A 110,910-nucleotide genomic window follows, 5' to 3' on the forward strand; every position below is an offset into this window, starting at 1 on the left:
AGCGCAGCGGCATGCTCTACGACCGGCGCCTGTTCGAGGATCGCGGTGATGTGCTCGGGTCAGAGCAGGCCCTCGACCGCGTGCTGCATTCGATCTGGACCGACATGCTGGGCTTTGCCGGCGTCGAGATTCATCGCCGCATCCTCGGCCTTGCCCACAATGCCGATTTCGAAACCATCGAAGACAAGGACCTGCGCGCCGCCTGCGAGACGCGCGCGCTGAAGTTCGGCCGCCATATCGCGGTCAACCGCGAGCGCATTCATGGGCTCGACGAGATAAACGTGCTGGCCGGACGGCTCGAGAAGGGGATTGTCTCTTGAACGTCGGGGACCGCCACTACCGTACCATCTGGCTGAACGAGGATGGCCGCTCGGTCGACATCATCGACCAGCGCTGGCTGCCGCACGACCTGCGCGTCGAGACCGTCGACAGCGTCGCCGGTATCGCCACCGCCATCCGCGACATGTGGGTGCGCGGCGCGCCGCTGATCGGCGTCACCGCGGCCTATGGCGTCGCCATCCAGATGCGGCAAGACGCATCGGACGCCGCCCTCGACAAGGTCTGGCACCAGCTGCACGAGACGCGCCCCACCGCCATCAACCTGCGCTGGGCGCTCGACGAGATGCGCCGCGTGCTGACGCCGCTGCCCTTGGCTGAGCGCGCCGAGGCAGCCTACCGGCGGGCCGCCGAAATCGCCGACGAGGACATCGAGCTCAACCGCTCGATCGGCAGGCATGGCCTGGAAATCATCAGGAAGATCGCCGCGACCAAGAAACCCGGCGAACCGGTCAACATCCTGACCCACTGCAATGCCGGCTGGCTGGCGACCGTCGATTACGGCACGGCCACCGCACCCATCTATCTTGCCACCGAAGCCGGCATCCCGGTGCACGTCTATGTCGACGAGACGCGCCCCCGCAACCAGGGCGCCCAGCTCACGGCATGGGAGATGGCCGGCCACGGCGTGCCGCACACGCTGATCGTCGACAATGCCGGCGGCCACCTGATGCAGCGCGGCGCGGTCGACATGGTCATCGTCGGCACCGATCGCACCACCGCCAATGGCGATGTCTGCAACAAGATCGGCACCTATCTCAAGGCGCTCGCCGCGCACGACAATGGCGTGCCCTTCTATGTCGGCCTGCCGTCGCCCACCATCGACTGGACCGTTCACGATGGGCTGACGGAAATCCCCATCGAGGAACGCTCGGGCGACGAGGTCGCGCTGGTCTGGGGCAGGACCGCTTCGGGCGAGATCGCCCAGGTGCGTATTTCGCCTGACGCGACGCCTTCGGCCAACCCGGCCTTCGACGTGACGCCGGCGCGGCTGATCACTGGCCTGATTACAGAGCGCGGCGTGGCGCATGCCTCGCCCGAGGGCCTGAAGGCGCTCTTCCCCGAGCGGGGCTGATGCCATGACCGTCACCATATACGGCATCAAGAACTGCGACACGATGAAGAAGGCGCGCGCCTGGCTCGACGGCCATGGCGTGGCATACCGGTTCCACGATTACCGCGTCGAGGGACTCGAGCGCGAGCGGCTTGCCGGTTGGCAGCAGGCGCTCGGCTGGGAAGCACTCGTCAACCGCTCCAGCGCCACCTGGCGGCAGCTTCCCGAGAACGACAAGGCCGGTATCGACGGTGAAAGCGCGGCCGCCCTGATGCTTGCCAACCCGACGCTGATCAAGCGCCCGGTGCTCGACGTCGATGGAAAGCTGACGGTCGGCTTCAAGCCCGGGACCTACGAGACGCTCTTCGCCGGCGCCTAGCGCTACCGATCTGTTCGCCTCCCGGATTGGCCCAAGCAATATTTGTTGCACTGCACACGCGGCACAATATGGTCCGTACCATGTCGTCCGAGCCCGCGCCGCCTCTTCGAATAGCCCTCGCCGGCATGATCGCGATGGCCGTCGCCATGGGCATCGGACGTTTCGTCTACACGCCGATCCTGCCCGGCATGATGCAGCAGCTCGGCCTCTCGGCCGCCGATGCCGGCCTCATCGCCTCGGCCAACTATCTCGGCTATCTGGTCGGCGCCATTCTTGCCGCCGGCGGCTGGGCCGAGGGTCACGAGCGACACATCATGCTTGCCGGCCTCGGCGCCAGCGCATTGCTCGCCGGCGCCATGGGCCTCGCCGACAGCCTCGCCCTGTTCCTGGCCGTGCGCTTCCTTGCCGGTCTCGCCAGCGCTTTCGTGATGGTCTTCCTCGCCAGCATCGTCTTCTCGCATCTCGCCAATGCGCGGCGCAGCGACCTGCAGGCGCTGCATTTCGGCGGCGTCGGCCTCGGCATCGCCAGCTCCTCGGCAATGATGCTTCTCTTGCTTGCGGCGGGAACCGACTGGCGCGGCGGCTGGTTCGGCGCGGCCGCGATCTCGGCTGCCGGTTTCGTGGCGGTCGCCTGGCTGGTCGACCGTGGCCCCTTCGTCGTCGGTCATCCGCGCCGCGAGCCGAAGCTCCCCGACAGCTGGGCGTTGCGCAAGGTCATCCTCGCCTACGGCCTGTTCGGCCTGGGCTACATCGTCACCGCCACCTTTCTCGTCGCCATCGTGCGCGAGGGCGACGGCGGGCGACAGTTCGAGGCCGTTGTCTGGCTCGCCACCGGCCTTGCAGGGTTCCCCTCGGTCTTCCTGTGGAACCGCGTCGCCAACCGTATCGGCCTGTCTTCCGCCTATGTACTGGCCTGCATCGTCGAAGCGGCGGGCGTTACGGCCAGCGTCGCCACGGGCGGGCTGGCTGGGCCGTTGGTGGGCGGCATCCTGCTTGGCGCCACCTTCATCGCCGCGACCTCGCTCGGCTTGCGGCTGGCGCAGCTCATGGCGCCGCTGTCGGCGCGGCGCGCCCTGGCGCTGATGACGGCAGCCTTCGGCGTCGGCCAGATCGCCGGACCGGTGCTCGCCGGCGTCGTCGCCCAATGGAGCGGCAGCTTTTTCCTGCCGTCGCTCGGCGCAGCCGCCGCGCTCCTCGCATCGGCCGCCATCGTCTGGTCGGCCGAAGGTCCTGCTTCCGCCTGATTCCAGCCGTTGCGTGGGCCCGTCAGCCCGCAGCATTTCCTTTCGCCGCGAATTGTGGATGATGCGCGCCGACCGGTGATTGCGCCGCATGGTAGGGAGTTCCACCCTTGTTCGTATCCTTCTTCCCGCGACCGAAGCTGTTCTTCCTCTCCTTCGTCGGCTGGGTGATTGTCGCCGTGGTGTTCTGGTATCTGGTCGGCAGGGACATCGGCGCCCACTTCGGCATGCCGCCGGCCGCGGAAGATGCCGCACCGATCGTCGGCGCCTACTATTTCTGGACGCCGGAATTCCTCTGGTTCTACATCTACTTCGCGCTCGTTACCGCGCTCTTCGCGGCCTTCTGGTTCGTCTTCTCGCCGCATCCCTGGGCGCACTGGTCCATCCTCGGCAGCGCGCTCATCCTCTTCTCCACCTATTTCTCGGTGCAGATCAGCGTGGCGATCAACAACTGGCGCCGGCCCTTCTTCGACTCGGTGCAGCAGGCCCTGACGACACCGGGGTCGGTTGCGGCCGCCGATCTCTACGGCCTGATCCTGATCTTCGCCCAGATCGCCTTCATGGCTGTCGCTGCCTTTGTCGGCACGCGCTTCTTCGTCAGCCACTACATCTTCCGCTGGCGCACCGCGATGAACGATTATTACATGGCCAACTGGCCGCAGCTGCGGACGATCGAAGGCGCGTCACAGCGCGTGCAGGAAGACACCATGCGCTTTGCCCAGACCGTCGAGGGGCTCGGCGTCAGCATGGTCGATGCGGTGATGACGCTGATCGCCTTCCTGCCGATCCTCTACGGCCTGTCCTCGACCGTCACGGAACTGCCGATCGTCGGCGAGATACCGGCGCCGCTGATGTACGCCGCGATCTTCTGGTCGCTTTTCGGCACGGTGCTGCTCGCCATCGTCGGCATCAAGCTCCCGGGCCTCGAGTTCCGCAACCAGCGTGTCGAGGCCGCCTACCGCAAGGAACTCGTCTACGGCGAGGACCACGAGGACCGAGCGCAGCCCCCCACGGTGCGGGAGCTCTACGCCAACGTCCGGAAGAACTATTTCCGGCTCTATTTCCACTACATGTATTTCAACGTGGCGCGCTCATTCTACATCCAGGCCGACAACATCTTCGCCTACCTGATCCTGGTGCCGACCATCGCGGCCGGCAAGATCACCTTCGGCATCCTGCAGCAGATCCTGACCGCCTTTACCCAGGTCAGTTCCTCGTTCCAGTACCTGGTCAACGCCTGGCCGACGATCGTCGAGCTTCTCTCGATCCACAAGCGCCTAAAGGCCTTCGAGGCGGTGTTGCATGGCGAGGAATTGCCCGACATCGACCGCCGCTACATGGAGCGGCAGTCCGAGGTCTAGATCGGATTGGGCGAGGTGGTGGCGTGCGGCCTAGCCGCCCGCCGCTTCGCTGAGCGTATCCCTGGCGCCGGTCCGCGCCAGGTAATCCTGGTAGCTGGTGCACACCACGTCGGGCTTCGTGCAGACGTCGGAGGCGAAGCGCTCGAGCGCCTTCCAGTAGGCGCCGTCGTTCATCAGGGCGAAATGGAAGCCGATCTGCAGCGGTATGCGCTCGCCGCCATATTGCGCGTCGAAAGCTTCCTTGAAGGCCTCGTAGGAGCGTTCCTGGAAGGCGCCGCTCTCGTCCGGTTGCTCGACGCCGTCCGTGTGGCGAACGAAGAGATTATAGTCCATGGCGATGACGCGCCTGGACGCCGGACCTTCCGGAATCATCGGCAGCGAAAAGCGCACTGCACCGTCGCCGCGCTCCGGCATTGCCGGGCCGCGAGAGACGCCGCTCGCGTCATAGGCGAAACCGGCAGCCTTGAGCGCCGCATAGAGCGGCTTGCCCGTTGCAAGATAGGGCGCGCGAAATCCGGTCACCGCCTTGTCGGCGAAGTCGCGCCAGTCGGCCGGTTCTCCGGCGATGCCGTTGATCGTGTAGGCATCGCGCATGATGTGGTGGAACGACGCGAATTCCTCCAGCCAGTCGTCCTTGCTCCAGTCCTTGCCGTCGAAATGGCCGCAGCCATGGCTCGCGATCTCGTGGCCCTCGGAAGTCGCCAGCCGGATTTCTTCCAGCCGGTCCGCAACCTCCCGCCTGGATTCCGCGAATCCGACGTCGGACTTGCCCGGTTGCTCGCCGGGCCCCTGGTATTCGCGGCGCGTGTCGCGCGTCAAAAGGAAGGCGCAGGACAGGAAATAGGTGAAGCGCGCGCCCGTCCGCGCCGCCAGCGTGCGGCTGCGCTGCCATAGCGCGTTGTCTTGCGCGCCGTCGAAGGAAATGATGACGTATTGCGGCTGCTCGGGCTCCGCCACCAGCGGGCGGATCCCAGCCTCTGCAACGGACGCGATCGACAGGGACGCACAAAGCGCGGCGCGGAAGGCAAAGGACATGGGCACTCTTCTTGGGCTTCGATGACCAGCCCGAGTAGGCGCGAAATGTGGCGGCGTTGCGGTCCGCAGGCTCCGGGCATGACGCCTGAGGCAGGGGCAGAACGGGCGCTGGCTGTTCCCGCGCCGGCCCGTCGGGACCGAATTTCCGGCCACCCCCCTTCCATGCCGGCAGAATTTCGCTAAAACGCGAGGCTCGCAACAAGGGCCGCCCGCACGGGCTGGCATGGTTCAAGAGAAAAAATGTCGGACGACAGCTTCATCCGCGAAGTCAACGAGGAAATACGCCAGGATCAGGCGCGCGCCCTGTGGGACCGCTACGGCCCGCTGGCGCTCGGCGCTGCCGTGCTCGTCGTTCTCGTGACCGCCGGCTTTGTCGGCTATGACTACTGGACGACCTCGCGCGCCAACCGCTCGGGCGATCAGTTCTCCCAGGCCCTCGAACTCGCCAACGCCGGCAAGAACGACGAGGCGCTCGGTGCGCTGGAGCAGCTCGAGGCTGACGGCTACGGCGCCTATCCGCTGCTTGCCCGCATGCGTGCGGCGACCGTGCTTGCGGCCAAGGGCGACTTTGCCGGCGCCGTGGCCGGCTTCGACGCGGTATCCACCGACACCTCGATCCCGTCGGCCATTCGCGACATGGCGCGACTGCGCGCCGCCTTCCTGCTCGTCGACAACGGCACCTATGCCGAGGTTGCGGCACGCGCCGAGGCACTGACCTCGGATACCGATCCGCTGCGCCATTCGGCGCGCGAGGCGCTCGGCCTGTCGGCCTGGAAGGAAGCCCGCGCTTCCGACGCACTCAAGCTGTTCGAGCAGATCGCCGCCGACGATGCCGCGCCGCGCAATGCCCGCCAGCGCGCCACCCTGATGGCCGAACTGATCCGCGGTTCCGGAACGGCGTCGTGAGCCATGGGCTTTCAGATCGCCATCATCGGCCGGCCCAACGTCGGTAAATCGACGCTTTTCAACCGTCTCGCAGGCCGCAAGCTGGCGCTCGTCGACGATACGCCCGGCGTCACACGCGACCGCCGCGTTCATCCGGCGAAGCTCTACGACCTCCATTTCGACGTCATCGACACCGCCGGTTTCGAGGACGCGGCGGCGAGCACGCTGCAGGGCCGCATGCGCGCCCAGACCGAGATCGCCATTCGCGAGGCCGACCTCATCTTCTTCATGGTCGACGCCAAGACCGGCATAACGCCTGACGACCGCACCTTCGCCGAGATCGTCCGCAAGTCGGGCAAGCCGGTGGTGCTGGTCGCCAACAAGGCCGAGGCCAAGGGCGCCCAGGGCGGTATGCTCGAGAGTTGGGAACTCGGACTCGGCGAGCCGATCGGCGTGTCGGCCGAGCACGGCCAGGGCCTGCCGGACCTGCGCGACGCCGTCGTCGAGGCCCTCGGCGAGAAGGTCGCCTTCGGCGACGACGAGGAAGACGACGATCTGGCTTTCAGCGAGCCGCTGGTCGGCGAGGACATCGCCGATCCCGACGCCGAGCCGGCCTATGACGACACCAAGCCGATGCGCATCGCGGTCATCGGCAGGCCGAATGCCGGCAAGTCGACGATGATCAACGCGCTGATCGGCGAGGAACGTCTGCTGACCGGGCCTGAGGCTGGCATCACGCGCGATTCCATCTCGGTCGACTGGGACTGGCGCGGCCGCGAGATCAAGCTGTTCGATACCGCCGGCATGCGCCGCAAGTCCAGGGTGCAGGAGAAGCTCGAGAAGCTCTCCGTCGCCGACGGACTGCGCGCCATCCGCTTCGCCGAGGTCGTCATCGTGGTCTTCGACGCGACCATCCCCTTCGAGAAGCAGGATCTCCAGCTTGCCGACCTGATCATCCGCGAGGGCAGGGCGTTGGTGCTCGCCTTCAACAAGTGGGACCTGATCGACAATCCGCAGGAAACGTTGGCCGAGCTGCGCGAAAAGACCGAGCGGCTGCTGCCGCAGGTGCGCGGCGTGCTCGCCGTGCCGGTGTCGGCCGAGACAGGCCGCGGCCTGGACAAGCTCCTGGATGCGGTGCTGAGCACCCACCGGGTCTGGAACAGCCGCATCTCCACGGGTCGTCTCAACCGCTGGCTTGAAGGCGTGCTTGGCCATCATCCGCCGCCCGCCGTCGCCGGGCGCCGCCTGAAGATCAAGTATATGACCCAGGTCAAGACGCGGCCGCCGGGCTTTGTGCTGTCCTGCACACGGCCGGACGACGTGCCGCAATCCTACATCCGCTATCTGACCAACAGCCTGCGCGAGGCTTTCGACCTGCCCGGCGTGCCGATCCGCATGTCGCTGCACGCATCCGAAAACCCGTTTGCCGGGCGCGCCAAGAAACGCAGGTGATGCGACGCACGGTCGCGGCATGGAACCATCTTGCCGCCGCATATTCACGGTTAACGCTCCATCAAGGTTAATGCATCAGTCTCTCTCTCCAAGAGGGTAAGTTGCGTCCTGGAGAGTTCCTGTGCATCGACGACTAGTGACGCGGCTGTTGGCCGCCACCAGCCGAGACAAGCGTTCGTTCCTGTCTCCATTGATTATCGGTCTTGGGATCTGGGTCGGGTTTCCGACCGTGGCCGCCTATCAGGACATGGCCGGCCTCGTTTCGGGCATCGAGAAGTCCGGCACCCGCTGGAACGTCTTCGTCGAGAAGTCGGTTGCCGGCTCCGTGCATGCGGCCGAAATGCCTTTCGTCGACGGCGACATCACCACCGGCTCGATCTCCGGGTCTGGCGTTGAATCCGATGAACTCGGCGCGGTCTCGCTGCGCGGCAAGGGCAACCGGCTGAGCGCCGTGCCCGACGAGGACCGCATTGTCCGCTCGGGCAAGCAGGACCGCATTATCAAGGTCATGCCCGTCGCGCCGCCCAGGACCTTCGACGCCGGCTCCATGTTCAAGAAGACCAGCATGCTGTTGCGCCCGGCGCATGACGTCAGGATGGCCTTCGCCAGGACGGAGATCCGCGGCAAGGAGGTCGAGATCGCCGGTTCCTTCTACATGAAGAAGCAGAAGGTCGACCCCGGCGTGCCGCCGATGCTGGCGAGCCTCGTCACCAACGAGAAGTCCGACATCCTCGCCACCGCCTACGCGCCGGCCGCGCCCGACTACGCCAAGGCTTCTCCCTTCGAGAGCCTGCTGCAGGATCCCGCCGATAAGGACGGCGGCCGCTTCATTCCACCCGTCGCCAAGGGCGACCACGCCTGGATGAGCCGGCCGCTGCCGGCAGAAGTCTTCTCCAAGGCCGAGCAGAAGTGCCTCGCCACCGGCATCTATTTCGAGGCGCGCGGCGAAAAGCTGCGCGGCCAGGCCGCCGTCGCGCAGGTCATCCTCAACCGCGTCCGCAACCCGACCTATCCCGACTCGATCTGCGGCGTCGTCTACCAGAACGACGGTTGGCTCAACCGCTGCCAGTTCTCCTTCGCCTGTGACGGCAAGCGCGACCGCATCACCAATCCGGCCAACTACAAGACGGCTCAGGAGATCGCCATGGCGGTGACCGCCGGCAAGATCTTCATCCCCGAGGTCGGCTCGGCGACGCACTACCACGCGACCTATGTCGCGCCGCGCTGGGCAAACACCATGAAGAAGATGAAAAAGATCGGCCTCCACGTCTTCTACCGCACCTATGGCGGCGGCTGGAGCTAGCCGCCATTCTCGGGGCGCGCAGCCGCGTTGGCGCGGCTGAGCGGCGGGGATTCGCCGGACACGCGCCCGATAATGTGCCGGGCACTATGTCGCACCCCAGCAAGTCATTGTTTTTCCAGCAATAAATACCGATAGAACTGATCCGCCCGCCGACTTGACGGGGGCATGGCCCCTAACTATGTTGCGCGCGACTTGGAGCGGACGGGCCAGTGACCCGCCAGCCCGGTATGGGAGGTTGCGATGGCCGCATCAAAAGGGCCAGACGAAACCGGAAAATCCGGACCGGACGGGCAGGGCAGTGGCGCAGGCCGCGACGACGATCTTGAGCGCCGCCGGCGCGATCTCGAAGCATCGCTTGCAACGAGATTGCCGGACAGGCGGCAGGGGAAACAAGGGTCTGGAACCGGCGGCGTGACCGGTTATGGACAGGCGCTGAAGCTTTCCAGCGAGTTCATCGCGGGAATTGCAGTCGGCGTCGGCCTTGGCTGGATTATCGACAGGATGGCTGGTACGTCGCCCTGGGGATTGATCATCTTCCTGCTGCTGGGATTCGGAGCTGGCGTGCTCAATGTCCTGCGTTCAGCGGGGATGGTTGCCGATGCGGGTTTGAAAATCCCTGAAAAGGGTGACAGAAAGCCCGACGACGAATGAATCGCGCCTGTGGGTGCAGCTAGCCGAAGGGGGCCGATTTGGCCAACGATCCGATCCATCAGTTCCAGATCGCCAAGTGGGTTCCGATCGAAATCGGTGGGCTCGACCTGTCGTTCACCAATTCCGCTGCCTTCATGGTCGCTACCGTTGCCGTTGCCGGCGCCTTCCTTTTCCTGACCACGTCGACCCGCGGCCTCATCCCCGGCCGGCTGCAGTCGATTTCCGAAATGTCCTATGAATTCGTCGCCTCCATGCTGCGCGACGCGGCCGGATCGCAGGGAATGAAGTTCTTTCCCCTCGTCTTCTCGCTGTTCATGTTCGTCCTGGTCGCCAATCTTCTCGGCCTGTTCCCCTATTTCTTCACCGTCACCAGCCACATCATCGTCACCTTCGCGCTGGCGCTGCTGGTGATCGGCACCGTCGTCGTCTACGGCTTCATGAAGCACGGTTTCGGCTTCCTCAAGCTGTTCGTACCGGAAGGCGTGCCGGGCATTCTGGTGCCGCTGGTCGTGCTGATCGAGGTCATCTCGTTCCTGTCGCGCCCGATCAGCCTGTCCGTGCGTCTGTTCGCCAACATGCTGGCCGGCCACATCACACTGAAAGTCTTCGCGGGCTTCGTGGTCTCGCTCAGCGCCGCCGGTTTCGTCGGCGTGGCCGGGGCGGTCCTGCCGCTTGCCATGACTGTCGCGATCACCGCGCTGGAAGTGCTCGTTGCCTTCCTGCAGGCCTATGTTTTCGCCGTGCTTACCTGCATGTACCTCAACGACGCGCTGCATCCGGGTCACTAGGGACATTTCACCGGCGGGCTCTTCCGCCATCCGCAACACACGATAGACTATAGATCCACAAGGAGTTGGACATGGAAGTAGACGCAGCAAAGGCAATCGGTGCGGGCATCGCCTGCCTCGGCATGGGCGGCGCAGGCATCGGCCTGGGCACGATCTTCGGCAACTATCTCGCCGGCGCCCTGCGCAACCCGTCCGCAGCAGACGGCCAGTTCGGCCGCCTGATCTTCGGCTTCGCCGTGACGGAAGCTCTCGGCATCTTCTCGCTCCTCGTCGCTCTGCTCCTCCTCTTCACGTAAGAGCAGGCCAGCAACAGCACGGCCGGCCGCAGGCTGCGGCCGGATTGCCTGGACAGGGGAAATTGGATGTTTGTGACACCGGGATACGCGCAGGAAACTGCACCGGCTGAAGGCGGCGCTCATGGCGAGCCCGTCGAGGACGGCGCTCACGCGGCTGCGGCCGAGGGCGGCGCGCATACCGAGCAGGCCGAGGGACACGGGTCTTTCCCGCCCTTCGACGCTTCGACCTTTCCGTCGCAGATCCTGTGGCTCGCCATCACGTTCGGCCTCTTCTACCTGTTCCTGAAGAAGGTCGTGCTGCCACGCGTCGGTGGCATTCTCGAGGATCGCAGCGCACGCATCAGCGGCGACCTCGACGAGGCCGCCCGCATGAAGGCGGAGGCCGATGCTGCCGTTGCCGCCTACGAACAGGAGCTTGCCGAGGCCAAGGCCAAGGCAAACGCCATCGGACAGCAGGCAAACGAGGCCTCCAAGGCCGAAGCGGAAGCTGCGCGCAAGAAGGTCGAGGAAAGCCTCGGCAAGAAGCTCGCCGCCGCCGAGTCGCAGATTGCCACCATCAAGTCGAACGCCATGCGCGAAGTCGGCTCGATCGCCGAGGAAACGTCTGCCGCCATTGTGCAGCAGCTTACCGGCGGCAAGGTGGACAAGGCGGCAGTAGCGGCCGCCGTCAAGTCGGTTCGCGGCTAGGAGATCGTCATGGACAATACGTTCTGGGCCACCGTCGCCCTCGTGATCTTCATCGCCGCGGTCGTCTACTTCAAGATACCCGGCATGCTGACCAAGTCGCTCGATGAGCGAGCCAACAACATCCGCAACGAACTCGAAGAGGCACGGCGCCTGCGCGAGGAGGCAAAGCAGCTGCTTGCCGACTTCCAGCGCAAGCGCGAGGAAGCCGAGAAGGATGCGGCCGACATTGTCGCGGCCGCCAAGCGCGAGGCTGACATGCTTCTCGAGGAAGCAAAGCGCAAGACCGAGGAATATGTCGCGCGCCGCACCGCGCTTGCCGAACAGAAGATCGAGCAGGCCGAGCGCGAGGCCGTCATCGAGGTCCGCGCCAGCGCGGTCGACATCGCCGTCGAGGCAGCCCGCAAGCTGCTTGGCGACCAGGCCGACAAGCGGTCGGGCGCCGAGCTTTTTGCCGCGTCGCTCAAGGAAGTGAAGTCGAACCTCAACTGAGCCGTTCGACACATCGGCATCCGCCGCAAGAACCAAAAAGGCCGCCCTCCGGGGCGGCCTTTTTCTTGCCGTTAAGGCGGCCGGCTCAGAGCTCTGCGAGTTCGGCCTGGCTCTCGTCGATCGGCGTCAGCCGGAATGGCGAAAAGGAGAGCCTGTGCAGCCTGGGAGCCGGTCCGTGCACCTCGATTGCGGCACGGTGGCGTTCGGTCGCATAGCCCATGTGCACTTCCAGCCCGTAGCGCTCGTCGGCCCTGCCGCAATGCTGCATCATCCGGTCGCGCATCACCTTGGCGACGATCGAGGCGGCGGCGATCGACTGCGAACGCTGGTCGCCCTTGACCAGGGCCTGGCAGGAGCAGCCCAGGCCAGGTGGCACGTCGCGGCCGTCGGCAAGCGCCAGCCGCGCGGTCAGCGGCAGGCCGGCCAGTGCGCGGCGCATCGCTTCGAGGCTTGCCTTGCGGATGTCGCTGCGGTCGATGCCTTCCGCGCAGAGCGAGGCGACCGAGACGCCGAGCGCCAGTTTCAGGATGTTCGTGAAGATGGCTTCCCGCTGCTGGCCGGTAAGCCGCTTGGAATCGTCGAGACCTTCCGGGATGCGCTCCGGGTCGAGCACCACGGCCGCCGCAACCACGGGGCCGGCGAGCGGTCCGCGGCCGGCCTCGTCGAGCCCCGCGACCGGCCAGCTGCCGGCGGCGATCGCCTTCAGCTCGAAGGTGAAGTCGGGCTTGTCGACAAAGGCAATGAGGGGCGGAGAATCAGGACGCGTGCGAGCCATGGTGCGGCGATGCTCGCATCGGTCCCGATTCTCCGCAAGGCCTTCCCGGCCGGCGAGGGGGGCTGGCGGGTCGGGGAGGCGCCGTCGGGCAGCCGGGGGGAGCGGCCGGACGGATGGGGCGGAACGCTGGCGTTCCGTGTGTGTGCTAGAGCAGCATCAGCTGCTCGGCGCCCTTCTTGGCCTGCACGAACAGGTCGGTCCGCAGCGGCGTCTTGCGCGCGTTGAGCCCGAGCCTGCGGGCTGCGATCTCGAAGCGACGGCCGATCTGCCAGGCATAGGGCCCGCTGCCCTTCATGCGCTTGCCCCATTCGGCGTCGTAATCCTTGCCGTCACGCATCGAGCGCACCAGCGACATCACGTGCCGGTAGCGGTCGGGGTAGTGACGCAGCAGCCAGTCCTTGAAGATCGGGCTGACCTCAAGCGGCAGGCGCAGTATGACGTATCCCGCGTCGAGCGCGCCGGCGGCGCGTGCAGCGTCGAGAATGCGCTCGATCTCCGGGTCGGTCAGGCCCGGAATGATCGGCGCCACCATGACCGAGGTCGGGATTCCGGCGTCGCTGAGCTCGCGGATCGTCTCCAGGCGCCTGGTCGGGGTCGCAGCGCGCGGCTCCATCGTGCGGGCCAGCTTGCGGTCGAGTGTCGTAACTGACAGCGCCACCTTGGCGAGGCCCTTCTCGGCCATGCGCGCCAGGATGTCGATGTCGCGCGTCACCAGCGCGGATTTTGTAACGATGCCGACCGGATGGTTGCGCGCCTCGAGCACCTCGAGGATCTCGCGCATGATGCGCCAGCGCTTCTCCACCGGCTGGTAGGGATCGGTGTTGGTACCGATGGCGATGGTGCGCGGCTGGTAGCCTTCCTTGGAGAGCTCCTTGTCGAGCAGCTTCGCGGCATCCGGCTTGGCGAACAGCTTCGATTCGAAATCCACACCGGCCGACAGGCCCATGTAGCTGTGTGTCGGGCGGGCAAAGCAATAGACACAGCCATGCTCGCATCCGCGATAGGGGTTGATCGAACGATCGAAGGAAATGTCCGGCGATTCGTTGCGGGTGATGATGGTGCGCGGCTTCTCGACCTGCACGTCGGTCTTGAAGGGCGGCAGGTCCTCGAAGGAATTCCAGCCGTCGTCGAACACGTCGCGGCTTACCGGCTCGAAGCGGCCGCTCGGGTTGATGCCTGCGGCGCGACCGCGATTGCGCTCGGGTCGCACCCTGATTCCGCTCTGCTCGATCATCGCATTAGCCATCTCGGCCCTTCCGGCTCCGAAAGCTGCAATGTCTGCGCGTGTGATCTGTTCCATCCTGGCTCTCTCCCAAGGCATCTCGGCGGGCCTGCGAATCGGCGTTTTCATGAAACTATTCCTATTTTGAGAAAGAGAACAAAGCAAGAACTTTGTGATGCAGACGGCGAATGCGGACCCGGCAACTGGCGCTGCGCGGCAGTTTCGGCTATTCGGCGTGCATGCTTAGCGTGTTGATCGAGACCCGGAACGACGAGGACGGATTGGCCCAGACGCTGGCGTCGCTGATCAGCGGCGCTATCGAAGGCGTGGTGCGTGAAGTGATCGTCTGCGACAACGGATCGACCGACCAGACCGGCAAGGTCGCCGACCATGCCGGCTGCAGCTACATCAGCGGCGGCATCGCGGCAGGTGTGCGCCAGGCCAAGGGCGACTGGCTGCTGCTTGTGGAGCCTGGTGCGCGTCTTGTCGAGGGCTGGATGGAGGGTGTCGTCGCCCATACCGCACTGCAAAAGATGCCGGCCCGCTTCTCGCGCTCCAAGATCGGCCGCGCGCCCTTCCTGTCGCGGGTGTTCTCCGGCAACCGCGCGCTGTCGGACGGGCTGGTCATCACCAAGAGCCAGGCTTCTGCCCTGGTTCGCAGGGCGGCCAGCGCCGAGGCCCTGGCGCGCGGCCTCGCCTCGCGTCGCCTGGCGTCGGAAATCCGTGTCGCGCCGAGCCGCAAGGCCTGACCCTTAGGCTTTCGTTAAGTCTTCCGGCACTTGCGGCGGAACGCATCGCTGCGGCCAGCTATTCTTGGCGTGAGTTTCAGCCGGAGGACCGCCATGTCACGCCTTGCCCTGTTCGCGCCGCTCGCCCTGGTTACCCTGGCGACGCCCGCTGTCGCCCACGACAGCGTCGCCGTCAGCGTCCAGGTCGACGTCGCAGGTCATCATCGCTCCCACGAGGCGCCCGCATGGGTGCAGCCGACCGGGCCGCAGATCTATTACGGCCGGCATTATACCCATGCGCCTGCCTATCCGGAGCCGCATCTCGCCAATGCCTATCCCGTGCCAGTTTTCCGCGGCGCCAGTCCCCTGCCGGTCGTCGGCTATGCCAGCCCGGCCCATGTCGAATGGTGCTACACGCGCTACCGCTCGTACCGGCTTTCCGACAACAGCTTCCAGCTCCATCGGGGTGTGCGTCGCGCCTGCCGGTCGCCCTATTACTGAGCCGAGCCGGCCGAAGCCGCCCTGTGGCGCTCCGCGGGACGGAACCACCGCCCCGTTGCCGCATTTGCAACCCATCGGCATGGCGGGAGCGAAAATTTGGAACACAAGGCCAAACAATGGTTCAAGCCGCTGGCCCGCATCGGCTACGCATCGCGCGGGCTGATCTATCTCGTCATCGGCTATTTCGCGGCGCTGGCCGCGATCGGCGCGGGGCAGCCAATGGGCTCCCGCGAGGCTCTCGGCAAGCTGCTGACCAGCGGCGCCGGCGCCATCATGGCCTACGGCCTGATCGCAGCACTCATCTTCTACGCCGTCTGGCGGTTGATCCAGTCGGGCTTTGACACTGACGACCACGGTCTTGATCCGAAGGGTCTGGCGATTCGCGGCGGGCTGGCGGCAAGCGGCGTCATCTACCTGACGCTCGCCTTCTACGTCTGGTCGCTTCGCAGCGCCGCGGGAGACAGCGGCGGCGGCGGCGGTTTCGCCGAGACGTTAGCAGGCCTTGTCGGCAGCCGCTGGGCATCGGCGACCCTGGCCCTCATACTGGCCGGCGTCGCCATCGCACACGTCGCCAAGGCCGTTCGCGGCAAATATGCCGATCACATGGACGCCGGCAGCCATGCCATGACCATCATCCATCCGATCGCCATGACGGGACTGATCGCGCGCGGCGTGGTGTTTCTGGTCGTTGCCTTTCTCTTCGCCCTGCGCGCCGTTCGGGCGGACGGCAGCGGCAAGCCTCCGGACTCCCAGCAGGCGCTTGAGTTCATCCAGTCGCTGCCGGTCGGCTGGGCACTGCTTGCCGCGATCGGGTTCGGGTTGGTTGCCTTCGCGCTCTATTCCCTGATCGAGGCGATCTACCGCCGCATCAATGTCGAGGACGCGTGAGCGCTAGGCCTCGGTCTTGCCGGCGCCGCGCCGCAGATGCTCGTCGAGCCGCGGCATGATCTCAACGAAGTTGCAGGGCTTGTGCCGGTAGTCGAGCTGCGGCTTCAGGATGCCGTCCCATGCGTCCTTGCAGGCTCCCGGCGACCCCGGCAGCACGAAGACGAAGGTGGCGTTGACGACGCCGCCGGTCGCCCGGCTCTGGATCGTCGAGGTTCCGATCTTGTCGTAGGAAATCCGGTGGAACACTTCCGAAAAGCCGTCCATGCGCTTTTCGAAGATTGGCTCCAGCGCGTCCGGCGTCACGTCGCGCCCGGTGAAGCCGGTGCCGCCGGTGGTGATCACCACGTCTATCGCGTCGTCTCGCGACCACTCCAGCACCTTTTCCCTGATCTTGTCCACGTCGTCCGTCACGATGGCGCGGTCGGCCAGCGCGTGGCCGGCGTCGGCGATCCGGTCGACCAGCGTCTGCCCCGACTTGTCGTCGGCAAGGCTGCGCGTGTCCGACACTGTCAGCACGGCGATGGCGACGGGAATGAAGTCTCTGTCCTCGCTGATCCTGCTCATGCGTCCTCCGACGGGATGCTGCGGGTCGCGGCGACGAACCATTTCGGCTGGCGCTTGCGAATCTCGGCCGCCGCCCGCTTTGCCACATTGCCGGTCTCGTAGAGGCCGAAACAGGTCGCGCCCGAGCCCGACATGCGGGCAAATCCGGCGTCGGCCTTGTTCAGCGCCGCCAGCGCGTAGCGGATCGACGGCGTAATGCTTTCGGCCGCTGGGCCGAGATCGTTGCGGGTCGTTTCCAGCCAGTTGCGCATGCTGTGGAACTCGATCTGGCGGGGCAGGGGCGGCAGGCCCTCATTGTCGGCCTTGGCAAGCGTTTTGAACACATCGGCCGTCGCAACGCCCACACCCGGATTGACCAGCACAAGGCCGAGCGACGGGAAACCAGGCAGCATCGTCAGTTCGTCGCCCGTGCCGCGCGCGACGAGCGGCCTTGCCGCCAGGCACATCGGCACGTCTGCGCCGAGCATCGCGCCAATGCGCGCCAGTTCGGTGTCGTCGATGTCGAGCTGCCACAGTCGCGCAAGGCTGCGCAGCATCGCCGCCGCGTCGCTCGAGCCGCCGCCCATTCCGGATGCGACCGGCAGGTTCTTTTCGAGCGTGATGGCGACGGGCGGAGCCTTTTCCGCCCCGTACCGGGCGCGCAGCGCTTCGCGCGCACGCAGCACCAGGTTGCTGGCGTCACGCGGCACATCCGCCGCGTAACGACCGGTCACCTCGAAACTGTCTTCGTCGGCGGCTGCCGTTCCGACGCGGTCGCCGAAGCGGGTAAACACCACGAGGCTGTCGATCAGGTGATAGCCGTCGTCCCGCCTCCCGGTGACATGCAGGGCGAGGTTGATCTTTGCCGGAGCCAGTTCGGTGGACAGAGCGGCTTCGAGCGAAACGTCGGAAATGTCGGTCAATCAGTCCTTCGCCAGCCGGTATTCGCCGGTTTCGGGGTCCTTCACCAGCGTACCGGTGGCACCGCTCGCGGCTTGTTTCTCGGCGCGGCGAACCTTGGCGGTCACGCGCTGCGCTTCCCTGACGAAGGAACGATAGCCGACATAGGCTGCGACGCCGACGGCTGCGAAGAAGATGATCTGCGGCATTCTCTAGTCCTCCCTCCAAGGGGCTGGCCGGAAATGCCGGTCAGGCCGCCATGATAACCGCCTTCCCGGTATTTTTCAAAGTCCGAAACGCGCCCAGAGGGCGCGCCGTTCGGCCGCATCCATCAGGCCCTCGGCCGCCGCCTCTGCGATGGCCGGCCCGGCGCCGGTGCCGAAGATGCCGAGCCGGCGCCCGAACAGGCCGCGCGGCGCGGTGACGAGCTTCAGCTTCGTGCTGGCGCCGAAGCGGTTCTTGAGGATCTCGCGCATGTCGCCAAGCCCGTCGACGAGCCCGAGCTCCACTCCCTTCTTGCCGGTCCAGAACAGGCCGGTAAAAAGGTCGGGATCGTCCTTCAGCTTGCTGCCGCGGCGTTCCTTGACGAGGTCGATGAAGGTCTCGTGCACTTCGAGCTGCAGCTTTTTCAGGCGCTCGATATCTTCCTTCTTTTCCGGCTTGAACGGGTCGAGCACGGCCTTGTTCTTGCCGGCCGTGTAGACGCGCCGTTCGACGCCGATCTTCTTCATCAGGTCGGTGAAGCCGAAGGAGGCCGACACCACGCCGATCGAACCGACGATCGACGAGGGATCGGCGAAGATCTCGTCGCCGGCGGCCGCGATCATGTAGCCGCCTGAGGCTGCGACATCCTCGACGAAGACCAGAACGGTCTTGTTCTTCTCGGCTGCAAGGTCGCGGATGCGCTTGTAGATCAGCCGCGACTGCACCGGCGAGCCGCCGGGCGAATTGATCGAGATCGCGACGGCCGGCGCGCTGAGTGAAAAAGCCTTTTCAAGAACGCCCGCCGTCGAGGCGAGCGACAGGCTCGGCCTGAACTGCCCGCCGCCGGACATGATCGTGCCCTGCAGGCGCACGACCGGGATCGTCACCGCCTGCGATCGCATGGATTTCGGCAGCAGGCGGTTGAGGAATCGTCTCACGAATGGCTCTCCAGTCTCTTGGCGGGTCTTGCGTCTTTGATCTGCATGTAGGCACTCGGGCACGGCGCACAATGCCGGAGGGAGCCTTCAGTCGCCGAAAAGCGCTGCCTCGCCGGCGAAGATCGCCTCTGCGCGCGCTGAAAACGCGTTGCCGGACGCTTCATGCAGGACGAGCGGGGGCATCATGGAGAGCGCGGCCCGCGAGCCCAGTCTGGCGCGAATGACCACCCGGATCGCCGTGGCGTCGGCACGGGCATGCACGGGCACGATCTCGGCGGCGCCGAAGCGTCCGTTCATGGCTGCGAGGATAGGTGCAATGGCCGGGGGCCGCGCAATGATCGCGACGCTGCCGCGCGGCCGCAGCACGGCCGCGGCACTTTTCAGCCAGGCGGCGAACAGCCCGTCATCCATCACGTGCGCCTGCCGGCGCAGCGCATCTGGAGAACTGCGATCGGCCGGCCCGTTGAAGGGCGGGTTCATGATCACGAAGTCGAACGAGCGCGCGGCAAGGCCCGCCTTTTCGCGCGCGGCACCAGCAAGCCCGACATCGGCAACCAGCAGCGACGCACGCGCCGCCAGCCCGGCATTCTTCGGGTGCTCGAGCGTCTGCCTGGCAAAGTCTGCCATCTCGCGCGATTGCTCGACGAGTTGCACCTCTGCGCCCGGGCAGCGGGCGGCTACGGCCAGTGCAGCGCCACCGGCGCCGGCGCCGAAATCGGCAAGCCGTCCCGAAAATGCCGACGGCACGGCCGCTGCGAGAATCAGCGCGTCGGCGCCCGCACGGTGGCCGGTCTGCCTGGGCTGGACCAGCCAGAAGCGACCGCGGTGGAAGGCGTCGAGCGTGTGCGCGGCTTCCTTCGCCATGTTCGGCTTTGTCTAGCTTTCGCGCATTTCGTTGGCGATTCCCGCCTCGACCAGAATGCGGCGGGCCGCGTCCAGATCGTCGTCGACCACCATCACGCGGCGCGGCAGCACGCCGATCGAGCCGTCGAGCACGCTCATGTTCTGGTCGGCCACGAGACAGCCTATGCCTGCGTCCCGCAGCAGCGATTCCACGAAGGAAATGATGACCGCGTCATTGGTGCGGATAAGCTCTTTCATCGCCGGAAACTTGCAGGTCCCGCTGCCGTTGTAAATGTCGCGATGCCACGCCCGACGTGCCCCGCGCCAATTCGCCCCTTGCCGATGCGGCCCTAGTCGCCCTAGAATCAAGCAAGGTGGGTAATCTGTAATGCGCGGATTCAGGACGGGAGTTTCTTGTGGGCGTAGTTCTCAATCTCGAAAACGGCAAGCGTGAAGCCGCATCGATCGGTCAGCTGATCGAGCTGACGTCCGGCGACATGGGGCGCGTCAACGAGCTCATCCTCTCCAAGGCCGGTTCGGACGTCCAGATGATCCCCGAGGTCGCCAACCACCTGATCTCGTCCGGCGGCAAGCGGCTGAGGCCCATGGTGACACTCGCCGCCGCGCAGATGTTCGGCTACTCCGGCGACGGCCATGTCAAGCTGGCGACCAGCGTCGAGTTCATGCACACCGCGACGCTGTTGCATGACGATGTCGTCGACGAGAGCGGCATGCGCCGCGGCAAGAAGACGGCGCGCATGATCTGGGGCAACCAGGCGAGCGTTCTGGTGGGCGACTTCCTGCTTGGCCAGGCCTTCCGCATGATGGTTGATGTCGGTTCGCTCGAGGCGCTCGACATCCTGTCCACAGCGGCAACCGTCATCGCCGAGGGCGAGGTCATGCAGCTCGCCGCCGCCAAGAATCTCGAAACCACCGAAGACGAGCATTTCGCCGTCATCAAGGCCAAGACCGCGGCGCTGTTTTCGGCCGCCGCCGAGGTCGGTCCGGTCATCGCCGGCGCCACCCGCAACGACCGCGCCGCGCTGCGTTCATACGGCATGAACCTCGGGCTCGCGTTCCAGCTCATCGACGACGCGCTGGACTATGGCGGCTCGAGCAAGGATCTGGGCAAGAATGTCGGTGACGATTTCCGCGAGGGAAAGGTCACGCTTCCGGTCATCCTGAGCTACCGGCGCGGCACGCCCGCCGAGCGCAATTTCTGGAAGAAGGCCATCGAGGAGAACGTCACCGACGACGCTTCGCTGGAAAAGGCTGTCGGCCTGATGAAGCGGCACGGTGCCATAGCGGACACGATCGGCCGCGCCGGCCATTTCGGCGGCATCGCCCGCGACGCGCTGGCGCCGCTGGAATCGACGCCGCAGAAGCAGGCACTGCTCGAAGTCATCGATTTTTGCATCAGCCGCGTCGCCTGATCGGGCAATCGGTGACCGGAACGTGAATGGCGACGGATTGAACAGCAATCCCAAAAAGGCCATGCTTTGGCGCAACCATCTGCGAAAGCGAGTCTCGCTCCGGGCGCCGCAGGCGGCCGGCAGGAAGGAAGAATATGCGGCAAGGTCCTAGTCGCTGGCTCTTGAGGCTGGCTGCGGTAGCGGGAATGGCACTTTCCGGGCCGGTCGCCCATGCGACGACATCCGACATCTCGATCGAAGTGAGCACCTTCTCGGGCGCCTATCTCGCGGCGCGCGTCGCGGAAGTCGACAATGATCTCGACGGCGCGATCACCTTCTACAAGAAGGCGCTGGCCTTCGATCCGGAGAACCAGGCGCTGCAGCAGAGCATCATGCTGGCGCTGATCTCACAGGGTCGTTTCGACGAATCTCTCCCCTATGCCGAGAAGCTGAAGACGGTCGCCGAGGTTGAGCGCTTCTCGCGGCTCGCGCTGGCCATCGATGGCTTCCGCAAGGAAGATTACAAGGCGGCCGAGGCCTGGCTGAAGCTGGCGCTCGAATCCGATCTCGACGCGCTCGTCTCCAAGGTCCTGTCGGCTTGGGCCAAGTCCGGGGGTGGCAACAGCCAGGGTGCCGTCGCCATGCTCGACGAACTCGCCGGGCCGCAATGGTACGGTCTCTTCGTCTCCTACAACAAGGCGCTCATCGCCGACGCCGCCGGCCTCAACGACCAGGCGGATGCCGCCTACCAGGAAGCGACCGGCGACATGGCGTCGGCCGGTTCCTCGCCCGAAACCTGGCTTCGCGCCGCGGAAGCCTATGCCCGCTTCCTGGCGCGCACCGGCGACAAGGCTGCGGCACTGGCCATGCTCGACAAGGGCGACGAATTTGCCTCCGGCCGGCTGCCGCTGGTCAAGCTGCGCGAGAAGATTTCCAGGGACGAGCCGGTTGAACGCCTCGTCGCGACGCCGTCGGATGGCGCGAGCGAACTTCTCTTCGTGCTTGCCTCGGCGCTCAACCGCGCGGGCGGCGAGTCCTTCGTCCGGCTTTATCTGCAATATGCGCTGGCGCTGAAGCCCGATTCCGATGTCGTGCTGATCCAGCTTGCCGGCCTTGCCGAGCAGCAGCGCAATGCGGAGGACGCGATCGCCCTTTATCGCCGCATCCCCGATACCTCACCGCTGAAGCGCCTGTCCCAGCTGCAGCTTGGCCTCAACCTCGCCGATCTCGACCGCCGAGACGAGGCAATCGCCCAGCTGAAGTCGCTGGTTTCGGAAAACCCGGACGACATGCGCGGTTACCTGGCATTAGGCGGCGTCTATTCCTCGAAGGAGGATTATGCCAGCTCGGCCGCGCTCTACGACAAGGCGGTGGCGCGGATCGAATCCCAGCCGCAGGTCATGCCGGCCGATCCCCGCTCGAGCGTCAACTGGAACGTCTACTACCAGCGCGGCATCGCCTATGAGCGCCTCAAGCAGTGGCCGAAGGCCGAGCCCAATTTCCGCAGGGCGATGGAGCTCTATCCGGACCAGCCGCAGGTGCTGAACTATCTCGGCTATTCCTGGATCGACATGAACATCAACCTCGAGGAGGGCATCGAGCTGATCCGCAAGGCGGTCGAGCTCCGGCCGAGCGACGGCTATATCGTCGACTCGCTCGGCTGGGCGCATTACCGCCTCGGCCAGTACGAGGAGGCTGTGCGCGAACTGGAGCGCGCCGTCTCTCTGAAGCCCGACGACCCGGTGCTCAACGACCATCTCGGCGATGCCTATTGGCGGGCCGGCCGGCGGCTGGAGGCCACCTTCCAGTGGAGCCATGCACGTGACATGAAGCCCGAACCGGCCGTTCTGGCCGAGGTCGAGAAGAAGCTCGCCGAGGGCCTGCCGCCGCTCGATGACAAGGCAATGGCTGACACGCCGTCGAAGACCGTGCTTCCGGCCGAGGAGCCCGCGCCGGCGCACGCCGACCAGCGCACCGAGCTCGCCCCGCAGGACGACGCGGCGCAAGTGGTTCCCGTGTCCTACAAGGTGTCTCCCGGCCAGTCGCTCTGGTCGATCGCCGCCGACGAACTGGGTAGCGGCAGCCGCTACATCGAGATCCTCGATCTCAATCCCCAGCTGCGCGGCGATCCCGGCCGGCTGATGCCCGGGCAGGAACTGACGCTTCCCGGCGCCAGCCGCTAGGCGCGCGTCTGGCCGTGCCGGCGCAGCTTGACGCTCCGGTGACGCCGCTCTAGGACGGGCCATCCTTCGCCGACCGCCCGAGGCTACCTTGCCAGACACGCTGCCTGCCCACATGCGCCCCGACCGCTCCTTTCAGGGACTGATCCTGACGCTGCACGCCTATTGGGCCGACAAGGGCTGCGTGATCCTGCAGCCCTACGACATGGAAGTCGGCGCGGGTACGTTTCATCCGGCGACCACATTGCGCGCGCTCGGGCCCAAGCGCTGGAACGCCGCCTATGTGCAACCATCGCGCCGCCCCAAGGACGGCCGCTACGGCGAAAACCCCAACCGGCTGCAGCATTATTACCAGTACCAGGTCATCCTGAAGCCCAACCCGCCAAACCTGCAGGAGCTCTATCTCGGCTCCCTCGAAGCCATCGGCATCGACCCGCTGGTGCATGACATCCGCTTCGTCGAGGACGACTGGGAAAGCCCGACGCTCGGCGCCTGGGGGCTCGGTTGGGAGTGCTGGTGCGACGGCATGGAGGTCTCGCAGTTCACCTATTTCCAGCAGGTCTGCGGCATCGAGTGCTCGCCGGTCGCGGGCGAACTGACCTATGGCCTCGAGCGGCTCGCCATGTATGTGCAAGGCGTCGACAACGTCTATGACCTCAACTTCAACGGCCGCGAGGGCGACGAGAAGATCAGCTACGGCGAGGTCTTCCTGCAGGCCGAGCAGGAATATTCGAGGCACAATTTCGAGCATGCCGACACGGTGATGCTTGCGCGGCATTTCGAGGATGCAGAGGCCGAATGCTGGTCGCTTCTTGCCAAAGGCGCTCCGCAGGGCGAACTAGACGGACCACACAAAATGGTCTTTCCCGCCTACGACCAGTGCATCAAGGCGAGCCACGTCTTCAACCTGCTCGACGCGCGCGGCGTGATCTCGGTCACCGAGCGCCAGAGCTATATCCTTCGCGTGCGCAACCTGTCGAAGGCCTGCGGTGAGGCCTTCCTGCAGACCGAGGCGGGGGGCGCCCATGTGCATTCGCACGGCGGAGAGGGCGCTTCCACGGCGACCCTCTGATGGCCTTACGCCAGCAGGCATCTGCCCGGCGCATTGCGCACATCGACGGATTGAGGGCGATAGCGGTTATCGCGGTCGTCGGCTATCACGCCGGCATTCCCGGATTTGACGGTGGTTTTGTCGGCGTAGACGTCTTCTTCGTGATCTCCGGCTACCTGATCATCAACCACATCGTGGAGGGATTGCGGGACGGCAGTTTTTCGCTGATGCAGTTCTATGCGCGGCGTGCCGTGCGCCTCCTGCCGCCGCTGCTTGTCGTGCTGCTTGCCTCGACCGTCCTGGCAGCGATCCTCCTCGTCTCGCCGTACGAATGGGAATGGTTCACGCTATCGGCCGTGACAGCGTCCCTGTCGGTTTCGAATTTCTATTTCCTGATCAAGCAGGGATATTTCGACATCGACGCCTGGGCGAAGCCGCTGCTTCACACCTGGTCGCTGGGTGTCGAGGAGCAGTTTTACCTCGCCGTACCGCTGTTGCTCATGGCCTGCTTCGCGTTAGCTGCCCGGTTTCGCTCGCTTCCCTGGCAGCAAGTGCTGGCAGTTGCCGCAGCTGTCATCTTCCTGCTCAGTCTGGCCGGCTCGATCCTCCAGACGCCGGTCGACGGCCGCAATAGCGGCTTCTACCTGCCCCACTGGCGCGCGTGGGAGTTCGTAATCGGAGGACTTGTTGGCTTCGCGGTCGCTCGACCCGCATCGACGTTTCGCCCGGTCATGGGAGAGGCGTCCGGGGTCGCAGGATTGCTGCTGATTGCCTTTTCGATCCTGCAGTATCGTGCCGACTGGGTGTATCCAGGATACTTGGCTCTCCTGCCCGCGACGGGGGCGGCAATGGTCATCGCTGCCGGCCTCCTGAATCCCCATGCGCGCTCCATGCGGCTGCTGTCCTTGCCGATCCTGACTGGTATTGGGCTGGTCTCGTACGGCTGGTACCTGTGGCATTGGCCGCTGATCTCCTTTGCCCGTATTGCGCAGTTCGGCGATGCCTCGCTTGTCAGGGATCTCGCGATGGCTGCCATGTCCCTTGGCCTCGCAGTCGTCACCTACCGGTATGTCGAGCAGCCGGCCTTGGCTTGGCGGCAACGTCGTTCGCTGCAGTTGAACGGCCCAGGGATCGTGCTTTCGGGCATCGCTGCGTCCTTAGCAACAGCTTGCGTGGCAGGTGCCGTCGGTGGACTGGCGTACTGGAGCACGATGCAGGATCCGGCACTGACGGACAAAAGCGCCGAGCTTGCTGCAGCCGCGGAATGCCCGGCAGTCATATGCGGGCTTGCTGCCAACCAGCATGGAAGCCTGATCGGCGACTCTCACGCAGACAGGCTCGGCGGTCCCGTCTTTCGCGAAGCGCAACGGCTGGGGATTGCGATCGACAGGAATGCCGTGTCGGCCGACAGCGATTTTGCCATCGTCGTACGTCGCTGGGGACTGTTTTTCGAGGAAGCCCGTGCGGGAGTGGACGGGAAGTCCTACGCGTCGCTGCTGGCAAGGGAAATCGCCGAACTCAGCGACGAGGGAAGGCGCCGTATCCTGATCATCGGGCCGACCGTCGAGTTCGCCCATCCCGGTGCCCAATGCGTCCTGCGCGCTCAAAGGTATGGCGTCGACTGGCGACGTTGCGCGGTCTCCCGTCAGCAGGTTGAAGACAGGCGCAAGCGCTCTGTCGCTGTGCTCAGGAGGATCGCCGGGTCCACGCCTAACGCCCGATATGCAGAGCCCATCGGCCTGTTCTGCGACGAGCACGAGTGCCGCCCTTATCGAGATGGCGTGGTGCTGATGAAGGATCGGGATCACCTGACGATGCCCTACGGGGCCGATTGGCTGTTCGAAGGCCTGAAGGAAGACTTCTGGTGGGCATTTTCAGGCAATCTCGTGCCCGGAACCGATCTTGACTCAGCGACGCCCGCGGCGGGCGTTGCAGACTGAGCGGTCGCAATCGCCAGTCCTTGGGAAACTCACCGTTGCGCCAGGCTGATGATGCGAATGGTCGGTGTCAGCGTGTTGAGGTCGGGCACCGCCTGCGCCTGGACCAGCAACGCTGTCTCCTGAGGCTGCGTGGAGGTCGCCAGCGTGTCCTGCGCGGCCCATGCGCCGGCAAGCAGCATCAGGCGGATGACGGCGGCCGTGATCAGTTTCAGCATGCTCTTTCTCCTCTCAGGCCGCCGGCCCGGCCGTTGCCGGAACCTCGGTCGGCGTTGAAATCTGCTTGCCGGAGACGGCGATCGTTTCCAGCGCCCGGCGCATGCCCGGCATCTGCTCGTCTCCCGGCGTTGCGACATGGATGGCCAGCAGCGCGCCGAGCGCGAGAAGATGGATAAGTGTCGGGGCCGTTTTCATGGTCGTTTGCCGGTCGATGCAGGGTTGCTATGCCCGTCTGTCGCCCCGCATCCGGCTTTGGTTCAAAGCAAGGGCGATTTTTTTCATCGCGGGTGGCAGGGATCGTTTCAGGCAAAGCCGGTGGTGACAGCCAAGGGCTGACTTGCTATGCCCGCGCCAACCGTTTCAGCGAGACCGAACATGCCCGACTTGCTACTTGAGCTTCGCAGCGAGGAAATCCCCGCGCGCATGCAGCGCAAGGCTGCCGGCGACCTCAAAAAGATGGTCACCGACGGCCTTGTCGAGGCAGGCCTCACCTACGAGGCCGCGCGCGAATACTGGACGCCCCGCCGCCTGGTGCTCGACCTGCGCGGCCTGACCGCGCGCTCCAGAGACGTGCACGAGGAACGCAAGGGCCCGAGCACCAAGGCGCCCGAGCAGGCAATCCAGGGTTTTCTGCGCTCCGCCGGCCTGTCGTCGGTCGAGGAGGCCCACATCCACAGCGATCCCAAGAAGGGCGATTTCTACGTCGCCCATATCTCGAAGCCTGGCAGGGCGGCGGAAGAGATCATCGCCGGGCTGATCCCCGGCGTCGTGCGCAGCTTTCCCTGGCCGAAGGAGATGCGCTGGGGCGCCGCTTCCGGCCCCAAGGGCCTGACCTATTCCGGCATTGCCGGGCTCGGCGGCGAAACGCTGCGCTGGGTACGCCCGCTGCAGTCCATCGTCTGCACCTTCGGCCCCGAGACGGAGGAGCCGGTGGTCGTCGACTTCGAGGTCGGCGGCATCCGTTCCGGCAATGTCACCTACGGCCACCGCTTCCATGCGCCCGACGCCATCACCGTGCGCCGCTTCGAGGACTACTCCGCGAAGCTTGAGGCGGCAAAGGTCGTCATCGACGCCGACCGCCGCAAGGAGATCATCCTCGCCGACGCCAAGAACCTGGCCTTCGCCAACGGCCTCGATCTGGTCGAGGACGAAGGGCTGCTGGAGGAAGTGTCGGGCCTCGTCGAATGGCCGGTCGTTCTGCTCGGCGAGTTCGAGCAGGATTTTCTGGCCATCCCGCCGGAAGTCATCCGCCTGACCATCCGCGCCAACCAGAAATGCTTCGTCACGCGGCCGCATGGCGGCGAGGCGCTGTCGAACCGTTTCGTCGTCACCGCCAATATCGAGGCGACCGACGGCGGCAAGGAGATCGCGCATGGCAACGGCAAGGTCGTGCGCGCCCGGCTGTCTGACGCGCTGTATTTCTGGAAGACCGACCAGGCCGACCTGCCAGACCTCGACCAGCTGACGGCATCGGCCGAGAAATTCGGACTCGACCTCAAGAAGCCGCTCGACCAGCGCATGGCCCGCCTCGACCATCTCGGCGTCACCTTCCACGCCAAGCTCGGCACGCAAGGCGAGCGCGTCGAGCGCATCCGCAGTCTGGCGCAGGAGATCGCGCCGCTGGTCGGCGCCGACCCCGACCTGGCGGCCCGCGCGGCGGTTCTCGCCAAGGCCGATCTCACGACGGAAATCGTCGGCGAGTTCCCCGAGTTGCAGGGCGCCATGGGCCGCAAATATGCGCTGCTGCAGGGCGAGAATCCGTCCGTCGCCGCGGCCGTCGAGGAGCACTACAAGCCTCAGGGTCCCGGCGACAGCGTGCCGACCGACCCGGTGTCGATCGCGGTGGCGCTCGCCGACAAGCTCGACACGCTGGTCGGCTTCTGGGCCATCGACGAGAAGCCGACGGGCAGCAAGGATCCCTACGCGCTGCGCCGCGCCGCGCTGGGTGTGATCCGGCTGGTGTTGGAGAACCAGCTTCGGCTCGCTCATGCCACTGAGGACGGTCAGCAGCGTGCGTTGGGCGCCTTTATGTCGGGTTCACTGGGCGAGATTGTTGCAGGCCTTCATCTAAAGGAGCTCGTCGAGGACCTAGATGACGTGCATCGGCTTGAGTTGGTAGGGTTGCTGGATCTGGGTACGCACGCTACGGCGATCAGAAAGGTTTTGGGAGATGACGCAGCGTCTCGATTTGTCGTTTCAACCATTGATAGGGCTGAGGCTGCAGCCGTTGACCTCCTCTCCTTCTTCCACGACCGCCTGAAGGTTTACCTCCGCGATCAGGGCGCGCGGCACGATCTGATCGATGCCGTGCTGGCGGCGGGTTCGCGACCGATCTCCCCCCTGTGGGGGAGATGTCGGCGAAGCCGACAGAGGGGGGCGCTGTCCCGCAACCTTCTCAGCCTTATGACGTCGAACATGGGCACTCCGCGATGCCCCCCTCTGCCCTGCCGGGCATCTCCCCCACAGGGGGGGAGATCGGCTCGTCCTCCAACGACGACCTCCTTGCCATCGTCCGCCGCGTCGAAGCGCTCGGCTCCTTCCTCGCCACCGACGAAGGCAAGAACTTGCTCGCCGGTACCAAGCGCGCCGCCAACATTCTGGCCGCCGAGGAAAAGAAGAAGACCGTGATCGCCGAAGCGGTCGATCCGTCATTGCTGCGTGAAGAACCGGAGAAAAAGCTCTTCGCCGCGGTGAATCAGGCCGAGAAGGAAGCCGGCCAAGCGATTCAGAACGAAGACTTTTCCGCCGCCATGCTGGCACTTAGCGTGCTGCGTGAACCGGTTGATTCATTCTTCGAGCATGTGCTGGTAAACGACCCGGACGAGAATGTCCGCGCCAACCGCCTTGCGCTTCTGTTGCGCATCCGCGCCGCCACCGATCAGGTCGCCGACTTCTCGAAGATCGCGGGCTAAACAGGTCGGCGAAGCCGACCAGTCTCGCGATCGGCTCAGCCGCTGAGCAGGACGACCTTGACGCTGTTGCGGTAGACCTCGACCTCGATCAGCGGCTCGCCCTCCATGATGGCGCGCCGTGTCACCTCGTCGATGGCGCCCTCCCGGTTCAGCAGTACCTCGAAGCTGGTGCGCTCGGCGTTGGTGGTGAACCATACGTCGATGTCGTCTTCCTCGTCGGTCTGGATGTGCTTGTGCACATTGGCGCGGTCCTGCCGCACGACCTGCGCTGCCGTATCGAGCTTGCGGCCTGTGCTCGATTCATGGTCCTTCCACGAGATGCGCGCGACATAGGTGCCGATCAGTTCGTCGGCGGCTGCGGCCGAAGGCAGCCACGCCAGCGCCAGGGCCAGGCCAACGGCAAGAACTCGAACAGGCTTGATCATCGTCTTCTTCCCGACCGCGCCGGTCTCGCCGCCGGCCCAGCGCCGACGCTCTGTGAGACCCGGTAGCGGAGGAGGGTGCTGCGCACCGCGCCGCGCGTCAAGCGTCGCTATTCGGTGAGCGGCTTGGGTGCCGGCGCCGCCTTCGGTGCCGACTCCATCGCCCGCTGCTGTTCGGCCTGCCGCTTCAGCGCCTTGCGCTTGGATGCCGTGCCCCGGTCGTTCGGATCGAGTGCCACGGTGGGCGCCTCGTCCGTCGACCCGGACGAGTAGATCGGCTGCGCGAACGCATCGCCGACGATTCCGCCGCGAATGATCATCGGCATCATCACGCGACCGCTTTTCTGCGCCGGCTGCGGGATGGCCGCGACCTCGTCATAGGCGATGCCTGCCGCCGGTTCGCCGAGCGCGACGATCGACGGCGTAGACGAGCTCGCCGCTTCGCCCATGATGCTGAAGGAAGGCATCGGGAGCATTTCGACGGACAGCGCCGCGCCGGACGCGGTGTCGTTCTCCTGCACCTGGAGCGTGCCAGCGGCAGTCGTCTCGCCAAGCACGACGAAGGAGGGCCCGATCGGCTCGGGCAGGGCTTCGGGCGTGACGAAGGAGGAAGCCTGCGCTTCGCCTCCGGCCACTGCCGCGATGAGGACCAATGCTGCGATCATCCGCATGAATAGTCGGCCTGTTCCAAAGCAATAGTGTCGGGCAGCAGTATGCCATCCGCCTGTTGACGTCGCGTTTCGGCTGAAACTAGCATTTTACCGATTAACAAAATGGTGCCCGGCAGGGCCTTGCCCCCCCGCGCGCCGCGCGATAGCAAGCTTTGACCCCAATTCGGAAGGGCGGGCGTGGCGCAAATCCTCAAGATCGACGACGCACTGGCGGACGCGCTTGCACTGCTCAAGGCCGGCGAGATCGTCGCCATCCCGACAGAGACCGTCTACGGCCTCGCCGGCGACGCGACGAACGGCGAGGCGGTTGCGCGGATCTTCGAGGCCAAGGGCCGGCCGCGCTTCAACCCGCTCATCGCGCATGTCGCCGGCATGGCGATGGCACGGCGCATCGCCATATTCGACCCGCTTTCCACCAAGCTTGCCGAGGCCTTCTGGCCGGGGCCGCTGACGCTGGTGCTGCCGCTGGCGCCGGGCGCCGACATACACCCGCTGGTCACAGCGGGGCTTGATACCATCGCGCTGCGTATGCCGCAGGGCTTCGGCGCCACACTGATCGGGCGGCTCGGGCATCCGCTGGCCGCACCGAGCGCCAATTCGTCGGGCCGCATCACCGCCACCACCGCAGAGGCCGTCGCAGCCGATCTCGGCGACCGCATCCCGCTGATCGTCGATGGTGGACCGACTCCGGTCGGCCTGGAGTCGACCATCGTCAAGGTCGACGGGCAGTCGGTTCGCCTGCTGCGTCCGGGCGGCATTGCCGCGGAGGTCATCGAGGCCGTCGCGCGACGCTCGCTGCTGCGCGAACCGGGCGCCGGCGTCGAGGCGCCGGGCATGCTCGCCTCGCATTACGCGCCCTCCGCCGCCGTGCGCGTCGGCGCCACCGACATCAGGCCCGGCGAAGCGTTTCTCGCTTTTGGCGCTGTGCCGCCCGAAATGGCCGAGGCAGCCGTCGCCGTCCTCAACCTTTCGCCGGCCGGCGACCTGCGCGAGGCGGCGAGCAACCTGTTCTCTCATCTCAAGGCGCTCGACCAGCGTGGCGCGGCGACCATCGCCGTTGCACCGGTTCCCGCAAGGGGGCTCGGCGAGGCGATCAACGACCGGCTGAACCGTGCGGCGGCGCCGCGCGAGGTCACGGCCGGCCGGCACCAGGCATCCTGATGACCTCGAGTGTTGATGGCATCGACGCGGCATTGCTCGACCGCTTCGTGGCAATCGTCGGCGCGGCCCATGCGGTGCGTGGCGAGGCGGAGATCGCCCCCTATCTGCACGAGCCGCGCGGTCTCTACCCCGGTCGTTCGCCGCTTGTGCTCAAGCCGGCAAGCGTCGACGAGGTCAGCCGCATCCTCGCGCTGGCCAGCGAGACAGGCACGCCCATCGTGCCGCAGGGGGGCAATACGGGGCTCGTCGGCGCACAGGTGCCGCATGCTACCGGCGGCGAGATCGTCGTGTCGCTGTCGCGCCTCAACCGGGTGCGTGAGCTCGACCCGCTCTCCAACACCGTCACCGTCGAGGCTGGCATGGTGCTCGAGACGCTGCACCAGGTGGCGGACGCTGCGGACCGTCTGTTTCCCCTGTCGCTCGCCTCGCAGGGTTCCTGCCAGATCGGCGGCAACCTGTCCTCCAACGCCGGCGGCACGGCCGTGCTCACCTACGGCAACACGCGCGAGCTCTGTCTTGGTGTCGAGGTAGTGCTGCCCACCGGCGAGGTGCTCGACGATCTGCGCAAGCTCAAGAAGGACAATACGGGCTACGACCTGAAGGACCTTTTCGTCGGCGCCGAGGGGACGCTCGGCATCATCACCGCGGCCGTGCTAAAGCTCTTCCCCAAGCCGCGGGGGCGCGAGGTGGCCTGGGTCGGCCTCAACTCGCCGGAGGATGCGCTGGCGCTTTTCGGTCTCGCCACCGGCCGGGCCGGCGGCAGCCTGACCGCCTTTGAACTGGTCGGCAGGACGCCGCTCGATTTCGTGCTGCAGTACACGCCGGACGCCGTCGCGCCGCTGGAATCGCCCTGGCCGTGGAATGCACTGGTCGAGATTTCGTCGGGCCGCTCGGCCGAGGACGCTTCGGGGCTTATGGAGGAGATCCTCACCGAAGGCCTGGAGACGGGCATCGCCGGCGACGCGGTCATTGCGGCGAGCCTTGCCCAGGCGCACGCCTTCTGGTCCCTGCGCGAGAACCTGTCGGACGCGCAGAAGCCGGAGGGCGCCTCGATCAAGCACGACATCTCCGTCCCGGTGGTCTCGATCCCCGCTTTCATCGCGCGCGCCGCCGACGCCGTCGCGTCGGTCAGCCCGCAGGCGCGCGTCGTCTGTTTCGGCCACATGGGCGACGGCAACCTGCACTACAACGTATCGCAGCCCGCCGGCGGCGATCCGAAGGCGTTTCTCGATCTCTACCGGGCCATGAACAAGGCAGTCCACGACATCGTGCGCGAACTTGGCGGGTCGATTTCGGCCGAGCACGGCATCGGCCAGCTGAAGCGCGACGAGCTGCTCGCCACCGCGCCGCCTGTCGCCACCGACCTGATGCGGCGGATCAAGGCAGCCTTCGATCCGGCGGGCATCATGAACCCCGGTAAGCTGTTGTAAACAAAGCCTGCCAACCTGTTCCACCTGGTCGGAATTCGATAACCATCGCCGTGATCAGCAAAATTTAACCGACTTCTTAAGCCGGGTGGTAAGGTCCCCCCGCTACTGTCGATCCCATAACGAGACCGGGAAAACTGGTCCGTGAGAACCGCCAAAAGCGGCTCTCAGGAGAGACAGGAAGGCACCATAATGAGCACGGGACTGAAGCCAGTCTGGGCGGGCCGCAACATGCGTCTCGACCCGTTTCGCCTGCCCCAGGCAGTGAGCTACGCCACCTATGACAGTTTTGGCGATGTCACGTTCACCATCGACCAGCGCGGCGCGATCGTGCGCCGCCTGCTGCAGATGAGCGGCCTGCCGGCCGTCGTGGTCCTGCCCGCCAACGCCTTCTCGGGCGTTGCTGCCCGTGCCATCGAGGACGAGGACGGCAACGTCACCGTGACGCTCGAATTGCTCCACAATGACCCGATGCTGTCGGTGCCGCTTCTGGTCGCCGACAATCTCGAGGATGTCGCCGCCGACTGGCGCGCCTGGGCCGATGCCTACCGGTTGCCGATGCTTCTGATCGAGGCAGACGGCGTGGCGCGGACGCTCGAGGAATCGCTTGGCGAGGCCATCAAGGCGCTGCCCGCGCAGGATCGTCGCAAGCGCCGCGGCGCATCGCGCCGCCCGTTCTTCCTGGTCCGCCGCAAACCCGGCAATCTCGGCATGCGGCTGGTCATTGACGGCCAGGAACTCATCGCCCGCGAGTAGAACCCGGCTCAGATCAGCGGTTTCAGCGCCCCCCAGACGCCGCCGCCGATCAGGCCGAGGAAGATCAGCCATCCGACCACATTGTTGGACTTGAAGAGCCGCAGGCACTGGTCGGGGTCGTCGATGTCGAGCATCGCGATCTGGCGCGCCATGTGCGCGGCGGCCGCGAGCAGCCCGGCCATCGCCGGCACCGGCACCTGGGCGGCCGAAAACGCGCTTGCCATTAAAATCAGCGCGCCGCCGTAGAGGCCGATCAGCCAGGATTTCGTGCTGTCGCCGAACAGCCGCGCCGTCGACCTCACGCCGACCATGGCATCGTCCTCGCGGTCCTGGTGCGCATAGATCGTGTCGTAGCCGATCACCCAGAAGATCGAGCCGAGATAGAGCAGCACCGCCGGCCGGCCGATATCGCCGAACTCCGCCGTCCAGCCCATCAGTGCACCCCAGGAGAAGGCTAGCCCGAGGCCGAGCTGGGGCCAGTTGGTGAAGCGCTTCAGGAAGGGATAGATCGCCACGATGGCGAGCGACACCATGCCTGTCAGCACGGTGAAGCTGTTGAACTGCAGCAGCACCGCCAGCCCGGCCAGCGCCTGCAGCACGATGAACAGCCAGGCCTGCCGTTTCGACACCTGGCCGGAGGGCAGGGGCCTCGAACGCGTTCGCTCCACCTGCTCGTCGATCTTGGCGTCCACCAGGTCGTTGAAGGTGCAGCCGGCGCCGCGCATGGCCACCGCGCCGATGAAGAACAGCAGCAGCGTCGCCATCGACGGCAGAAGCGTCGGCAGCGGGTCGTCGGGGCGCGCATAGGCGCTTGCCGCAAGGGCCGCCGACCACCAGCACGGCCACAGAAGCAGCTGCCAGCCGATCGGGCGGTCCCACCGCGCCAGCTGTGCATAGGGCCAGAGCCACCTCGGCAGCACCCGGTAGACCCAGTGGCCGCTCGGCGCGTCAGCCACGCGGCCCTGCCCCTGTTTCGACTGCACTTGTTCCATGAACAGTGCAGTGCCAGCCGCGCTTGGGGGCGTCAAGCTGGCGATTTGTCGTTGATGACCGGCCACCAAGCTTGACCCTCTGCCGTGCCCGCCCTACCGGATGGGCCACGTCGGTAGGCAGCAGCGGGGACGGCATGAATGTTCTGTTGATTGGGTCGGGTGGCCGCGAGCACGCGCTGGCTTGGAAGCTTGCCGCCTCGCCGATGCTGACCAGGCTCTACGCCGCACCCGGCAACCCCGGTATTGCGCGCGAGGCCGAACTGGTCGCGCTTGACATTGCCGATCACCAGGCCGTCGTCGCCTTCTGCCGGGAAAAATCCATCGGACTCGTCATTGTCGGTCCGGAGGGCCCGCTCGTGGCGGGGCTCGGCGACGACCTTCGCGCCGCCGGCATCAAGGTATTCGGGCCCTCGAAGGCCGCGGCGCGGCTCGAAGGCTCAAAGGGCTTCACCAAGGATCTGTGCGCCCGCTACGACATCCCCACCGCCGCCTATGGCCGTTTCGACACGCCCGCTGCGGCCAGGGTCTATGTGAAGAGCCAGGGCGCGCCGATCGTCGTCAAGGCAGACGGCCTGGCCGCCGGCAAGGGCGTCACCGTGGCCATGACCGAAGCTGAAGCGCTTGCCGCCATCGACGACTGCTTCGACGGTTCCTTCGGCAGCGCCGGTGCCGAGGTTGTGGTCGAGGAGTTCTTGACCGGCGAGGAGGCGAGCTTCTTCTGCCTCTGCGACGGCAAGACCGCCATGCCTTTCGGCACCGCTCAGGATCACAAGCAGGTCGGCGACGGCGACACCGGCCCCAACACCGGCGGAATGGGCGCCTATTCGCCGGCTCCCGTGATGACGCCCGACATGATCGACAGGACGATGCGCGAGATCGTCGCGCCGACCATGCGCGGCATGGCGGACATGGGGGCGCCATTTTCCGGCGTCCTGTTTGTCGGCCTGATGATTAGCGAGGCCGGCCCGAAGCTCATCGAATACAACGTCCGTTTCGGCGACCCGGAATGCCAGGTGCTGATGATGCGGCTGAGGGATGATCTGCTGGTGCTGCTCGAAGCCGCCGCGGACGGCCAGCTTTCGCACATGTCGGCCCGCTGGCGCGACGAGGCGGCGCTTACCGTGGTCATGGCCGCCAGCGGCTATCCGGGCACGCCGCAGAAGGGCACCGTCATTCGCGGCCTGGAGCAGGCGCAGAACTCGGGCGTCGAGATATTCCACGCCGGCACCGCCGAGCGCGACGGCGCCATCGTCACCAATGGCGGCCGGGTGCTCAATGTCACGGCGATGGCAGGAACGGTCGGCGAGGCGCAGCGCAAGGCCTATGCAGCCATCGACCTGATCGACTGGCCGGAGGGCTTCTGCCGGCGCGACATCGGCTGGCGCGCGGTGGAGCGCGAAAAGGGCCGCTAGGCCAGGCGCTGCTAGGGCCGGATTTCTTCCGGGGTCTCGGCGTCGATCTTCTTGATCAGGAATACCGGCAGGTCGTGCCGCGACAGTTTCGACGGCAGCGCCGAGGCGAGCGGCGGGCCCGCAACGGGCGCCTCCGGCTGCGTGCCGGACATCATCGCATGGACCTGGCGCCGTGCATCCTCGATCACTTCGACATAGGCGGCGTATTCTGCCGGGTCGAGCGACTCGGCTTTGCGACCGAGCGAAACCCGCACCGGATGAGCAGCGGCACCGCCAGGAAACATCGTGGCGAAGGCGACTGGCGCCACCGGTTCTTCGACCTCGGCATATTGCAGCACCACGTCGCCCAGCAGCGCTTCCTTGCGCGAGATCGGCAGCGGCACGCTGGCGATCATGTCGACGGTCTTGTCGATCAGCCCGCCGAACGGCCATTGCGCGCGCAGTTCGTCGGCGCTCATCGAGGCCACGTTGACGTCGATGTCGTTCGAGGTTCCGGGCACCCGGTAGGGGCAGGCCTTGGCGTCACAATTCGCGCCGGCCGAGAACTGCCAGAGCGTGTAGGTCTTCCAGTTGCCCTTCGGAAAGTGCAGCCCGATCTCCGGCTTGTAGCGGGCATACCAGAGCGGCAGCCGCGACAGCAGCCGGTAGCGGTCGGCATTGTCGGCGATATGCTTTGCCGTCACCCCGTTCGTGTAGAGGATCGGAAAACGGCCGAGCCGCCGATGGATGTGCAGCACGAAGATTTCGGCATCCTCGAGCGACATCCACTTCTGCGGATCGTTCTCCTCGATGTCGAGGGCGATCAGGTCGTCGGGTTCAGGCTCGGTGAAGTCGATGAAGTTATTGGCCTGGTCGATCGGGTTGCCGGGCCGCGCCAGGTGATAGGCGCCCCACTTGAGCCCCATGGCCTTGGCCACCGTCTTGCGCGTGTGGAACAGCTCGCGCGCGACCGCATGGCGCTTCCACAAAGCCTTGCAGAGGCGCACTTCCTGCTCGTTGCCGGAACATTCATAGGCCGGCGACAGCCCATCCGAGCCCTTGTTGATGAAGCCGACGATACGCTTGTCGAGCGCCAGCCTGCGCCAGTCGATGGAGTTGTACTCGTAGGCGTCGATGACCAGCGCCCGGTCGGCCCGCTTCCACGGTTCGGAGAAATCGGACGCCGAGGCACCCTGCGCCATGGCCGTCGCAAGCGCGCCGGCAAATAATGCCAGCGCTGCGCGAACCAGGCGGTTTGCAGGCAGCGACACCAGTGTTCAGGTCCCTTCATCCATCGTCTGTCATCGTGGACGACTCTAGTTAAGGAAAGACTTTCGGGCGCGAGTGTGGCCGAACCCGGCCGCCAGACCCGAATCCTCGAGCCTTGAACTGGCGTCCTTATCGCCCTTTCGCGGGGGGAGGATCAACCCATGCAGGCTCTGCGAGGGCGCTCATTGTCTGAAATGAACCGATTTCGATGCGCCAAATTGACGTTAACGTCAAAAGTGGATAGCCGTGATTGCGTCGGCGGATGCGGCGTTCCTGCAGCGCCAATCGATATGGCACAGCCTGGAGGAGGGCCCGAATGTACCGAGCGCCGGTCGACGAGATCGCATTTACCCTGAAGCACGTGGCCGGCCTCGGCCAGGCGCTTGACCGGTCGCTGTTCGGCGATCTCTCCGAAGACCTGGTCGATGCGGTTCTCTCCGAGGCAGGACGCTTCGCGAGCGACGAGATCGCGCCGCTCTCGGCTGTCGGCGACGAAACCGGTGCCGTGCTTGAAGATGCTGCCGTCACCATGCCGCAGGGCTGGAAGGAGCTTTATTGCAGCTGGACCGAGGGCGGCTGGAACGCGCTGTCGGGCCCCGAGGCCTTCGGTGGCCAGGCGCTCCCCGCCATGCTCGCCGTCGCCGCGCTCGAAATGTGGAATTCCGGCTCGATGGCCTTCGCCATCGGCCCGACGCTCACCATGGGCGCCGTCGAGGCGCTTGAGGCCCACGCATCCGACGCGTTGAAGCAGAAATACCTGCCGAAGCTGGTTTCGGGCGAGTGGATGGGCACCATGAACCTGACCGAGCCGCAGGCCGGCTCCGATCTGGCCGCCCTGCGGGCGCGCGCCGAGCCGGCCGACGATGGCAGCTATCGCATCTTCGGCCAGAAGATCTTCATCACCTATGGCGAGCACGATCTCACAGACAACATCGTGCATCTGGTTCTGGCCCGTCTGCCCGATGCGCCGGCCGGCACGCGCGGCCTGTCGCTCTTCCTGGTCCCGAAATTCCTCGTCGGCGACGACGGCAGCCTCGGCCGGCGCAACGATGTTTTCTGTTCCGGCCTCGAGCACAAGCTCGGCATCCATGCCTCGCCGACCTGCACCATGATCTACGGCGACGGCTTCGTCGAACCCAGGGGTGCAATCGGCTGGCTGGTCGGCGAGGAGAACCGCGGCCTCGCCTGCATGTTCACCATGATGAACAATGCCCGGCTCGCCGTCGGCATGCAGGGCGTCGGTGTTGCCGAAGCAGCCTGCCAGAAGGCGCTCGCCTATGCCAATGAGCGCCGGCAGGGCAAGGCGGCGACCTATGATGGCGAGGGCATGGCGCCCATCGTCCACCATCCCGACATTCAGCGCACCTTGCTGACCATGCAGGGCCTGACCCGATCGGCCCGTGCCATCAGCTATGCCTGCGCGCATGCCATCGACATGGCGCGGATGTCGCCGGCCGCGGAAAAGCGGCACTGGCAGGAACGCGCCAACCTCCTGACACCGGTGGCCAAGGCCTTTTCGACCGACACAGGGGTCGAGGTCGCCTCGCTCGGCGTCCAGGTGCATGGCGGCATGGGCTTCATCGAGGAGACCGGCGCTGCCCGGCTGCTGCGCGACGCGCGCATCGCCCCGATCTATGAAGGAACCAACGGCATCCAGGCGATCGACCTGGTGCTGCGCAAATTGCCGCTGTCGGGTGGCGACCAGGTCCGCTCCTATATCGCCGAACTCGGCGAGACGCTGGAAGCCGTGCGCGCCTCGAACCGGGCGGATCTCGGCGGTGCTGCCAAGGGACTTGCCGCGATGGTCGGGGCGCTCGACGAGGCTACTGGTCATCTTCTCGGCCTGATCGAAAAGGGCGAGACGCAACCCGCGCTCGCCGGCGCGACACCCTATCTGCGGCTGTTCGCGCTGGCTTCGGGCGGCATTGCCCTGGCGCGCGGCGCGCTTGCCGACCCGTCGGACCGGCGCGCCGGCCTTTGCCGGTTCTTCGCCGACAATTTTGCCGGCGAAGCGAGAGCACTTGGCGACCAGGTCGTCAACGGCGCGGAAGCCCTGCTCGCGGCCGGCAGCGGCCTCGTTTCGGCCTAGCTCACAGGAAGGATATCGGCATGCAAGAGCATATTCTGGTCGAACGCGACGGTCCGCTGCAGATCATCCGACTGAACCGGCCCGACAAGAAGAACGCCATCACCCGCGCCATGTACGCGACCATGTCGGCCGCCCTCGCCGCGGGCGATGCCGATCCGGCGGTCCGCGCGCACGTCTTTCTCGGCGTGCCGGGTGCCTTTTCTGCGGGCAACGACCTTGCCGACTTCATGGCGATGGCGGTCGGCGGCGAGGGCGGCGAAGAGGTCTGGGGCTTTCTCGGCGCGATCGCCGGTGCCGCCAAGCCGATGATCTCCGGCGTCGACGGCATCGCGGTCGGCATCGGCACCACGCTCAACCTGCACTGCGACCTGACCTTCGCCACGCCGCGTACGATGTTCCACACTCCCTTCACCGATCTCGGCCTAGTGCCGGAGGCCGGGTCGAGCCTGCTCGTGCCGGCCATCCTCGGTCGCCAGCAGGCCTTCGCGATGCTGGCATTGGGCGAGCCGTTCTCGGCCGAACGCGCGCGGGAAGCAGGGCTGATCTACGCCGTCGTCGGCGAGGAGGAACTGGAGGCGGAGGTGCTGAAGGCAGCGAGGCTCGTCGCGTCCAAGCCGCCCGAGGCGCTGAAGATCGCCCGCGACCTGATGCTCGGCGACCGCGCCGAACTGCTTGCCCGCATCAGGACCGAGGCCGAGCATTTCAGGGACAGGCTGCGCTCGGACGAAGCGCGCGCCGCGCTCATGGCCTTCATGTCGCGCAAGAAGGCCTGAAGGTTCAGGGATAGAGCCTTGCCTTGTCCCAGCCGCCATCCGGACGGCGGCTGAAGGTCACCCGGTCGTGCAGGCGGAACGGCCGGTCGTGCCAGAACTCGATGCTCACCGGCACGATGCGGAAGCCCGACCAGTGCTTCGGTCGGGGGATTTCGCCGACCGCGTAGCGCGCCGTGTACTCCGCGACCGCCTTCTCGAGCGCGAAGCGGCTTTCCAAGGGCCGCGACTGCCTGGAGGCCCAGGCGCCGATGCGGCTGCCGCGCGGCCGCGACGCGAAATAGGCGTCCGCCTCCGCGTCGCTGACGATCTCCACATCGCCGCGGATGCGCACCTGCCGACGCAGCGACTTCCAGTGGAAGCACATCGCCGCCTTCATGCTGCCCAGAATCTCGCGTCCCTTGGCGCTCTCGAAATTCGTGTAGAACACGAAACCGCACTCGTCGAAGCCCTTCAGCAGCACCATGCGGACGTCAGGCATGCCGTCCTGGTCGACTGTTGCCAGCGCGACGCCGTTGGGATCGTTCAATTCGCTTTTCGTGGCGTCTTCGAGCCAGTTTCCGAACAGCCGGAAGGGCTCTTCGGCCTGCGTGAAGTCACCGCTTGTTAACTGTGTTTCGGCCATAAGTTCTGCTCGGGACATGTGTGTGCCGGGGAGAATGCCGATTGTCGCGGAACGCGCAAGCACCACAGGTGCGGATTTTGGGCGGCTTTCAGGCAAAACGGCTGAAAGCGGCGTCGCTTTTGCTCGTTCTTTTGGTCCTGCCGGCCTGCGCTTCGGGCGGTTTCAGCCTGCAGAAGGCCGAGGTGGACAGCAGTCTCTATACCGGTAACGTTTCCGACAAGAGCAGGCGCGCGGCCGATTCCGAGCGCATTTCCGATGAGGCGACGATCCGCAATGCGGTCAGTTCCGCCGACATTGAGAGTCTCGGGGGGCGCTCTGTGCTCTGGGTCAACTCGGACACCGGCACGCGCGGCGTCATCGACGGTCTGAAGGAGTTCAAGCGCGACGGTCTCCTGTGCCGCAGCTTCAGCACCACGCGCGAAAGCTTCGACGGCATTGCCCTCTTCAAGGGAGAGGCCTGCATGGTCAGCGCCGGTGCCTGGCGCCTGCAGAGCTTCGAGGCCGGTTAGGCTGCATTTTTGACGCAGAAAACGGCGCCGGTACTGGAATTTCTTCCTAGCCGAGCGCATATATCCAGCAGGTTGCACTCCATCAAACCCGCAGGCACGAACGATGCGCGATCCCTATGACGTGCTGGGCGTTGCGAAGAACGCCTCGGCAAAGGAAATCAAGGCGGCTTATCGCAAGCTCGCCAAGAAGCACCATCCTGACCAGAATCCTGACGATTCGAAGGCCAAGGATCGATTCGCCGCGGCCAATCAGGCCTACGAGATCATCGGCGACGAGAAGAACCGGGCCGCCTTCGACCGTGGCGAGATCGACGCCGAGGGCAAGCAGCGCTTCCAGGGCTTCGAGAATGCCGGCGGCGCTGGCGGAGACCCCTTTGCGGGATTCCGTCGGCAGCAGGCCGGCCCCGGCGGGTCGCGTTTCGAGTTCCGTAGTGGCGGAGCGGATCCCTTCGGCGGTGGCGCCGGCGACATATTCAGCGAGATATTCGGACAGGGCTTTTCCCAGCATCCGGGCGCCGGCCAGCGCATGCGCGCCGGGGCCGACGTCAACGTCACGCTCGACGTGACGCTGGAAGAAGCCGCCACCGCTCCCAAGGTCACCGCCATGTTTCCCGGCGGGCGCAAGATTTCCGTCAAGCTGCCTGCCTATGTAGAGGACGGCCAGACGATTCGGCTGAAGGGCCAGGGCGAGCAGGGCGCCGGCCAGCCCGGCGACGCGCTGGTCAAGATCCGGTTCCGCAAGCACCCGCGCTACCGGCTCGAGGGCCGCGATCTGCATGTCGACCTGCCGGTGCCGCTGAAGGATGCCGTGCTCGGCGCCAAGCTCGCCGTCGAGACGCCGACCGGTCGGCTGGCCGTCAACGTCCCCGCATGGTCGAGCTCCGACAAGGTGCTGCGGCTCAAGGGGCGCGGCCTGCCGACAAAGACCGGCGGCCACGGCGACCTCTACGCCCATGTCCGGCTGATGCTTCCCGAGAACCACGATCCGGACCTCGAGCACATGATGCGCAAGGCCTGACCCGTTAAATCGCCGCAGGGTCGCGCCTGTCGGCTTTCGGCATCGGCGCTTGAAGGCTTGTAGCGCCTGTGCGATAGGCACACCAACGGATTTGCACAGCGGAGAGAGCTAGATGACTGTTGGTCAGGGCCTTATGGCCGGAAAGCGCGGCCTTATACTGGGCGTGGCCAACAACCGGTCGATCGCCTGGGGCATCGCCAAGTCCTGCGCCGATCAGGGCGCCGAGCTGTCGCTGACCTATCAGGGCGACGCCTTCCGCAAGCGAGTCGAGCCGCTCGCCGCCGAGCTTGGCGCGCATGTCGCCGGCCATTGCGACGTCACCGACCCCGCCAGCCTCGATGCCGTCTTCGAGTCGGTCGCCAGGAAGTGGGGCAAGATCGACTTCCTCGTCCATGCCATCGCCTTTTCCGACAAGGACGAGCTGACCGGCCGCTATATCGAGACCACGCGCGACAATTTCCTGCGCACCATGGACATCTCGGTCTTCTCCTTCACCACGGTCGCCAAGCGCGCCGAGCCGCTGATGACGGACGGCGGCTCGATGCTGACCCTGACCTACTACGGCGCCGAGAAGGTCATGCCGCACTACAACGTCATGGGCGTCGCCAAGGCCGCCCTCGAGGCCAGCGTGCGCTACCTTGCCGTCGACCTCGGCCAGAACAACATCCGCGTCAACGCCATCTCTGCCGGTCCGGTCAAGACGCTGGCCGCCTCCGGCATCGGCGACTTCCGCTACATCCTGAAGTGGAACGAGATGAATTCGCCGCTGAAGAAGACGGTCACGCCCGAGGAAGTCGGCGATTCCGGCCTCTACCTTCTGTCGGACCTGTCGCGCGGCGTCACCGGCGAGGTGCACCATGTCGATGCCGGCTATCACGTCGTCGGCATGAAGGGCCTCAACGTTCCCGATATCTCGACGGTCAAGGACTGACCTTCCCGCCGTACGAAATTGAGAAGCGGACGTAGCGACCGCCATGTTTCCCCTCGTCTATCTCGCCAGGCACGGCCAGACCGACTGGAATGCCGAGTACCGGCTGCAGGGCCAGGCCGACACTGATCTCAACGCGTTCGGCCGAGCCCAGGCCGACCTCTGCGGCCGGCGCCTGGCCCAGCTGATTGACGATCCGAAAGCCTTCGATTTCGTCGCCAGCCCGATGCGCCGCACCCGCGAGACGATGGAGCGCATCCGCGCCGCCATGTCGCTCCCGCCGGACGGCTATCGCACGGAGCCGAGCCTGGTGGAGATCAATTTCGGCGAATGGCAGGGCTTCACCTTTCCAGAGCTGGAAGAGCGCGAGCCGGGCTCCACGGCGCTGCGCCAGCGCGACAAGTGGGGCTTCGTGCCGCCGGGCGAGGGCGCCGAGAGCTACGCCATGCTGCTGGAGCGCGTGCGCCCCTGGTTCGAGGCGCTGTCGCGTCCGACGGTCTGCGTCACCCATGGCGGCGTCATACGCACGCTTTTCAGGATGGTGGGAAAGTTTTCGGAAAACGATGCCGCGGCACTGGAAATCGTCCAGGACCGCATCCTGAAGCTCGAGAATTCCAGCATCGAATGGCTGTAGCGGCGGCGCCGGCTACTCCGACAGTTCCATGTCCGTGATCAGGTTGACGTCGCCGACCTTGTCGTAGGCGAGCAGGATTTCCATGCCCTCCTCGATGGCGTCGACGTCGAATTCGCCGGGCAGCTTGTAGAGTTTTCCATTGTCGAGCGTGATCGTCAGATTGTCGCGGTCGATGGTCTTGATGTGGCCTTCTGCCTCGGCAGCGAGCGCGCCGGTCGCACACATCATGGTAAAGGCAACGGCGCCGATAAGGGTACGCATTGTCGACCTCTTCTCCCTCATGCGCCTCGCTTGGCGCGTGGATTTGGCTAGCGGTAGGGAGAGTGGAGAAACAACCTGAATGTGTCAAAACTAAATCGCGCCGTGTCGCGGTTTGACCCCCGCAAAAAACGCCAATAGAAGGCACGCATGAGCCGGCGCTCCTCGCCGGCCGGGGCTGGACTCGATGTCGCACAACACGTTTGGACATCTCTTTCGTGTCACGACCTGGGGCGAAAGCCACGGGGCCGCACTCGGCTGCGTCGTCGACGGCTGTCCTCCCGGCATCCGCTTCACGCTGGCCGACATCCAGGCCGAACTCGACAAGCGCCGCCCAGGCCAGTCGCGCTTCGTCACCCAGCGCCGCGAGCCCGACGCCGTGAAGGTCCTCTCCGGCTTCCTTATGGAGGACGACGGCGAGACCATGGTCACCACCGGCACGCCGGTCTCGATGATGATCGAGAATGTCGATCAGCGTTCCAAGGACTATGGCGAGATCGCCAGGCAGTACCGCCCCGGCCATGCCGACTACACCTACGAGATGAAGTACGGCCTGCGCGACCACCGCGGCGGCGGCCGTTCCTCGGCGCGCGAGACGGCGGCCCGCGTTGCCGCAGGCGCGCTCGCCCGCAAGGTCGTGCCCGGCATGGTGGTGCGCGGCGCGCTGGTCTCCATGGGCGAGAAGTCCATCGACCGCGCCAACTGGAACTGGAACTTCGTCGGCGACCCCGAAAACCCCTTCTTCACGCCCGATCCGGCCTCCGTGCCGGTCTTCGCCGACTATCTCGACGGCATCCGCAAGGCCGGTTCGTCGGTCGGCGCGGTCATCGAGATCGTCGCCGACGGCGTGCCCCCCGGCCTCGGCGCGCCGATCTACGCCAAGCTCGACCAGGACATCGCCTCCGGCCTGATGTCGATCAACGCCGTCAAGGGCGTCGAGATCGGCAACGGCTTCGAGGCGGCCCGCATCACCGGCGAAGAAAACGCCGACGAGATGCGCATCGGCAATGACGGCAATCCGGTCTTCCTGTCCAACCATGCCGGCGGCATTCTGGGCGGCATTTCGACCGGCCAGGAGATCGTCGCCCGCTTCGCCGTCAAGCCGACCTCGTCGATCCTGACGCCGCGCAAGTCCATCGACCGTGACGGCAAGGACGTCGACGTCCAGACCAAGGGCCGCCACGACCCCTGCGTCGGGATCCGCGCCGTGCCCATCGGCGAGGCCATGGTTGCCTGCGCCATCGCCGACCATTACCTGCGACACCGCGGCCAGACCGGCCGCGGCTGACCCGCATTCAACACGACCATCGAACGGACCGAGCATATGGCCTACGAGCAGAAGAATGTCGTCGAAGCGATCCGCGCCTTCGAACGCGGCGAAATGGTCGTCGTCATGGATGATGACGGCCGCGAGAACGAGGGCGACCTGATCGTCGCGGCGGTACATTGCACGCCCGAGAAGATGGCCTTCATCGTTCGCCATACCTCGGGCATCGTCTGCACGCCGATGACGCGCGCCGACGCCAAGCGGCTCAACCTTGCGCCGATGGTGGCCGACAATGATTCGGCCCACACCACGGCCTTCACGGTCAGCGTCGACTTCAAGCACGGCACCACCACCGGCATCTCGGCGGACGACCGCACGCTCACCGTGCGCAACCTCGCCAACGGCAATGTCGGTGCCGCCGATTTCCTGCGCCCCGGCCACATCTTCCCGCTGATCGCCCGCGAGGGTGGCGTGCTGATGCGCTCGGGCCATACCGAGGCGGCGGTCGATCTCTGCAAGCTCGCCGGCCTGCCGCAGGTCGGGGTCATTTCCGAACTGGTCAATGACGACGGCACTGTCATGCGCGGCCCGCAGGTCGCCTCCTTCGCCGAGGCGCACGGGCTCAAGCAGCTTTCGGTCGCCGACCTCATCGCCTACCGCCAGCGCAAGGAAACGCTGGTGCAGCGCGTCGCCTGCTCCGACATCGACACGCCGGGCGGCAAGGCCCAGGCCTTCACCTACATGCTGCCCTGGGACAGCATGCATCATCTGGCCGTCGTCTTCGGTGACATCCGCGACGGCGAGGACGTGCCGGTCCGTCTCCACACCGAGGACGTCGTCACCGATGTCTTCGGAAGCGGGACGGCGCTGCACGACATCATGAAGTCGATGGGCAAGGAGAAGCGCGGCGTCATCGTCTACCTGCGCGAAGGATCGGTCGGCGTCGCCCATCAGGCGCGCACGCGGCCCGGACCGGATGGCGGCGAGGACCATGAGGAGGCCCGCCGGCGTGAGAGCGAGTGGCGCGAGATCGGCCTCGGCGCCCAGATCCTGAAGGACCTCGGCATCTCGTCGATCCGGCTCATGGCGTCGCGTGAGCGCCACTATGTCGGCCTGGAAGGATTTGGCATCCGCATCGCCGACACCGAGATCATCTGACCGGCACTTCCCGTCCTCCGATTGACAACCCGCCGCTGCCGCGCATCCTGCCACCGGTGACGTAAGGGGAGATTCGGGGCATGTGGGACTTCGAAATCGGCAGGACGCTCGGCATCGTCATGCGCACCTGGCCCTTCGTCGTGTTTCGCATGATCGTCTACTTCGGCATCACGATCGCCTATATTGCCTCGACCGGTACGGGCGCGGGCATCGGCTACGGCGTCGGCCACATCATGGGCGATGGCGGGCCGCTGAGCTTCGCCATGTGGGGCGGTATCCTGGGCTTCGGCCTTGTCTCGCTCATCCTCTACTGGGTCCGCGAATACATCCTCTACATCGTCAAGGCGGGCCACATCGCCGTCATGGTGCAGCTGATCGACGGCCATGACGTGCCGGGCGGCCAGGGTCAGATCGCCTACGCGCGCTCGATTGTCACCGAGCGCTTTGCCGAGGCCAATGTGCTTTTCGTGCTCGACCAGCTGATCAAGGGCGCGGTTGCCGCCATCACCGGCCTGATCGGCGGCATCGCCGCCTTCATCCCCATCCCGGGCCTCAACGGCATCGTCAAGTTCATCAACGCCATCATCCGCATGTCGCTGACCTATGTCGACGAGATCATCCTCGGCTACAACATCAGGACGGCGAGCACCCGGCCCTTCGAGACAGGCCGCCAGGGCATCGTCCTCTACGCCCAGAATGCGAAGACCATGGTCAAGAACGCGATCTGGCTGACCGTCATGACGGCCATCCTCGGCGTCATCGTCTTCCTGCTGACGCTCGCGCCTGCCGGCGCCATTCTCTACGCCATGCCGGGCAACATGGCCGGCTGGGGCTTCGTGCTTGCCATCGTCTTTGCCTGGGCCTGCATCTCGGCCTTCGTCGAGCCCTTCGTCATCGCCGCGATGATGCAGGTCTATTTCAAGGTCATCGAGGGCCAGGTTCCCGATCCCGAATGGGACCGCCGCCTTTCCGATGCCTCGAAGCAGTTTCGCGAACTCAAGGACAAGGCGCTCGAGACGGTGGGCGGCTCGCGCTGGACGGGTGCCGCGCGCCAGGGCTAATCCTTGTTGATCACTTGGCCTTGGTCCGGTGCGGGCATGGTCAAGTCGCCGCTCGCCCCCTATATCCGAAGGCATGGTCACAAGGCTCTATTCGCATCCGATCTATCTCGAACACCTGACGCCGCCAGGACATCCTGAGCGCCCCGACAGGCTGCGCGCCGTGCAGCGCGTGCTGGACGACGAGAGATTCGAGGCCCTCGACCGCGTCGAGGCGCCGCAAGGCGATCCGGCGACGATTCTCTACGCCCATCCCGAGGAATTCGTGTCGAAGGTCAGGGCCGCCATCCCGGAGAGCGGCCTCGCCAGCATCGACGGCGACACCACGGTCAGCCCGAAGAGCTGGCAGGCGACGCTCACCGCCATCGGCGCCGCCAACGCCGCGGTCGATGATGTCTTCGCCGGCACGGCCGACAATGTCTTCGTCGCCTCGCGCCCGCCTGGCCACCACGCCGAGAAAGCCACGGCGATGGGTTTCTGCCTGTTCAATCATGCGGCGATCGCTGCCCGCTACGCGCAGAAGAAGCACGGTGCCGAGCGCGTCGCCATCGTCGACTGGGACGTCCATCACGGCAACGGCACGCAGGACATCTTCTGGGACGATCCGTCGGTGCTTTACTGCTCGACGCACCAGATGCCGCTCTATCCCGGCACCGGCGCTCTCAGCGAGACCGGCGCCGGCAACATCGTCAACGCGCCGCTCTCGCCGCGCACCGGCAGCGACATCTTCCGCGAGGCCATCACCAGCCGCATCCTGCCGGCCATCGCCCATTTTTCACCCGATCTGATCATCATTTCGGCCGGCTTTGACGCGCACCACCGCGATCCGCTGGCCGAGATCAATCTCGACGAGGACGATTTCGACTGGGCGACCGGACAGCTGATGGAAAGTGCGGCCCGTCACGCCGACAGCAGGCTCGTCAGCCTGCTCGAAGGCGGCTACGATCTGCAGGGACTGGCATTCTCGGTGGCCGCGCATGTTGGCCGCCTCATGAAAGGATAGATGATGGCCGAAGACGCCCCAAACCAGGCCGCCGCGGCCAACGAGGACATCAAGGCGATGACCTTCGAGCAGGCCCTCGAGGCCCTTGAGCGCATCGTCGACGATCTCGAGCGCGGCGACGTCCCGCTCGACCAGTCGATCAGGATCTACGAACGCGGCGAGGCGCTGAAGGCGCATTGCGACAAGCTGTTGAAGTCGGCCGAGGACAAGGTCGAGAAGATTCGCCTGTCGCGCGACGGCAAGCCTGCCGGCACCGAACCGCTCGACGGCGACCAGTAGGCCGGGCAGGGCGCTGCCCCGGCCGCAGGTAACATCTGACGGAGGCAGACCCTCATGTGCAGAAACATCAGACAGCTCTTCAATTTCGACCCGCCGGCGACCGATGACGAGATCCGCGATGCGGCGCTGCAGTTCGTCCGCAAGGTGAGCGGCTCGACCAGGCCCTCGAAGCGCAATGAGGAAGCCTTCGAGCGCGCGGTCGCGGAAATCGCTGGCAGCGTCCGCGAATTGCTCGGCTCCATGGAAACCGCGCAGCCGCCGAAGAACCGCGAGGAAGAGGCGGCCAAGGCCCGCGCCCGGACGATGATCCGCTTCGCCTGAGCCGGCACGTCGATGGGCCGCCGTGCCAAATGGAAACCGCCGCTCTCTCTCGACGGCTAGCCTTGCTGCGGCTGTCCGCCGAGAACACCCTTGGTGCAACCGCGCCGGGCGTCTAAGAAGGTCACGGCCAGAGGAGAGACTGCAATGAGCTATTTCCCGGGGCGCGATCCCGAGCCGGGCGACGCCTTCGCCAGCGACCAGATCGAACTGATGGTCGTCGCCAACGCCAAGGACATCGGCGGTTTCGAGGTGCGCCGTGCGCTGCCGACCGCCAGGCGCCGCATCGTCGGCCCGTTCATCTTCTTCGACCGCATGGGCCCCGCCGTGCTTCGGGTCGGCCAGGCGCTCGACGTGCGCCCGCACCCCCATATCGGGCTCGCCACGGTCACCTATCTCTTCGACGGCAAGATCCGGCACCGGGATTCGCTCGGCACGGAGATGGTCATTGCCCCCGGCGACGTGAACCTGATGACAGCGGGCCGCGGCATCGTCCATTCCGAGCGCACGCCCGAGGAAATGCGCGGCGCGCCGATGTCCGTCTCCGGCCTGCAGACCTGGCTGGCCTTGCCAGACGGCAAGGAGGAGGTCGCGCCGCTCTTCGAGAACACCGCGAGCGCCACGCTGCCGGATTTCGCCTCGGACGGCGTCGAGGGCCGGGTCGTCATCGGCGCCTTTTCCGGGGTCCGCTCGCCGGTCCGTGCGGCATCCGAGACGCTCTATGTCGACCTGCGTCTCGCGGCCGGCGCCAGACTTCAGATTCCGGCCGATACCGAGGAGCGGGCGATCTACGTCCTCGACGGCAAGGTCTCGATTTCCGGCGACCGTTTCGCCGAAAACCGCCTCCTGGTTTTCCGGCCGGGCGACGAAATCGTGGTCGATTCCGAGGCCGGCGCGCATTTCATGCTGTTTGGGGGCGCCTCGCTGGGGTCGCCGCGCTATATATGGTGGAATTTCGTTTCGTCATCGAAAGAGCGCATTGAGCAGGCCAAGGAAGAATGGAAGACTGGCCGTTTCGATATCGTGCCAGGCGACGAAACCGAGTATATCCCCCTCCCGGAGGCCTGACGCTTCCGGCGCCATCCGCTATCTACCCTTGGCCAGGCCGCGCGCCTCTGCCGGCAGACCAGGACCAGAAAGGCCCCAGACAATCGTGAGCCCCAGACCCGCAACGCCTCTTCTCGACACCGTCAATGTGCCAGCCGACCTGCGCCGCATTGCCGAAAGCGACCTGCCGCAGCTGGCCAAGGAACTGCGCGCCGAGATGATCGACGCCGTTTCGCTGACCGGCGGCCATCTCGGTGCGGGACTTGGCGTCGTCGAGCTCACCATCGCGCTCCACCACGTCTTCGACACGCCGGCTGACCGGCTGATCTGGGACGTCGGCCACCAGGCCTACCCGCACAAGATCCTGACCGGCCGCCGCGACCGCATCCGCACGCTGCGCGCCGAGAACGGCCTGTCCGGCTTCACCAAGCGGACCGAAAGCGAGTACGACCCGTTCGGCGCCGCGCATTCCTCGACCTCCATCTCGGCCGGCCTCGGCATGGCCGTCGCGCGCGACCTGCAGGGCGGCAAGAACAACGTCATTTCGGTCATCGGCGACGGCGCCATGTCCGCCGGCATGGCTTACGAGGCGATGAACAACGCCGGCGCGCTCGACGCCCGTCTGATCGTCATCCTCAACGACAACGACATGTCGATCGCCCCGCCGGCTGGCGCCATGAGCGCCTATCTGGCCAGGCTGGTCTCGGGGCGCACCTACCGCTCGCTGCGCGAGACGGCCAAGCAGGTGGCCCGCAAGCTGCCGAAATTCTGGGCCGAAAAGGCCCGCCGCTCCGAGGAATATGCGCGCGGCTTCTGGACCGGCGGCACGCTCTTCGAGGAACTCGGCTTTTACTATGTCGGCCCGATCGACGGCCACAATCTCGAACACCTCCTGCCGGTTCTGAAGAACGTCCGCGACACGGTCGACGGGCCGGTGCTCATCCACGTCGTGACCCAGAAGGGCAAGGGCTACGGTCCTGCCGAAGCGGCTTCCGACAAGTATCACGGCGTCGGCAAGTTCGACGTCATCACCGGCGCGCAGGCGCCGGCGCCCGCCAATGCCCCGGCCTATACCCGGGTCTTCGCCGACAGCCTGATCCAGGAAGCCGCAGACGACGAGAAGATCGTCGCCATCACGGCGGCCATGCCGTCCGGCACCGGCCTCGATCTCTTCGGCGAGGCCTATCCCGCCCGCACTTTCGATGTGGGCATCGCCGAGCAGCACGCGGTGACCTTCGCCGCCGGCCTGGCGACCGAGGGCTACAAGCCCTTCGCCGCCATCTATTCGACCTTCCTGCAGCGCGCCTACGACCAGGTCGTCCACGATGTCGCGATCCAGAAGCTGCCGGTGCGCTTTCCCATCGACCGCGCCGGTTTCGTCGGCGCAGACGGTCCGACCCACTGCGGCGCCTTCGACACCGCCTTTCTGGCCAACCTGCCGGGCTTCGTCGTCATGGCCGCCGCCGACGAGGCGGAACTGCGCCACATGGTGCGCACCGCCGCCGTCTATGACGAGGGTCCGATCTCCTTCCGCTTTCCGCGCGGCAACGGCGTCGGCGTCGACATGCCCGAGCGCGGCGTCGAGCTCGAGATCGGCAAGGGCCGCATCGTGCGCGAGGGCACCAAGGTCGCGCTGCTGTCCTTCGGCACGCGGCTGCAGTCCTGTCTCGCCGCTGCCGAGGAACTCGGAGCCGCGGGTCTGTCCACCACCGTTGCCGATGCGCGTTTCGCCAAGCCGCTCGACGAGGACCTGGTGCGCCGCCTCGCCGGCGCGCACGAGGTGCTGGTCGTCATCGAGGAAGGCTCGATCGGCGGCTTCACCACGCAGGTGCTGCACTTCCTCGCCCGCGAGGGCCTGCTGGAGAGCGGTCTCAAGGTCCGCCCGCTCGGCCTGCCCGACATTTTCATGGAGCACGCCAAGCCCGAGAAGATGTACGCCGACGCCGGGCTGGACAGTACGGGCATCGTCCGCACGGTCTTCTCGGCTCTCGGGCAGACGGCGAAGCTGGTCCGGAAGTAAATCTTAACGATCTTCCTAACCATCTGTTTACGTTGATATTTGGTGGTTTGATTACCCTGTCTCTTGGCCGTTTTTTAGCGCCGCGCTGCTAGAAGGTCTCCCGAAGCAGGGAGACACCAAGACGATGAGAGCGCTGATTGGTTGCGCGGTCCTGCTGGCCGTGTTCGCAAAGCCAGCCATGGCAGGAAGCCGCTACGACAGGAAGCTGGAAGAGGCTGTTCTGGGCATCGTCGCCGCGAAGATGGGCGACCTGCGCGCCGGTTTCGCCTATGACGCCAAGCCGCAGATCATCGCCGGCGAGGACAGCATGTTCACCGGCTCCATCGGCATCGAGACGGCGCGCCAGGCAACGCCCGCACCCGAGCCGGAGCGCATCACCAAGGCCGACGAACGCAAGGTATCGCGCGTCATCACCTATTGAGGCCGCTTGCCTTTCCGCCTTCGAGTCTCCAATGAAGGCCGATGGCTGCAACGCTGAAATCCCCGCAACGATCGCGGCTCGACGAACACCTCGTCGCGGCCGGTCTCTACGCCAGCCGCTCGCGCGCCCGTGACGCCATAGGCCGCGGCGCCGTCCGCATCGACGGCGCGGTTGCCGTCAAGGCCGGGCAGCCCGTCTCGCCTGCCAGCGACATCAGCATCGACGATCCTGCGATAGGCTACGTTTCGCGCGCCGCGTTGAAGCTGATTGCCGGCCTCGACCATTTCGCCCTCGACCCGGCACGCTGTTTCGCGCTCGACATCGGCGCCTCCACCGGCGGCTTCACGCAGGTGCTGCTGGAACGCGGCGCTGGCCATGTCACGGCGATCGACGTCGGCCACGGCCAGATGGACGAGCGCCTGCGCACCGACCCGCGCGTCACCTGCCTTGAGGGCCTCAACGCACGCAACCTCGCCGCCGCCGATCTGGCCGGCCGCATTCCTGATTTCATCGTCAGCGATGTCAGCTTCATTTCGTTGACGCTGGCGCTGCCGCCCGCCCTTGGCCTTGCTGCGTCCGGCGCGCGCGCGCTCCTGCTGGTCAAGCCGCAGTTCGAGGCCGGCCGCGCCGCCATCGGCAAGGGCGGCCTGCTCAAGGACCCGGGCGAGGGCGTCCGCATCGCCGAAAGGCTGCACGCCTGGCTCGACGCAGAGCCGGGCTGGCGCGCACTGGGCCATTGTGCTTCACCCGTCGAAGGCAGCGACGGCAACCGCGAATTCCTGCTTGCCGGGATCAAGGATCGATGAGCGAAACATACGAGATCGCGCGGCTCGGCGCGCAGGGCGACGGCATCGCCGAGACCGCAACCGGACCCGTCTACATCCCCTTCGCACTGCCAGGCGAAACTGTCGTCGCCGAGCGCAGCAAGGACAGGGCCGAACTGGTCTCCGTCGAAAAACCTTCGCCCGAGCGCGTCCCGCCCGCCTGCCAACACTTTGGCGTCTGCGGCGGCTGCTCGGTGCAGCATCTCGATCCTGCCGCCTACCACGCCTGGAAGCGCGACAACCTCGCCCAGCCGCTCGCCAGCCAGCATGTCGAGGCGGCGGTCGGCGATCTCGTGCCCTGCGCCCCGCACAGCCGCCGGCGCGTCACCTTCACCGCGCGCAAGGCCGACAAGGGCATGCTGCTCGGCTATAACCGCGCGCAGTCGAACGAGATCGTCGACATTGTCGAATGCCCGATCTCGTCGCCGCAGATCGTCGCCGCGCTCGACCGGCTGCGGGTGCTGGCCGGCATGATCGCCACCACGCCGAAGCCCTTCCAACTGATCGTCACCGCCTCCGATACCGGCCTCGACATCGCCGCCCGGCAATCCGGCGTTCCCGGCGAGACACGCCGTCGCCAGGCATCGGATTTCGTGCTGCGCGAGGGTTTTGCCCGGCTCACCATCGACGGAGAGATCGTCGTCGAGCCGCGCAAGCCGTCTGTCATGTTCGGCGACGCCTCGGTGCTTCTGCCCCCCGGTGCCTTCCTGCAGGCGACGGCGAGTGCGGAGCGCTCGATGGTTGATCTCGTCGGCAATCACCTGTCGCGCGCCAGGAAGGTCGCCGACCTCTTCGCCGGCTCCGGCGCCTTCGCGCTGCGGCTGGCCCGCAACTCGGAAGTGCGCGCCGTCGAGAGCGATGCCGCGGCACTTTCCGCCCTCGACCGCGCCTTCCGTTTCACGCCCGGCCTGAAGCGCGTCACCACCGAGCGCCGCGACCTCTTCCGCCGGCCGCTGACCTTCAAGGAGCTGAATGCCTTCGACGGACTGGTGTTCGATCCGCCGCGTGCCGGCGCCGAGGACCAGTCGAAGCAGATCGCCCGCTCCGATGTGCCCTTGGTCGCCGCGGTATCCTGCAACCCGGCCACCCTGGCGCGTGATCTGTCGATACTGATAGCCGGCGGCTACCAGCTGAAAAGCGTCACGCCGATCGACCAGTTCCTGTGGTCGCCGCATGTCGAGGCAGTCGCCCTGCTGGAGAAGCCGAGGAAGCGGCGCTAGGCGCCGAGCAGCCGCTCGACGAAATCGGGCACGATCCGCGTCGCCGGCCCGTGCTCGGCCTCGTGAAACAGATCCGCGCCCTGCGATGGCTCAAGATTGAGTTCGACGGTTCTGGCGCCTGCCGCCCGCGCCTCGCGCACGAAGCCGGCCGCCGGATAGACATTGCCGCTTGTGCCGATCGAGACGAACAGGTCGCAGCCGCGCAGCGCCGCCTGGATGCGGTCCATCTCGTAGGGCATCTCGCCGAACCACACCACGTCGGGCCGCATGTGGCCGGCCTGTTCGCAGCCGGGGCAGAGGGTTTCTAGCGACATCTCCCCGTGCCAGGGCGTGCGGCTACCGCATGCGTTGCAGAGCGCACGGTCGTGCTGCCCGTGCATGTGTATGAGCCTTTCGGAGCCGGCCCGTTCGTGCAGGCTGTCGACATTCTGCGTCACCAGAAGGAACTCGCCCGCAAAGGCGCGCTCCAGCCGCGCCAGTGCGACATGCGCCGCGTTGGGCTCGACGCTTTTCACGTTCTGGCGCCGCCAGTTGTAGAAGTCGTGAACCCGCGCCGGGTTGGCGGCAAAGCCCTGCGGTGTCGCCACCTCGCGGTAATCGATCTTCGACCAGATGCCGTCGGGGTCGCGGAATGTCGCGATCCCCGATTCGGCGGAGATGCCGGCACCCGTCAGGATGACGATGGAGGAGGGCACGCCGACGGCTGTCCGGTGTCAGACCCGCGTGCCGCCGACCGTCATCTGGTCCATCCTCAGATGCGGCTGGCCAACGCCCACCGGCACGCCCTGTCCGGCCTTGCCGCACATGCCGATGCCGTTGTCGAGCTTCATGTCGTTGCCGATCATGCTGACGCGATGCATCGCGTCCGGCCCGTTGCCGATCAGCATCGCCCCCTTGATCGGCTGCGTCACCTTGCCGTTTTCGATCATGTAGGCCTCGGTGCAGCCGAACACGAACTTGCCCGAGGTGATGTCGACCTGGCCGCCGCCGAAGGAGACGGCATAGATGCCGTTCTTGACCGAGGCGATGATCTCGGCCGGGTCCTTGTCGCCCGACGTCATGTAGGTGTTGGTCATGCGCGGCATCGGCTGGTGCGCATAGCCCTCGCGCCGGCCGTTTCCGGTGGCGGCCATGCCCATCAGGCGCGCATTCTGGCGGTCCTGCATGTAACCGACCAGCTTGCCGTCCTCGATCAGCACGGTCCGGTTGGTCGGCGTGCCTTCGTCGTCGACGGTCAGCGAGCCGCGCCTTTCGCTTATCGTGCCGTCATCGACCACGGTTACGCCCTTGGCGGCGACCTGCTGGCCCATCAGGCCGGCGAAGGCCGAGGTCTTCTTGCGGTTGAAGTCGCCTTCGAGCCCGTGGCCGACTGCCTCGTGCAGCATGACGCCCGGCCAGCCGTTGGACAATACGATGTCGAAGGTTCCGGCAGGCGCGGGAACCGCCTCGAGATTGACCAGCGCCTGGCGCAGAGCCTCGGATGCGGCGTGCTTCCAGCTCTCGTCGGCGACGAACTCGCCAAAGCCCTTGCGCCCGCCCATGCCGTAGGAGCCGGTTTCCTGGCGGTCGCCGTCGCCGACCACCACAGAGACGCTCATGCGCACCAGCGGCCGGATGTCGCGCACGCTCTGCCCGTCGGCGCGCAGGATTTCGACATGCTGCCACGAGGAGGCGAGCGACGCGCTGACCTGACGCACGCGCGGGTCGGCGGCGCGCAGATGCGCGTCGATTTCCTGCAGCAGCTTCGCCTTGGCCTCGAAGGAGGGCGAGCCGATCGGGTTCTCGTCGCTGTAGAGGTGCCGGTTGGTGCGCGGAGGCGCGTCGGCGAGCGTGCCGGAATAGCCGGACTTCACGGCCGAGACGGCGTCGGATGCGCGCAGCAGGGCGGCTTCCGACAGTTCGCTCGAATGGGCGTAGCCCGTGGCTTCGCCTGCCACCGCGCGCAGGCCGAAACCCTCGTCGGTGCTGTAGTTGGCCGTCTTCAGGCGGCCATTGTCGAACATCAGCGCCTCGCTCTCGCTGCTTTCGAGATAGAGTTCGCCGTCGTCGGCGTCCTTGATCGTGTCGGCCACGATCTGCTTGACGCGGTCGTCGGCTACGTCAAATCGTTCGATCAGTGTGGAACGCACCGCAAAGCTCCGTATTTTGAATTCGTGAGACAGATATAGGACGCCATCGGGAGAGTTGCACCCCGTGGCAACCGACCTCGCGATGCGGAGTGGACGGTGAAACAATTCTATTGGATTGCCGCGGGCGCATTCGTCGGGCTGGTCGTCGGTTCGTCTTCGGCACCCAGTCCGCCGTTGCCGGCGTCGGCATAGGCACGGCAGCGGGCATCGCCATCTCTACCGAATACCGATAGGGCGGCTAGGGCAGCGCGGCGAAAGCCTCGCCGAAGCCGGTCAGGTCGACCGGGATGCCGATGCCTTCCTCGGGCGTGGCGAACACGATGAAGGTCGCTTCGGTGCCAGTCTTCAGCGTGTCCAGCAATTGCTGCTCTAGGATCACCTCGGCATAGCAGCCGTCGGCGAAGCACTGCTTGAAATAGGCGCGGCCATTGTCCTTCTTGTCGATGTAGAGGCCGAGCCCGGTGGGCAGCAGCACGCCGAGAGGCGCCAGCACGCGCATGATCTCGGCCTTGCGGTCGGCCGTGCGCAGGATCACCACAGACAGGCCAAGGTCGGCGCGGTCCTCGGCGACGACGTTCTGCATCATGATGCATTGCTCGGAGGTCGCGCCTGCCGGTGTGTCGCAGATGATCGACCACGAGCCATGCGTCGAGCGAACGGAGCCGTTCTGCTGCGCCTGGGCCGGCAGGACGAGGCCGGAGAGGGAGGCGGACATGGCGACCACGGCTAGGGTCCTGGAAAGACCGGATATCATGACGTCTCCGTTGCGAATCACGGCCAGAGGCTGCCGGACCGCGCGACTATAGGATAACCCCGCCCCCGAACCAGCAGGGCAGGGCCGTTTGTTCCTTCTTCACGGTCAATTTGCCCGAATTGCGACATTTGGCGATACAATTTTTGACCGGTCGGGACATTTTTTGGCCAATCTACGATCTTCGGCCTCCCTCATCTGCGCGGCCGCGGGGCCTGCGGCAGCCCCGCTGAGGCCCGCTTGCGGCGACCAGCCAGCGGTCGAAACCGGAATCTGTCCGGCAAGACGGACACAACGCCACGGTACCCATTGCTCCGGCCGTCAGGCAGTCGCGCAAAAATGCCGCACGGTATTGGCTGCTCCTTTCTTGCGGTCGCAAAGAGAGTATGGTTTGAACCAACCGGGCACGAACGGGATTCCCGTGAAGGCTTGGCCAGGCATTGAGGGGTCGGGCTGAACGGCAGCAGGAGATGAACAGGTCTATGAGAAGACTTCTTGCAACGGCGGGCACGATCGGTGCGATTTTCGCACCTGCGGCAGCGCTTGCGGCGCAGCCGGTGGATTGGCAGATGCGATTCCAGCCTGCCGCCACGGACATCATGCGTCAGATCACGTGGTTCGAGGAATACACGCTGTGGTTCATCATTCCGATCACGCTGCTCGTTCTGGCGCTGCTGGCCTGGGTCATTCTGAAGTACCGCGCCAGCGTTAATCCGAATCCCTCGCGCACCAGCCACAACACGATGATCGAGGTGATCTGGACGATCGCGCCGGTTGTCGTTCTGCTGTTCATCGCGGTGCCGTCCTTCCAGCTGCTGACCGCCCAGTACACGCCGCCGGAAGAAGCCAAGCTGACGATCAAGGCGACCGGAAACCAGTGGAACTGGGACTACGAGTACCAGGTCGAGGAGCCGCTCTCCTTCAACGCGGCCATCCTGCAGGATGATGACAGGGCCTCGGCCGGCAAGGAAGACCGTGCGGTGTACCCGCGCCTCCTCGCCGTCGACAACGAGGTCGTCGTTCCGGTCAACACCATGGTTCGCGTCCTGGTGACCGCAAGCGACGTTCTGCATGCCTTTGCCATGCCGGCTTTCGGCATCAAGACCGACGCCGTGCCGGGCCGCATCAACGAGGTTTGGTTCAACGCCACCAAGGAAGGCCTCTACTACGGCCAGTGCTCCGAACTTTGCGGCAAGGACCACGCCTTCATGCCCATCGCTATCCGCGTGGTCAACGACACGCAGTACGAGACCTGGCTGGCAGCCGCCCGAAGCGATCTCGGCGGCGCAAACAAGGCGTTGATGGCGGAAATCGAGGGTGCCGCAAAAGTTGCCGACGCGGGCAACTGACTGGCACACGGACAGGGATCAGGGAACGGAACATGGCAGGCGCTGCAGCTCACGACGACCACGATCACAAGCCGTACCACGGCTGGGTTCGCTGGGTCTATTCGACCAACCACAAGGACATCGGCACGCTCTACCTGATCTTCGCGATCACCGCGGGCATCATCGGTGGCGCGCTCTCCGTCGTCATGCGCATGGAGCTGCAGGAGCCGGGCATCCAGATTTTCCACGGTCTCGCCGGGATGGTCTACGGCCTGGAAGGCGATGCCGCGCTGGACGGCGGCAAGTCGATGTACAACGCCTTCACCACGGCGCATGCGCTGATCATGATCTTCTTCATGGTCATGCCGGCGCTGATCGGCGGCTTTGCCAACTGGATGGTGCCGATCATGATCGGCGCGCCGGACATGGCGTTCCCGCGCATGAACAACATTTCCTTCTGGCTGCTCCCGCCGGCCTTCCTGCTGCTCATCATCTCGGCCTTCGTGCCGAGCGCGCCGGGCGCTTACGGCGTCGGCGGCGGCTGGACCATCTACCCGCCATTGTCGACATCCGGGCAGCCCGGACCGGCCATGGATCTGGCCATCCTGTCGATCCATATCGCCGGCGCGTCGTCGATTCTCGGCGCCATCAACTTCATCACCACCATCTTCAACATGCGCGCGCCGGGCATGACGCTGCACAAGATGCCGCTGTTTGCCTGGTCGGTGCTCATCACCGCCTTCCTGCTGCTCCTGTCGCTGCCGGTTCTGGCGGGTGGCATCACCATGCTGCTCACCGACCGCAATTTCGGCACGACCTTCTTCGCGCCTGACGGCGGCGGCGACCCGATCCTGTTCCAGCACCTGTTCTGGTTCTTCGGTCACCCGGAGGTCTACATCCTGATCCTGCCGGGCTTCGGCATCGTCAGCCACATCGTGTCGACCTTCTCGCGCAAGCCGGTGTTCGGTTATCTCGGCATGGCCTACGCAATGGTCGCCATCGGTGCGGTTGGCTTCATCGTCTGGGCCCACCACATGTACACGACCGGCCTGTCGCTCGACACGCAGCGCTATTTCGTCTTCGCCACGATGGTCATCGCGGTGCCGACGGGCGTGAAGATCTTCTCGTGGATCGCCACCATGTGGGGCGGTTCGATCTCCATGCGCACGCCGATGCTGTGGGCGATCGGCTTCATCTTCCTGTTCACCGTCGGTGGCGTCACCGGCGTGCAGCTCGCCAATGCCGGTCTCGACCGCTCGCTGCACGACACCTACTACGTGGTCGCCCACTTCCATTACGTGCTGTCGCTCGGCGCGGTCTTCGCGATCTTCGCCGGCTGGTACTACTGGTTCCCGAAGATGACGGGCTACATGTACTCGCCCTTCGTCGCGCGCACCCACTTCTGGGTCACGTTCATCGGCGTCAACCTGGTGTTCTTCCCGCAGCATTTCCTCGGCCTCGCCGGCATGCCGCGCCGCTACATCGACTATCCGGACGCCTTTGCCGGCTGGAACGCCATTTCGTCCTACGGTTCCTACCTGTCGGCCTTCGGCGTGGTGATCTTCCTCTACGGTGTCTGGGAAGCCTTCGCCAAGAAGCGCATCGCCGGTGACAATCCCTGGGGTCCGGGCGCCACCACGCTCGAATGGCAGCTTTCGTCGCCGCCGCCCTTCCACCAGTGGGAGCAGCTGCCGAAGATCAAGTAATCTGACGCACCAATGAAACTGCCGGGAGACCGGCAGTTTCGCCTTGAAGGAAAGATCGGACTGCCCGAGAATGGCCCTTGTGGACAAGACAGCTTTTGACGATGCCGGCCGGCAAATGTCCGAAGCCACGGCTGGCGACTACATCGAGCTCCTGAAGCCTCGAGTGATGTCGCTTGTCGTGTTCACGGCCTTCGTGGGTATGGTCGCGGCGCCCGCCACGCTCAACCCGGTGCTTGCCGTCATCGCCATCATGGCCATCGCCATCGGCGCTGGCGCCTCGGGCGCGCTCAACATGTGGTACGACGCCGATATCGACGCGGTCATGACCCGCACCCGCGGCCGTCCCATCCCGTCGGGCCGCGTCCGTCCGGCCGAGGCGCTTGCCTTCGGCCTCATCCTGTCTGTGCTTGCGGTGATGACGCTCGGCGTGCTGGTCAACTGGCTTTCGGCGACGCTGCTTGCCTTCACCATCTTCTTCTACGCCGTCATCTATACGATGTGGCTGAAGCGCTCGACGCCGCAGAACATCGTCATCGGTGGTGCTGCCGGCGCCATCCCGCCGGTCATAGGCTGGGCTGCGGCGACCGGAAATGTGAGCCTCGAGAGCGTCATCCTCTTCCTCATCATCTTCCTCTGGACGCCGCCCCATTTCTGGGCGCTGGCGCTGTTCAAGTCGGGCGAATACGGCCGCGCCGGCATTCCGATGATGCCCAATGTCGCCGGTTCCCTGTCAACGCGCCGCCAGGTGCTTGCCTATGCCGTCCTGACGGCTGTCAGCGGCGTTCTGCCCTGGGTGCTCGGCTACACCACCGCCGGCTACGGCCTGGTGGCGGCCGCACTCGGCATCGGCTTCGTGCACTATTCCTGGAAGGTCCTCCAGATGCCCGAGGGCGACGAGGTGATGAAGCCTGCCAAGTCGCTTTTTGCCTATTCGCTGCTCTATCTGTTCGGGATCTTCGCCGCCTATCTCGCTGACGCAGTGGCGCAGCGGGCGTTCATGATAAGCGGAGCATAATCATGGAAAACGAACTCGTTACCCTCACCGCCAGCCAGAAGCGGGCGCGCCGCAGCCGCTCGGTGGCGATCGGCCTGGCGCTTTTTGCGCTGGTCATCATCTTCTACGTCGCCACGATCGCCAAGTTCGGTCCGGGCATTCTCGACCGGGCCATGTGAGCAGCGCATGACCGACACGAGGACAGCCGACGACAAGAGGAAGAGCCATGCCAACCGCATGGTGGCGCTGGTCTGCGTCGCCTTCTTCGGCGGCATGATCGGCATGGCCTATGCCGCCGTGCCGCTCTACGCGATGTTCTGCCAGGTCACCGGCTATGGCGGCACCACGCAGCGCGCCACGCAGTATTCCGACCGGATTCTCGACCGCAAGATCACGGTGCGCTTCGACGCCAACGTCTCGGGCGGCCTGCCCTGGACCTTCAAGCCGGTGGCGCGCGAGGTCTCGATGAAGATCGGCGAGACGGCACAGGCGCACTATACCGCCTCCAACCCGTTTCCGACGACGACGTCCGGCCGCGCCACCTACAACGTGACGCCCGAATTCGCCGGCTCCTACTTCAACAAGGTCGAATGCTTCTGCTTCACCGACACCACCCTGAAGCCGGGCGAGACGATCGACATGCCGGTCGTCTTCTACGTCGATCCCGATATCGTCGATGCGCCCGAACTCAAGGACATCACCACGATCACGCTTTCCTACACCTTCTTCCCGATCGAAACGCCGAAGCCGGTGGCAGAGGCGCCGCGGGCGGAAGGCACATCCACACTCATTAATACCGAAGAGAATCTCGGGGGCTGACATGGCAGACGCACACGCAAAACCGGACCACGACTATCATATCATCGACCCCAGCCCCTGGCCCTTCATCGGCTCGGTCGGCGCCTTCATCATGGCGATCGGCGGCGTTGCCTGGATGCAGTATCTGAAGGGCAACGAGTTCGCCCTCTTCGGCATCAACCTGGCCTCGCCATGGCTTTTCTTCATCGGCCTGGCGATCGTGCTCTACACCATGTTCGCCTGGTGGTCGGACACCATCAAGGAGAGCCACGAGGGCCATCACACGCCGGTCGTCTCGCTGCATTTGCGCTATGGCATGATCCTGTTCATCGCCTCCGAGGTGATGTTCTTCGTCGCCTGGTTCTGGGCCTTCTTCGATGCCAGCCTGTTCCCCGGCGAAACCCAGCAGTATGCGCGCGACGCCTTCACCGGCGGTGTCTGGCCGCCCAAGGGCATCGAGGTTCTCGATCCCTTCCACCTGCCGCTCTACAACACCATTATCCTGCTGCTGTCCGGCACGACGGTCACCTGGGCGCACCACGCGCTGCTGCATGACGACCGCAAGGGCCTGATCAACGGCCTGATCCTGACCGTCGGGCTCGGCGCGCTGTTTTCCATGGTGCAGGCCTACGAGTACATCCACGCCCCGTTCGGCTTCCAGGATTCGATCTACGGCGCGACCTTCTTCATGTCGACCGGCTTCCATGGCTTCCACGTTCTGGTCGGCACCATCTTCCTGCTGGTCTGCCTGATCCGCGCGATGAAGGGCGACTTCACGTCGAAGCAGCATTTCGGCTTCGAGGCGGCTGCCTGGTACTGGCACTTCGTCGACGTGGTCTGGCTGTTCCTCTTTGCCAACATCTACGTCTGGGCCTCGATCGGCGCGCCGATCGCCCACGGTCACTGACGCCCGACACCAACGAAAGAGAGGCGGCCGCGGCAACGCGGTCGCCTCTTTGCTATTGTGGACCAGCCTTGGGCATGCCGGGGCGCTGCGGCAACGCGTAACGTCGACCGGGCGGGCCTCGGGTGATAGACCCTGCCCAACAGGTTTTGCGTGACGTCGCCCGCCGGCAGGCATGGCGGTCGCACGGGCAATCATCCAGCGGACGTGAATTGGGCGAACTTCGAGAACGTCACCCCTACCGGGAACAGGCTATGAACGACAACACGGGCTATCCTCCCGTCGAGCCCATCGTGGCCGGCCTCAAGGGCTGCTGCCCGCGCTGCGGCAAGGGAAAGCTCTTCTCGGGCCTCCTCAACATTGCCCCCGAATGCGACAATTGCGGTCTCGACTATTCCTTCGCCGATGCCGGCGACGGGCCGGCCGTCTTCGTCATCCTGATCATCGGCTTCATCGTCGTCGGGCTGGCGCTGTGGATGGAGGTCACCCTCAACCCGCCGCTCTGGGTGCATTTCATCCTCTGGGTACCGCTGACGGTGGTGCTGGGCCTCGGCGCCCTGCGCCTCATCAAGGGCATGCTGGTGACGCTGCAATATGCCAATAAGGCCGCGGAAGGCCGCCTGGACCGGTGAGCATGGACAGCGCCGACACAAGGCCCGCCTCCCGGCGGATCGTCTGGCTCGCCCTGCTGTTCGGCGTGCCGGCCATAGCCGTCCTGCTGGCCCTCGGCACCTGGCAGGTCCAGCGCCTGCAGTGGAAGGAAGCGCTGGTCGCGACGATCGCGCAACGCATCGACGCCGCGCCGCTGCCGCTTGCCGCCATCGAGCAGAAGGCGGCCGGGGGCGCGGCCCTCGACTATTGGCCGGTCGCTGCCAAAGGCCGCTTCCTGCACGAAGGCGAGCGCCATTTCCTCGCCACCCATCAGGGCAAGTCGGGCTTCTTCGTCTATACGCCGATGCTGCTCGACGACGCGCGCATCGTCTTCGTCAACCGCGGCTTCGTGCCCTACGATCTCAAGGACGCCGCCAGGCGCCCGGCCGGCCAGGTCGAGGGCGAGGTCGCGGTCACCGGCCTGGCCCGCGACCGTCTGTCCGAGAAGCCGTCCTCGCTGGTCCCGGACAACGATCCGGCCAAGAACGTATTTTACTGGAAGGATCTCGACGCAATGGCGGCGAGTGCCGGCCTCCCGGCCGGAGCGGACGTGCTGCCCTTCTTCATCGACGCAAACGATGCGCCCAACCCCGGCGGCTGGCCGGCAGGCGGCGTCACCATCATCGAACTCCCCAACAACCACCTACAATATGCCGTCACCTGGTACGGCCTCGCCGCGGCGCTGGCCTGCGTCATGCTGGTCGGCTGGCTGAAGCGCACGCGCTGAGGCTGCGATCCGCCTGCAAATTATCTTTCACGCTTTTTATCCACGCTTTTGCGTTCGCGCGCATAATGCCCTCATCTCCTGTACGGGAACGCGGGGTCGCGAACCGGGCGAGCGTGGCAGGAGACGGCGCCGGGTGGCTGCGCGAAACGGTGGCGCGGTTGGACATCATCATCCTCACACCCGGGCCCTGGCCGAGGCATGTGCGTGAAACTCGTTGCTCCCTGCGGCAGGGCAAGAACGTCGGCGGGCGCCAGGAAAGCGCCACGTAGTTACTTAGAGAGGTGCGGACCTGGTGCCCGCTTCCCGACTGCCTCCGACCCTCATCCCGAGAAGGTCGAAGGATCAATGGCCAGACCGGAAACGGGGCGTGGCGACAGATTGACATGCCTCGAATGAAGCCTTGCCCTTGACAGGCCAATGCCCGCAACGCCATTTCGGGGCGGACCGAACTCCCCGGCCACGATCCAGAGACACATATGCTCGACCGACCGACAAAATCGCCGCTGACGATCAGGCTTTGCCAGCCGCGCGGCTTCTGCGCCGGCGTCGACCGGGCAATCCAGATCGTCGTGCTGGCGTTGAAGAAGTACGGCGCGCCGGTCTATGTCCGGCACGAGATCGTCCACAACCGCTACGTCGTCGAAGGCCTGCAGAAGCTCGGCGCGGTCTTCATCGAGGAGCTTTCCGAGATTCCGCCGCAGCACCATGCCTGCCCGGTCGTGTTTTCGGCGCATGGCGTGCCGAAATCGGTCCCGGCAGACGCCGAAGCGCGCAACCTCTTCTATCTCGACGCCACCTGTCCGCTGGTCTCCAAGGTGCACAAGCAGGCGATGCGCCATCAGCGGCTCGGCCGCCACGTGCTGCTGATCGGTCATGCCGGCCACCCGGAGGTCATCGGTACGATGGGGCAACTGCCCGAGGGCGCCGTGACCCTCATCGAGACCGAGGCCGACGTGCAGGCCTTCGAGCCGCAGGATCCGGCAGCGCTCGGTTTCGTCACCCAGACCACGCTGTCGGTCGAAGACACTGCCGGCCTCATCCGGGCGCTGCAGCAGCGCTTTCCGGAGATCAAGGCATCGGCGGCAGAATCGATCTGCTACGCCACCACCAACCGCCAGGAAGCGGTCAAGGAAGCCGCCGCCGGCGCCGATCTCTTCCTCGTCGTCGGCGCGCCGAACTCGTCCAACTCCATGCGGCTCGTCGAGGTTGCCGAACGTGCCGGCGCAAGCATGTCGCTTCTGGTGCAGCGCGCCGCCGACATTCCGTGGGACCGCATTGGCGAGATCTCGACGCTCGGCCTGTCAGCCGGCGCATCGGCGCCCGAGATCATCGTTGACGAAATCATCGACGCCTTCCGCGATCGCTTCGACGTTGCCGTCGATCTCGCGATCACCGCGACGGAGACAGAGGAGTTCCCGGTCATGCGGGTGTTGCGCGATGTTGAACTGACCAGGGCCGACATGGCCTTCGTGAACGGCTGATACCGATGGCCGTCTATACCGATGTTTCCGAAGGCGAGCTCGAAACCTTCCTGCTCGATTACCCGGCCGGCAGGCTCCTGTCCTACAAGGGCATCGCCGAGGGCTCGGAGAATTCCAATTTCCTGCTGCACACCACGGCCGGGTCCTTCATCCTGACGCTCTACGAGAAGCGCGTCGACCGCAACGATCTGCCCTTCTTCCTCGGGCTGATGGATCACCTCGCCAGCAAGGGCATTTCCTGCCCGCTGCCGGTCAAGCGCAGCGACGGCGAACTGGTCGGGATGCTCGCCGGCCGGCCGGCCGCGCTGATCACCTTCCTGGAAGGCATGTGGATGCGCCGGCCGACCGTCGGGCATTGCCGCGCCGTCGGCGTCGCGCTGGCGCAACTGCACCTTGCCGGCATGGACTTTCCGCTGTCGCGGCCCAATTCGCTGTCCATCGATGGCTGGCGCAAGCTCTGGCAGGCCTCGCATGACCGTGCCGACGAGGTAGAGCCCGGCCTCGCAGCGGAGATCGACGAGGACTTCGCCGCATTTGACAGCGTCTGGCCGTCCGGGCTTCCGGCCGGCGTCATCCATGCCGACCTGTTTCCGGACAACGTTTTCTTCCTCGGCGAAAAGCTGTCCGGCCTGATCGATTTCTATTTCGCCTGCAACGACCTCTATGCCTACGACGTGGCGACCTGCCTCAACGCCTGGTGCTTCGAGAAGGACTTTTCCTTCAACCTGACCAAGGGCACGGCCCTGCTTGCCGGCTATCAGAGCGTCCGCCCGTTGAGCGACGCCGAAAAGCAGGCGTTGCCGTTGCTCGCCCGGGGCTCGGCCCTGCGCTTCATGCTGACCCGGCTCTACGACTGGCTGACCATTCCCGACGGCGCCCTGGTGCAGAAGCGCGACCCGATCGAGTACATCCGCCGCCTTCGCTTCCACCGCACCATCAAGTCTCCATCGGAATACGGTTTGAAATGAACAAGACAGTCGAGATATTCACCGACGGCGCCTGCTCCGGCAATCCCGGTCCCGGCGGCTGGGGCGCCATCCTGCGCTTCAATGGCACCACGAGGGAACTGTCGGGCGGCGAGGCCGAAACCACCAACAACCGCATGGAGCTGTTGGCGGCGATCTCGGCGCTCAACGCGCTGAAGGAGCCGTGCACCGTGCTGCTTCACACCGACAGCAAGTACGTGATGGACGGAATCTCGAAATGGATTCACGGCTGGAAGCGCAACGGCTGGAAGACCGCCGACAAGAAGCCGGTCAAGAATGGTGAATTGTGGATGGCGCTGGACGAGGCCAACAAGCGCCACAAGGTCACGTGGCAATGGGTCAAGGGCCACGACGGCCACCCCGAAAACGAGCGCGCCGACGAGCTGGCGCGCATGGGCATGGCGCCGTACAAGCCGGCGCGCCCTTCGGCCCGGCCCGCTGCGCTCAAGGGCTGAGCGCAGCGAAGTCGATCAGAGCTGCTCGAGGATCTGGGCAGCGCCGGAGTTGTTGACGCCGGGCTGGCTCTCGACATTCAGCGCCGTCACCTTGCCGTCGTCCACGATCATCGAGAAGCGCTTCGAGCGGTGGCCCATGCCGGCGACCGCGAGGTCGACTTCCAGTCCGGCTGCGCGCACGAAGTCGCCATTGCCGTCGGCCAGGTAGAGGATCTTGCCTTCGCCGCCAGTGAAGCGGGCCCATGCGCCCATCACATGCACGTCGTTGGTCGCCACGACCGCGATCGTGTCGACGCCGCGGGCCAGGATGGCGTCGCGGTTCTCGAGATAGCCCGGCAGGTGGTTGTTGCTGCAGGTCGGCGTGAAGGCGCCCGGCAGGCCGAACAGCACGACCTTCTTGCCGGCGAACACGTCGGCGACGGACAGTTCCTTCGCGCCGTCGTCGGTCATGGTCTTGAATTTCGCTTCAGGCAGCTTGTCGCCGACGGAGATGCTCATCGCTTTTCCTTGCAGATCGGATGTCGATTGGGGTGAAGATGTCTACCTAGGTCTGGCCGGCACGCCGTCCAGCGCGTAGGCGACGAAATATTCGCGGATCAGAAATATGGCAATAGCCCGCTGACCGAGCCTGCGTCGGTCGCCAGCGTGTAGTGCAGCCCGGGCCCCGTGCCCGTGCGGGCCGGAAGGCTCACCTCCGTGGTGAAGATGACCTTGCCATCCTCGATCGTCCGCTTCGGCGCGGTGAAGCTGTACCCTTCGTCGCCGGCGATGAAGAGCTCCGCCGATGCCGGGTCGCCCGGGAAGCGTGCCTCCAGAACGATGGTCTGCGCACCGGGCTCGCTGATCGGCCTGACGCCGAAATCGTCTCCGGCCTTACCGGGCAGGGCGGCAAGTGCGGCTGCCACCACGGCTGCGTCATCTGCATTGTCCGGATCACTTGCCGGGTCGAGCGAGAGGTTGGCCTTCACCGGTATGCAGATCGTCTCGCAGATACCCAGGAACACTTCGGCGTCGATCAGCGCTGGCTGACCGGGCGCGGCCATTGTGAAGGTGACCGGCAGGGCGACCGGGTAGTCGTAGCCGGCCCATTTGTAGTCGCCCTCGTCGTGCCTTTGCGGCGTCGGGAAATCGAAGGCGGCGCCTTCGACATTGGTGCTCGCCGACACGTCGATGATGGGCGGCACGCCCGCATCGCCGGGATCGCGCCAGTAGGTTTTCCAACCGCGCGCGAGGTCGATTTCGAGAATGCCGGTCAGCTTTCCGTCGGCATCGGCTTGACCCGTGGTGACGATCCGCACCCGCGCGCCGTCCGTGTCGAACCACTGGCTGGATGACGCAAAGGCTGCGTCGGCGCCGGAAATGCAAAGCAACAGTGCGGGCAGGGCGGTTCTCAGCATGTCGCTGATGTGACGGGCCGGGCCGCAATCCGCAACGCCTGAATTGCCTCTGCGCCATCATTTTTGCGTGACTGTCTCGCGATGAATTTGCCGCAACCGCTTTCACCGCGACCGATATCGCGCTATTTTCAGGCCATGGAGCTCTTGCGGCAAAAGACGTCGGCAACGGCCGGCTTCCTGGAAGACCAGTTTCTCATCGCCATGCCCGGCATGAAGGACGACCGTTTCGCGCGTTCCGTCATCTATGTCTGCGCCCACAGCGACGAGGGCGCCATGGGCCTGATCATCAACCAGACCCAGCAGATGCTGTTTCCCGATCTCCTGGTCCAGCTCGGCATACTCAACGAGCAGGAGGCCATCCGGCTGCCGGCCGAGACGCGCGACTTCGTCGTGCGCAATGGCGGCCCGGTCGATCGCAGCCGCGGCTTCGTGCTGCACTCGGGCGACTACACCGTGGAGTCCTCGCTGCCGGTTTCGGAAGACATCTGTCTGACCGCCACGGTCGACATCCTGCGCGCCATTTCCGCCGGTCGCGGGCCGCGCCTGGCGCTGATGGCGCTGGGTTATTCAGGCTGGGGTGCGGGCCAGCTCGAAGGCGAGATCGCCGAGAACGGCTGGCTGACCTGCCCGGCCAGCCCCGACCTGCTGTTCGATGCCGACATTGACCGCAAGTACGACCGCATCCTCGCCTCGATCGGCATCGACCTCGCTCATTTGAGCAACATGGCCGGTCACGCCTGAGCGAGCGGGTACTGTTCCTTCAGCATCCTGAGCACGGCCTCGCCGGCCACCGGCGCGCCGAACATGAAGCTCTGCACGTATTCGCAGCCCATCTGCCTTAGCTCCAGCGCGTCGTTCTCGTCCGAGATGCCTTCGGCCACGACCGACAGGCCGAGCTCGTGCGCCATGTTGACCATCGACTTGATGAGCACGGCGCGCTTCGGCGTTGAATCGTCGAGGAAGCTCTTGTCGATCTTGATCGTGTCGAAGGGAAAACGCGTCAGGTAGGAGAGCGACGAATAGCCGGTACCGAAATCGTCGAGCGACAGGCCGATGCCGAGCTGCTTCAGCTTGGTCAACACGTGGTTGGTCTGCTCGGGATTGTCCATCACCAGCGACTCGGTCAGCTCGAGCCGGAAGCAGCGCGGCTTCAGGTTGGAGCGCGCCAGCACCGAGCGTACGTCGCTGACCAGGTCGCGCCGGATCAACTGGCGGCTCGACAGGTTGACCGAGACCGACAGCGGCACGTCGCCGATCTGCTTCTGCCAGCCGGCCAGGTCGTCGGCCGCCCGCTGCATCGCGAACAGGCCGAGCGGCACGATCAGGCCGCAGCTTTCAGCGACCGGGATGAAGTCTGACGGCGGGATCGAGCCGCGGCGCGGATGCTCCCAGCGAAGCAGCGCCTCGAAGCCGGCGACGCTGCCGTCCTCGAGCCGGACGATCGGCTGGTAGGCAAGCGTGAATTCCTTGCGCTCGACGGCACGCCTGAGATCGGACTCGAGTTGCAGCCGGTCGGTGCCGACCGAGCGGAAGGCCGGCCGGAACGGCTCGATGCGGTCGCCGCCGAAACGCTTGGCCTGGTGCATGGCAAGCTCGGCGTCCTTGACCATGTCCTCGGCCTGGTTCTGGGCGTTCGTCCAAGTGATCAGGCCGATTGAGGCGGTCAGCACGATCTCGCGCTTGGCGAAGTTGATCGGCGCCTTGATCGCCTGCTTGATGGCGTCGGCCACGCCAGCGATGCGGGCCGGGTCCTGTTCCGACAGCAGCATCAGCGCGAACTGGTCCCCGGCGAAGCGTGACAGCGAATCCTTCGGCTTCAGCAGCCGGTGCAGCCGCCGCGCGATGGTCAAAAGGATGGTGTCGCCGGCCGAGATGCCCAGCCCGTCATTGACCTGCTTGAAGCGGTCGATGTCGATGACGAAGACGGTCGGCTGGATCTTGTCCTCCGACTTGGCGACCGAGATGATCGCCTCCAGCCGGTTCATGAAGAGTTCGCGGTTGGGCAGCCCGGTCAGGTTGTCGTGCACGGCGTCGTGCAGCAGCCGTTCCTCGGCCTTCTTCTGCTCGGTCACGTCGACCATCGTGCCGACGCAGCGGATCACCTCGCCGTCCGAGCCGACGACCGGCCGCGCCCGCAGCTGGAACCAGTGGTAGTGGCCGTCGGCGCCGCGCAGGCGGAAGCTCTGGCTGACGCGCCCGCGGCGGTGCTCCAGCACCACGTCGAGCGTCGTGCGGAACGTGTCGCGGTCGTCGGCATGCAGCGCCGGCAGCCATGTCCGCGCCGGTCCGCCGAGGCTGTTGGGTGCCAGGCCGAGTTGCAGGCTGACATCGGGCTTGGTCACCACGCGGTCGCGCAGCACGTCCCAGTCGAACACGATGTCGCCCGAGCCCGAAACCGCCAGCGCCTGCCGCTCCATGTCGCTGAACAGGCCCTGGTGAAGCGCGCCGCCGGCAAAGGCGTGCTGCATCACCGTGAAGCCGATCAGCAGGATTATGAGGATTAGTCCGCCGCCAAGGGCCGGCTGCACGACGTCGTTGTCGATGACGCCGGTGATCGCCAGCCACGAACCGGTCAGCCAAAGCAGCACCATGACCCAGCTCGGGATCAGCATGATGGCGCGGTCGTAGCCGCGGATGCCGAGCAGAACGATCAGTCCGATGCCTGCAATCGCGGTCGCCGCGAAGGACAGGCGCGCGATGCCCGCCGCCACCGCCGGGTCGATGATCGCGACGCCCGCGATCAGCAGCAGGCCGCAGATCCAGACGAACACGCCATAGCTGAAATGGCCGTGCCAGCGATTGAGGTTGAGATAGGCGAACAGGAACACCACGAAGGTTGCCGCCAGGCCCACTTCGGTACCGGCACGCCAGATCTGCTCGTTGCCGGGCGAGATCTCGATGATCTTGTTGAGGAAGCCGAAATCGACGCTGATATAGGCGAGAACCGCCCATGAGAGCGCCGCCGTGGCCGGGAACATCGACGTTCCCTTGACCACGAACAGGATGGTCAGGAACAGCGCCAGCAGGCCGGCAATGCCGATCACGATGCCGCGGTAAAGCGTGTAGGAATTGACCGAGTCCTTGTAGGGCTCCGGATCCCAAAGATAGACCTGCGGCAGGTTCGGCGAGGCGAGCTCGGCGATGAAGGTGACCACGGTGCCGGGGTTCAGCGTCACCAGGAAGACGTCGGCGTCGGGGCTGGCCTGACGGTCGAGCGCAAAGCCCTCGCTCGGCGTGATGGCCGCGACGCGGCTCGAGCCGAGGTCGGGCCAGAACAGGCCGGAATTCACCAGCCGGAAATGCGGCGCAACGATCAGCCGGTCGAGCTGCTGGTCGGTCGTGTTGGCAAGCGCGAAGACGGCCCAGTCGCCGGTCGAACGCTCGTCATTGGCCTCGACCTCGATGCGCCGAACGATGCCGTCCGGGCCGGGCGCCGTCGATATCTGGAAATTCTCGCCCTGGTTCTGGTAGATCTGCACCGCGCCGGACAGGTCGAGCGCGACGTTGTCGCGCGAAATCTTGATCGGCTCGATGGCCAGCGCCACCGAGGCGGCGCACAGCCAGACGACCAGGACAGTGACCAGACCGAGAACGCATTTCTTGAGGAAGTTGTTCGCCAACGTCAGTCCTTTGCAGTGGCGCTTCGCCGATCTTCGGACACCAGCCCGTACAGGTAGTGGTCCTGCCAGGTTCCGTTGATCTTCAGGTAGGATCGCAACAGCCCTTCGCGCGTAAATCCGGCTTTTTCAAGCACCCGGACCGACCTTGTATTGCCGGGAATACAGGCAGCTTCGACCCTGTGCAACCTGATCGTTTCGAACGCGTGCCGCGAAAGCAGTCCAAGGGCGTCAACCATCAGCCCTTTGCCGGCGTTTTTCTCGCCCAGCCAGTAACCGATATGGCCCGACTGCGCGACGCCGCGCCTGATATTGCCGAGCGTGATGCCGCCGAGCAGGTGGCCTGTCTGCGTGTCGAAAATGAAGAAGGCGATCGCCGTGCCGTCGGCGAAATCCTTGCGATAGCGGTAGAGGCGGTGGCGCCAGGCGGCCTGTCCGAGTTCGTCGGCCGCCCAGCGCGGTTCCCAGGGTTCGAGGAATTGCCGGCTCGCTCCGCGCAGGTCCGCCCATTCGCGATAGTCGCCGCGCACCGGCATGCGCAACGAGACACGCTCGCCTCTCAGTTCTGGTTGATTGGGCTGCAGAAACGAAAGCCCGAACATGCCCCGCGCTCGACTGTCAGACCGCGCGTTTGCGCAGACTCGTTTCTATCCCGGGCAGGGCGTCGCGGATGGCCTCGTAAGGGGCGAGCGAGCCAATGGGTCCGACTGCAGCGATCGTTGGAATGGTCGAAAACAGGCGCGACGACAGGTCGCTCAGCCGGTCGACAGTCAGGGCCGAGAGCCGCTCCATGAGCTCTTCCTTGGCGATCGGACGTCCAAACAGCAGCAGCTGCCGGGCAATCTGGGAAGCGCGGCTGGCGCAGCTTTCCGCCGACATGATCAGGCCGGCGCGGTACTGCGCGCGGGCACGGTCTAGCTCGTCCTGGCCGATGCTTTCGCCGGCCTTCTGCAGCTCGTCGACGATCACCGGGATCAGTTTGGAGATGTCGCTCTGGCCCGTTGCCGAATGAACGCCGAAGATGCCGGTATCCGAAAAGCCCCAGTGGAAGGCATAGACCGAGTAGCAGAGGCCGCGCTTCTCGCGCACTTCCTGGAACAGTCTGGACGACATGCCGCCGCCGAGGATCATCGACAGCACCTGCGAGGCATAGAAGTCACGCACGTGGTAGGCGCGCCCCTCGAAGCCGAGGATGATCTGCGCGTCCATCAGGTCGCGGTTCTCGCGGAAGTCGCCGCCGACATATTGCGCGTAGTTGGGAACGGCGCTCTCGGCCTTCTCGCGGAAGGAGCCGAGGCGCTTCTCGACCTCGCGCACGAAGGCGTCGTGCTTGATGTCTCCGGCGGCCACCACCACCATGCGCTCGGCGCCGTATTGCCGCTCGATATAGTCGTGGATCTGCGCCGAGGTGAACGACCGCACCGTCTCCGGCGTGCCGAGGATGGATCGGCCGATGGTCTGGTGGCGGTAGGCGGTCTCGGTAAACTTGTCGAAGACGACGTCGTCGGGCGTGTCGTGCGCGGCGCCGATCTCCTGCAGGATGACGTTCTGCTCGCGCTCCAGCTCGTCTGGATCAAAGCGCGATTGCGTCAGGATGTCGGACAGGATGTCGACGGCCAGCGGGACGTCGTCGCGCAGCACGCGGGCATAGTAGGCAGTCGTCTCGACGCTGGTGGCGGCGTTGATCTCGCCGCCGACATTCTCGATGTCCGATGCAATCTGGAAGGCGGTTCGCCTGGCCGTTCCCTTGAACGCCATGTGCTCCAGCAGGTGCGCCATGCCGTGTTCGTTGTCGCGCTCGTTACGGGCTCCGGACTTGATCCAGACACCCAGGGCGACAGACTCCATGCTCGGAAGGGTTTCGGTCGCGACTGTCAGGCCGTTCGACAGACGGCTTACCTCAACACCCATACGGACAATTACTCCCTAGCGTGCCGCTCGCGCATGGCGGCTGATGTGATCTTCCAACATTTTCAGATCGGATGGAAGTACCGTGAACCTTTCCTTGGCGCTCATCAAGTCCGCAAGTCGCGCAGGCAACGCGGGACGCACGCCGCAGGCGGCTTCCACCGAGGCCGGGAACTTCGCCGGATGGGCGGTTGCCAGCACGATCATCGGCGTCTCGCCGGCAATGTTCTGGCGCGCCACGTGCACCGCCGTCGCGGTATGCGGGTCGAGCAGGTAGCCGTTCGAGGACAGCAACGAGCGAATTGTGGCTGCCGCCTCGTCGGCCGTCGCACGCCCAGCGTCGAAATCGGCGCGGATCCGAGACAGCGTGGCCTCCTCGATGGTGAAACCGCCTGACTGGCCAAGGCTCGCCATGTAGGCGCGCACCGTGGCCGCGTTGCGTTCTCCGGCCTCGAACAGCAGGCGCTCGAAATTCGACGATACCTGGATGTCCATCGACGGCGATGTCGTCTCGACCACGCCCTTGGTGCGGTATTCGCCGGAGGCCAGGGTGCGCGCCAGAATGTCGTTGTCGTTCGTGGCGATCACCAGCCGGTCGATCGGCAGGCCCATGCGCTTTGCGGCATAGCCGGCGAAGATGTCGCCGAAGTTCCCGGTCGGCACGGTAAAGGACACCGGGCGGTCGGGGCTGCCGAGCGAAATCGCAGACGAGAAGAAATAGACGATCTGGGCCATGATACGGGCCCAGTTGATCGAGTTGACGCCGGACAGCGCCACCCGGTCGCGGAAGCCATGGTTGTTGAACATGCCCTTCACCAGTGCCTGGCAGTCGTCGAAATTGCCTTCGACGGCCAGGGCGTGGACGTTCGTGGCGGTCGACGTCGTCATCTGGCGCCGCTGCACATCCGAAACCTTGCCGTACGGATAGAGGATGAAGATGTCGGTGCGGTCGCGGCCGGCAAACGCGTCGATTGCGGCACCACCGGTGTCGCCCGACGTGGCGCCCGCGATCGTCGCATGCTGGCCGCGCTCGGCCAGGATGTGGTCCATCAGCCGCGCCAGGAGTTGCATGGCCACGTCCTTGAAGGCCAGCGTCGGGCCGTGGAAGAGTTCCAGAACGAATGTGTTCGGACCGCTCTGCACCAGCGGACAGACCGCATCGTGGTGGAAGGTCGCGTAGGCCTCGCGCACCAACCTTTCGAAGACGTCCGTCGAAATCTCGCCGCCCAGGAAAGGCGTCAGCAGCCGGATGGCGAGGTCGGGATAGGAAAGGCCGCGCATGGCGCGCAGATCGGCCGGGCTGTACTGCGGCCATTGCTTCGGTACGTAGAGGCCGCCGTCCCGGGCGAGACCCGCGAGGAGCGCGTCCGAGAAACCGAGTTCCGGAGCCTCGCCCCGCGTACTGATATAGTGCATGCTCAATGGTCCCTGACGTGGAAGCGGACCCGCGGCGCGCGAGCCTGCGAAATTGTGCGAACCGTCAGTCGCATTTTTGCCCGGCGGTTGCTATAGAGCGGCGGCTTTTCGGAAGGGAAATCTGGGTTCATGACGCGTCGATCAAATTTCGGTCGTTTTCTGACGGCTTTCGCCGTCGCCGGCTTTATCCTGGGCGTCGCTGGATGTCAGTCGGGCGGCGGCGCCAATATTCTCAAGCTGGGGGCCAAGGAGAAGAAGGCGGAGCCGGAACCCGGCAAGATCCTTGCCAGCGACCTGCTAGGCTATTGTCCCAAGGTGTCGATCAGGGAGGACACCGGCTTCTTCAACAAATACGCCAAGGGCGGCGAGGACGATCCCGCCCAGCTGATCTATCAGGGCTCTCTTACCGATGTCACCCGCGATTGCACGCGATCTGGCGGCATCCTGACCATGAACATCGGCGTTGCCGGCCGCGTCGTGCCCGGCCCGGCCAGCACCGGCGGCACGATTACCATGCCGATCCGCATTGCGGTTACGCGCGGCGACGAGGTGCTCTACTCCCAACTGCACAACTACCAGACGACGCTTGGCGCCAACGCCACGCAGTTCGTGCTGAACGATCCCAACGTGCAGGTGCCGATCCCGGCCGAGCGCAGCCTGCAGGTCTTTGCCGGCTTCGACGAGGGACCGACAAAGAAGAAGACCGCCGAATAGTGCTGGGACGCGTCAGGCGTCTTCCGACCACTCCGACAGCGCGGCGACGACGCCCGGGAAGTCGGCCCAGCGCCTGATCACGGTTTCGGCGCCGGTCTCGGTCAGCACGTCGGCATGGCCGGGGTAGCTGTGCGCGGCGCCGGTGAAGCCGATCACGCGCATGTTGGCCTGCCGGGCACCGGCTATCCCGTGTACGGAATCCTCGACCACGAAAGTTCGGGCCGGATCGGCACCCAGCGTCTGGGCGGCATGCAGGAAGACATCGGGCGCCGGCTTCGGCTTCTTGGTCGGCGTGTCGAGGGACGAGAACAGGCGGCCGGCGAAGAACGGCATGAGGCCGGTCTTGGTCAGCATCATCTCGAGTCTCTCGCTGCTGGAATTGGAGCAGATACAGCGATTGGGCACGCTGGCGACGGCCTCGTGCGCTCCTTCGATAGCACGCACATTGGCTTTCAGCCTGCGGTCGACCAGCGCCTCGGCCTGGTCGATCAGCGACGCCTGGAACGGTATTGCAGCCTTCTCCTCGATCCTCAGCATGATGTCGCTGAAGGTCAGGCCGGCATAGAGTTCCGAGATCTCCTCGCCGGTGATCGGATAGCCCGCCGCAGTCAGCAGTTCGGCCTCAGCGGCGGCCGCAATGACTTCGCTGTCGACGAGAACGCCGTCGCAATCGAAAATGATGAGATCTGGCTGCGGCATGGAATTCCACGGTTGCTGGGGTTGGCCCGGCGGACGGCGCCGGAGGTGCCGCGCAATACACGATGGCGCCGTGCTCGGCAAATCCGGTTGGCCGCTTCACTAAATATTTACGCTAAACGGTAACCATAACGGGAAGTGAACAGTAACGCGTAACCGGGTGCCAGAATGTCTGCAGCAGCGCTTCTCGACGATGAATCCTCCATTGTCGCACAGCCGAAATGGCTGAACACCATTCTCAAGGGCGACTGCGTCGCCGCGCTGGAAACGCTTCCCGACAAGTCCGTCGACGTCATCTTCGCCGATCCGCCCTACAACCTTCAGCTTGAAGGCGAACTGTTCCGGCCGGACCAGTCGAAGGTCGATGCGGTCGACGACCACTGGGACCAGTTCGACAGCTTCGCCGCTTACGACGCCTTCACCCGAGCCTGGCTGCTGGCGGCGCGCCGCGTGCTCAAGCCCAACGGCACGATCTGGGTCATCGGCTCCTACCACAACATCTTCCGCGTCGGCGCCAGCCTGCAGGATCTGGGCTTCTGGATCCTCAACGACGTCGTCTGGCGCAAGACCAACCCGATGCCCAATTTCCGCGGCCGTCGCTTCCAGAACGCACACGAGACCATGATCTGGGCGTCGCGCGACCAGAAGGGCAAGGGCTACACCTTCAACTATGATGCGCTGAAGGCGTCGAACGACGACGTGCAGATGCGCTCCGACTGGCTGTTTCCGATCTGCACCGGCAATGAGCGGCTGAAGAACGAAAAGGGCGACAAGCTTCACCCGACGCAGAAGCCCGAGGCGTTGCTTGCCCGCGTCATGCTGGCCTCGACCAAGCCGGGCGACGTCGTGCTCGATCCCTTCTTCGGCTCAGGCACCACCGGCGCTGTGGCCAAGCGGCTTGGCCGCAACTTCGTCGGCGTCGAGCGCGAGCAGGCCTACATCGATGCCGCCAACGAGCGCATCGATGGGGTCCGCCCGATGAACCTCGCCGATCTCGAGGGCATGCCGAGCAAGCGGGCAGAGCCGCGCGTCGCCTTTGTCAGCCTTCTCGATGCCGGCGTCATGAAGCCGGGCACCATGCTCTACGATTCCAAGAAGCGCTGGGCCGCGCGGGTACGCGCCGACGGCACGCTGGCGGTCGGCGACACGGCCGGCTCGATCCACAAGGTCGGCGCCGTGGTGCAGGGGCTGGACGCCTGTAACGGCTGGACTTTCTGGCATTACGAGCGCAGCGGCGGTCTCACCCAGATCGACGAACTCCGGCGCATCGCACGCCTCGGCATGGAGCGCGCCGGCGCCTGACGCCGGCCGCTAGCGGACGCGGATTCCGAACCGCTCGAGATCGTTCTCGAGGGCGGTAGCGTCGGTGAACAGCACCGCCTGCCACCCGGCCTCACGGGCGGCGTCGACATTCTTCTGGCTGTCGTCGATGAACAGGGTGGCCGCCGGTTCGAGCCCGAACGAGCGGACATGGTGGTCGTAGATGACACGGTCGGGCTTGATCGCCTTGATCTCGCCCGACACGGTGATGCCGCGCGGCTTTTCGAGAAACGGGTAGCGGATGCGCGCCTCGGCGAAGGTGTCGGCGGCCCAGTTGGTCAGCAGCGTGACGTCATGCCCGTCGTCGATCAGCCGCTCCATCAGGGCGACGCTGTCGTCATAGGCATGCGGCACCATCTCGTGCCAGTAGCGTCGGAAATTGCGAATGTTTTCAGCATGATCGGGGTGGACAGCCAGGAGCTCGGCTTCCGCCTCCTCCCATGACCGGCCGCGGTCCTGCTCGATGTTCCAGGGCGAGGTGCAGACATTCTCGAAGAACCACCTGCGCTCCTGCTCGTCGGGAATGAGCCGCAGGAACGGCAGTTCGGCGTCGTAATGGATCAATACCCGGCCGATGTCGAAAACGATGTGGTGGATCTCGCTCATGCCTTGTCTCCTGGTCGTGGCGCCCTGGTCGCGCCGGGTATCGCTGTTTCGATGACTTTCTTCATGACCGTTGGCAGCGCCTCGCCGTGCAGGGTGGAAGCGGGCGACCAGCGGTGTCCGTCAAGCACCGGCCCGCCCGAAACCTTGGCCAGAAAGACCTCCAGTTCGAGCGAAAAATGCGTGAAAACATGGCTGATCTGGCCGGCTCTCCGCCAGTTCGCCGGAAAAGGGGCTGCTTTCTCCGTCGTTTCGCCGTCGAACCGTGCCGTCCAGCCTGTCGTCGGCACCTCGCTCATGCCGCCGAGCAATCCGCGCTCGGGACGCGTCCTCAGAAGCACCGACCCGTCATCGCGCTGGGCGACAAAGGCGGCCCCCCGGCGCAGCGGCTTGTCGGCCTTGGGCGCCTTGATCGGCAGCAGCTCGGGATCGCCCTCGACGAGAGCCAGGCAGGCCGACCGCAGCGGGCAGAGCATGCAGCGCGGCCGCCGTGGCGTGCAGATCGTCGCGCCGAGATCCATCATCGCCTGGGCGAAGTCGCCGGGACGCTGTCCGGGCACGAGTTTTTCGAGCAGCCCGCGGATTTCGGGCTTTGCCTCGGGCAGCGGAACGCGGATCGCAAACAGCCGCGCCATGACGCGCTCGACATTGCCGTCCATCACGGCGGCCGGCCGGTCGAAGGCGATCGCGGCGATCGCGGCGGCCGTGTAGGCGCCGATGCCCGGCAACTCACGCAGGCCGGCCTCGCTGTCGGGGAAGCCCGCGCCAGGCAATGAGGCGACGAGGTCGGCGCATTTCTTGAGGTTGCGCGCGCGCGAATAGTAGCCGAGCCCGGCCCAGGCCTTCATGACTTCCTCGGTGTCGGCTGCGGCGAGGGACGATACGTCCGGCCACTTGTCGACGAATTTCTGGAAATAGGGTTTGACCGTCTCGACGGTGGTCTGCTGCAGCATGACCTCGGAGAGCCAGACGCGGTAGGGATCGGGTCGCGCGCCGGATTTCAGCGCGGCCGGCGCGACGCGCCACGGCAGTTCGCGATGCTGCGCGTCGTACCAGTCGAGGAGCCGGGCGGCGACGCTGCCGGCTTCACCCGGCGTCGCCGGTAAATCGGCAGCGGCGGGTGCCATTGCTCCCGGCTTTGGCCTATGGTGGGTTCTCTTCTGAGCGGGCATTGGAAAACGCACATGGCAGGGAAATCGGCCAACCGCAATCCTGTTGCGATAAGCGATCTCGCAACCGCGATCCTCGACCCGGTGCTGCGCAAGCGCGCCGGCATTTCGATCGGGCTGGTGCAGTCGTGGGACGAGATCGCGGGCCCGCGTCTCGCCAGCCGCTCGCGCCCGGAAAAAATCCAGTGGCCGCGCCGCGCGCATGAGGACGACCCGTTCGAGCCGGCAACCCTGGTGATCGCCTGCGAGGGGGCTGCAGCGCTCTACCTGCAGCACGAGACGGGTGAGATCATCGGCCGGGTGAACGCGTTTCTGGGCTTTGCGGCGATCGGCAGGATCAAGATCGTGCAGAAGCCGGTGTCCTCGGGCGCCCACAAGGCAAGGCCGGAGCCGCGGCCGCTGTCGCCGGCCGAGAAGTCGAAGATTACCGGCACCGTAGGCAAGATCGAGGATGACGGGCTGCGCGCCTCGCTGGAGCGGCTTGGCGCCACGATCCTCGCCAGCCGCAAGCCCGGAACGTGAGGCCGCCTCTCGCTTTCGTGAACGGCTGCGTGGCTTTGCGGGTTGGATTGGGGACGCGGATGCCCTAATTCGCGCCAAGTCTCGCTTTCTGGTGCCCAGACATTGCAAGATAACTCCACAATCAGGTGATTCGCATGATCCGTCCCTTGTCCCGCAGAACAGTCCTCTCGTCCCTGCTCGCCGTGCCTGCGGGCCTGGTCGTGGCGGCATGCAGCGATTCAAGCGACAAGGCTATGGCCGAGACGCCGGAGGCACCGGCCGAACCTGCAGCCGCCGCCGCGCCCGCGGTAGAAGCGCCCAAGTCGCAGGGCTCGGTCAACATGGCCAAGTTGCTCGAGGAAGGCGCGCTGCCGGACCAGGTGCTCGGCAATGCCGACGCGCCGGTGACGATCGTTGAATATGCCTCGATGACTTGCCCGCACTGCGCGCATTTCCACGAGACGACGCTGCCCGAGCTGAAGAAGAAGTATCTCGACACCGGCAAGGCCCGTCTGATCCTGCGCGAGTTTCCCTTCGACCCGCGCGCCGAGGCCGGCTTCATGCTGGCGCGCTGCTCCGGCGACAAGTATTTTCCAATGGTCGACGTGCTGTTCAAGCAGCAGCAGAACTGGGCTTCGGTGCAGAATGCGAAGGATGCGCTGCTGCAAATCTCGAAACTGGCCGGTTTTTCACAGGAGTCCTTTGAGGCCTGCTTGACGGACCAGAAACTTCTGGACGATGTGAGATCGGTGCAAAAACGCGGTGCAGATGAATTCAAGGTGGATTCCACGCCAACCTTCTTCATCAACGGCAATACCTATAAGGGGGCACTGACGATTGAGGAAATGTCGGCGATCATCGACGGCATGCTCTGACGCTTTCGCCGCGAGCGGGAAGGCGCGCTTCGGCGCGCCCGCGGACCCGCGCCGATGAAATTCTCCCGTCTCCGCCTTCTCGGATTCAAATCCTTCGTCGAACCCGGCGAATTCGTCATTGAACGCGGCCTGACCGGCATCGTCGGTCCGAACGGCTGCGGCAAGTCCAATCTCGTCGAAGCGCTGCGCTGGGTCATGGGCGAAAGCTCATACAAGAACATGCGCGCCTCGGGCATGGACGACGTGATCTTTTCCGGCTCTGGCACACGGCCGGCGCGCAACACCGCCGAAGTCACGCTCTTCCTCGACAATAGCGACCGCACCGCACCGGCCGCCTTCAACGACGCCGACGAGCTGCAGGTGTCGCGCCGCATCGAGCGCGAGGCGGGCTCCGTCTACCGCATCAACGGCAAGGACGCGCGCGCCAAGGACGTGCAGCTTCTGTTCGCCGACCAGTCGACCGGTGCCCGTTCGCCCTCGATGGTCGGGCAGGGGCGCATCGGCGAGCTGATCCAGGCAAAGCCGCAGGCGCGCCGCGCGCTCCTGGAAGAGGCGGCCGGCATTTCCGGCCTGCACACGAGGCGCCACGAGGCCGAACTCAGGCTGCGCGCCGCCGAACAGAACCTAGAGCGCCTCGACGACGTCGTCGGTGAACTGGAGAGCCAGATCGAGAGCCTGAAGCGCCAGTCGCGCCAGGCTTCGCGCTTCAAGAACCTGTCGGCCGATATCCGCAAGGCGGAAGCGACGCTGCTTCACCTGCGCTGGTCGGTCGCCAAGACGCAGGAGGCCGAGGCTCAGTCAGCGCTTGCCGCCGCGACCTCGCTGGTCGGCGAGCGCGCCAACGCGCAGATGGGCGCGGCCAAGGAACAGGCGGTCGGCGCCCACCGCCTGCCGGAACTGCGCGACGCGGAAGCCGCGGCGGCCGCAGCCTTCCAGCGCCTTTCGATCGCCAAGTCGCAGATCGAGGAAGAGGCCGAGCGTGTCCGCGCCCGCCATGCCGAACTGTCCCGGCGCCTGCAACAGCTCGACGCCGACATCACCCGCGAGGAGCAGATGGTGCGCGACAATGCGGGCATCCTGGAGCGCCTCGACGCCGAGGAAGCAACGCTGAAGTGGGAAAACGCCTCCTCGCTGGAGCGCGAGACGGCGACCCGCGAAGCGCTCGACACGGCGGTTGCCACGCTGAAGGTCAGCGAGGCGGCGCTCGAGCAGCTGACAGCGCAGCGCGCGGAGGCCGTGGCGACACGAAACCAGCTTGAACGCCGGTTGCAGGAGACCTCGGAACGGCGAGACCGGCTGGAAAAACAGCTAGCAACCGTCGAGGCCGAAACGGCAGAGATCGCTGCGAAGATGGCGAGCCTTGCCGATCCGGCGGAGAAGAAGCAGCTCGCTGACGCCGCCCAGGCGGCGCTGGAGACGGCCGAGGCGCAGGCAGGCCAGGCCGAACAGGCGGTCGCCGCGGCGCGCAGTGCCGAAAATGCCGCTCGCCCGCCGGTTCAGGAAGCCAAGGCGGAACTGGCGCGGATCGAGACTGAAGCGCGCACGCTGGCCAAGATATTGAATGCCGCCACCGGCGACCTGTTTCCGGCCGTGCTGGAGCAGATCTCGGTCGACCGCGGCTTCGAGACGGCGCTGGGTGCAGCGCTTGGCGAAGACCTTGATGCAGCGCTCGACCGTGCGGCGCCGGTACATTGGGGCGAAGCCGAAAGACTGGCCGACGACCCGGCGCTGCCGGACGGGGTGCGCAGCCTGGCAGAGGTGGTGCGGGCGCCGCGCCAGCTTGCCCGCCGGCTGGCGCAGATCGGCATTGTCGATGAGGCGGACGGCCGACGTGTGCAGTCGCTTCTGAAGCCCGGCCAGCGGTTGGTCAGCAAGCAGGGCGGGTTGTGGCGCTGGGACGGCCTGACGGCCAGCGCCGATGCCCCGACCGCCGCCGCCCAGCGGCTGGCGCAGAAAAACCGGCTTGTCGAACTCGACGCCGAGGCGGTGGCCGCAACCCAGAAATTGCGCGAGGCCGAGGCCAGGCAGGCGACCGCCGAGGCGGCGCTGCGCGAGCATGTTGCCGCTGAAGCGGCGGCGCGCCAGGCCTGGCGCGATGCGCAGCGCGCCGTCGGCGAGGCGAGGGACGCGCTGGCCAGGGCCGAGAAGGCCGCCGGCGAACTGGCCGGACGGCGCACCGCGCTCGGCGAGACCCGCACGCGCATCGGCGACGACCTGCGCGAGGCGAATGTCGCTTTCGCCGAAGCTGAGACGCAGCTCGAAACCGCGCCGGACCTCGGCGACCTGCGCGCAAGGCTCGACACGCTGTCGGGCCAGGTGGGGCGCGACCGCACCGCGCTTGCCGACGCGCGCGCCGTTCATGAGGGCCTGCGGCGCGAGACGGAAGCCAGGGCGCGTAGGCTCGAGGCGATTGGCGGCGACCGGCTGGCCTGGACGCTGCGCGCCGAGAACGCCGCGACCCAGATCGCCTCGCTCGGCGCCCGCCGCGTCGAGGCCGCGGCGGAAGTGGAAAAGCTCGCCGAGGCACCGGACGAGATCGACGCCAAGCGCCGCGCGCTGCTGACGCAGCTCTCGGAAGCCGAGCGGCTGCGCAAGGAGGCGGCCGACAGGCTGCAGGTGGCCGAGACCTGGCAGGCCGAACTCGACAAGGCGGCAACCGGCGCCATCCAGGCGCTGTCTGAATCGCGCGAGCAGCGGGCACGCGCCGAGGAACGGCTGAGCGCCGCCGACGAGCGGCGCCGCGAGGCCGAGGCGCGCATCCATGAGACGCTGAACACGCCGCCGCATCTGGCGATCCGCCAGACGGGGCTCGAAACCGACAGCCCGATGCCCGACATGGCCGAGATCGAGCGGCGGCTCGACCGGCTGAAGATCGAGCGCGAGCGGCTCGGCGCCGTCAACCTGCGCGCCGAGGAAGAGCAGCGCGAGCTGTCGGAGCGGCTTGAGACGATCGTTTCGGAACGCGAGGACATCATCGAGGCGATCCGCAAGCTGCGCCAGGCAATCCAGAGCCTCAACCGAGAGGGCCGCGAGCGGCTGCTCGCCGCCTTCGAGGTCGTCAATGGCCATTTCCAGAAGCTGTTCTCGCATCTCTTCGGCGGCGGCACGGCAGAACTGCAGCTGATCGAGTCCGACGATCCGCTGGAGGCCGGGCTCGAGATTCTCGCCCGCCCGCCCGGCAAGAAGCCGCAGACGATGACGCTGCTTTCGGGCGGCGAGCAGGCGCTGACGGCGATGGCGCTGATCTTCGCGGTGTTCCTGACCAACCCGGCGCCGATCTGCGTCCTCGACGAGGTCGATGCGCCGCTCGACGACCACAATGTCGAGCGCTTCTGCAACCTGATGGACGAGATGGCTCAGTCGACCGAGACGCGCTTCGTCATCATCACGCACAACCCGATCACCATGGCGCGCATGAACCGGCTGTTCGGCGTGACGATGGCAGAGCAGGGCGTCAGCCAGCTCGTGTCGGTCGATCTCGATACCGCCGAGCAGCTGCGCGAAGCGAGCTAGAAACCGGGAAAGCCGCCGGGCTTGCGAGGCACTGGCTGGGGCGCCTGGATTCGAACCAGGGATGGCGATACCAAAAACCGCTGCCTTACCGCTTGGCTACGCCCCATGAATCGACGCTGTGTCGAGTTCAGCGGCCTTATATTCAGTGTGATCGAAAAGCACAATCGCGAGAAGGGCCACGCACAGTTTTGCGTGGCCCCGTGCGGCTACGTGCCCCAGACGGCGAGCTCGTTGCCGGCGGGGTCGGTGAAATGGAAGCGCCGGCCGCCGGGAAACGGGAAGATCGGTTTCACGATATGGCCGCCGGCGGCTTCGACCGCGGCGAGCGTCTCGTCGAGGTTTTCCGAATAGAGCACCGGCAGCGGTCTTGCCGGCGCCTCGGACGCCTCGGCCTGGAAGCCGCCCTCGAGCCCTTCGTCGAAGGCCGAATAGGTCGGGCCGTAGTCGGTGAAGGACCATGAGAAAGCGGTGCTGTAGAACGCCTTGACGGTGTCGAGCGTGCCGCCCGCGGCGGGCAGTTCGAGATAGTCGAGCTTGCCGGTCTGTTTCATCGTCGCCTCCTGTTCATGGTATGTTCTAGCGCTAAGCGGCGATGCAAGCAAGAGAGGGTGGCAAGCCGGAAAAGCCATCCGGCCTAATCGATTGTAGAGCCGGTTCACCTTCCGCCGGGTTGCCTTTTGCAGTGCAGCATTCTATCGCTCGGCCACCGAGCGCGGTTGCAGCCACGCGGCCACCGCCGGAGCGAGCAAGAAGGGGCCGGCATGACCAAGTGGGTCTACAGCTTTGGAGATGGCGCCGCCGAGGGACAGGCCGGCGACCGCAACCTGCTCGGAGGCAAGGGCGCAAACCTCGCCGAGATGTGCCGCCTCGGCCTGCCGGTACCGCCCGGTTTCACCGTCACCGCCGATCTCTGCAACTGGTACTATTCGAACGGGAAGGTCTATCCGGGCGACCTTGCCGAACAGGTCTCCAGGGCGCTCGACCATGTCGGCAGCCTGGCCGGCAGGCGCTTCGGCGATCCCGAAAAGCTGCTGCTTGTCTCGGTGCGCTCGGGCGCGCGCGCCTCGATGCCCGGCATGATGGACACGGTGCTGAACCTTGGCCTGAACGACGAGACGGTGAAGGCGCTGGCGCAGGATTCCGGCGACGCGCGTTTTGCCTATGACAGCTACCGCCGCTTCATCCAGATGTATTCCGACGTCGTCATGGGCCTCGAGCATGAGGTCTTCGAGGAGATTCTGGAAGAGGAGAAGGCGCGCCTCGGCCACGAGCTCGACACCGACCTGTCGGCCGACGAATGGCAGGAGGTTATCGGCCTCTACAAGGCCAAGGTCGAGGAAGAACTGGAAAGACCCTTTCCGCAGGACCCGCAGGAGCAGCTCTGGGGCGCCATCGGCGCCGTGCTGGCGAGCTGGATGAATCCGCGCGCCATCACCTACAGGCGGCTGCACGACATTCCCGAGAGCTGGGGCACCGCCGTCAACGTGCAGGCCATGGTGTTCGGCAACATGGGCGAGACCTCGGCGACGGGCGTCGCCTTCACGCGCAACCCGTCGACCGGCGAGAAGATGCTTTATGGCGAGTTCCTGGTGAACGCGCAGGGCGAAGACGTGGTGGCCGGCATCCGCACGCCGCAGAACATCACCGAGGCGGCGCGCATCGCTGCCGGTTCCGACAAGCCGTCGCTGCAGAAGATTATGCCCGAGGCTTTCGCCTCCTTCGTCGCCATTTCGGATCGGCTGGAGCGCCATTACCGCGACATGCAGGATCTCGAATTCACCATCGAGCGCGGCAAGCTGTGGATGCTGCAGACGCGCTCAGGCAAGCGCACGGCCAAGGCAGCGCTGAAGGTGGCGGTCGACATGGCGGCCGAGGGGTTGATCACCAAGGAAGAGGCGGTGGCCCGCATCGACCCGGGCTCGCTCGACCAGCTGTTGCACCCGACCATCGACCCGGCCGCGGCGCGCGACGTCATCGCCATCGGCCTGCCGGCCTCGCCTGGCGCGGCGACCGGCGAGATCGTGTTCTCCTCGCAGGAGGCCGAGGAAATGAAGGCCGCCGGCCGCAAGGTGATCCTGGTGCGTGTCGAGACCAGCCCGGAGGACATTCACGGCATGCATGCCGCCGAGGGCATTCTGACGACGCGCGGCGGCATGACCAGCCACGCCGCCGTGGTGGCGCGCGGCATGGGCAAGCCCTGCGTTTCGGGCGCCGGTTCGCTGCGCGTCGACTACCGCACCGGCCAGCTTTCGGTGATGGGCAAGACGCTGAAGAAGGGCGACATCATCACCATCGACGGCGCCAATGGCCAGGTGCTGATGGGGGCGGTCGCCATGCTGCAGCCGGAACTGTCCGGCGATTTCGCCTCGATCATGGAATGGGCTGACGGCATCCGCCGCATGAAGGTGCGCACCAATGCCGACACGCCGGCCGATGCGCGCATGGCGCGCTCTTTCGGCGCCGAGGGCATCGGGCTCTGCCGCACCGAGCACATGTTCTTCGAGGGCGTCAGGATCGCCGCGATGCGCGAGATGATCGTCTCCGACACCGAGGAGCAGAGGCGCAAGGCGCTGGCCAAGCTCTTGCCGATGCAGCGCTCGGACTTTCTTGAGCTGTTCGAGATCATGGCTGGCCTGCCGGTGACGATCCGCCTGCTCGACCCGCCGCTGCACGAATTCCTGCCCAAGACGGAAGAGGAGATCGCCGAGGTCGCCGCCGCCATGGGCGTGCCGGCCGAGAAGCTGCGCCAGCGCACCGAGGCGCTGCACGAGTTCAACCCGATGCTCGGCCATCGCGGCTGCCGGCTGGCGGTGTCCTATCCGGAGATCGCGGAGATGCAGACGCGCGCCATCGTCGAGGCGGCGATCGAGGCGGGCAGGAAGACCGGCAGCCCGGTGGTGCCCGAGATCATGGTGCCGCTGGTCGGGCTGAAGAAGGAGCTCGATTTCGTCAAGGCGCGTATCGATGCCGTGGCCAAGGCCGTGATGGAAGAGGCGGGTGTGACCATCGACTACCTGACCGGCACGATGATCGAGTTGCCGCGCGCCGCCCTGCGCGCCCATGTGATCGCCGAGACGGCCGAATTCTTTTCCTTCGGCACCAACGACCTGACGCAGACGACCTTCGGCATCTCGCGCGACGATGCCGCGGCCTTCCTGGAGACCTACAGGATGAAGGGCATCATCGAGCGCGACCCCTTCGTGACGATCGACATTGACGGCGTCGGCGAACTGGTGCGCATGGCCGCCGAAAAGGGCCGCGCGACGCGACCCGACATCAAGCTCGGCATCTGCGGCGAGCACGGCGGCGACCCCGCCTCGATCGGCTTCTGCGAGGAGGTCGGGCTGGACTACGTGTCGTGCTCGCCCTACCGCGTGCCGATCGCCAAACTGGCGGCCGCCCAGGCGGCGGTCAAGAAGGGCGTCTAGGCAGCCCTCCGGCAGAGGCGTCGGTGGCCCGCTCAGGCCGTCGGCACGGCCTCCACCTGCACCTTGTCGGGATAGAAGGCGCCGTGGTCCTTGATCAGCGCCATCTCGTCATAGGGGTTTTCATAGGCCCACATGACGTTGGCCTCGCCTTCGCCCGACGCGCTGGCGCTCCAGTAGGAGGCGTCGCCCTTGTAGGGGCAGTGGGTCGAGGCGTCGGTACGCTTCAGGAACTCGAAATAGATGTCCTTGAAGGGGATGTAGAAGACCGCCGGGTAGTTTTCCTCGCGCATCACCAGCGCCCTGTCTGTCGAGGCGACGATGGCGTCGGCATGCCTGACCGTTACGACGCCCGAAAACGGTTCGACACTGATCTCGCGCGCCGGGTTGCGCTGAAATCCGGGCGACGGGTTTGCTGCAATGTTCATGGCCACGCTCCTTGTTCGGGCAGCAACGCGCCATGCGCACCTGCCGTTCCCAAGGGACCTAGGTATCGCGAAGTCGCTGCGCCACCACCCAGGCCTCGGCCTGGTTTAGGCTCTTTTCCAGCCGGTCGAACATCTCGTCGAGTTCGGCCTGTGAAATGATCATCGGCGGGCAGATGGCGATGGTATCCCCGAGCGCACGCAGGATGGCGCCGTTCTCCTCGATCAGCCGCGAAGTTTCTGGCCCGACGCCCTTCTTCGGGTCGAAGGAGCGCTTTGTCCGCTTGTCGGCGACGAGCTCGACGCCGCCCATCAGCCCGCAGGAGCGCGCCTCGCCGACCAGCGGATGCTCGCCGATCCGCGCCATGCGCCGCTCGAACCCCGGGATCAGCTTCCGCACCTGGCCGACGATGTCGCGCTTCTGGTAGATCTCGATCGCCTTGACGCCGAGCGCGCAGGAAAGCGGATGGCCGCCATAGGTGAAGCCGTGCGAAAAGCTGCCGAGCTTTGCTGAATGGTCGACATAGGCCTGGTAGACGTCTTCCGGCACCATGACGGCACCGAGCGGCGCATAGGCCGAGGTAAGCTGCTTGGCGGCCGAGATGGTCTTTGGCCGCATGCCCAGCGTCTGGCTGCCCCAGAAATTGCCGGTGCGCCCGAACCCGGTAATCACCTCGTCGGCGATCAGCATGATGTCGTGTTCGTCGAGGATCGGCTGGATCGCCGCGAAATAGGTCTGCGGCGGCACGATGACGCCGCCGGCCCCCATCACCGGCTCGGCAATCATCGCCGCGATCGTTTCCGGCCCCTCGCGCTCGATCATGTCCTTCAGCGACTGCGCCAGCCGCGCCACGAACTCGGCCTCGCTCTCGCCCTCTGCCGCGAAACGGTAGTAATGCGGGCAGTCCGTGTGCAGCACGCGGTCGACCGGCAGGTCGAAACCATTGTGGTTGCCTGCAAGACCGGTCAGCGAGGCGGACATCACGGTGACGCCGTGATAGGCCTTGATGCGCGAGATGATCTTCTTCTTGTCCGGCCGGCCGAGCGCATTGTTCATGTACCAGGCGAGCTTGACCTGCGTGTCGTTGGCCTCCGAGCCCGACGAGGTGAAGAACACCCGCGAAATCGGCACCGGCGCCAGTTCCTTCAGCTTCTCGGCAAGCTCGATGGCCGGTTCCGTGCTCTTGGCGCCGAACAGATGATAGAAGGGCAGGGCGCGCATCTGCTCGATCGCCGCCTCGATCATCTCCTCGTCGCCGAAGCCAAGCCCGGCGCACCACAGGCCCGACATGCCCTCGATATAGGAGCGACCCTGCGTGTCGAAGACATAGACGCCCTGGCCGCGCTCCATGACGACCGCGCCGGTCTCGGCGAGCTTGTGGATCGGCGTATAGGGATGGACGAGCGCGTTGATGTCGCGCGTCTGGAGATTGCTTAGCGGCGGTTTGTCGAGCACGGGAGACTCCGGGGCAGGGATGCGCCGATCTAAGCCGATTTTGGCGGGTGCGGGAAGGGGAGAGCCGGTCTGTAGCGTGATGAGCCCTAGAGTGCGCCGACCTTCCGAAGGTCGTTGTCTGGTTCATAGGCGACGTAGGCGAAGCGGGTGCTGTCGGGTGCCCAGGAGTTGACGTTGATCGTGCCCTGTCCGCCCGGTAGCGCGACGAGGTCGCGCTGGCCGGAGCCGTCCGGTTTCATCAGCCGCAGGATGACGTCCCTGTCGGCCGGGTGGCCTTGGGTGCCTTTGGGGTAGCTGAGATAGACCACGGCCCCGCCGTCGGGCGAGGGGTGCGGAAACCAGTTGACCCTTTCGTCATGCGTCAGCTGCTCGACGCCGGAACCGTCGGGGCGCATGCGAAAGCACTGCGCATGGCCGGGCGAGGCGCGCTCCGAATTGAAATAGATCCAGGCGCCGTCCGGCGAATATTCCGGTCCGTCATGCGGCAGGTCGAGGTCGGTGAGGCGGCGGTTATCGCCGCCCTCAGCGGGCAGGGTGAAGATGTTGATGCGCTTCCTGCCCGCGCGCTGCTCGACCGCGACATAAGCGAGCGTTTCTCCGTCGGGCGAGATGCCGTGCAGGTAGCAATGGTGCGGGTGCTCCTGCGGGGCCGAAACGCGGCGCGGCTCGCCGCCGGCGATCGGCAGAGCGTAGATGTGGCCGTCGTCGCTGCTCGCATAGACCGTGCTGCCGTCGGGCGACAGGACATGGTCGTTGTTGAAGCTGTCGATGCCGCCTGAATCGAGCCTCGCCGGTGCCACGCTGCCGTCGATGCGGACGAGCCAGAGCTCGCCGCCGGCATTGACGAGCAGGTTTCGGCCGTCGCGCGTCCAGTTCGGCGCCTCGATCAGGCCCTCGACTGCGAGCAGGACAGAGGCGGTACCGTGGCCGAGGTCGAAGATGCAGAGTTCCGAGCGCTGGCCGGCGGCCAGTTTTCGGCCACGCGGCTTGATCGGCCAGTGTTCGATCGTCGGCACCTGAGGATCCCCGCCGGTTGCCTGCCCGAAGCGGGCGGCAGCGGGCAGAGGCTATCATGGCGTGCGTGGCCCGCAAGGCCGACCGGACTGCGCAGGTCTCAGGCGGCGGCCTTGAAGACGTCGAGCAGGCCGGCATAGGAGGCGGCGATTCCGGCGAGCGGACTGGCGCTGCGCGCCGTCGTCTCGACCTTCAGTCGGCCGCCATTCACCGGCAGGGTCAGGAGCAGGAACTGGCGCGTCTCACCCGTGCCGACGGCGGCCGCGGCGGCGTGGTGGGCAGCGCCTTCGGCCTCGACCGTCATCTTGAAGAGGAGCGTGCCGCCGACGGCGTCGAGGGCGCCGCGCACCACATTCTCGAACTCCGAGTCGGAAACGGCGCGGGCAGGCGGCGGCAGCATTCTGGTTTGCGGGGCGGGGAGGAGGGTCAGGCTGCCGGACACGGAATCCGGCGCGGTATGCTTGGCTGTTTCAACGTCCATGACGTCACCCTTCGGCCTTGTGCAAAGCTCCCCGCCAAGGTCGACCATTTACAGCGACGATGGCCGGATTGTGGCGCCGCTGGTTTGCGGAAGGGAAGCCCACAGACAACTGGACAAATCGGACGATCACGCCACTATGTCCCAAAGACTGTTCTGGGAGGAACGCAATGCTCGGACTGATGCAGGAATGGCCGCTGCTCTGCCACAAGATACTTGACCACGCGGCCCGCCAGCATCCGGACCGGGAGATCGTCTCGCGCTCCATCGAGGGCCCGATCGTGCGCACCACCTACCGGGAGGCGCGCGAGCGCGCGCTGAAGGTTGCCGAGCGGCTGGAGCGCGACGGGTTCTCCACCGGCGACCGCATAGCGACACTGGCCTGGAACACGGCGCGCCACTTCGAGGCCTGGTACGGCATCATGGGCATGGGCGGCGTCTACCACACGCTGAACCCCAGGCTGTTTCCCGACCAGATCGCCTGGATCATGAACCATGCCGAGGACAAGGCGATCTTCGTCGACCTGACCTTCATGCCGCTGATCGAGAAGATCGCCCCGGCGGTGAAGTCGCTGCGGCAGGTGATCGTGCTGACCGACAGGGCGCATATGCCCGAGACGGCGCTGCCCAACGTCGTGGCCTACGAGGAATGGCTGGAGGAGGCCGACGGCGGCTACCGCTGGAAGGCGCTCGACGAGAATGCCGCAGCCGGCATGTGCTACACCTCGGGCACGACAGGCGACCCGAAGGGCGTCGTCTACAGCCACCGATCCAACGTGCTGCACGGCATGATTGCCGCGATGCCCGACGCGATGGGGATTTCCTCGCGCGACGTCATCCTGCCGGTGGTGCCGATGTTCCACGCCAATGCCTGGGGCCTGGCGCAGAGCGCGCCGATGATCGGCGCCAAGCTGGTGATGCCCGGCGGCAAGATGGACGGACCGTCGATCTGCGAGTTGCTCAACACGGAGAAGGTGACCTTCTCAGCCGCCGTGCCGACGGTCTGGCTGATGCTGCTGCAATATCTCGAGGAGACCGGCGAGACGCTGCCGCACCTGAAGAAGGTGGTCATCGGCGGCTCGGCCTGCCCGCGCGCCATCACCCAGAAATTCCAGGACAATTACGGTGTCGAGGTGATCCATGCCTGGGGCATGACGGAGATGTCGCCGCTCGGCACGCTGGCGACGCTGAAGCCTGAATGCGCGGAGTTCGAGGGCGAGAAGCTGCTCGACGTGCGCATGAAGCAGGGCCATGCGCCGTTCGGTGTCGAGATGAAGGTCACCGACGACGAGAATGTCGAGATGCCCTGGAACGGCCAGAAATTCGGTCGCCTGAAGGTGCGCGGCCCGGCGGTGGCGCGCGCTTATTACGGCGGCGCCGGCGCCGAGCAGTTCGACGAGGAAGGCTGGTTCGATACCGGCGACGTCGCCCATATCGACCCGCTCGGCTACATGCAGATCACCGACCGCGCAAAGGACGTCATCAAGTCGGGTGGCGAGTGGATCTCGACGATCGACCTGGAAAACCTTGCCGTCGGCCATCCCGAGGTGCTGGAGGCGGCGGTCATCGGCGTGCCGCACCCGAAATGGGCCGAGCGGCCGCTGCTGATCATCGTGCGCAAGCCGGGCAAGGAGCCTCAGAAGGCTGCCATACTGGAGTTCATGGAAGGCAAGGTGGCGAAGTGGTGGATGCCCGACGACGTCGCCTTCGTCGACGAGATTCCGCACACGGCGGCAGGCAAGATTAAGAAGACCGCATTGCGCGACCAGTTCAGGGATTACCGGCTGCCGACGCAATGAGGCGGCCGGCGCGTTCATTTCGGCTTCAATCGGAGCGGGAAAGCCGGTAAGAAGCGCGCGGCACAGGACAGCGGGGCGGCGACTGCAACATGGCTGACTATACCGAGGCGCCGGTTTCGCGTGCGGCGGCGCTTGGCCGCCGGCTAGCGGTGTTCTCGGCCATCGTGTTTGCCATCGCTGCGCTGGCGCACCGCTTCGGGCTGCTGGCCACGCCCGATGTCATTCCCGTGCTCGGCGTCGTCGCTGCGCTGGCGCTGCTTTCGCTGGCTTTCGCGGCGCGCGGGCTGCAGCAATTGTGGACCTATGGCGGTGAGGGCGGCGGCAATGTGCTTGCCGCCGTTCTGGTTGCCTGCCTGGTGCTGACACCCTTCTCGGTCGCATTGTATCGCGGCCTGACCCTGCCAAGCCTCGATGACATCTCGACCGACACGGACGACCCGCCGGTACTCTCCGCCGCGACCGTGGAGCGCAAGCCGGGGATGAATGTCATCGAGCCCTTCACGCCCGAGCGGCGCAAGCTGCAACACGATGCCTATCCGACGGCGACCGGCCGGCGCTACGGCGCGCCGATTTCGCAGGTGGCCGACTCGGTGAACGACGTGCTCGATGAACGCGGCTGGACCGTGCTGGTGCGGCCGGAAAGCGTGGAGGCGACCGAGGTCACCTTCGAGGCCGTCGCCAGGACGCTGGTGATGGGGTTTGCGTCGGATGTCGCCATAAGGCTCATCGACGAGGGCAACTCGACCTATGTCGACATGCGCTCTGCCTCGCGTTACGGCGCGCATGATTTCGGCGACAATGCACGTCGTATCGAGGCTTTTCTGGCCGATCTCGACGTCGAGATCGCCTATCTGACGGTCGTGGTTCCAGTCGAGGAGCCGCCGGCGCCCGAACCAGTCGCACCCGAGCCGGAGCCCGAGCTCGCCGTGCCGGACGAGCCGGCCGAACCGCTAGACCGGTCGGAAGATCCCCCCGATTGACGGGGCGCCGTCGGTCTCGACGGCTGCCCTGGCGACCAGGTCCTCGAGATGCGCCAGCACCGAGAGCCCAGCTGCGCCGTGCAGGCGCGGATCGGTATCGGTGTAGATGCTGCGGACGATGTCCGGAATCGACCGGTCGCCCAGCCGCAAACGCTCCAGGATCGCGCGCTCGCGCATCTTGCGATGCCCCTTCAGCCCGCGCAGGAAGGCGCGCGGCTTGTCGACCGGGCCGCCATGGCCGGGCAGCAACTGACGGTCCTCGCGCGCCAGCAGGCGGTCGAGAGAAGCCATGTAGTCGGACATCGCGCCGTCGGGCGGCGCGACGATGGATGTCGACCACGCCATGACATGGTCGGCCGAAAACAGGATTCCGGTGCTCTCAAGCGCGAAGGCAGCGTGGTTGGCGCAGTGGCCCGGGGTGAGGACCGTGCGCAGCGACCAGCCGTCGCCTGACACAATTTCGTCGTCCGCGAGTGCGACATCGGGCGAGAATTCCATGTCGGCGCTGGCGTCGAGCGGGTTTATCTCGCCGGTATGGAGCGGCCGGGCTGGCCGGTGCGGCCCCTCGGCGCAGACGACCGCGCCTGTAGCGTCCGAAAGCCGCGCGGCCAGCGGCGAGTGGTCGCGATGCGTGTGGCTGACGAAAATGTGGCTGACCGGTCGACCGGCGATCGCGGCAAGCAGCGCCCGGTAGTGCGGCTCGCTTTCCGGGCCTGGGTCGATCACGGCCAGGCTGTCACGCCCGACGATGTAGCTGTTGGTGCCGTGAAAGGTGAAGGGCCCCGGATTGTCGGCGGTGACGCGCACCACGCCGGGCGCAACTTCGACGGCATGCTCGTGCTCGGGCGTGAAACGTACGTCGAATTCCAATGTCATCGGGGCCTGCTGTGTGAACTGGTCAAAACCGTTTGCCGCCTTGCACGGAAGCACATATACCGAAAAAACATCTGGGCATACGCGCCTGAACACGAGCCGACTGGAGACTGACGATGGCGATCGCTACTACCGCAAGACCACTTGTTTCGCTGGCGCTGCCGGAAAAGGGCGCGGCCAGGTTCGCCATGCAGTTTGGCATCGCGCTGCTCGGCACGCTGGCGCTGACGCTGTCGGCCAAGACCAAGGTGATGCTCGGACCGGTCGACCTGTCGCTGCAGACGCTGGTCATCCTGCTGATCGCCGTCAGCTTCGGCATGCGCCTCGGCGTCGCCACGCTGCTGCTTTACATGGCAGAGGGCGCGATGGGCTTTCCGGTGTTCCAGAGCACGCCTGAAAAGGGCATCGGCATCGCCTACATGCTGGGCTCGACCGGCGGCTACCTGGCCGGCTTCGTGGTCATGGCGGCAATCGTCGGATGGGCCGCCGACCGGGGCCTCGACCGCAATCCGTTCAAGCTGTTCGGCGTCATGCTGGTTGCCGAAGCCGTGATGATGGCGATGGGCTTTGCCTGGCTGGCGACGCTAATCGGTGCCGACAAGGCATGGCAGTTCGGTGTCGCGCCGTTCGTCGTGCCGGACCTGATCAAGGTCGCGCTGGCCGCTGCCATCGTGCCGGCCGTCTGGTCGCTGCTGCCCGGCAAGCGCTGAGTATGGGCTGACGCGCCGCCGTTATTCGGCGGCGCGGCGCTCTGCCGCCTTGTGCAGCGCGTGCGATTCGCCGCGGCCGATCGCATAGTAGAGAAGGCCGCCGGCCGCCGCTTCCGCCGGGTCGTAGAGATTGCGGCCGTCGACCACGACCGGATTGGCAAGTTCTGCCTTCAGCTTGCCGAAATCGACGATTCGGAACTGCTTCCACTCCGTGCAGATGACCAGCGCGTCGGCGCCCTTGAGGGCTTCCTCCTTGCTGCCGGCAAGCACGAGGTCGGCCCGATCGCCATAGATGCGGCGGGTCACTTCCATCGCTTCCGGATCATAGGCCTGCACGCGAGCGCCTGCCGCCCAAAGACTTTCCATCAGATCCCGGCTCGGCGCGTCGCGCATGTCATCGGTGTTCGGCTTGAAGGCGAGGCCCCAGACGGCAATGGTGCGGCCCTTGAGCCGGCCGTCGAAGATCTGGTCGAGCTTGCCGAACAGCACCGTCTTCTGGACGCGATTGACCGCCTCGACGGCCTCGATCAGCCGTGCTTCCAGGCCGACCGACGCGGCGGTGCTGACCAGCGCGCGCACGTCCTTGGGGAAGCAGGAGCCGCCATAGCCGCAGCCTGGATAGATGAAGTGGTAGCCGATGCGCGGGTCCGAGCCTATGCCTTGGCGCACGCTCTCGATGTCGGCACCGAGCCGCTCTGCGAGGTTGGCGATCTCGCTCATGAAGCTGATCTTGGTGGCGAGCATGGCATTGGCGGCGTATTTGGTCAGTTCCGCCGAACGCGTGTCCATGAACATCAGCTTGTCATGGTTGCGGTTGTAGGGCGCATAGCATTCGCGCATCAGGCGCTGGACCTTGTCGGAGCCGGTTCCAATGATGATGCGGGCGGGCCGTGCGAAATCCTCAAGCGCGCTGCCTTCCTTGAGAAATTCCGGATTGGAGCAGACGTCGAAATCGAACGCGGTTCCCCGCTCGGCCTGCGCGCTGGCGATGCGGCCCGCAACCAGCTCGACGGTGCCGACGGGCACCGTCGACTTGTTGACCACGACCTTGTAGCCGTCGATATGGGCGCCGATGGTCGCCGCCACGTCGAGCACGTGGGAAAGGTCGGCCGAGCCGTCTTCGCCGGGCGGCGTGCCGACGGCGTTGAAGATCAGCGTTCCAAACGCGATGGCAGCGCTGGCATCGGTGGTAAAGGTGAGCCTGCCGTCCTCGACATTGCGGACGACGACGCTTTCGAGGCCGGGTTCGAAGATCGGCACGACGCCCTTGGTGAGGCCTTCGATCTTCGCGGCGTCGACGTCGACGCAGATGACCTGGTGGCCGACATCGGCGAGGCAGGCCCCGGTGACCAGGCCGACATAGCCCGTTCCAAATATGGTGATCTTCATGGCGTCTCTACCGGGTCAAATTGAACTGGTGCCAGCGCGATGGCCCGGTCGCGAATACAGCCATTTGGGCGGCGCGGCAACCTGGCACGGCACGGACCAAACAGGCGCAGCAGCGCGAGCCCCGGTGCGGGGCCTGGTGTCACCAACGGCGGCCGCGATTGACCGGTCGTGGTGGAAACGCTAAATGCAGACCTTGCCGGCGATCGGAAAACCGGCCGATCTATAGTCGGATCGCCGAATATTGGTGAGGTCGACTGCAAGTCTATTCGTGCAATACATGCAGGCGGGGTCCCGCGTAATGCGGATTATTGTTGACGTGACGCTAGCGCGCCCAAGCGGGTTTGCCGTGCCCCATGGTTGACGTCAGACCGCTCGGCCTGCACGGCGTCTACGAGATCACGCCCAAGCGCTTTGGCGACGAGCGCGGCTTCTTTTCCGAGACCTATAACGCGGCAGCCCTCTCAGAACAGGGCCTGACCATGACGTTCTGCCAGGACAACCAGTCCCTGTCGAAGCCTGCCGGCGTGTTGCGCGGGCTGCACTACCAGTTGCCGCCCGTTGCCCAGGACAAGCTTGTGCGGGTGCTGCGCGGTGCCATCCTCGATGTCGCTGTCGACATCAGGAGGAGTTCGCCAACCTTCGGCAAGTGGCTGTCGCTTGAGGTCTCCGCGGCCAGGTGGAACCAGATTCTCGTGCCGAAGGGCTTTGCGCATGGCTTCGTCACGCTCGAACCCGACACCGAGGTGGCCTACAAGGTATCTCAGCCCTATTCGCGCGAACACGAACGCTCTATCCGTTTCGACGATCCCGACCTTGCGATCGACTGGCGAGTGCCCGCATCCGCACTCACCCTGTCGGAGAAGGACCGGGCGGCGCCGCTTTTCGCCGAGGCGGCGCTATTCGACTAGGCCGGCCGGCGGCGCAGCCGCCAAGGTGACAACACGACCTCTACGGGAACATCGCGAGCCATGAACATATTGCTGACAGGCGGAGCCGGTTTCATCGGATCGGCGCTATGCCGGCACCTCTGCACGACGCCCGGCAACCGGGTAACCAATGTCGACAAGCTGACCTATGCCGGCAATCTGGCGTCGCTTCGGCAGATCGAGAACTACCCGAACTACCGCTTCGTGGAGGCCGACATCTGCGATGCCGCGACAATCTCGGCGCTGCTGCGTGAGGAGGCGATCGACACGGTGATTCACCTCGCCGCAGAGAGCCATGTCGACCGCTCGATCGACGGACCGGCGGCCTTTATCGAGACCAACATCGTCGGCACGTTCCGCCTGCTGTCGGCAGCGCTCGAGCACTGGCGTCGCATGACTGGCGAGGACAGGGCCCGGTTCCGTTTCCACCACGTCTCGACAGACGAGGTCTTCGGCGACCTGCCGCATGACGGCAGCCTTTTTTCGGAAGAGACGCCCTATGCGCCGTCCTCGCCCTATTCCGCGTCGAAGGCCGCGTCAGACCATCTCGTGCGTGCCTGGCATGCGACCTACGGTCTGCCGGTCGTCGTCTCCAACTGCTCCAACAATTACGGTCCGTTTCATTTCGCCGAAAAGCTCATCCCGCTGAGCATTCTCAACGCGCTCGAGGAAAAGCCGATTCAGCTCTACGGCAGCGGCCTCAACGTGCGCGACTGGCTCTTCGTCGACGACCATGCGCGTGCGCTCGAGGCAGTGGCCTCGCGCGGCGTGCCGGGCCAGAGCTACAATGTGGGTGGGCGCGCCGAGCGCACCAACCTCAGCGTCGTCGAGGCGATCTGCGATACGCTGGACGAGATGAAGCCGCGCCGCGGCGGCGCCTCCTACCGCAGCCTGATCACCTTCGTCGATGACCGGCCGGGGCATGACCGCCGCTACGCCATCGACGCTTCCAAGATCGAGCGCGAACTGGGCTGGCGGCCGAGCGAGACCTTCGAGAGCGGGCTGAGGAAGACGGTGGCCTGGTATCTCGCCAACGACTGGTGGTGGAAGCCGATCCGCGACGGCCGCTATGCCGGCGACAGGCTGGGCATGGCCGAAAAGGCGGCGCCGTGAGACTGCTGGTCACCGGGCGAGACGGCCAGGTCGCGCGCAGCCTGACGGAGCGTGCGGCCGATTTCCCGCAGATCGACCTGCTGACGACGACGCGGGCCGAGCTGGACCTTGCCAGGCCCGGGACGGTGGCCGCGACGATCGCCGCCGCAAGGCCCGACATCGTCGTGTCTGCCGCCGCCTACACCGCCGTCGACCGTGCGGAGGACGAGGCCGAGCTTGCCTTCGCGATCAACGCGGCCGGTGCAGGCGCCGTCGCCGCAGCGGCCGCCGCCATCGGCGCGCCGGTGATCCATCTTTCGACCGACTATGTTTTTTCCGGCGGCAAGACCGAGGCTTATGACGAGGACGACGAACCGGACCCGCAGGGTGTCTACGGCCGCAGCAAGCTTGCCGGCGAAGCGGCCGTCGCGGCGGCAAATGCGCGCCATGTCATCCTGCGCACCGCCTGGGTCTACAGCCCGTTCGGCCGCAATTTCGCCGCCACGATGCTAGCCCTGGCGCGCGACCGCGACAGCCTGCGCGTGGTGGCCGACCAGCAGGGCAACCCGACATCGGCGCTCGACATAGCCGACGCCATACTGGGCGTCGCAACGACGCTCGGCGCCGGGGCGAGGCCCGACCATTTCGGCGTCTTTCACCTGACCGGAAGCGGCGACACCAGCTGGAGCGGGTTTGCGCGCGAAATCTTCGCGGCAAGCGGCAGGCACGGCGGCCCGACGGCCGAAGTGACCGACATCGCCACGCAGGACTATCCGACGCGGGCGACGCGGCCCGCCAACTCGCGCCTTTGCTGCGACAAGCTCGAGCGGATCTACGGCTGGCGAGCGCCGGCCTGGCAGGTTTCCTGTGACCGCGTGATTGCCCGCCTGGTGGCTGACTGAAACGAGGCAACGCGTCTCCGTTGCCACGCCTGCCTTCGCATCTGGCCATTGCCTTTCGAAAGTCAGCCTTCGCATCCGCAAGCGGAGGCCGGGAAGACGGGGCGCGGGGCCGTGCCTTCCGACTGCAAATGCGTGGCGCGGCATCCGCGCCCCGTCCGGCGTTCTTTGGCCTTCCCATCCCCCACGGAAAACGGACCTTCCGGCATGTGCCGGTGGTTTCTACGTCGCGGCGCCAACGACATACGGGCGCCTGGTCTCCGTCGCATCTGCGCGGAGAATCTCGGGGACTCCGGGTCAACCCTCCGGTTCGGCGGCCACGTTAGCCGCATCCCCGAAGCGCCGGCTCCTCCCCGCAAACCGCCGTCATGACCGGCGTTCCCGCAGGAGGAACTGCCGACAATTCTACGAGAGTTTATGATGGCGTGGATAAAGTCGTCATGCGGTGAAGGCAGGGCAGGCTGCTGGCGTGCGCCTGACTGACCATGTCTAGTAGAGCGCGCGTTGACCAAGCGGAAACAAGTACTTCAGCTTCGCCGAGGAGCCGTAGTGAAAAATCCCAAGTCTGGAAAGTGTTATCCCTCGAAACTGCGGGTGGGAACTGCTAGTTACCGAGTATCGCACGAATCATTTGTTTTGCGCGTTGATGAGTGCTGAAGGAACATCGAATCCGATGAAGAAGTCTTCAAAAGAGCCGGTTTCCTCTCTGTCTGGGGATGAAACTCAAGCCGCAAAAGTGAGCCGGCCAAGAAAGGCGCCTGTTGCAAAGGCGACCGGGCAGACACTTCGGCAGTTGCATGAGGCGCATGCCGGCAAGGTTTCGGACAAGTGGTCGATCTATCTCGACACCTACGAGGAAGTTCTGTCGGACTTGCGGGACAAGCCGGTGCGCCTGCTCGAGATCGGCGTCCAGAATGGTGGGTCGCTGGAAATCTGGCGAAAGTTCTTTCCAAATGCCGAACTGTTGCTGGGTTGTGACATCGACACCGCATGCGGCGAGCTGGAATTCGACGACCGGGAGATCGCGATTGTCATTGGCGACGCCGACAGCGCCGAGGTCGAGCGCCAGATTGTCTCGCGCGCGAAGCATCTGGACGTCATCATCGATGACGGATCGCACAAGTCGTCGAGTGTCATCGGCAACTTCGCGCGCTACTTCCCACACCTGTCCGACGGTGGGATCTACATCGCCGAGGACATGCACTGCAGCTACTGGGAAAGCTTCGAGGGCGGCCTCTACGACCCGCTGTCCGCTCTCGCCTTCTTCAAGCGACTGGTCGATGTGATCAACAGCGAACACTGGGGCATCGCGCGCTCCCGCGCCGAAGTCCTTGCTTCATTCGCCAAGAAATTTGACCTCGCCCTCGACGCGGAAGTGCTTTCCTCGGTTCATTCGGTCGAGTTCAGGAACTCGCTCTGCGTCATCAGGAAGCGTGCGCCCGAACGCAATGTCCTGGGGCCGCGCAGCATCGCCGGTTCCGAGGCACTGGTGGCGCCGGGCGCCTTGTCCTCCGGCGGAAAGGTTAGCTGGGCCCCTGACCAGACGGCGAACCCATGGACGCTGGGTTCCGTGACCATTGAAGACGAGATCGTCGCAGGCAGGCAGGTCGACGAGCGGCAGTTGAAGGAGGCGATCACCGAACGCGACGGCAGGATCGCTGCTCTCAATGCCGACATGCGGGGAGTCGAACGGGCAATCTCGGAAAGCCGTGAGGCCGAACGCAGGCTGAAGGCGGAACTTGCCGGGCGCGATCGCAAGGTCAGCGTTCTTGAGGCAGACCTGCGGGAACTGACGCTGCAGGCCCAGTCATTGCGAAAGCGCCTGGCCTCGTCGGAAATGGCGACGCTGCAGCTCAGGCAATCGACAAGCTGGCGCATAACGGCACCGCTGCGTGCCCTGTCCCGCCATGCCGGAACGCTGGGGAGGAATCTCGGCCGTGCCTTTCGGCTGGTCTGGTGGCTGGCGAGCGGCCAATGGCGCAGGGCATTGCGGGCGGCGCTCCCCTATTATCACCGCTACGTGCCCGTGAAGTGGCGGGCGATGCTGCCGGACCGGGTCGCCCAAGGGCTCAAGCGCCGCCTGATCTATGCGGCCACCGAACCGACGAGCCAGCCATGGCGCAGGCCGCTGCAGACGCTGCGACGGATCATGCGGGATCGTGCCAGGGAGCGGAGCGGGACGGTTTCGAACCCAAAGCGCCTGGCCGTGTTCGCTGCCTATAGTGAGAGCGAAACGATCCCGGACTATGTCCTGATCTATCTGGCCGAGCTGAGGAAGGTCTGCAAGACGATCATTTTTGTCGCCGACAACGACCTCGGCGAGTCCGAGAAGCTCAAGATCCGGAAGCTTGCAGACACGGTAATTTGCGGGAGGCATGGAGAGTACGATTTCGGTTCGTACAAGAGGGGTTACTTCCACGCGAAGGAGAACGGCCTCCTGGGCCGCCATGACGAGCTCGTCTTGTGCAACGACAGCTGCTTCGGGCCCATGTCAGGCTTCGGCGAGATGTTCGACACGATGTCCAGGGAGGCTTGCGAGTTCTGGGGCATAACGGACAGCCGGCTGTTTACCTACCATCTGCAATCCTACTTCATCTGCCTGTCGGCGGATGCCTTCCGCCACGCCGCCTTCGCAGCTTTCCTGGCGGGGGTGAGAAAGCAAAGGACCGTCCAGGACGTCATCCAGCAATACGAACTGAAATTGACGGAACTGCTCATCAGCAAGGGGTTCGAGCCGGGCGTCTTTGTCAAGAAGGCGCCCGCGATCGGCTGCGCTCCAAGCAGGGGCGCGCAAAGCATCGAGCACTTTCCGCGCTTTCTCGTTGAACAGGGATCCCCGCTGGTCAAGATCAAGGCCATCCGAAAGCCGGCCTGCAACCTGGACGGCATCTGCGAAACGCTGCAACTCGTCGATCGGAAGGCGCCCGATCTCTATCGCGCGATCATCGGTTTCGGGGACACGGCCAAGTATCTCACGGCAAAGGATGTCGCCTTCTCAGTGATAATGCCGACCCGAAACCGGGCCCATTGCATCGAACAGGCGATCGATTCGATGCTGGCGCAGAGCCACGCCAATTTCGAACTTGTCATCGTCGACGACGGCTCGACGGATGGCACCAAGGACCTCGTGCACGGACGTTACAGCGAGTCGATAGACAGTGGCCGGATCGTCTATGTCTCTGCCGACGAGCCAGCCGGCGTAAGCGCCGCGAGAAACCGTGGGCTGCGCACAGCGAAAAATCCCTGGATTGCCTATCTCGATTCCGACAACACGGTCAGACCGTATTTTCTGAGCGTTTTTGCCCAGCACATCATCGGTTTCGACCCGAAAAAGACGTTCTACGGCCAGTTCTGTCGGAAAGAGGATGGCTACATCATCGGAAAGGCGTTCGACTACGATCTATTGCTGAAGGGAAACTACATAGATCTTGGAGTGTTTGTGCACCATAGGGACTGTTTCCTGGAGCTTGGAGGATTCGACGAAAGCCTCAGGCGACTGGTCGATTGGGATCTGATACTGACCTACACGAAGATCCACGAGCCGGTATTCATTCCGCACGTCATGATGGAATACACATCGGGCGAGGAGCCAAGCAGGATCAGCACCAGAGAGCCGATCGGGCCGGCCTGGTTCAGCATTCTGGCCAAGAGAAACACCAGGCCAAAGATCTCTACGCTGATCCTGAGCTACAACCAGCGGGACTACATCGAGGAGGCCATCGAGAGCGCTCTGGCCCAGCAGGGCGAGTTCGTCCACGAGATCGTCATATCCGACGATGGTTCGACAGACGGCACGCAGGAAGTCATCAGCCGGTACAGCGACAAGATTCCGCAACTCATACGCAATGTCAGCAGCCTCGAGAACCGGGGCATTTCTGAGAACTATCGTCACGGCTTTGCGGAGGTGGGCGGCACCTATGTCGCCACGCTGGAGGGCGACGATTACTGGACCGACAGCCGCAAGCTCGAGTCACAGGCGGCCTTCCTGATGGAAAACAAGGGGTGCTCCATGGTCTTCTCGAAGATCGAGGTCCAAGGACCCGACCGGGCGACCAGGCGCTATCTCGAGCGGCAGGAACTGATCGGCAAGCGACTGCTGAGTGGTCAGGATTTCCTTGACGATCCAAGCATGAACCTGATCGGCAATTTCTCGAGCTGCATGTTCAGGACCAGCTTGATGCAGGCCGCGCCGCCGATCCTTTTCGAAAAGCGCATCAGCGAAATCGCGGTCGCGTTCTATCTCGAGAACCATGGCAAGATAGGCTTCATAGACAAGGCCATGAGTGTCTACCGGCAGCATTCAGGCGGTGTCTGGTCGGGGAGCACCCCGGAGGCGCAGCGCAAGAGCGGTCGGGAAACCCGGCTGACCGTCAAGGCCGTGGCAAGAAATGAGTACAAGGGCCAGATTCAAAAGGTGATCGATCAGCGCTACGCAAGCTGAATCGACGATTTGCGACCCGGCTCAATCGGACTGATCGCTGTCACTGTCTTCTGGTCGGTCGAAATACTCGTCGGCCGTCCCATCCCAGGCGATACGGCCCTTTTCCATCCTCACGATGCGATTGCATACGCGCTTGAGCAGCCTTTCATTATGCGAGGCAAGCACGATGATGCCTGCCCTGGCGACAATCTCTTGCATGCGCGTCCTGGCCTTGTTCTGAAAAGCCTTGTCCCCTGCGCCGATCCACTCGTCCATGAGCAGGATCTGGGGCTCGAAACTGGTGGCGATGGCGAAGGCCAGCCTTGTGGACATGCCGGCCGAATAGGTCTTCAGCGGCATGTCGATGAAATCGCCCAGTTCGCTGAACTCGATGATGTCATTCATGCGGCTGTCGATCTCGTTGCTGCTCCAGCCGTTGATCAGGCCGCGCAGCACGATATTGCGGCGGCCGGTCGCTTCCTTGCGGAAACCAAGATTGATGTTGAACAAGGCATCGACACGACCGACCTTCTCAACCGAACCGCTGGTCGGTTCGTAAATGCCGTAGAGCACCTTCAGGAGCGTCGTCTTGCCGGCGCCGTTGGTTCCGACGATGCCCAGTCGGTCGCCGGCCTCGAGCCCGAAGCTGACATCGTCGAGCGCGGTAACATGGGGTTCGCCGCCGCTGCGTGAAAACCGTCCGCCAACCGCACCTCTGCCGGCGGCAGAGAGCCGGAAGCCTCGCGGCAGGGGATATTCGAGGCTGACGTTGCGGGCGCGGATGGAAACCATGGTCAGAGCCAGAAAACGATTCTGCGGTTGAACTTGCCGAGCAGCAGGAGCGCCGCCACCGACATGCCGGCAGTGCATGCCAGGACGATTGCCCACGAATTCAGGGGTATGACGCCGCTGACCACGGGCTGGCGCAGGATCTCGATATAGTGGGTCAGCGGGTTCCAATGATAGAGGAGACCGCGCAGGCCGCTACCATCGCCGCGAACCCAGAAGATCGGCGTGATGAACATCAAGAGCCGCATCGAGTTGGTGACGATGTGCTGGAAGTCGCGGAAGAATACGCCGGCGAAGGCAAACAGGATCGCCACGGCGGGCGCCGTTACCAGCAGGAGCAGTATCGCCGGCGCGATCGAGAGCATCGCCGCGTTGATCTCGACGCCACTGAAGAAAATCAGCGGCACGGCGCCAATCAGCGCATAGGCCGAGCGGATCGCGGTGCGCATCGTCTGGCGCAGGACGTAGATGGATATGGGCATAACGGTGCCCTGGATGAAGCCCGCCTCGCGAATGAACAGCGACGCGCTCTGCGTCAGCGTCTCGCTGATGAACTGCCATACCAGGTATCCTGCCGCGACATAGGCCATGAAATTCACGCCGTGCGCGGTGCGGTCGAAGATGAAGATGATGATTCCGGTGAACAGCAGGTAGTTCAGCAGCGGCCAGAGCCGGCCAAGCAGCGTGGCGCGATGCGAATCGGCGATGTCCTCGGACGCCAGCGCCATCCACACGCCCTTGAGCTTGAAGGCAGCGCCTATGTCTGCAATGGCGCGCTGAAGGGTTTGCAGCATGCGTTTTCCAAGTATTCGGTTGCCCGGCTGCTAGCATATCCGCGCCGCAACGCAAATCGGCGACGGCTTTCTGCCGAGATTGGTCTGGCGTGAGGGTCGTGAAGTGGCTACAGGTGAGCCCGAAGCCGTCGTTTGATTGTCGTAGCTGTGATCAGAGGAAGCTTCCTGTCGCCGTTCAGTGCAGAGCGACAGCGCTATGGTGGCGGGCGATCCGGTGCCGGATGACGTTCACCGAAATGGCGTGCAGCAGTGATCCAGAATGTACAAGCCCTTAGATTCTATGCCGCTTTGGCTGTTCTTCTTTTTCACGTTTCGTCAGTTTATCAACGTTATCACGGGGAGTTCTTTGCGGCGTGGGCATCTGCCTTCGACCCGCTTGGCCGGATAGGCGTCGACGTATTCTTCGTCATTTCCGGTTTCGTGATCTGGACATCCACGGTCAGCCGACACGGTCGAAGAGACGCATTGCCTTTCACCTTGCGTCGGTTAGCTAGAATCTTTTTGACCTATTGGCCCGCGCTAGTGTTGTCCAGCTTGGTCAACGTCTTCGTCCGGGGTAGAAATCTTTCAGAATACGATCTGTTCGAATCGATCACGCTATTGCCAATTGAATTGGGCCAAGCTCGGATTCTGTTGCTACCGGTTAGTTGGACGCTCAGCTTCGAGATTATTTTCTACGGTGTCTTTTCACTGTTGATGCTGTTGCCTCGCAATCTGGCGCTTGTGTTCATATTGGTTTGGGGAACAGTGGCCGTGTCGCTTGGGGAGGGGCCTCTCCTTTCGCCGTTCATTGCGCAGTTTGCCGCGGGATGTTTGCTTGGCTATGCCGTCCCCCGCATCAACCCCGAAAGACTATCACTGACTGCTCTAGTGGTGTGCGCGATTCTGCTGCTGATCGGGGGCGCGCATAGTGAAGGGACGTTGTCGCGTGTCATCTGGTTCGGGTCTTTTGGCGTTACCGCGGTCTTATTGGCTGTGTGCCTCGAAGCGCGCGATCTTGTCGCTGGGAAAGGCCTTGTGACTATGGGAGGAGCAAGTTACGCACTGTATGTGGTTCATTTCCCTATCCTGCAGGCCTTCGGTTCAAGATGGGCGACGCTAAAGCTTTATCCGGACATCATCTGGGTAGTGGTGCCACTCTCGCTGGCGGCCAGCTGGCTCTGGTGGGTTCATGTCGAAAAGAACGCAAATCGATGGATGAAGGCGAAAATTTCCGTGCGCTTTCAGCGGCAGCCGACAGCTGTCAATACCGTGATGAATCGACCGGGGGGCTTGTGATTTCAATGTCCCGATATTCTAGGCGAGCCTAGATCGCCGCTTCCTGATTCGCCTGCCATTGGTTCGTTCAACGGTTCGGTCTGGGCCGAAGGATCCGATGATCTTGGTATCTGGTGAGACAGGAAAACGGATTTGAATGGATGAGTTATGCTTGAACAATTGACGAATGACGGGCTGGCTTATTGGGGTAATCCCACTCCAGTACCAGAAGTCACGGTCATCATCATTGGTCCACCGCGTTCCGGCACGACAATGCCGGCTGCCACCCTGCATCACCTCGGCGTATTTATGGGCGCCGAAGTCGGGACAGGTGTGTTTGAGGACAGGCGAATCGCCAAAGCCTTGGAAAAGTCGCCTGAGGAGCTCCCGCAGGTGATTGCCGACTACAACACCCATTCCATCTGGGGTTTCAAGCGGCCGATGGCATTTGGTCAAATCGAACGAAACTTGAACTTGTTTCGAAATCCACGATTTGTCGTGACCTTTCGCGACCCCATCGCGATCGCAAAGCGCAACGAGGTCTCGATGGGAAAAGATTTTGCCGAGCAGTTCAAGGCGGCGATCGGTCGAACAAATCAGATTGCGAATTTTATCGGACGGCAGACGGTTCCAGTCATGGGGATTAGCTACGAGAAGGCGGTGTCGGCGCCTGAGAGCTTCACGAGGTCGCTTGCAGAGTTTGCATGCCTGAAGCCGACTGACGCAGAAATTCTTGAAGCGTCCAGATTCGTCAGGAATGGCCCGGATGAATACCTTATGGCTTCGCAAACACGATTCTCAAAACGAGGCAGCTGACATCGTCATAACTACGCACTGTCCCGTTTGTCCGCTTGCGGGTCGGTATGGCCATACAACAACTGAAAATAAGAAATCCAGTCCAATGCGTGCGGATAGTGGGGGAGTCGAGACCTGTCAGAAGCAATCGCAATGAGAATTACGATGCACCAGCGGGAAGTCGCCCTGATGGAGTCCTTTCTCGCCAAGTCCACTTCCTATTTCGAATTCGGTATGGGCGGCAGCACATGCCTCGCAGCGCAACTCGTGCGTGATCGCGTTTCGGCGATCGACAGCAGCTTGGAATGGATCCAAAAGGTTCGCGAGGCGATAGGCGAAAATCCGCGCAAGCAGATTGACCTGCGTCACATAGATGTTGGTCCGCTTGGCGCTTGGGGGATGCCGCTGAGCCGGAAACGTCAGGAACACCTGTTCCCGGCCTATTCCCTTGCCATCGAGGAAAATGGTCATTTCGACCTGTGCCTGGTGGACGGACGATTTCGCGTCGCGTCCTTCATGCAGGCACTTCTCATGGCGGAGCAAGAAACAGTCCTTGCCATTCACGACTACGCGGGCCGACGCAAATACCACGTCGTCGAGGAATTCGCCCGTCCGATCGCCCAATGCCGACAATTAGCGTTTTTTGTGCGGCGATCCGGAATGGACCGTGAGAAAGCCCTCCGCTGCGCCGAGTTGTACAGGCGTGACCCGGCCTAGCCGGACCTGCGCTGGCTTCCCCATCACCCATACTGGCCGCCGGTTGCCGTTGTGCCGGCAATGCTCCCCGGGTAGTGGCTCGCGCCGGCGCCGCCCGTGTAGATGACGGCATTGGTCTGCGCCTCGTAGCGCTTGCCGGTGACCGTGCCGCCGGTGAAGGTGCTCGCATTGGTCGAGATCAGCGCGCCGCGGTCCGCAAAGGCGAAGGCGCTCGAAAAATTCAGCGTTCCCGACAGGGTGACGGTCCTGTTGAAGCAGTTGATGAAGCCGTTCGGCGAGGCGTAGAAGTGGCGCGGGCTGGCCGCGGTGATGGCATAATCGGCGTTGACGTTGATGGTGCTGCCCGGACCGTTGGTGCGCATGTGCGCCTGCGAGGACGCGGCGCCGAAGACGATGGCTGCGCCGATGCCGACCGTTGCCCCGGCGGAGCAGTTGATGCCGAGCAGGGTGCCGTTCAGCGACAGTCCCGCCAGGTTGAGGGAAACGCCGGCGCCGCTGGCCGAAACCGAGGTTGCGCCCGCGATGACGCAGCTGGCGGGCGTCGACAGGTTGCCCCGGAGCGTGGGGGGCTTGTTGTTCAGCATCGGCGTGGCGATCGACGGGCCGACCGTCCAGGTCCCGTCCTGCAGCTGGATGGTGACGGTGTAGGTCGAGGGGTCGATGGCCACGGCAGCCGCAACGGCTTTCGCAATCGTCAGGAATGCCCCGCCGGCGCTGTCGGCCAGGCCGTCATTGCTGTCGGAGCCGTCGGCCCGGACGTAATAGGTACGGTCCGCGGCCAGGACCTCGCGAACGTGCCTCCTTGTTACGACCTGCTCGGGATGGACGAGCGGGAGTGCGGTGGGCAGGAGGACGCGTCCCGTCGCGGCCTCGGCGCGTAATGCCTCGACCCAGGCGGAACCGTCCGGCGAGACCTTGACGCTCCAGTCTTCATTGCCGGCGAGGCCGAACTCGGCACGGCCGGAATAGCCGGTCTGGAAGAGCACGGAGGCGGTGTCGCCGGGCGCTGCCTTGTTGACCTTCAGCCGGTGGTCGCCGGATTCCTGGTCGAACAGCGAGGCGGGGCTCCTGACGGCCAGCCGGTTCGTGTCGTCGGCGGTGGTGTTGACGCCGACGCGCGGCGCGGGGTTCAGGCTGTGCACCGCCGCGTCGATCCAGGCCGCACCATCGAAGGCAACCAGGCGCGCCTCGTCGGCGACGAAGGCGAGCCAGCCGGGGCGCGGCGCGAGGAAGACCCAGGCGCCGTCCTGCCAGGCGGCGACCTGTCCCTCACGCGCCGTCCATGCGC

General features: G+C 65.2%; 110 protein-coding genes and 1 tRNA gene (2 of these 111 running past the window's edge). 71 read left to right on the forward strand and 40 right to left on the reverse strand.

The genetic code is table 11. The features are described from left to right. The 5 genes from mtnK to sbmA all read left to right on the forward strand — a co-directional run. Window positions 1–320 carry the 3' end of an S-methyl-5-thioribose kinase gene (gene mtnK, locus ACT2BZ_RS13360; RefSeq protein ID WP_457935634.1) on the forward strand. The gene continues 955 nt to the left of window position 1, outside the view, so 320 of the gene's 1,275 nt are visible here — the last part of the coding sequence; its start codon lies off the left edge, out of view; its stop codon occupies window positions 318–320. After that, complete coding sequence (mtnA, locus tag ACT2BZ_RS13365) at window positions 317–1,411, forward strand: S-methyl-5-thioribose-1-phosphate isomerase (RefSeq protein WP_457935635.1); 1,095 nt, start codon at window positions 317–319, stop codon at window positions 1,409–1,411. The genes mtnK and mtnA overlap by 4 nt, the downstream gene beginning before the upstream one ends. Before the next feature lie 4 nt (window positions 1,412–1,415). Then, window positions 1,416–1,769 carry an ArsC family reductase gene (locus ACT2BZ_RS13370; RefSeq protein WP_457935636.1) on the forward strand — a complete coding sequence of 118 codons (354 nt, stop codon included), beginning with the start codon at window positions 1,416–1,418 and terminating at the stop codon, window positions 1,767–1,769. A gap of 80 nt (window positions 1,770–1,849) precedes the next feature. Next, a complete protein-coding gene (locus ACT2BZ_RS13375; protein WP_457941307.1) occupies window positions 1,850–3,013 on the forward strand; it encodes a YbfB/YjiJ family MFS transporter in 1,164 nt (387 codons plus the stop codon). Between the two features lie 107 nt (window positions 3,014–3,120). After that, window positions 3,121–4,371 (forward strand): peptide antibiotic transporter SbmA, encoded by a 1,251-nt coding sequence (gene sbmA / locus ACT2BZ_RS13380; protein ID WP_457935637.1) that lies wholly within the window; start codon window positions 3,121–3,123, stop codon window positions 4,369–4,371. 30 nt (window positions 4,372–4,401) lie between these two features. Here sbmA and ACT2BZ_RS13385 read toward each other — a convergent pair whose 3' ends face one another. Next, window positions 4,402–5,406 carry a polysaccharide deacetylase gene (locus ACT2BZ_RS13385; RefSeq protein ID WP_457935638.1) on the reverse strand — a complete coding sequence of 335 codons (1,005 nt, stop codon included), beginning with the start codon at window positions 5,404–5,406 and terminating at the stop codon, window positions 4,402–4,404. Between the two features lie 240 nt (window positions 5,407–5,646). Here ACT2BZ_RS13385 and ACT2BZ_RS13390 point away from each other — a divergent pair, with 240 nt between their 5' ends. The 8 genes from ACT2BZ_RS13390 (at window position 5,647) to ACT2BZ_RS13425 (ending at window position 11,957) form a co-directional block, all read left to right on the forward strand. Next, window positions 5,647–6,312 (forward strand): tetratricopeptide repeat protein, encoded by a 666-nt coding sequence (locus ACT2BZ_RS13390; RefSeq protein WP_457935639.1) that lies wholly within the window; start codon window positions 5,647–5,649, stop codon window positions 6,310–6,312. Window positions 6,313–6,315: 3 nt separating this feature from the next. Continuing rightward, entirely contained in the window at window positions 6,316–7,743 is a 1,428-nt protein-coding gene (gene der / locus ACT2BZ_RS13395) for a ribosome biogenesis GTPase Der (protein WP_457935640.1), read from the forward strand. A gap of 121 nt (window positions 7,744–7,864) precedes the next feature. Continuing rightward, a complete protein-coding gene (locus ACT2BZ_RS13400; protein ID WP_457935641.1) occupies window positions 7,865–9,046 on the forward strand; it encodes a cell wall hydrolase in 1,182 nt (393 codons plus the stop codon). 240 nt (window positions 9,047–9,286) lie between these two features. Continuing rightward, entirely contained in the window at window positions 9,287–9,697 is a 411-nt protein-coding gene (locus ACT2BZ_RS13405; RefSeq protein WP_457935642.1) for an AtpZ/AtpI family protein, read from the forward strand. Window positions 9,698–9,735: 38 nt separating this feature from the next. Beyond that, window positions 9,736–10,485 (forward strand): F0F1 ATP synthase subunit A, encoded by a 750-nt coding sequence (locus tag ACT2BZ_RS13410; RefSeq protein WP_457935643.1) that lies wholly within the window; start codon window positions 9,736–9,738, stop codon window positions 10,483–10,485. 71 nt (window positions 10,486–10,556) lie between these two features. Next, window positions 10,557–10,781 carry a F0F1 ATP synthase subunit C gene (locus tag ACT2BZ_RS13415; RefSeq protein WP_091918644.1) on the forward strand — a complete coding sequence of 75 codons (225 nt, stop codon included), beginning with the start codon at window positions 10,557–10,559 and terminating at the stop codon, window positions 10,779–10,781. 66 nt (window positions 10,782–10,847) lie between these two features. After that, window positions 10,848–11,468, forward strand: coding sequence for a F0F1 ATP synthase subunit B (locus ACT2BZ_RS13420; RefSeq protein WP_457935644.1), 621 nt, complete (start codon window positions 10,848–10,850; stop codon window positions 11,466–11,468). A 9-nt stretch (window positions 11,469–11,477) separates the two neighbouring features. Continuing rightward, complete coding sequence (locus tag ACT2BZ_RS13425) at window positions 11,478–11,957, forward strand: F0F1 ATP synthase subunit B (protein ID WP_457935645.1); 480 nt, start codon at window positions 11,478–11,480, stop codon at window positions 11,955–11,957. Between the two features lie 85 nt (window positions 11,958–12,042). On the opposite strand, the gene ACT2BZ_RS13430 is transcribed toward ACT2BZ_RS13425, so the two are convergent. Both ACT2BZ_RS13430 and ACT2BZ_RS13435 read right to left on the reverse strand, forming a co-directional pair. After that, on the reverse strand, window positions 12,043–12,732 hold the full coding sequence (locus tag ACT2BZ_RS13430; RefSeq protein WP_457935646.1) for a ribonuclease HII: 690 nt from the start codon (window positions 12,730–12,732) through the stop codon (window positions 12,043–12,045). Window positions 12,733–12,877: 145 nt separating this feature from the next. After that, entirely contained in the window at window positions 12,878–14,032 is a 1,155-nt protein-coding gene (locus ACT2BZ_RS13435) for a PA0069 family radical SAM protein (RefSeq protein WP_457935647.1), read from the reverse strand. A 161-nt stretch (window positions 14,033–14,193) separates the two neighbouring features. Here ACT2BZ_RS13435 and ACT2BZ_RS13440 point away from each other — a divergent pair, with 161 nt between their 5' ends. The 3 genes from ACT2BZ_RS13440 (at window position 14,194) to ACT2BZ_RS13450 (ending at window position 16,071) form a co-directional block, all read left to right on the forward strand. Next, the gene (locus tag ACT2BZ_RS13440) at window positions 14,194–14,703 is read left to right on the forward strand and encodes a glycosyltransferase (protein ID WP_457941308.1); all 510 of its coding nucleotides are present in this window, start codon (window positions 14,194–14,196) and stop codon (window positions 14,701–14,703) included. A gap of 93 nt (window positions 14,704–14,796) precedes the next feature. After that, entirely contained in the window at window positions 14,797–15,183 is a 387-nt protein-coding gene (locus ACT2BZ_RS13445; RefSeq protein WP_457935648.1) for a BA14K family protein, read from the forward strand. A gap of 96 nt (window positions 15,184–15,279) precedes the next feature. Next, entirely contained in the window at window positions 15,280–16,071 is a 792-nt protein-coding gene (locus tag ACT2BZ_RS13450; RefSeq protein ID WP_457935649.1) for a DUF1206 domain-containing protein, read from the forward strand. Window positions 16,072–16,074: 3 nt separating this feature from the next. Here the strand turns inward: ACT2BZ_RS13450 and moaB are convergent, their stop codons facing one another. The 6 genes from moaB to ACT2BZ_RS13480 all read right to left on the reverse strand — a co-directional run bounded on the left by moaB (window position 16,075) and on the right by ACT2BZ_RS13480 (window position 19,757). Beyond that, complete coding sequence (gene moaB / locus ACT2BZ_RS13455) at window positions 16,075–16,635, reverse strand: molybdenum cofactor biosynthesis protein B (protein WP_457935650.1); 561 nt, start codon at window positions 16,633–16,635, stop codon at window positions 16,075–16,077. Then, window positions 16,632–17,528, reverse strand: coding sequence for a 4-(cytidine 5'-diphospho)-2-C-methyl-D-erythritol kinase (locus ACT2BZ_RS13460; RefSeq protein ID WP_457941309.1), 897 nt, complete (start codon window positions 17,526–17,528; stop codon window positions 16,632–16,634). The genes moaB and ACT2BZ_RS13460 overlap by 4 nt, the downstream gene beginning before the upstream one ends. A gap of 9 nt (window positions 17,529–17,537) precedes the next feature. Continuing rightward, the gene (locus tag ACT2BZ_RS13465) at window positions 17,538–17,723 is read right to left on the reverse strand and encodes a hypothetical protein (protein WP_457935651.1); all 186 of its coding nucleotides are present in this window, start codon (window positions 17,721–17,723) and stop codon (window positions 17,538–17,540) included. Window positions 17,724–17,798: 75 nt separating this feature from the next. Continuing rightward, window positions 17,799–18,656 (reverse strand): S49 family peptidase, encoded by an 858-nt coding sequence (locus ACT2BZ_RS13470; RefSeq protein WP_457935652.1) that lies wholly within the window; start codon window positions 18,654–18,656, stop codon window positions 17,799–17,801. 87 nt (window positions 18,657–18,743) lie between these two features. After that, window positions 18,744–19,520 carry a tRNA1(Val) (adenine(37)-N6)-methyltransferase gene (locus ACT2BZ_RS13475; protein WP_457935653.1) on the reverse strand — a complete coding sequence of 259 codons (777 nt, stop codon included), beginning with the start codon at window positions 19,518–19,520 and terminating at the stop codon, window positions 18,744–18,746. Between the two features lie 12 nt (window positions 19,521–19,532). Then, the gene (locus ACT2BZ_RS13480; RefSeq protein WP_457935654.1) at window positions 19,533–19,757 is read right to left on the reverse strand and encodes a putative signal transducing protein; all 225 of its coding nucleotides are present in this window, start codon (window positions 19,755–19,757) and stop codon (window positions 19,533–19,535) included. Window positions 19,758–19,915: 158 nt separating this feature from the next. Here ACT2BZ_RS13480 and ACT2BZ_RS13485 point away from each other — a divergent pair, with 158 nt between their 5' ends. The 4 genes from ACT2BZ_RS13485 (at window position 19,916) to ACT2BZ_RS13500 (ending at window position 26,082) form a co-directional block, all read left to right on the forward strand. Next, entirely contained in the window at window positions 19,916–20,932 is a 1,017-nt protein-coding gene (locus tag ACT2BZ_RS13485) for a polyprenyl synthetase family protein (RefSeq protein WP_457935655.1), read from the forward strand. A gap of 134 nt (window positions 20,933–21,066) precedes the next feature. Beyond that, entirely contained in the window at window positions 21,067–23,094 is a 2,028-nt protein-coding gene (locus ACT2BZ_RS13490) for a tetratricopeptide repeat protein (RefSeq protein ID WP_457935656.1), read from the forward strand. Between the two features lie 112 nt (window positions 23,095–23,206). Continuing rightward, window positions 23,207–24,163: a glycine--tRNA ligase subunit alpha gene (locus ACT2BZ_RS13495; protein WP_457941310.1), complete on the forward strand. Its 957-nt coding sequence runs from the start codon at window positions 23,207–23,209 to the stop codon at window positions 24,161–24,163. Then, entirely contained in the window at window positions 24,163–26,082 is a 1,920-nt protein-coding gene (locus ACT2BZ_RS13500) for an acyltransferase family protein (RefSeq protein ID WP_457935657.1), read from the forward strand. Before ACT2BZ_RS13495 ends, ACT2BZ_RS13500 begins: the two co-directional genes overlap by 1 nt. Before the next feature lie 29 nt (window positions 26,083–26,111). Here ACT2BZ_RS13500 and ACT2BZ_RS13505 read toward each other — a convergent pair whose 3' ends face one another. After that, complete coding sequence (locus tag ACT2BZ_RS13505; protein WP_457935658.1) at window positions 26,112–26,297, reverse strand: hypothetical protein; 186 nt, start codon at window positions 26,295–26,297, stop codon at window positions 26,112–26,114. A gap of 13 nt (window positions 26,298–26,310) precedes the next feature. Next, entirely contained in the window at window positions 26,311–26,493 is a 183-nt protein-coding gene (locus ACT2BZ_RS13510; RefSeq protein ID WP_457935659.1) for a hypothetical protein, read from the reverse strand. 180 nt (window positions 26,494–26,673) lie between these two features. Here ACT2BZ_RS13510 and glyS point away from each other — a divergent pair, with 180 nt between their 5' ends. Next, complete coding sequence (gene glyS, locus ACT2BZ_RS13515) at window positions 26,674–28,926, forward strand: glycine--tRNA ligase subunit beta (protein WP_457935660.1); 2,253 nt, start codon at window positions 26,674–26,676, stop codon at window positions 28,924–28,926. Next, window positions 28,863–29,210 (forward strand): DALR anticodon-binding domain-containing protein, encoded by a 348-nt coding sequence (locus ACT2BZ_RS13520; RefSeq protein WP_457935661.1) that lies wholly within the window; start codon window positions 28,863–28,865, stop codon window positions 29,208–29,210. The genes glyS and ACT2BZ_RS13520 overlap by 64 nt, the downstream gene beginning before the upstream one ends. A 35-nt stretch (window positions 29,211–29,245) precedes the next feature. Here the strand turns inward: ACT2BZ_RS13520 and ACT2BZ_RS13525 are convergent, their stop codons facing one another. Then, a complete protein-coding gene (locus tag ACT2BZ_RS13525) occupies window positions 29,246–29,635 on the reverse strand; it encodes a hypothetical protein (RefSeq protein WP_457935662.1) in 390 nt (129 codons plus the stop codon). 107 nt (window positions 29,636–29,742) lie between these two features. Then, entirely contained in the window at window positions 29,743–30,303 is a 561-nt protein-coding gene (locus ACT2BZ_RS13530) for a hypothetical protein (protein WP_457935663.1), read from the reverse strand. 177 nt (window positions 30,304–30,480) lie between these two features. On the opposite strand from ACT2BZ_RS13530, the gene ACT2BZ_RS13535 reads away from it, so the two are divergent. The 3 genes from ACT2BZ_RS13535 (at window position 30,481) to ACT2BZ_RS13545 (ending at window position 33,647) form a co-directional block, all read left to right on the forward strand. After that, on the forward strand, window positions 30,481–31,464 hold the full coding sequence (locus ACT2BZ_RS13535; RefSeq protein ID WP_457935664.1) for an L-threonylcarbamoyladenylate synthase: 984 nt from the start codon (window positions 30,481–30,483) through the stop codon (window positions 31,462–31,464). Continuing rightward, window positions 31,464–32,894, forward strand: coding sequence for an FAD-binding oxidoreductase (locus tag ACT2BZ_RS13540; protein ID WP_457935665.1), 1,431 nt, complete (start codon window positions 31,464–31,466; stop codon window positions 32,892–32,894). Before ACT2BZ_RS13535 ends, ACT2BZ_RS13540 begins: the two co-directional genes overlap by 1 nt. 189 nt (window positions 32,895–33,083) lie before the next feature. Further along, window positions 33,084–33,647, forward strand: a complete 564-nt coding sequence (locus ACT2BZ_RS13545; RefSeq protein ID WP_457935666.1) for a DUF6101 family protein — start codon at window positions 33,084–33,086, stop codon at window positions 33,645–33,647. An 8-nt stretch (window positions 33,648–33,655) separates the two neighbouring features. Here the strand turns inward: ACT2BZ_RS13545 and ubiA are convergent, their stop codons facing one another. Then, a complete protein-coding gene (gene ubiA / locus ACT2BZ_RS13550) occupies window positions 33,656–34,639 on the reverse strand; it encodes a 4-hydroxybenzoate octaprenyltransferase (RefSeq protein WP_457935667.1) in 984 nt (327 codons plus the stop codon). Window positions 34,640–34,773: 134 nt separating this feature from the next. On the opposite strand from ubiA, the gene purD reads away from it, so the two are divergent. Further along, window positions 34,774–36,051: a phosphoribosylamine--glycine ligase gene (gene purD / locus ACT2BZ_RS13555; RefSeq protein ID WP_457935668.1), complete on the forward strand. Its 1,278-nt coding sequence runs from the start codon at window positions 34,774–34,776 to the stop codon at window positions 36,049–36,051. 11 nt (window positions 36,052–36,062) lie between these two features. On the opposite strand, the gene ACT2BZ_RS13560 is transcribed toward purD, so the two are convergent. Beyond that, window positions 36,063–37,232 carry a glycoside hydrolase family 25 protein gene (locus ACT2BZ_RS13560; protein ID WP_457941311.1) on the reverse strand — a complete coding sequence of 390 codons (1,170 nt, stop codon included), beginning with the start codon at window positions 37,230–37,232 and terminating at the stop codon, window positions 36,063–36,065. A 383-nt stretch (window positions 37,233–37,615) separates the two neighbouring features. Between ACT2BZ_RS13560 and ACT2BZ_RS13565 the strand changes: the two genes are divergently transcribed. Both ACT2BZ_RS13565 and ACT2BZ_RS13570 read left to right on the forward strand, forming a co-directional pair. Then, window positions 37,616–39,388, forward strand: coding sequence for an acyl-CoA dehydrogenase (locus tag ACT2BZ_RS13565; RefSeq protein WP_457935669.1), 1,773 nt, complete (start codon window positions 37,616–37,618; stop codon window positions 39,386–39,388). Between the two features lie 20 nt (window positions 39,389–39,408). Next, entirely contained in the window at window positions 39,409–40,161 is a 753-nt protein-coding gene (locus ACT2BZ_RS13570) for a crotonase/enoyl-CoA hydratase family protein (RefSeq protein WP_457935670.1), read from the forward strand. A gap of 4 nt (window positions 40,162–40,165) precedes the next feature. On the opposite strand, the gene pdxH is transcribed toward ACT2BZ_RS13570, so the two are convergent. Next, a complete protein-coding gene (gene pdxH, locus ACT2BZ_RS13575) occupies window positions 40,166–40,783 on the reverse strand; it encodes a pyridoxamine 5'-phosphate oxidase (RefSeq protein WP_457935671.1) in 618 nt (205 codons plus the stop codon). 41 nt (window positions 40,784–40,824) lie between these two features. On the opposite strand from pdxH, the gene ACT2BZ_RS13580 reads away from it, so the two are divergent. From ACT2BZ_RS13580 to ACT2BZ_RS13595, 4 genes are all read left to right on the forward strand, one after another. Next, window positions 40,825–41,292, forward strand: a complete 468-nt coding sequence (locus tag ACT2BZ_RS13580) for an RT0821/Lpp0805 family surface protein (RefSeq protein WP_457935672.1) — start codon at window positions 40,825–40,827, stop codon at window positions 41,290–41,292. Between the two features lie 103 nt (window positions 41,293–41,395). Further along, a complete protein-coding gene (locus ACT2BZ_RS13585; protein WP_457935673.1) occupies window positions 41,396–42,310 on the forward strand; it encodes a DnaJ C-terminal domain-containing protein in 915 nt (304 codons plus the stop codon). A gap of 112 nt (window positions 42,311–42,422) precedes the next feature. Further along, the gene (gene fabI / locus ACT2BZ_RS13590; protein ID WP_457935674.1) at window positions 42,423–43,241 is read left to right on the forward strand and encodes an enoyl-ACP reductase FabI; all 819 of its coding nucleotides are present in this window, start codon (window positions 42,423–42,425) and stop codon (window positions 43,239–43,241) included. A 43-nt stretch (window positions 43,242–43,284) separates the two neighbouring features. Next, entirely contained in the window at window positions 43,285–43,872 is a 588-nt protein-coding gene (locus ACT2BZ_RS13595) for a histidine phosphatase family protein (protein ID WP_457935675.1), read from the forward strand. 12 nt (window positions 43,873–43,884) lie between these two features. On the opposite strand, the gene ACT2BZ_RS13600 is transcribed toward ACT2BZ_RS13595, so the two are convergent. Next, window positions 43,885–44,133 (reverse strand): DUF1344 domain-containing protein, encoded by a 249-nt coding sequence (locus ACT2BZ_RS13600; RefSeq protein WP_457935676.1) that lies wholly within the window; start codon window positions 44,131–44,133, stop codon window positions 43,885–43,887. A 184-nt stretch (window positions 44,134–44,317) separates the two neighbouring features. Between ACT2BZ_RS13600 and aroC the strand changes: the two genes are divergently transcribed. The 11 genes from aroC (at window position 44,318) to ACT2BZ_RS13655 (ending at window position 54,745) form a co-directional block, all read left to right on the forward strand. Next, window positions 44,318–45,418 (forward strand): chorismate synthase, encoded by a 1,101-nt coding sequence (aroC, locus tag ACT2BZ_RS13605; RefSeq protein ID WP_457935677.1) that lies wholly within the window; start codon window positions 44,318–44,320, stop codon window positions 45,416–45,418. A 36-nt stretch (window positions 45,419–45,454) separates the two neighbouring features. Next, window positions 45,455–46,555, forward strand: coding sequence for a 3,4-dihydroxy-2-butanone-4-phosphate synthase (gene ribB / locus ACT2BZ_RS13610; RefSeq protein ID WP_457935678.1), 1,101 nt, complete (start codon window positions 45,455–45,457; stop codon window positions 46,553–46,555). A gap of 80 nt (window positions 46,556–46,635) precedes the next feature. After that, the gene (locus ACT2BZ_RS13615; RefSeq protein ID WP_457935679.1) at window positions 46,636–47,616 is read left to right on the forward strand and encodes a hypothetical protein; all 981 of its coding nucleotides are present in this window, start codon (window positions 46,636–46,638) and stop codon (window positions 47,614–47,616) included. A 73-nt stretch (window positions 47,617–47,689) separates the two neighbouring features. Then, window positions 47,690–48,616, forward strand: coding sequence for a histone deacetylase family protein (locus ACT2BZ_RS13620; protein ID WP_457935680.1), 927 nt, complete (start codon window positions 47,690–47,692; stop codon window positions 48,614–48,616). A 3-nt stretch (window positions 48,617–48,619) separates the two neighbouring features. Next, entirely contained in the window at window positions 48,620–48,895 is a 276-nt protein-coding gene (locus ACT2BZ_RS13625) for an exodeoxyribonuclease VII small subunit (RefSeq protein ID WP_457941312.1), read from the forward strand. 54 nt (window positions 48,896–48,949) lie between these two features. Continuing rightward, entirely contained in the window at window positions 48,950–49,216 is a 267-nt protein-coding gene (locus ACT2BZ_RS13630) for a DUF2277 domain-containing protein (RefSeq protein WP_457935681.1), read from the forward strand. 144 nt (window positions 49,217–49,360) lie between these two features. Further along, on the forward strand, window positions 49,361–50,281 hold the full coding sequence (locus tag ACT2BZ_RS13635; RefSeq protein ID WP_457935682.1) for a pirin family protein: 921 nt from the start codon (window positions 49,361–49,363) through the stop codon (window positions 50,279–50,281). An 85-nt stretch (window positions 50,282–50,366) separates the two neighbouring features. Then, the gene (dxs, locus tag ACT2BZ_RS13640) at window positions 50,367–52,280 is read left to right on the forward strand and encodes a 1-deoxy-D-xylulose-5-phosphate synthase (protein ID WP_457935683.1); all 1,914 of its coding nucleotides are present in this window, start codon (window positions 50,367–50,369) and stop codon (window positions 52,278–52,280) included. Window positions 52,281–52,404: 124 nt separating this feature from the next. Then, window positions 52,405–52,701 carry a hypothetical protein gene (locus tag ACT2BZ_RS13645; protein WP_457935684.1) on the forward strand — a complete coding sequence of 99 codons (297 nt, stop codon included), beginning with the start codon at window positions 52,405–52,407 and terminating at the stop codon, window positions 52,699–52,701. Window positions 52,702–52,742: 41 nt separating this feature from the next. Next, window positions 52,743–53,507, forward strand: coding sequence for a TlyA family RNA methyltransferase (locus ACT2BZ_RS13650; RefSeq protein WP_457935685.1), 765 nt, complete (start codon window positions 52,743–52,745; stop codon window positions 53,505–53,507). Then, the gene (locus ACT2BZ_RS13655; protein WP_457935686.1) at window positions 53,504–54,745 is read left to right on the forward strand and encodes a class I SAM-dependent RNA methyltransferase; all 1,242 of its coding nucleotides are present in this window, start codon (window positions 53,504–53,506) and stop codon (window positions 54,743–54,745) included. The genes ACT2BZ_RS13650 and ACT2BZ_RS13655 overlap by 4 nt, the downstream gene beginning before the upstream one ends. Here ACT2BZ_RS13655 and ACT2BZ_RS13660 read toward each other — a convergent pair. The 3 genes from ACT2BZ_RS13660 to ACT2BZ_RS13670 all read right to left on the reverse strand — a co-directional run bounded on the left by ACT2BZ_RS13660 (window position 54,742) and on the right by ACT2BZ_RS13670 (window position 57,589). After that, window positions 54,742–55,440: an NAD-dependent deacylase gene (locus ACT2BZ_RS13660; RefSeq protein ID WP_457935687.1), complete on the reverse strand. Its 699-nt coding sequence runs from the start codon at window positions 55,438–55,440 to the stop codon at window positions 54,742–54,744. The two genes, ACT2BZ_RS13655 and ACT2BZ_RS13660, sit on opposite strands and share 4 nt — an antisense overlap. An 18-nt stretch (window positions 55,441–55,458) precedes the next feature. Beyond that, window positions 55,459–56,874 (reverse strand): metalloprotease TldD, encoded by a 1,416-nt coding sequence (tldD, locus tag ACT2BZ_RS13665; protein WP_457935688.1) that lies wholly within the window; start codon window positions 56,872–56,874, stop codon window positions 55,459–55,461. Window positions 56,875–57,112: 238 nt separating this feature from the next. Beyond that, window positions 57,113–57,589, reverse strand: coding sequence for an invasion associated locus B family protein (locus ACT2BZ_RS13670; protein ID WP_457941313.1), 477 nt, complete (start codon window positions 57,587–57,589; stop codon window positions 57,113–57,115). A 518-nt stretch (window positions 57,590–58,107) separates the two neighbouring features. Here ACT2BZ_RS13670 and coxB point away from each other — a divergent pair. From coxB to rnhA, 11 genes are all read left to right on the forward strand, one after another. After that, window positions 58,108–58,974, forward strand: a complete 867-nt coding sequence (gene coxB, locus ACT2BZ_RS13675; protein ID WP_457935689.1) for a cytochrome c oxidase subunit II — start codon at window positions 58,108–58,110, stop codon at window positions 58,972–58,974. Between the two features lie 32 nt (window positions 58,975–59,006). Next, window positions 59,007–60,659 carry a cytochrome c oxidase subunit I gene (gene ctaD / locus ACT2BZ_RS13680; RefSeq protein WP_457935690.1) on the forward strand — a complete coding sequence of 551 codons (1,653 nt, stop codon included), beginning with the start codon at window positions 59,007–59,009 and terminating at the stop codon, window positions 60,657–60,659. A gap of 70 nt (window positions 60,660–60,729) precedes the next feature. Beyond that, window positions 60,730–61,674, forward strand: coding sequence for a heme o synthase (locus ACT2BZ_RS13685; RefSeq protein WP_457935691.1), 945 nt, complete (start codon window positions 60,730–60,732; stop codon window positions 61,672–61,674). Window positions 61,675–61,676: 2 nt separating this feature from the next. After that, window positions 61,677–61,832 (forward strand): hypothetical protein, encoded by a 156-nt coding sequence (locus ACT2BZ_RS13690; RefSeq protein WP_457935692.1) that lies wholly within the window; start codon window positions 61,677–61,679, stop codon window positions 61,830–61,832. A 7-nt stretch (window positions 61,833–61,839) separates the two neighbouring features. Next, window positions 61,840–62,472, forward strand: coding sequence for a cytochrome c oxidase assembly protein (locus tag ACT2BZ_RS13695; protein WP_457935693.1), 633 nt, complete (start codon window positions 61,840–61,842; stop codon window positions 62,470–62,472). Between the two features lies 1 nt (window position 62,473). Beyond that, a complete protein-coding gene (locus ACT2BZ_RS13700) occupies window positions 62,474–63,358 on the forward strand; it encodes a cytochrome c oxidase subunit 3 (RefSeq protein ID WP_457935694.1) in 885 nt (294 codons plus the stop codon). 251 nt (window positions 63,359–63,609) lie between these two features. Beyond that, complete coding sequence (locus ACT2BZ_RS13705) at window positions 63,610–63,987, forward strand: DUF983 domain-containing protein (RefSeq protein WP_457935695.1); 378 nt, start codon at window positions 63,610–63,612, stop codon at window positions 63,985–63,987. A gap of 2 nt (window positions 63,988–63,989) precedes the next feature. Next, window positions 63,990–64,733 (forward strand): SURF1 family protein, encoded by a 744-nt coding sequence (locus tag ACT2BZ_RS13710; protein WP_457935696.1) that lies wholly within the window; start codon window positions 63,990–63,992, stop codon window positions 64,731–64,733. 476 nt (window positions 64,734–65,209) lie between these two features. Beyond that, entirely contained in the window at window positions 65,210–66,214 is a 1,005-nt protein-coding gene (gene ispH / locus ACT2BZ_RS13715; protein WP_457935697.1) for a 4-hydroxy-3-methylbut-2-enyl diphosphate reductase, read from the forward strand. A gap of 5 nt (window positions 66,215–66,219) precedes the next feature. Further along, window positions 66,220–67,182 (forward strand): homoserine kinase, encoded by a 963-nt coding sequence (locus ACT2BZ_RS13720; protein WP_457935698.1) that lies wholly within the window; start codon window positions 66,220–66,222, stop codon window positions 67,180–67,182. Beyond that, the gene (gene rnhA, locus ACT2BZ_RS13725; protein WP_457935699.1) at window positions 67,179–67,655 is read left to right on the forward strand and encodes a ribonuclease HI; all 477 of its coding nucleotides are present in this window, start codon (window positions 67,179–67,181) and stop codon (window positions 67,653–67,655) included. The genes ACT2BZ_RS13720 and rnhA overlap by 4 nt, the downstream gene beginning before the upstream one ends. A 15-nt stretch (window positions 67,656–67,670) precedes the next feature. On the opposite strand, the gene ACT2BZ_RS13730 is transcribed toward rnhA, so the two are convergent. Both ACT2BZ_RS13730 and ACT2BZ_RS13735 read right to left on the reverse strand, forming a co-directional pair. Then, entirely contained in the window at window positions 67,671–68,153 is a 483-nt protein-coding gene (locus ACT2BZ_RS13730; protein ID WP_457935700.1) for a redoxin family protein, read from the reverse strand. Between the two features lie 98 nt (window positions 68,154–68,251). Next, on the reverse strand, window positions 68,252–69,052 hold the full coding sequence (locus tag ACT2BZ_RS13735; protein ID WP_457935701.1) for a protein-disulfide reductase DsbD domain-containing protein: 801 nt from the start codon (window positions 69,050–69,052) through the stop codon (window positions 68,252–68,254). 135 nt (window positions 69,053–69,187) lie between these two features. Here ACT2BZ_RS13735 and ACT2BZ_RS13740 point away from each other — a divergent pair, with 135 nt between their 5' ends. Next, window positions 69,188–69,793 carry a YqgE/AlgH family protein gene (locus ACT2BZ_RS13740; protein WP_457941315.1) on the forward strand — a complete coding sequence of 202 codons (606 nt, stop codon included), beginning with the start codon at window positions 69,188–69,190 and terminating at the stop codon, window positions 69,791–69,793. On the opposite strand, the gene ACT2BZ_RS13745 is transcribed toward ACT2BZ_RS13740, so the two are convergent. Genes ACT2BZ_RS13745 through thrC form a run of 4 tightly spaced genes read right to left on the reverse strand, consistent with a single transcriptional unit; the run spans window position 69,784 to window position 75,993 of the window. Continuing rightward, window positions 69,784–72,636 carry an EAL domain-containing protein gene (locus ACT2BZ_RS13745; protein ID WP_457941316.1) on the reverse strand — a complete coding sequence of 951 codons (2,853 nt, stop codon included), beginning with the start codon at window positions 72,634–72,636 and terminating at the stop codon, window positions 69,784–69,786. The genes ACT2BZ_RS13740 and ACT2BZ_RS13745 overlap by 10 nt on opposite strands. A gap of 38 nt (window positions 72,637–72,674) precedes the next feature. Beyond that, entirely contained in the window at window positions 72,675–73,271 is a 597-nt protein-coding gene (locus ACT2BZ_RS13750; protein ID WP_457935702.1) for a GNAT family N-acetyltransferase, read from the reverse strand. 16 nt (window positions 73,272–73,287) lie between these two features. Then, entirely contained in the window at window positions 73,288–74,580 is a 1,293-nt protein-coding gene (locus tag ACT2BZ_RS13755; protein ID WP_457935703.1) for a M16 family metallopeptidase, read from the reverse strand. Between the two features lie 15 nt (window positions 74,581–74,595). Beyond that, window positions 74,596–75,993 (reverse strand): threonine synthase, encoded by a 1,398-nt coding sequence (gene thrC, locus ACT2BZ_RS13760; RefSeq protein ID WP_457935704.1) that lies wholly within the window; start codon window positions 75,991–75,993, stop codon window positions 74,596–74,598. Between the two features lie 129 nt (window positions 75,994–76,122). Here thrC and ACT2BZ_RS13765 point away from each other — a divergent pair, with 129 nt between their 5' ends. Further along, window positions 76,123–76,707, forward strand: a complete 585-nt coding sequence (locus ACT2BZ_RS13765; protein WP_457935705.1) for a hypothetical protein — start codon at window positions 76,123–76,125, stop codon at window positions 76,705–76,707. A 12-nt stretch (window positions 76,708–76,719) separates the two neighbouring features. Here ACT2BZ_RS13765 and ACT2BZ_RS13770 read toward each other — a convergent pair whose 3' ends face one another. Next, the gene (locus ACT2BZ_RS13770; protein WP_457935706.1) at window positions 76,720–77,406 is read right to left on the reverse strand and encodes an HAD family hydrolase; all 687 of its coding nucleotides are present in this window, start codon (window positions 77,404–77,406) and stop codon (window positions 76,720–76,722) included. Between the two features lie 165 nt (window positions 77,407–77,571). Between ACT2BZ_RS13770 and ACT2BZ_RS13775 the strand changes: the two genes are divergently transcribed. Then, a complete protein-coding gene (locus ACT2BZ_RS13775) occupies window positions 77,572–78,705 on the forward strand; it encodes a DNA methyltransferase (protein ID WP_457935707.1) in 1,134 nt (377 codons plus the stop codon). Between the two features lie 9 nt (window positions 78,706–78,714). Here the strand turns inward: ACT2BZ_RS13775 and ACT2BZ_RS13780 are convergent, their stop codons facing one another. Both ACT2BZ_RS13780 and mutY read right to left on the reverse strand, forming a co-directional pair. Further along, entirely contained in the window at window positions 78,715–79,329 is a 615-nt protein-coding gene (locus ACT2BZ_RS13780; protein WP_457935708.1) for an HAD family hydrolase, read from the reverse strand. Further along, window positions 79,326–80,453: an A/G-specific adenine glycosylase gene (mutY, locus tag ACT2BZ_RS13785; RefSeq protein WP_457935709.1), complete on the reverse strand. Its 1,128-nt coding sequence runs from the start codon at window positions 80,451–80,453 to the stop codon at window positions 79,326–79,328. The genes ACT2BZ_RS13780 and mutY overlap by 4 nt, the downstream gene beginning before the upstream one ends. Before the next feature lie 57 nt (window positions 80,454–80,510). On the opposite strand from mutY, the gene ACT2BZ_RS13790 reads away from it, so the two are divergent. From ACT2BZ_RS13790 to smc, 3 genes are all read left to right on the forward strand, one after another. Then, the gene (locus ACT2BZ_RS13790) at window positions 80,511–81,017 is read left to right on the forward strand and encodes a DUF721 domain-containing protein (protein ID WP_457935710.1); all 507 of its coding nucleotides are present in this window, start codon (window positions 80,511–80,513) and stop codon (window positions 81,015–81,017) included. Window positions 81,018–81,151: 134 nt separating this feature from the next. Beyond that, window positions 81,152–81,871: a DsbA family protein gene (locus ACT2BZ_RS13795; RefSeq protein WP_457935711.1), complete on the forward strand. Its 720-nt coding sequence runs from the start codon at window positions 81,152–81,154 to the stop codon at window positions 81,869–81,871. A gap of 54 nt (window positions 81,872–81,925) precedes the next feature. Further along, window positions 81,926–85,384 (forward strand): chromosome segregation protein SMC, encoded by a 3,459-nt coding sequence (gene smc / locus ACT2BZ_RS13800; RefSeq protein ID WP_457935712.1) that lies wholly within the window; start codon window positions 81,926–81,928, stop codon window positions 85,382–85,384. Between the two features lie 32 nt (window positions 85,385–85,416). Here the strand turns inward: smc and ACT2BZ_RS13805 are convergent. Then, a tRNA-Gln gene (locus ACT2BZ_RS13805) sits at window positions 85,417–85,490 on the reverse strand. Between the two features lie 100 nt (window positions 85,491–85,590). Further along, window positions 85,591–85,935, reverse strand: a complete 345-nt coding sequence (locus ACT2BZ_RS13810) for a VOC family protein (protein ID WP_457935713.1) — start codon at window positions 85,933–85,935, stop codon at window positions 85,591–85,593. A 210-nt stretch (window positions 85,936–86,145) separates the two neighbouring features. Here ACT2BZ_RS13810 and ppdK point away from each other — a divergent pair, with 210 nt between their 5' ends. Further along, complete coding sequence (ppdK, locus tag ACT2BZ_RS13815) at window positions 86,146–88,812, forward strand: pyruvate, phosphate dikinase (RefSeq protein WP_457935714.1); 2,667 nt, start codon at window positions 86,146–86,148, stop codon at window positions 88,810–88,812. Between the two features lie 32 nt (window positions 88,813–88,844). On the opposite strand, the gene ACT2BZ_RS13820 is transcribed toward ppdK, so the two are convergent. The 4 genes from ACT2BZ_RS13820 to ACT2BZ_RS13835 form a co-directional block, all read right to left on the reverse strand. Further along, a complete protein-coding gene (locus ACT2BZ_RS13820) occupies window positions 88,845–89,237 on the reverse strand; it encodes a DUF427 domain-containing protein (RefSeq protein ID WP_457935715.1) in 393 nt (130 codons plus the stop codon). 58 nt (window positions 89,238–89,295) lie between these two features. Next, complete coding sequence (locus ACT2BZ_RS13825; RefSeq protein ID WP_457935716.1) at window positions 89,296–90,690, reverse strand: aminotransferase; 1,395 nt, start codon at window positions 90,688–90,690, stop codon at window positions 89,296–89,298. An 86-nt stretch (window positions 90,691–90,776) separates the two neighbouring features. Then, window positions 90,777–91,706, reverse strand: coding sequence for a TolB family protein (locus ACT2BZ_RS13830; protein WP_457935717.1), 930 nt, complete (start codon window positions 91,704–91,706; stop codon window positions 90,777–90,779). Window positions 91,707–91,804: 98 nt separating this feature from the next. After that, the gene (locus ACT2BZ_RS13835; protein ID WP_457941318.1) at window positions 91,805–92,104 is read right to left on the reverse strand and encodes a hypothetical protein; all 300 of its coding nucleotides are present in this window, start codon (window positions 92,102–92,104) and stop codon (window positions 91,805–91,807) included. Window positions 92,105–92,352: 248 nt separating this feature from the next. On the opposite strand from ACT2BZ_RS13835, the gene ACT2BZ_RS13840 reads away from it, so the two are divergent. After that, the gene (locus ACT2BZ_RS13840; RefSeq protein ID WP_457935718.1) at window positions 92,353–93,981 is read left to right on the forward strand and encodes a long-chain-fatty-acid--CoA ligase; all 1,629 of its coding nucleotides are present in this window, start codon (window positions 92,353–92,355) and stop codon (window positions 93,979–93,981) included. A gap of 89 nt (window positions 93,982–94,070) precedes the next feature. Further along, complete coding sequence (locus ACT2BZ_RS13845; protein ID WP_457935719.1) at window positions 94,071–94,961, forward strand: DUF1499 domain-containing protein; 891 nt, start codon at window positions 94,071–94,073, stop codon at window positions 94,959–94,961. Here the strand turns inward: ACT2BZ_RS13845 and ACT2BZ_RS13850 are convergent. After that, the gene (locus ACT2BZ_RS13850) at window positions 94,932–95,837 is read right to left on the reverse strand and encodes an MBL fold metallo-hydrolase (protein ID WP_457935720.1); all 906 of its coding nucleotides are present in this window, start codon (window positions 95,835–95,837) and stop codon (window positions 94,932–94,934) included. The genes ACT2BZ_RS13845 and ACT2BZ_RS13850 overlap by 30 nt on opposite strands. A 113-nt stretch (window positions 95,838–95,950) precedes the next feature. Between ACT2BZ_RS13850 and ACT2BZ_RS13855 the strand changes: the two genes are divergently transcribed. Beyond that, window positions 95,951–96,544 (forward strand): biotin transporter BioY, encoded by a 594-nt coding sequence (locus ACT2BZ_RS13855; RefSeq protein WP_457935721.1) that lies wholly within the window; start codon window positions 95,951–95,953, stop codon window positions 96,542–96,544. 21 nt (window positions 96,545–96,565) lie between these two features. Here the strand turns inward: ACT2BZ_RS13855 and ACT2BZ_RS13860 are convergent, their stop codons facing one another. Beyond that, entirely contained in the window at window positions 96,566–97,933 is a 1,368-nt protein-coding gene (locus tag ACT2BZ_RS13860; protein WP_457935722.1) for a UDP-glucose dehydrogenase family protein, read from the reverse strand. Window positions 97,934–98,286: 353 nt separating this feature from the next. On the opposite strand from ACT2BZ_RS13860, the gene rfbC reads away from it, so the two are divergent. From rfbC to ACT2BZ_RS13880, 4 genes are all read left to right on the forward strand, one after another. Continuing rightward, window positions 98,287–98,841 carry a dTDP-4-dehydrorhamnose 3,5-epimerase gene (rfbC, locus tag ACT2BZ_RS13865; RefSeq protein WP_457935723.1) on the forward strand — a complete coding sequence of 185 codons (555 nt, stop codon included), beginning with the start codon at window positions 98,287–98,289 and terminating at the stop codon, window positions 98,839–98,841. Window positions 98,842–98,901: 60 nt separating this feature from the next. Further along, the gene (gene rfbB / locus ACT2BZ_RS13870; RefSeq protein ID WP_457935724.1) at window positions 98,902–99,972 is read left to right on the forward strand and encodes a dTDP-glucose 4,6-dehydratase; all 1,071 of its coding nucleotides are present in this window, start codon (window positions 98,902–98,904) and stop codon (window positions 99,970–99,972) included. Further along, window positions 99,969–100,853 carry a dTDP-4-dehydrorhamnose reductase gene (gene rfbD / locus ACT2BZ_RS13875; RefSeq protein WP_457935725.1) on the forward strand — a complete coding sequence of 295 codons (885 nt, stop codon included), beginning with the start codon at window positions 99,969–99,971 and terminating at the stop codon, window positions 100,851–100,853. The genes rfbB and rfbD overlap by 4 nt, the downstream gene beginning before the upstream one ends. 790 nt (window positions 100,854–101,643) lie before the next feature. After that, window positions 101,644–105,291 carry a glycosyltransferase gene (locus tag ACT2BZ_RS13880; RefSeq protein ID WP_457935726.1) on the forward strand — a complete coding sequence of 1,216 codons (3,648 nt, stop codon included), beginning with the start codon at window positions 101,644–101,646 and terminating at the stop codon, window positions 105,289–105,291. A 21-nt stretch (window positions 105,292–105,312) separates the two neighbouring features. Here ACT2BZ_RS13880 and ACT2BZ_RS13885 read toward each other — a convergent pair whose 3' ends face one another. Together ACT2BZ_RS13885 and ACT2BZ_RS13890 are read right to left on the reverse strand one after the other, a co-directional pair. Beyond that, the gene (locus ACT2BZ_RS13885) at window positions 105,313–106,062 is read right to left on the reverse strand and encodes an ABC transporter ATP-binding protein (RefSeq protein WP_457935727.1); all 750 of its coding nucleotides are present in this window, start codon (window positions 106,060–106,062) and stop codon (window positions 105,313–105,315) included. 2 nt (window positions 106,063–106,064) lie between these two features. Further along, window positions 106,065–106,853, reverse strand: coding sequence for an ABC transporter permease (locus ACT2BZ_RS13890; RefSeq protein WP_457935728.1), 789 nt, complete (start codon window positions 106,851–106,853; stop codon window positions 106,065–106,067). Window positions 106,854–107,102: 249 nt separating this feature from the next. Here ACT2BZ_RS13890 and ACT2BZ_RS13895 point away from each other — a divergent pair, with 249 nt between their 5' ends. From ACT2BZ_RS13895 to ACT2BZ_RS13905, 3 genes are all read left to right on the forward strand, one after another. Then, complete coding sequence (locus ACT2BZ_RS13895; RefSeq protein ID WP_457935729.1) at window positions 107,103–108,131, forward strand: acyltransferase family protein; 1,029 nt, start codon at window positions 107,103–107,105, stop codon at window positions 108,129–108,131. Window positions 108,132–108,278: 147 nt separating this feature from the next. Beyond that, complete coding sequence (locus ACT2BZ_RS13900) at window positions 108,279–108,926, forward strand: hypothetical protein (RefSeq protein ID WP_457935730.1); 648 nt, start codon at window positions 108,279–108,281, stop codon at window positions 108,924–108,926. A 144-nt stretch (window positions 108,927–109,070) separates the two neighbouring features. Beyond that, entirely contained in the window at window positions 109,071–109,622 is a 552-nt protein-coding gene (locus ACT2BZ_RS13905) for a hypothetical protein (RefSeq protein ID WP_457935731.1), read from the forward strand. Between the two features lie 23 nt (window positions 109,623–109,645). On the opposite strand, the gene ACT2BZ_RS13910 is transcribed toward ACT2BZ_RS13905, so the two are convergent. Then, window positions 109,646–110,910, reverse strand: the 3' portion of a protein-coding gene (locus ACT2BZ_RS13910; RefSeq protein WP_457935732.1) for a DUF2793 domain-containing protein. The gene runs 190 nt beyond the window's last position; the window shows 1,265 of its 1,455 coding nt (coding positions 191–1,455); its start codon lies beyond the right edge, outside the window; its stop codon occupies window positions 109,646–109,648.

Source organism: Mesorhizobium sp. 10J20-29 (assembly GCF_054130485.1).

Excerpts from the sequence above, each read along its gene's own strand:
- ACT2BZ_RS13735 (WP_457935701.1), bottom strand. The coding sequence starts at position 69,052 with ATGCTGAGAACCGCCCTGCCCGCACTGTTGCTTTGCATTTCCGGCGCC.
- ACT2BZ_RS13465 (WP_457935651.1), bottom strand. The coding sequence starts at position 17,723 with ATGCCGCAGATCATCTTCTTCGCAGCCGTCGGCGTCGCAGCCTATGTC.
- fabI (WP_457935674.1), top strand. The coding sequence starts at position 42,423 with ATGACTGTTGGTCAGGGCCTTATGGCCGGAAAGCGCGGCCTTATACTG.
- ACT2BZ_RS13540 (WP_457935665.1), top strand. The coding sequence starts at position 31,464 with ATGACCTCGAGTGTTGATGGCATCGACGCGGCATTGCTCGACCGCTTC.
- ACT2BZ_RS13565 (WP_457935669.1), top strand. The coding sequence starts at position 37,616 with ATGTACCGAGCGCCGGTCGACGAGATCGCATTTACCCTGAAGCACGTG.
- ACT2BZ_RS13790 (WP_457935710.1), top strand. The coding sequence starts at position 80,511 with ATGGCAGGGAAATCGGCCAACCGCAATCCTGTTGCGATAAGCGATCTC.
- ACT2BZ_RS13685 (WP_457935691.1), top strand. The coding sequence starts at position 60,730 with ATGGCCCTTGTGGACAAGACAGCTTTTGACGATGCCGGCCGGCAAATG.
- ACT2BZ_RS13845 (WP_457935719.1), top strand. The coding sequence starts at position 94,071 with ATGGCTGACTATACCGAGGCGCCGGTTTCGCGTGCGGCGGCGCTTGGC.
- pdxH (WP_457935671.1), bottom strand. The coding sequence starts at position 40,783 with ATGGCCGAAACACAGTTAACAAGCGGTGACTTCACGCAGGCCGAAGAG.
- ACT2BZ_RS13430 (WP_457935646.1), bottom strand. The coding sequence starts at position 12,732 with ATGGCTCGCACGCGTCCTGATTCTCCGCCCCTCATTGCCTTTGTCGAC.
- ACT2BZ_RS13860 (WP_457935722.1), bottom strand. The coding sequence starts at position 97,933 with ATGAAGATCACCATATTTGGAACGGGCTATGTCGGCCTGGTCACCGGG.
- ACT2BZ_RS13710 (WP_457935696.1), top strand. The coding sequence starts at position 63,990 with ATGGACAGCGCCGACACAAGGCCCGCCTCCCGGCGGATCGTCTGGCTC.
- ACT2BZ_RS13490 (WP_457935656.1), top strand. The coding sequence starts at position 21,067 with ATGCGGCAAGGTCCTAGTCGCTGGCTCTTGAGGCTGGCTGCGGTAGCG.
- ACT2BZ_RS13670 (WP_457941313.1), bottom strand. The coding sequence starts at position 57,589 with ATGTCCGCCTCCCTCTCCGGCCTCGTCCTGCCGGCCCAGGCGCAGCAG.
- ACT2BZ_RS13585 (WP_457935673.1), top strand. The coding sequence starts at position 41,396 with ATGCGCGATCCCTATGACGTGCTGGGCGTTGCGAAGAACGCCTCGGCA.
- ACT2BZ_RS13730 (WP_457935700.1), bottom strand. The coding sequence starts at position 68,153 with ATGAGCATCTCCGTCGGCGACAAGCTGCCTGAAGCGAAATTCAAGACC.
- ACT2BZ_RS13720 (WP_457935698.1), top strand. The coding sequence starts at position 66,220 with ATGGCCGTCTATACCGATGTTTCCGAAGGCGAGCTCGAAACCTTCCTG.
- ACT2BZ_RS13795 (WP_457935711.1), top strand. The coding sequence starts at position 81,152 with ATGATCCGTCCCTTGTCCCGCAGAACAGTCCTCTCGTCCCTGCTCGCC.
- ACT2BZ_RS13390 (WP_457935639.1), top strand. The coding sequence starts at position 5,647 with ATGTCGGACGACAGCTTCATCCGCGAAGTCAACGAGGAAATACGCCAG.
- ACT2BZ_RS13385 (WP_457935638.1), bottom strand. The coding sequence starts at position 5,406 with ATGTCCTTTGCCTTCCGCGCCGCGCTTTGTGCGTCCCTGTCGATCGCG.
- ACT2BZ_RS13420 (WP_457935644.1), top strand. The coding sequence starts at position 10,848 with ATGTTTGTGACACCGGGATACGCGCAGGAAACTGCACCGGCTGAAGGC.
- ACT2BZ_RS13740 (WP_457941315.1), top strand. The coding sequence starts at position 69,188 with ATGGAGCTCTTGCGGCAAAAGACGTCGGCAACGGCCGGCTTCCTGGAA.
- rfbC (WP_457935723.1), top strand. The coding sequence starts at position 98,287 with ATGGTTGACGTCAGACCGCTCGGCCTGCACGGCGTCTACGAGATCACG.
- ACT2BZ_RS13635 (WP_457935682.1), top strand. The coding sequence starts at position 49,361 with ATGAGCTATTTCCCGGGGCGCGATCCCGAGCCGGGCGACGCCTTCGCC.
- ACT2BZ_RS13445 (WP_457935648.1), top strand. The coding sequence starts at position 14,797 with ATGTCACGCCTTGCCCTGTTCGCGCCGCTCGCCCTGGTTACCCTGGCG.
- ACT2BZ_RS13650 (WP_457935685.1), top strand. The coding sequence starts at position 52,743 with ATGGCTGCAACGCTGAAATCCCCGCAACGATCGCGGCTCGACGAACAC.
- ACT2BZ_RS13545 (WP_457935666.1), top strand. The coding sequence starts at position 33,084 with ATGAGCACGGGACTGAAGCCAGTCTGGGCGGGCCGCAACATGCGTCTC.
- ACT2BZ_RS13630 (WP_457935681.1), top strand. The coding sequence starts at position 48,950 with ATGTGCAGAAACATCAGACAGCTCTTCAATTTCGACCCGCCGGCGACC.
- smc (WP_457935712.1), top strand. The coding sequence starts at position 81,926 with ATGAAATTCTCCCGTCTCCGCCTTCTCGGATTCAAATCCTTCGTCGAA.
- thrC (WP_457935704.1), bottom strand. The coding sequence starts at position 75,993 with ATGCACTATATCAGTACGCGGGGCGAGGCTCCGGAACTCGGTTTCTCG.
- ACT2BZ_RS13835 (WP_457941318.1), bottom strand. The coding sequence starts at position 92,104 with ATGCTGCCGCCGCCTGCCCGCGCCGTTTCCGACTCGGAGTTCGAGAAT.
- ACT2BZ_RS13775 (WP_457935707.1), top strand. The coding sequence starts at position 77,572 with ATGTCTGCAGCAGCGCTTCTCGACGATGAATCCTCCATTGTCGCACAG.
- moaB (WP_457935650.1), bottom strand. The coding sequence starts at position 16,635 with ATGAGCAGGATCAGCGAGGACAGAGACTTCATTCCCGTCGCCATCGCC.
- ACT2BZ_RS13905 (WP_457935731.1), top strand. The coding sequence starts at position 109,071 with ATGCACCAGCGGGAAGTCGCCCTGATGGAGTCCTTTCTCGCCAAGTCC.
- ACT2BZ_RS13900 (WP_457935730.1), top strand. The coding sequence starts at position 108,279 with ATGCTTGAACAATTGACGAATGACGGGCTGGCTTATTGGGGTAATCCC.
- ACT2BZ_RS13840 (WP_457935718.1), top strand. The coding sequence starts at position 92,353 with ATGCTCGGACTGATGCAGGAATGGCCGCTGCTCTGCCACAAGATACTT.
- ACT2BZ_RS13705 (WP_457935695.1), top strand. The coding sequence starts at position 63,610 with ATGAACGACAACACGGGCTATCCTCCCGTCGAGCCCATCGTGGCCGGC.
- ACT2BZ_RS13890 (WP_457935728.1), bottom strand. The coding sequence starts at position 106,853 with ATGCTGCAAACCCTTCAGCGCGCCATTGCAGACATAGGCGCTGCCTTC.
- ACT2BZ_RS13435 (WP_457935647.1), bottom strand. The coding sequence starts at position 14,032 with ATGGAACAGATCACACGCGCAGACATTGCAGCTTTCGGAGCCGGAAGG.
- ACT2BZ_RS13595 (WP_457935675.1), top strand. The coding sequence starts at position 43,285 with ATGTTTCCCCTCGTCTATCTCGCCAGGCACGGCCAGACCGACTGGAAT.
- ACT2BZ_RS13405 (WP_457935642.1), top strand. The coding sequence starts at position 9,287 with ATGGCCGCATCAAAAGGGCCAGACGAAACCGGAAAATCCGGACCGGAC.
- glyS (WP_457935660.1), top strand. The coding sequence starts at position 26,674 with ATGCCCGACTTGCTACTTGAGCTTCGCAGCGAGGAAATCCCCGCGCGC.
- ctaD (WP_457935690.1), top strand. The coding sequence starts at position 59,007 with ATGGCAGGCGCTGCAGCTCACGACGACCACGATCACAAGCCGTACCAC.
- ACT2BZ_RS13780 (WP_457935708.1), bottom strand. The coding sequence starts at position 79,329 with ATGAGCGAGATCCACCACATCGTTTTCGACATCGGCCGGGTATTGATC.
- purD (WP_457935668.1), top strand. The coding sequence starts at position 34,774 with ATGAATGTTCTGTTGATTGGGTCGGGTGGCCGCGAGCACGCGCTGGCT.
- ACT2BZ_RS13500 (WP_457935657.1), top strand. The coding sequence starts at position 24,163 with ATGGCCTTACGCCAGCAGGCATCTGCCCGGCGCATTGCGCACATCGAC.
- ACT2BZ_RS13600 (WP_457935676.1), bottom strand. The coding sequence starts at position 44,133 with ATGCGTACCCTTATCGGCGCCGTTGCCTTTACCATGATGTGTGCGACC.
- ACT2BZ_RS13820 (WP_457935715.1), bottom strand. The coding sequence starts at position 89,237 with ATGAACATTGCAGCAAACCCGTCGCCCGGATTTCAGCGCAACCCGGCG.
- ACT2BZ_RS13495 (WP_457941310.1), top strand. The coding sequence starts at position 23,207 with ATGCGCCCCGACCGCTCCTTTCAGGGACTGATCCTGACGCTGCACGCC.
- ACT2BZ_RS13440 (WP_457941308.1), top strand. The coding sequence starts at position 14,194 with ATGCTTAGCGTGTTGATCGAGACCCGGAACGACGAGGACGGATTGGCC.
- rfbB (WP_457935724.1), top strand. The coding sequence starts at position 98,902 with ATGAACATATTGCTGACAGGCGGAGCCGGTTTCATCGGATCGGCGCTA.
- coxB (WP_457935689.1), top strand. The coding sequence starts at position 58,108 with ATGAGAAGACTTCTTGCAACGGCGGGCACGATCGGTGCGATTTTCGCA.
- ACT2BZ_RS13770 (WP_457935706.1), bottom strand. The coding sequence starts at position 77,406 with ATGCCGCAGCCAGATCTCATCATTTTCGATTGCGACGGCGTTCTCGTC.
- ACT2BZ_RS13370 (WP_457935636.1), top strand. The coding sequence starts at position 1,416 with ATGACCGTCACCATATACGGCATCAAGAACTGCGACACGATGAAGAAG.
- ACT2BZ_RS13655 (WP_457935686.1), top strand. The coding sequence starts at position 53,504 with ATGAGCGAAACATACGAGATCGCGCGGCTCGGCGCGCAGGGCGACGGC.
- ACT2BZ_RS13850 (WP_457935720.1), bottom strand. The coding sequence starts at position 95,837 with ATGACATTGGAATTCGACGTACGTTTCACGCCCGAGCACGAGCATGCC.
- ispH (WP_457935697.1), top strand. The coding sequence starts at position 65,210 with ATGCTCGACCGACCGACAAAATCGCCGCTGACGATCAGGCTTTGCCAG.
- ACT2BZ_RS13755 (WP_457935703.1), bottom strand. The coding sequence starts at position 74,580 with ATGGGTGTTGAGGTAAGCCGTCTGTCGAACGGCCTGACAGTCGCGACC.
- ACT2BZ_RS13765 (WP_457935705.1), top strand. The coding sequence starts at position 76,123 with ATGACGCGTCGATCAAATTTCGGTCGTTTTCTGACGGCTTTCGCCGTC.
- ACT2BZ_RS13700 (WP_457935694.1), top strand. The coding sequence starts at position 62,474 with ATGGCAGACGCACACGCAAAACCGGACCACGACTATCATATCATCGAC.
- ACT2BZ_RS13620 (WP_457935680.1), top strand. The coding sequence starts at position 47,690 with ATGGTCACAAGGCTCTATTCGCATCCGATCTATCTCGAACACCTGACG.
- ubiA (WP_457935667.1), bottom strand. The coding sequence starts at position 34,639 with ATGGAACAAGTGCAGTCGAAACAGGGGCAGGGCCGCGTGGCTGACGCG.
- ACT2BZ_RS13375 (WP_457941307.1), top strand. The coding sequence starts at position 1,850 with ATGTCGTCCGAGCCCGCGCCGCCTCTTCGAATAGCCCTCGCCGGCATG.
- ACT2BZ_RS13560 (WP_457941311.1), bottom strand. The coding sequence starts at position 37,232 with ATGGCGCAGGGTGCCTCGGCGTCCGATTTCTCCGAACCGTGGAAGCGG.
- ACT2BZ_RS13690 (WP_457935692.1), top strand. The coding sequence starts at position 61,677 with ATGGAAAACGAACTCGTTACCCTCACCGCCAGCCAGAAGCGGGCGCGC.
- ACT2BZ_RS13530 (WP_457935663.1), bottom strand. The coding sequence starts at position 30,303 with ATGCGGATGATCGCAGCATTGGTCCTCATCGCGGCAGTGGCCGGAGGC.
- ACT2BZ_RS13885 (WP_457935727.1), bottom strand. The coding sequence starts at position 106,062 with ATGGTTTCCATCCGCGCCCGCAACGTCAGCCTCGAATATCCCCTGCCG.
- rnhA (WP_457935699.1), top strand. The coding sequence starts at position 67,179 with ATGAACAAGACAGTCGAGATATTCACCGACGGCGCCTGCTCCGGCAAT.
- ACT2BZ_RS13570 (WP_457935670.1), top strand. The coding sequence starts at position 39,409 with ATGCAAGAGCATATTCTGGTCGAACGCGACGGTCCGCTGCAGATCATC.
- mutY (WP_457935709.1), bottom strand. The coding sequence starts at position 80,453 with ATGGCACCCGCCGCTGCCGATTTACCGGCGACGCCGGGTGAAGCCGGC.
- ACT2BZ_RS13625 (WP_457941312.1), top strand. The coding sequence starts at position 48,620 with ATGGCCGAAGACGCCCCAAACCAGGCCGCCGCGGCCAACGAGGACATC.
- ACT2BZ_RS13810 (WP_457935713.1), bottom strand. The coding sequence starts at position 85,935 with ATGAAACAGACCGGCAAGCTCGACTATCTCGAACTGCCCGCCGCGGGC.
- aroC (WP_457935677.1), top strand. The coding sequence starts at position 44,318 with ATGTCGCACAACACGTTTGGACATCTCTTTCGTGTCACGACCTGGGGC.
- ACT2BZ_RS13425 (WP_457935645.1), top strand. The coding sequence starts at position 11,478 with ATGGACAATACGTTCTGGGCCACCGTCGCCCTCGTGATCTTCATCGCC.
- ACT2BZ_RS13750 (WP_457935702.1), bottom strand. The coding sequence starts at position 73,271 with ATGTTCGGGCTTTCGTTTCTGCAGCCCAATCAACCAGAACTGAGAGGC.
- ACT2BZ_RS13480 (WP_457935654.1), bottom strand. The coding sequence starts at position 19,757 with ATGAAAGAGCTTATCCGCACCAATGACGCGGTCATCATTTCCTTCGTG.
- ACT2BZ_RS13505 (WP_457935658.1), bottom strand. The coding sequence starts at position 26,297 with ATGCTGAAACTGATCACGGCCGCCGTCATCCGCCTGATGCTGCTTGCC.
- der (WP_457935640.1), top strand. The coding sequence starts at position 6,316 with ATGGGCTTTCAGATCGCCATCATCGGCCGGCCCAACGTCGGTAAATCG.
- ACT2BZ_RS13615 (WP_457935679.1), top strand. The coding sequence starts at position 46,636 with ATGTGGGACTTCGAAATCGGCAGGACGCTCGGCATCGTCATGCGCACC.
- ribB (WP_457935678.1), top strand. The coding sequence starts at position 45,455 with ATGGCCTACGAGCAGAAGAATGTCGTCGAAGCGATCCGCGCCTTCGAA.
- ACT2BZ_RS13525 (WP_457935662.1), bottom strand. The coding sequence starts at position 29,635 with ATGATCAAGCCTGTTCGAGTTCTTGCCGTTGGCCTGGCCCTGGCGCTG.
- ACT2BZ_RS13415 (WP_091918644.1), top strand. The coding sequence starts at position 10,557 with ATGGAAGTAGACGCAGCAAAGGCAATCGGTGCGGGCATCGCCTGCCTC.
- ppdK (WP_457935714.1), top strand. The coding sequence starts at position 86,146 with ATGACCAAGTGGGTCTACAGCTTTGGAGATGGCGCCGCCGAGGGACAG.
- ACT2BZ_RS13475 (WP_457935653.1), bottom strand. The coding sequence starts at position 19,520 with ATGGCGAAGGAAGCCGCGCACACGCTCGACGCCTTCCACCGCGGTCGC.
- ACT2BZ_RS13510 (WP_457935659.1), bottom strand. The coding sequence starts at position 26,493 with ATGAAAACGGCCCCGACACTTATCCATCTTCTCGCGCTCGGCGCGCTG.
- ACT2BZ_RS13645 (WP_457935684.1), top strand. The coding sequence starts at position 52,405 with ATGAGAGCGCTGATTGGTTGCGCGGTCCTGCTGGCCGTGTTCGCAAAG.
- ACT2BZ_RS13855 (WP_457935721.1), top strand. The coding sequence starts at position 95,951 with ATGGCGATCGCTACTACCGCAAGACCACTTGTTTCGCTGGCGCTGCCG.
- ACT2BZ_RS13695 (WP_457935693.1), top strand. The coding sequence starts at position 61,840 with ATGACCGACACGAGGACAGCCGACGACAAGAGGAAGAGCCATGCCAAC.